76 protein-coding genes, 10 tRNA genes, 1 other RNA gene and 2 pseudogenes (1 of these 89 running past the window's edge) are annotated in these 83,910 nt (G+C 70.6%); 42 read left to right on the top strand and 47 right to left on the bottom strand.

The annotated features are described in order from the left end of the window. Both ACFY5B_RS03165 and ACFY5B_RS03160 read right to left on the bottom strand, forming a co-directional pair. Positions 1 to 627, bottom strand: a 627-nt coding sequence (locus tag ACFY5B_RS03165; protein ID WP_389963635.1) for an RsbRD N-terminal domain-containing protein, incomplete at its 3' end; no start/stop codon positions are given. A 145-nt stretch (positions 628 to 772) separates the two neighbouring features. Continuing rightward, entirely contained in the window at positions 773 to 1,945 is a 1,173-nt protein-coding gene (locus ACFY5B_RS03160; protein WP_389963632.1) for a PP2C family protein-serine/threonine phosphatase, read from the bottom strand. Positions 1,946 to 2,141: 196 nt separating this feature from the next. Here ACFY5B_RS03160 and ACFY5B_RS03155 point away from each other — a divergent pair, with 196 nt between their 5' ends. Both ACFY5B_RS03155 and ACFY5B_RS03150 read left to right on the top strand, forming a co-directional pair. Further along, on the top strand, positions 2,142 to 2,636 hold the full coding sequence (locus ACFY5B_RS03155; protein WP_389963629.1) for a MarR family transcriptional regulator: 495 nt from the start codon (positions 2,142 to 2,144) through the stop codon (positions 2,634 to 2,636). Between the two features lie 328 nt (positions 2,637 to 2,964). Next, positions 2,965 to 3,825 (top strand): RNA polymerase sigma factor SigF, encoded by an 861-nt coding sequence (locus ACFY5B_RS03150; RefSeq protein WP_389963626.1) that lies wholly within the window; start codon positions 2,965 to 2,967, stop codon positions 3,823 to 3,825. Positions 3,826 to 3,885: 60 nt separating this feature from the next. Here the strand turns inward: ACFY5B_RS03150 and ACFY5B_RS03145 are convergent. The 4 genes from ACFY5B_RS03145 to ACFY5B_RS03130 all read right to left on the bottom strand — a co-directional run bounded on the left by ACFY5B_RS03145 (position 3,886) and on the right by ACFY5B_RS03130 (position 7,692). Further along, positions 3,886 to 3,958: transfer RNA gene (locus ACFY5B_RS03145), tRNA-Lys, on the bottom strand. A 237-nt stretch (positions 3,959 to 4,195) separates the two neighbouring features. After that, complete coding sequence (locus tag ACFY5B_RS03140) at positions 4,196 to 6,343, bottom strand: DEAD/DEAH box helicase (protein WP_389963623.1); 2,148 nt, start codon at positions 6,341 to 6,343, stop codon at positions 4,196 to 4,198. Positions 6,344 to 6,720: 377 nt separating this feature from the next. After that, positions 6,721 to 7,254, bottom strand: coding sequence for a hypothetical protein (locus ACFY5B_RS03135; RefSeq protein WP_389963620.1), 534 nt, complete (start codon positions 7,252 to 7,254; stop codon positions 6,721 to 6,723). 87 nt (positions 7,255 to 7,341) lie between these two features. Beyond that, entirely contained in the window at positions 7,342 to 7,692 is a 351-nt protein-coding gene (locus tag ACFY5B_RS03130; protein WP_031137833.1) for a metallopeptidase family protein, read from the bottom strand. A gap of 83 nt (positions 7,693 to 7,775) precedes the next feature. Here ACFY5B_RS03130 and ACFY5B_RS03125 point away from each other — a divergent pair, with 83 nt between their 5' ends. The 4 genes from ACFY5B_RS03125 (at position 7,776) to ACFY5B_RS03110 (ending at position 9,711) form a co-directional block, all read left to right on the top strand. Beyond that, on the top strand, positions 7,776 to 9,350 hold the full coding sequence (locus ACFY5B_RS03125) for a metallophosphoesterase (RefSeq protein ID WP_389963617.1): 1,575 nt from the start codon (positions 7,776 to 7,778) through the stop codon (positions 9,348 to 9,350). A gap of 80 nt (positions 9,351 to 9,430) precedes the next feature. Further along, positions 9,431 to 9,503 (top strand) — tRNA-Glu (locus tag ACFY5B_RS03120). Positions 9,504 to 9,538: 35 nt separating this feature from the next. Continuing rightward, positions 9,539 to 9,613 (top strand) — tRNA-Asp (locus ACFY5B_RS03115). 24 nt (positions 9,614 to 9,637) lie between these two features. After that, positions 9,638 to 9,711: transfer RNA gene (locus tag ACFY5B_RS03110), tRNA-Phe, on the top strand. A 151-nt stretch (positions 9,712 to 9,862) separates the two neighbouring features. Here the strand turns inward: ACFY5B_RS03110 and ACFY5B_RS03105 are convergent. Beyond that, positions 9,863 to 11,035, bottom strand: a complete 1,173-nt coding sequence (locus ACFY5B_RS03105) for an RNA-guided endonuclease InsQ/TnpB family protein (RefSeq protein WP_389963614.1) — start codon at positions 11,033 to 11,035, stop codon at positions 9,863 to 9,865. 170 nt (positions 11,036 to 11,205) lie between these two features. On the opposite strand from ACFY5B_RS03105, the gene hrpA reads away from it, so the two are divergent. The 3 genes from hrpA to ACFY5B_RS03090 all read left to right on the top strand — a co-directional run bounded on the left by hrpA (position 11,206) and on the right by ACFY5B_RS03090 (position 15,799). Then, complete coding sequence (gene hrpA, locus ACFY5B_RS03100; protein ID WP_389963611.1) at positions 11,206 to 15,150, top strand: ATP-dependent RNA helicase HrpA; 3,945 nt, start codon at positions 11,206 to 11,208, stop codon at positions 15,148 to 15,150. A gap of 94 nt (positions 15,151 to 15,244) precedes the next feature. Then, positions 15,245 to 15,319 (top strand) — tRNA-Asp (locus ACFY5B_RS03095). Between the two features lie 288 nt (positions 15,320 to 15,607). Further along, positions 15,608 to 15,799: a DUF6274 family protein gene (locus ACFY5B_RS03090; RefSeq protein WP_389963608.1), complete on the top strand. Its 192-nt coding sequence runs from the start codon at positions 15,608 to 15,610 to the stop codon at positions 15,797 to 15,799. Between the two features lie 462 nt (positions 15,800 to 16,261). Here the strand turns inward: ACFY5B_RS03090 and bldC are convergent, their stop codons facing one another. Together bldC and ACFY5B_RS03080 are read right to left on the bottom strand one after the other, a co-directional pair. Next, the gene (gene bldC, locus ACFY5B_RS03085; RefSeq protein ID WP_003949541.1) at positions 16,262 to 16,468 is read right to left on the bottom strand and encodes a developmental transcriptional regulator BldC; all 207 of its coding nucleotides are present in this window, start codon (positions 16,466 to 16,468) and stop codon (positions 16,262 to 16,264) included. A gap of 599 nt (positions 16,469 to 17,067) precedes the next feature. Continuing rightward, entirely contained in the window at positions 17,068 to 17,913 is an 846-nt protein-coding gene (locus ACFY5B_RS03080; RefSeq protein WP_389963605.1) for a hypothetical protein, read from the bottom strand. Between the two features lie 222 nt (positions 17,914 to 18,135). On the opposite strand from ACFY5B_RS03080, the gene ACFY5B_RS03075 reads away from it, so the two are divergent. After that, positions 18,136 to 19,242 carry a Leu/Phe/Val dehydrogenase gene (locus ACFY5B_RS03075; RefSeq protein WP_389963602.1) on the top strand — a complete coding sequence of 369 codons (1,107 nt, stop codon included), beginning with the start codon at positions 18,136 to 18,138 and terminating at the stop codon, positions 19,240 to 19,242. Positions 19,243 to 19,561: 319 nt separating this feature from the next. Beyond that, on the top strand, positions 19,562 to 19,813 hold the full coding sequence (locus ACFY5B_RS03070; protein ID WP_189590364.1) for a DUF3073 domain-containing protein: 252 nt from the start codon (positions 19,562 to 19,564) through the stop codon (positions 19,811 to 19,813). Between the two features lie 83 nt (positions 19,814 to 19,896). Here the strand turns inward: ACFY5B_RS03070 and purM are convergent, their stop codons facing one another. The 8 genes from purM to purS all read right to left on the bottom strand — a co-directional run bounded on the left by purM (position 19,897) and on the right by purS (position 28,175). Continuing rightward, the gene (gene purM / locus ACFY5B_RS03065) at positions 19,897 to 20,964 is read right to left on the bottom strand and encodes a phosphoribosylformylglycinamidine cyclo-ligase (RefSeq protein WP_389963599.1); all 1,068 of its coding nucleotides are present in this window, start codon (positions 20,962 to 20,964) and stop codon (positions 19,897 to 19,899) included. A gap of 59 nt (positions 20,965 to 21,023) precedes the next feature. Then, positions 21,024 to 22,553 (bottom strand): amidophosphoribosyltransferase, encoded by a 1,530-nt coding sequence (gene purF, locus ACFY5B_RS03060; RefSeq protein ID WP_344460281.1) that lies wholly within the window; start codon positions 22,551 to 22,553, stop codon positions 21,024 to 21,026. A 63-nt stretch (positions 22,554 to 22,616) separates the two neighbouring features. Continuing rightward, positions 22,617 to 23,390: an META domain-containing protein gene (locus tag ACFY5B_RS03055; RefSeq protein WP_389963596.1), complete on the bottom strand. Its 774-nt coding sequence runs from the start codon at positions 23,388 to 23,390 to the stop codon at positions 22,617 to 22,619. A gap of 37 nt (positions 23,391 to 23,427) precedes the next feature. Then, positions 23,428 to 24,225: a sterol carrier family protein gene (locus ACFY5B_RS03050; RefSeq protein ID WP_389963593.1), complete on the bottom strand. Its 798-nt coding sequence runs from the start codon at positions 24,223 to 24,225 to the stop codon at positions 23,428 to 23,430. Positions 24,226 to 24,366: 141 nt separating this feature from the next. After that, the gene (locus ACFY5B_RS03045; RefSeq protein WP_389963590.1) at positions 24,367 to 24,867 is read right to left on the bottom strand and encodes an ArsR/SmtB family transcription factor; all 501 of its coding nucleotides are present in this window, start codon (positions 24,865 to 24,867) and stop codon (positions 24,367 to 24,369) included. 112 nt (positions 24,868 to 24,979) lie between these two features. Next, positions 24,980 to 27,238 carry a phosphoribosylformylglycinamidine synthase subunit PurL gene (gene purL / locus ACFY5B_RS03040; RefSeq protein ID WP_389963587.1) on the bottom strand — a complete coding sequence of 753 codons (2,259 nt, stop codon included), beginning with the start codon at positions 27,236 to 27,238 and terminating at the stop codon, positions 24,980 to 24,982. Then, positions 27,235 to 27,915: a phosphoribosylformylglycinamidine synthase subunit PurQ gene (gene purQ / locus ACFY5B_RS03035; protein ID WP_389963585.1), complete on the bottom strand. Its 681-nt coding sequence runs from the start codon at positions 27,913 to 27,915 to the stop codon at positions 27,235 to 27,237. Before purQ ends, purL begins: the two co-directional genes overlap by 4 nt. Then, a complete protein-coding gene (purS, locus tag ACFY5B_RS03030) occupies positions 27,912 to 28,175 on the bottom strand; it encodes a phosphoribosylformylglycinamidine synthase subunit PurS (protein WP_359633082.1) in 264 nt (87 codons plus the stop codon). The genes purQ and purS overlap by 4 nt, the downstream gene beginning before the upstream one ends. A gap of 267 nt (positions 28,176 to 28,442) precedes the next feature. On the opposite strand from purS, the gene ACFY5B_RS03025 reads away from it, so the two are divergent. The 8 genes from ACFY5B_RS03025 to ACFY5B_RS02990 all read left to right on the top strand — a co-directional run bounded on the left by ACFY5B_RS03025 (position 28,443) and on the right by ACFY5B_RS02990 (position 33,051). Further along, entirely contained in the window at positions 28,443 to 28,760 is a 318-nt protein-coding gene (locus ACFY5B_RS03025; RefSeq protein ID WP_344460887.1) for an Lsr2 family protein, read from the top strand. Between the two features lie 134 nt (positions 28,761 to 28,894). Beyond that, a tRNA-Gly gene (locus ACFY5B_RS03020) sits at positions 28,895 to 28,966 on the top strand. An 81-nt stretch (positions 28,967 to 29,047) separates the two neighbouring features. Continuing rightward, positions 29,048 to 29,120 (top strand) — tRNA-Gly (locus tag ACFY5B_RS03015). Positions 29,121 to 29,258: 138 nt separating this feature from the next. Then, a complete protein-coding gene (locus ACFY5B_RS03010; RefSeq protein ID WP_389963582.1) occupies positions 29,259 to 30,230 on the top strand; it encodes an ABC transporter ATP-binding protein in 972 nt (323 codons plus the stop codon). Beyond that, positions 30,227 to 31,030, top strand: coding sequence for an ABC transporter permease (locus ACFY5B_RS03005; protein WP_389963579.1), 804 nt, complete (start codon positions 30,227 to 30,229; stop codon positions 31,028 to 31,030). Before ACFY5B_RS03010 ends, ACFY5B_RS03005 begins: the two co-directional genes overlap by 4 nt. Positions 31,031 to 31,052: 22 nt before the next feature. Then, positions 31,053 to 32,336, top strand: a complete 1,284-nt coding sequence (locus ACFY5B_RS03000) for a sensor histidine kinase (protein ID WP_389963576.1) — start codon at positions 31,053 to 31,055, stop codon at positions 32,334 to 32,336. Next, complete coding sequence (locus ACFY5B_RS02995; RefSeq protein WP_389963573.1) at positions 32,333 to 32,953, top strand: response regulator; 621 nt, start codon at positions 32,333 to 32,335, stop codon at positions 32,951 to 32,953. Before ACFY5B_RS03000 ends, ACFY5B_RS02995 begins: the two co-directional genes overlap by 4 nt. 22 nt (positions 32,954 to 32,975) lie before the next feature. Further along, positions 32,976 to 33,051: transfer RNA gene (locus ACFY5B_RS02990), tRNA-Gly, on the top strand. Positions 33,052 to 33,101: 50 nt separating this feature from the next. Here the strand turns inward: ACFY5B_RS02990 and ACFY5B_RS02985 are convergent. The 6 genes from ACFY5B_RS02985 to ffs form a co-directional block, all read right to left on the bottom strand. Beyond that, entirely contained in the window at positions 33,102 to 34,001 is a 900-nt protein-coding gene (locus tag ACFY5B_RS02985) for a phosphoribosylaminoimidazolesuccinocarboxamide synthase (RefSeq protein ID WP_389963570.1), read from the bottom strand. 69 nt (positions 34,002 to 34,070) lie between these two features. Next, positions 34,071 to 35,546, bottom strand: a complete 1,476-nt coding sequence (locus ACFY5B_RS02980; RefSeq protein ID WP_389963567.1) for a N,N-dimethylformamidase beta subunit family domain-containing protein — start codon at positions 35,544 to 35,546, stop codon at positions 34,071 to 34,073. A gap of 323 nt (positions 35,547 to 35,869) precedes the next feature. After that, complete coding sequence (locus ACFY5B_RS02975; protein WP_389963706.1) at positions 35,870 to 37,849, bottom strand: hypothetical protein; 1,980 nt, start codon at positions 37,847 to 37,849, stop codon at positions 35,870 to 35,872. A gap of 397 nt (positions 37,850 to 38,246) precedes the next feature. Then, positions 38,247 to 39,497, bottom strand: coding sequence for a phosphoribosylamine--glycine ligase (gene purD, locus ACFY5B_RS02970; protein ID WP_389963564.1), 1,251 nt, complete (start codon positions 39,495 to 39,497; stop codon positions 38,247 to 38,249). Positions 39,498 to 39,888: 391 nt separating this feature from the next. After that, the gene (locus ACFY5B_RS02965; protein WP_389963561.1) at positions 39,889 to 42,486 is read right to left on the bottom strand and encodes a DNA polymerase III subunit gamma and tau; all 2,598 of its coding nucleotides are present in this window, start codon (positions 42,484 to 42,486) and stop codon (positions 39,889 to 39,891) included. A 127-nt stretch (positions 42,487 to 42,613) separates the two neighbouring features. Continuing rightward, an RNA gene (gene ffs / locus ACFY5B_RS02960) (signal recognition particle sRNA small type) lies at positions 42,614 to 42,710 on the bottom strand. A gap of 72 nt (positions 42,711 to 42,782) precedes the next feature. Here ffs and ACFY5B_RS02955 point away from each other — a divergent pair. Continuing rightward, positions 42,783 to 42,870, top strand: a tRNA-Ser gene (locus ACFY5B_RS02955). Positions 42,871 to 42,949: 79 nt separating this feature from the next. On the opposite strand, the pseudogene ACFY5B_RS02950 reads toward ACFY5B_RS02955, so the two are convergent. From ACFY5B_RS02950 to ACFY5B_RS02930, 5 genes and pseudogenes are all read right to left on the bottom strand, one after another. Beyond that, a pseudogene (locus tag ACFY5B_RS02950) lies at positions 42,950 to 44,186 on the bottom strand (tyrosine-type recombinase/integrase). A 10-nt stretch (positions 44,187 to 44,196) separates the two neighbouring features. After that, positions 44,197 to 44,430 carry an excisionase family DNA-binding protein gene (locus tag ACFY5B_RS02945; RefSeq protein ID WP_051185657.1) on the bottom strand — a complete coding sequence of 78 codons (234 nt, stop codon included), beginning with the start codon at positions 44,428 to 44,430 and terminating at the stop codon, positions 44,197 to 44,199. Then, positions 44,423 to 45,713: pseudogene (locus tag ACFY5B_RS02940) on the bottom strand (replication initiator). Before ACFY5B_RS02940 ends, ACFY5B_RS02945 begins: the two are co-directional and overlap by 8 nt. A gap of 222 nt (positions 45,714 to 45,935) precedes the next feature. Further along, positions 45,936 to 47,111: an acyltransferase family protein gene (locus ACFY5B_RS02935; protein ID WP_389963558.1), complete on the bottom strand. Its 1,176-nt coding sequence runs from the start codon at positions 47,109 to 47,111 to the stop codon at positions 45,936 to 45,938. A gap of 422 nt (positions 47,112 to 47,533) precedes the next feature. Beyond that, entirely contained in the window at positions 47,534 to 48,040 is a 507-nt protein-coding gene (locus tag ACFY5B_RS02930) for an RICIN domain-containing protein (protein ID WP_389963555.1), read from the bottom strand. A gap of 1,776 nt (positions 48,041 to 49,816) precedes the next feature. On the opposite strand from ACFY5B_RS02930, the gene ACFY5B_RS02925 reads away from it, so the two are divergent. Next, a complete protein-coding gene (locus tag ACFY5B_RS02925) occupies positions 49,817 to 50,338 on the top strand; it encodes a hypothetical protein (protein ID WP_389963552.1) in 522 nt (173 codons plus the stop codon). Positions 50,339 to 50,873: 535 nt separating this feature from the next. Here the strand turns inward: ACFY5B_RS02925 and ACFY5B_RS02920 are convergent. The 6 genes from ACFY5B_RS02920 to ACFY5B_RS02895 form a co-directional block, all read right to left on the bottom strand. Further along, a complete protein-coding gene (locus tag ACFY5B_RS02920; protein ID WP_389963549.1) occupies positions 50,874 to 51,518 on the bottom strand; it encodes a restriction endonuclease in 645 nt (214 codons plus the stop codon). A 239-nt stretch (positions 51,519 to 51,757) separates the two neighbouring features. Further along, positions 51,758 to 52,756, bottom strand: coding sequence for a type I glyceraldehyde-3-phosphate dehydrogenase (gene gap, locus ACFY5B_RS02915; RefSeq protein WP_389963546.1), 999 nt, complete (start codon positions 52,754 to 52,756; stop codon positions 51,758 to 51,760). A 134-nt stretch (positions 52,757 to 52,890) separates the two neighbouring features. Further along, complete coding sequence (locus tag ACFY5B_RS02910; protein WP_389963543.1) at positions 52,891 to 53,847, bottom strand: GlxA family transcriptional regulator; 957 nt, start codon at positions 53,845 to 53,847, stop codon at positions 52,891 to 52,893. A gap of 77 nt (positions 53,848 to 53,924) precedes the next feature. Next, positions 53,925 to 54,335 carry an amphi-Trp domain-containing protein gene (locus ACFY5B_RS02905; RefSeq protein WP_389963540.1) on the bottom strand — a complete coding sequence of 137 codons (411 nt, stop codon included), beginning with the start codon at positions 54,333 to 54,335 and terminating at the stop codon, positions 53,925 to 53,927. 67 nt (positions 54,336 to 54,402) lie between these two features. Further along, on the bottom strand, positions 54,403 to 54,627 hold the full coding sequence (locus ACFY5B_RS02900) for a hypothetical protein (RefSeq protein ID WP_389963537.1): 225 nt from the start codon (positions 54,625 to 54,627) through the stop codon (positions 54,403 to 54,405). A gap of 44 nt (positions 54,628 to 54,671) precedes the next feature. Further along, positions 54,672 to 54,905 (bottom strand): hypothetical protein, encoded by a 234-nt coding sequence (locus tag ACFY5B_RS02895; RefSeq protein WP_389963534.1) that lies wholly within the window; start codon positions 54,903 to 54,905, stop codon positions 54,672 to 54,674. Between the two features lie 123 nt (positions 54,906 to 55,028). Here ACFY5B_RS02895 and ACFY5B_RS02890 point away from each other — a divergent pair, with 123 nt between their 5' ends. Continuing rightward, positions 55,029 to 55,250, top strand: coding sequence for a hypothetical protein (locus ACFY5B_RS02890; protein WP_053670482.1), 222 nt, complete (start codon positions 55,029 to 55,031; stop codon positions 55,248 to 55,250). A 384-nt stretch (positions 55,251 to 55,634) separates the two neighbouring features. Here the strand turns inward: ACFY5B_RS02890 and ACFY5B_RS02885 are convergent, their stop codons facing one another. The 3 genes from ACFY5B_RS02885 to ACFY5B_RS02875 are packed head-to-tail and all read right to left on the bottom strand — an operon-like array spanning position 55,635 to position 59,081. Next, positions 55,635 to 56,120: an MSMEG_6728 family protein gene (locus ACFY5B_RS02885; protein ID WP_389963531.1), complete on the bottom strand. Its 486-nt coding sequence runs from the start codon at positions 56,118 to 56,120 to the stop codon at positions 55,635 to 55,637. Positions 56,121 to 56,137: 17 nt separating this feature from the next. Next, entirely contained in the window at positions 56,138 to 56,590 is a 453-nt protein-coding gene (locus ACFY5B_RS02880; protein ID WP_389963528.1) for a DUF4383 domain-containing protein, read from the bottom strand. Between the two features lie 13 nt (positions 56,591 to 56,603). Beyond that, entirely contained in the window at positions 56,604 to 59,081 is a 2,478-nt protein-coding gene (locus tag ACFY5B_RS02875) for a SpoIIE family protein phosphatase (protein ID WP_389963525.1), read from the bottom strand. A gap of 147 nt (positions 59,082 to 59,228) precedes the next feature. Between ACFY5B_RS02875 and ACFY5B_RS02870 the strand changes: the two genes are divergently transcribed. Next, the gene (locus ACFY5B_RS02870; RefSeq protein WP_389963522.1) at positions 59,229 to 60,179 is read left to right on the top strand and encodes a DUF72 domain-containing protein; all 951 of its coding nucleotides are present in this window, start codon (positions 59,229 to 59,231) and stop codon (positions 60,177 to 60,179) included. On the opposite strand, the gene ACFY5B_RS02865 is transcribed toward ACFY5B_RS02870, so the two are convergent. The 4 genes from ACFY5B_RS02865 to ACFY5B_RS02850 all read right to left on the bottom strand — a co-directional run bounded on the left by ACFY5B_RS02865 (position 60,176) and on the right by ACFY5B_RS02850 (position 65,557). Next, a complete protein-coding gene (locus tag ACFY5B_RS02865) occupies positions 60,176 to 62,047 on the bottom strand; it encodes a copper resistance protein CopC (protein WP_389963519.1) in 1,872 nt (623 codons plus the stop codon). The two genes, ACFY5B_RS02870 and ACFY5B_RS02865, sit on opposite strands and share 4 nt — an antisense overlap. Positions 62,048 to 62,230: 183 nt before the next feature. Beyond that, positions 62,231 to 62,710, bottom strand: a complete 480-nt coding sequence (locus ACFY5B_RS02860) for a cupin domain-containing protein (protein WP_389963516.1) — start codon at positions 62,708 to 62,710, stop codon at positions 62,231 to 62,233. Continuing rightward, positions 62,707 to 63,315: a GNAT family N-acetyltransferase gene (locus ACFY5B_RS02855; protein ID WP_389963513.1), complete on the bottom strand. Its 609-nt coding sequence runs from the start codon at positions 63,313 to 63,315 to the stop codon at positions 62,707 to 62,709. Before ACFY5B_RS02855 ends, ACFY5B_RS02860 begins: the two co-directional genes overlap by 4 nt. Before the next feature lie 139 nt (positions 63,316 to 63,454). Beyond that, positions 63,455 to 65,557 carry a penicillin acylase family protein gene (locus tag ACFY5B_RS02850; protein WP_389963510.1) on the bottom strand — a complete coding sequence of 701 codons (2,103 nt, stop codon included), beginning with the start codon at positions 65,555 to 65,557 and terminating at the stop codon, positions 63,455 to 63,457. An 80-nt stretch (positions 65,558 to 65,637) separates the two neighbouring features. Here ACFY5B_RS02850 and ACFY5B_RS02845 point away from each other — a divergent pair, with 80 nt between their 5' ends. The 4 genes from ACFY5B_RS02845 (at position 65,638) to ACFY5B_RS02830 (ending at position 67,807) form a co-directional block, all read left to right on the top strand. Continuing rightward, a complete protein-coding gene (locus ACFY5B_RS02845; protein ID WP_389963508.1) occupies positions 65,638 to 66,360 on the top strand; it encodes a siderophore-interacting protein in 723 nt (240 codons plus the stop codon). Positions 66,361 to 66,396: 36 nt separating this feature from the next. Next, positions 66,397 to 66,990, top strand: coding sequence for an HhH-GPD-type base excision DNA repair protein (locus ACFY5B_RS02840; RefSeq protein WP_389963505.1), 594 nt, complete (start codon positions 66,397 to 66,399; stop codon positions 66,988 to 66,990). Between the two features lie 261 nt (positions 66,991 to 67,251). After that, positions 67,252 to 67,590, top strand: coding sequence for a hypothetical protein (locus ACFY5B_RS02835; RefSeq protein WP_389963502.1), 339 nt, complete (start codon positions 67,252 to 67,254; stop codon positions 67,588 to 67,590). Between the two features lie 79 nt (positions 67,591 to 67,669). Further along, positions 67,670 to 67,807: a hypothetical protein gene (locus tag ACFY5B_RS02830; protein ID WP_389963499.1), complete on the top strand. Its 138-nt coding sequence runs from the start codon at positions 67,670 to 67,672 to the stop codon at positions 67,805 to 67,807. Positions 67,808 to 68,042: 235 nt separating this feature from the next. On the opposite strand, the gene ACFY5B_RS02825 is transcribed toward ACFY5B_RS02830, so the two are convergent. Continuing rightward, positions 68,043 to 69,632, bottom strand: coding sequence for a helicase HerA-like domain-containing protein (locus tag ACFY5B_RS02825; RefSeq protein WP_389963496.1), 1,590 nt, complete (start codon positions 69,630 to 69,632; stop codon positions 68,043 to 68,045). Positions 69,633 to 69,738: 106 nt separating this feature from the next. Here ACFY5B_RS02825 and ACFY5B_RS02820 point away from each other — a divergent pair, with 106 nt between their 5' ends. Both ACFY5B_RS02820 and ACFY5B_RS02815 read left to right on the top strand, forming a co-directional pair. Continuing rightward, positions 69,739 to 70,035: a type II toxin-antitoxin system VapB family antitoxin gene (locus ACFY5B_RS02820; RefSeq protein ID WP_003999914.1), complete on the top strand. Its 297-nt coding sequence runs from the start codon at positions 69,739 to 69,741 to the stop codon at positions 70,033 to 70,035. Between the two features lie 121 nt (positions 70,036 to 70,156). Further along, a complete protein-coding gene (locus ACFY5B_RS02815) occupies positions 70,157 to 70,774 on the top strand; it encodes a LytR C-terminal domain-containing protein (RefSeq protein WP_389963704.1) in 618 nt (205 codons plus the stop codon). 14 nt (positions 70,775 to 70,788) lie between these two features. Here ACFY5B_RS02815 and upp read toward each other — a convergent pair whose 3' ends face one another. Then, positions 70,789 to 71,424: a uracil phosphoribosyltransferase gene (gene upp / locus ACFY5B_RS02810; RefSeq protein ID WP_104778992.1), complete on the bottom strand. Its 636-nt coding sequence runs from the start codon at positions 71,422 to 71,424 to the stop codon at positions 70,789 to 70,791. A 171-nt stretch (positions 71,425 to 71,595) separates the two neighbouring features. Here upp and ACFY5B_RS02805 point away from each other — a divergent pair, with 171 nt between their 5' ends. The 4 genes from ACFY5B_RS02805 (at position 71,596) to ACFY5B_RS02790 (ending at position 73,224) form a co-directional block, all read left to right on the top strand. Beyond that, positions 71,596 to 71,790, top strand: a complete 195-nt coding sequence (locus tag ACFY5B_RS02805; protein WP_389963493.1) for a hypothetical protein — start codon at positions 71,596 to 71,598, stop codon at positions 71,788 to 71,790. Between the two features lie 276 nt (positions 71,791 to 72,066). Next, positions 72,067 to 72,606 carry a hypothetical protein gene (locus ACFY5B_RS02800; RefSeq protein WP_389963492.1) on the top strand — a complete coding sequence of 180 codons (540 nt, stop codon included), beginning with the start codon at positions 72,067 to 72,069 and terminating at the stop codon, positions 72,604 to 72,606. Between the two features lie 56 nt (positions 72,607 to 72,662). After that, positions 72,663 to 73,094 (top strand): tRNA adenosine(34) deaminase TadA, encoded by a 432-nt coding sequence (gene tadA, locus ACFY5B_RS02795; RefSeq protein WP_389963489.1) that lies wholly within the window; start codon positions 72,663 to 72,665, stop codon positions 73,092 to 73,094. A 45-nt stretch (positions 73,095 to 73,139) separates the two neighbouring features. Further along, positions 73,140 to 73,224: transfer RNA gene (locus tag ACFY5B_RS02790), tRNA-Ser, on the top strand. Positions 73,225 to 73,282: 58 nt separating this feature from the next. On the opposite strand, the gene ACFY5B_RS02785 is transcribed toward ACFY5B_RS02790, so the two are convergent. Further along, a complete protein-coding gene (locus ACFY5B_RS02785; RefSeq protein ID WP_389963486.1) occupies positions 73,283 to 74,008 on the bottom strand; it encodes a hypothetical protein in 726 nt (241 codons plus the stop codon). Between the two features lie 240 nt (positions 74,009 to 74,248). Here ACFY5B_RS02785 and ACFY5B_RS02780 point away from each other — a divergent pair, with 240 nt between their 5' ends. The 4 genes from ACFY5B_RS02780 (at position 74,249) to ACFY5B_RS02765 (ending at position 77,025) form a co-directional block, all read left to right on the top strand. After that, complete coding sequence (locus ACFY5B_RS02780) at positions 74,249 to 74,425, top strand: hypothetical protein (protein ID WP_389963483.1); 177 nt, start codon at positions 74,249 to 74,251, stop codon at positions 74,423 to 74,425. Further along, positions 74,425 to 74,718, top strand: coding sequence for a Dabb family protein (locus ACFY5B_RS02775; protein WP_389963480.1), 294 nt, complete (start codon positions 74,425 to 74,427; stop codon positions 74,716 to 74,718). The genes ACFY5B_RS02780 and ACFY5B_RS02775 overlap by 1 nt, the downstream gene beginning before the upstream one ends. A gap of 200 nt (positions 74,719 to 74,918) precedes the next feature. Continuing rightward, positions 74,919 to 75,854 (top strand): RNA polymerase sigma factor SigF, encoded by a 936-nt coding sequence (locus ACFY5B_RS02770; RefSeq protein ID WP_389963477.1) that lies wholly within the window; start codon positions 74,919 to 74,921, stop codon positions 75,852 to 75,854. A gap of 268 nt (positions 75,855 to 76,122) precedes the next feature. Further along, positions 76,123 to 77,025, top strand: a complete 903-nt coding sequence (locus tag ACFY5B_RS02765) for an RNA polymerase sigma factor SigF (RefSeq protein WP_389963474.1) — start codon at positions 76,123 to 76,125, stop codon at positions 77,023 to 77,025. Between the two features lie 154 nt (positions 77,026 to 77,179). Here ACFY5B_RS02765 and ACFY5B_RS02760 read toward each other — a convergent pair whose 3' ends face one another. Next, complete coding sequence (locus ACFY5B_RS02760; protein WP_062927793.1) at positions 77,180 to 77,377, bottom strand: hypothetical protein; 198 nt, start codon at positions 77,375 to 77,377, stop codon at positions 77,180 to 77,182. Between the two features lie 215 nt (positions 77,378 to 77,592). Between ACFY5B_RS02760 and ACFY5B_RS02755 the strand changes: the two genes are divergently transcribed. The 3 genes from ACFY5B_RS02755 (at position 77,593) to ACFY5B_RS02745 (ending at position 81,555) form a co-directional block, all read left to right on the top strand. Beyond that, complete coding sequence (locus ACFY5B_RS02755; RefSeq protein ID WP_104779001.1) at positions 77,593 to 78,081, top strand: MarR family winged helix-turn-helix transcriptional regulator; 489 nt, start codon at positions 77,593 to 77,595, stop codon at positions 78,079 to 78,081. Positions 78,082 to 78,094: 13 nt separating this feature from the next. Further along, entirely contained in the window at positions 78,095 to 80,644 is a 2,550-nt protein-coding gene (locus ACFY5B_RS02750) for an MFS transporter (RefSeq protein WP_389963469.1), read from the top strand. Between the two features lie 89 nt (positions 80,645 to 80,733). Further along, positions 80,734 to 81,555 carry a YceI family protein gene (locus tag ACFY5B_RS02745; protein WP_389963466.1) on the top strand — a complete coding sequence of 274 codons (822 nt, stop codon included), beginning with the start codon at positions 80,734 to 80,736 and terminating at the stop codon, positions 81,553 to 81,555. Here the strand turns inward: ACFY5B_RS02745 and ACFY5B_RS02740 are convergent. Together ACFY5B_RS02740 and ACFY5B_RS02735 are read right to left on the bottom strand one after the other, a co-directional pair. After that, positions 81,538 to 82,245 (bottom strand): GAF and ANTAR domain-containing protein, encoded by a 708-nt coding sequence (locus ACFY5B_RS02740; protein WP_389963463.1) that lies wholly within the window; start codon positions 82,243 to 82,245, stop codon positions 81,538 to 81,540. The genes ACFY5B_RS02745 and ACFY5B_RS02740 overlap by 18 nt on opposite strands. 57 nt (positions 82,246 to 82,302) lie before the next feature. Continuing rightward, complete coding sequence (locus ACFY5B_RS02735) at positions 82,303 to 83,022, bottom strand: GAF and ANTAR domain-containing protein (protein WP_389963460.1); 720 nt, start codon at positions 83,020 to 83,022, stop codon at positions 82,303 to 82,305. 273 nt (positions 83,023 to 83,295) lie between these two features. Between ACFY5B_RS02735 and ACFY5B_RS02730 the strand changes: the two genes are divergently transcribed. Further along, a complete protein-coding gene (locus tag ACFY5B_RS02730) occupies positions 83,296 to 83,589 on the top strand; it encodes an STAS domain-containing protein (RefSeq protein ID WP_389963701.1) in 294 nt (97 codons plus the stop codon). Positions 83,590 to 83,599: 10 nt separating this feature from the next. Beyond that, positions 83,600 to 83,910: the 5' portion of a PPOX class F420-dependent oxidoreductase gene (locus ACFY5B_RS02725; RefSeq protein ID WP_389963457.1), read on the top strand. It continues 160 nt past the right edge of the window; only the first 311 of its 471 coding nucleotides appear in the window; its start codon is at positions 83,600 to 83,602; its stop codon lies off the right edge, out of view.

Genomic DNA, 83,910 nt, shown 5'->3' with positions numbered 1-83,910 from the left:
GGCGCGCTCGGCCACGATCGCGTCCAGCAGGCTCTCCATGACCACCTGGCTGCGCGCGCTGTCGAGTGTGCCGATCAGCGGAACGGCGACCGTGCTCTCCCACAGCTTGATCACCGGGGTGGCCACCTCGTGCAGCTGCTCGCGCTGCCGGGCGATCAGCTCCTCGCCCGCACTGACCGTCGTCTCCATCACGACCAGGCGCAGCGTGCCCATGAGCACCGTCAGCCCCACCACGGCCTCCTGGGCCTCGGGTGCGTACGGCTCCGGGAACTCGGCGCGCAGCAGCTCGGTCACCGGCTCGCGCAGCGCGGCGACCTCGTCGGCGACCCCGTCCGGGTCGATGCCCGTCCGGGCGCGGGAGGCGGCCATCCGCCCCAACTGGTCGCGCACGGAAGCGAAGCCGGACGCGCGGATGTCGTCCAGCCGCCCGGACGCCGCCACGGCCGCCAGCGCCGCGGCCACGGCCCGGCCCGCCTCCACCGCCTCGTCCCGGGACACGGTGAAGACCGTGCGGAACAGCGCGGCGTCCGCCCACCGTTGGGCGATCTGCTCCCGGCGCCGTTCCAGGAAGGCGCTCACCTGGTACGCGGCCGGCTCCTGCTCCGCGTTCTCTTCCGACACCGACACTTGTATCGCTCCCTTGCACGGACCGGGCCGAAGTCGCGCGACGGCGCCTCAGCCATTACTTGCCGTATGACAAACATTAGTGCCGACGTGCGGCACCACCAAACAATTGCCCACTGTCGCCCCCGACCTGCGCTTGCCCCGCCGCTTACCGCCCACGCCAGTCCAGACACACCACGAGGGCGTCGTCGTCCGGGGTCGACGCGCCGCGGTGGCCCGTCAGTTCGCGCAGGATGGCCCGGGGCACCTCGGCGGCCGGCAGCAGCCGGGTGGCCTGGATCGCCCGGGCCAGGGCGGCGTCCCCGTAGGTCTCGCCGCCCGGGGAGGCGACGTCGTAGACCCCGTCACTGAGGAAGACCAGCCGGTCGCCCGGCTCCACCCGGAACTCCTGGATCACGTAGTCGGTCTCCTCGAACATGCCGAGCGGCAGCTGGGCGTCGAAGGGCACCCGCTCCACCCCGCCCCGGCGCAGTCGCAGCATCTGCGGCGACCCGGCGTCCACCGCCCGGACCCGGCCGGTGGCCAGGTCGAAGTCCAGCATCAGCACCGACAGGTAGCAGCGGCCCCGGTAGTGCGCGTACACCGCCTGGTCGGCCAGGGCCGCCTGGTCGTCGATGGACAGCCCGGCCCGGCGCGCGTTGCGCAGGGCGTTGATCGCCAGGTTCGTCAGCAGCGAGGCCTCTATGCCCTCGCCCATGCCGTTGGTGACGTAGAGACTGAGCCGGTCGGCGGAGGCGGACCAGTCGAAGTTGTCGCCGAAGATCGCGTACGCCGGCTCCAGCTGGGCGCCCAGCTCGTACTCGGGGCGTGCGCAGGAGCGGCCCGGCAGCAGCTGCCACTGCATCTCGGCGGCCAGCGTGAGCCGGTCCCGGCGGCGCGCCTGGAGATACAGGTCGGTGTCCCGCTCGGCCACGACGACCTCGTGCCCGAGCACTTGGGCGATCTCGGCCAGCTCGCCCAGGCAGCCCTCGGCGTGCCCCGCGTCCGGCAGGGTCACGGTCAGCACCCCGAGGCGGTCGCCGCGCACGGTGACCGGCAGATGCGCCCGGACGAGGTCGCCCGCAAGGGTCTCCACGTACGGCTCCTGCGCACCGAACGCCCGGCCCGCGGGGCTGTTGTGCACGGACACCGGCTGGAGGGTGTGCGGCAGCACGGACACGGGCTGAAGCACCGTCAGTCCGTAGTCGGCCAGGAAAAGCTCGACGGAGTCCGCCGCGTACTGATCGGTCAGTACACGACGGACCGCGTCCAGCAGTTGATGGGGCGCCGCCGTGCGCAGGGCGCGCTCGGCGGCGACGAATCTGCTCGTGATCGTGTTCACGGGGGTTTGTTCACCCTCCTCGGTAGGACGCCGACGCGTCCTCGGAAAAATCGGTCCTTGTCCACGGGCCGGGGATGCGGGTCCCGGGCGGTTCAGCTCACGCCTGATGCCGCGACGGGCACCGGTCGTCCCGTGGGGCCGAAGCCGTCTGCCGCGGCACTAGTACGCTGGCGGCCATCCCGGTGCCTGCGAGAGTGTGACTGTGACTTCCCTCCGACCCCGCCCTGAGCCGACAGAGGTCGCCCGTGTGACCTCCACGGCCGCGGAGTTGCTGGAGGTCCTGTGGGGCCGGGCCTCGACCGCGCCGGCCTCCGCGTCCCAGCTGCGGGTGCTGCTCATGCTCGAACACCACGAGGGCATCAACCTGCGCACGCTCGCCGACTCCCTCGCCTCCACACCGCCCTCGACCAGCCGGCTGTGCGACCGGCTGCAGGCGGCCGGGTTCGTCGAACGCGAGGTGAGTCCGGCCGACCGGCGCGAGGTCCGCCTGCACCTCAGCGGCCGGGGCCGCGCCTTCCTGGCCGACCTGCGCATGCGGCGGGAGGAGGCGCTGCGCGCGGTGCTCGACCAGATGCCCGCGGCGAAGCGGGTCGCACTGCTGCAGGGGCTGGAGGCGTTCTGCGACGCGGCCGCGGCCCAGATACACGACGACTCCGAAGACTCCCGCTCGTCCGGCACCCGGACTGCCTGATTGCGCCGTCGCACGGAGTCGTCCCTTCCGGTCTCTTCCCCGCGCACGTTCGACATGCCTAGGCTGTTGCTCTCCACCTATAGTTGTCAAACGGCAACTGTCCGCTCTGCGAGCCCTTCGGTCTTCTCTCGCGCACCCCACCGCCCACCCTCCCTGCCCGTACCGTCGCAGCACAGGTCCGGGTACCCCGCCACCGCCTCGACCTGCGCCGACTGTGGTCAACGTCTCGCCGGGGCATATGCGGGGCATGACCGAGGCGAGGGCGGGTAGCGGCGCTGGAGGTGGCCTGTCGGGGGATCGGAGCGGGCCGGACTGACAGGGAGGGCCCGTGACGGCGACCATGCGCATCGGCACGACGACGGATTGCGCCACCTACACCGGTGAGGAGCTGCCGCAGATCGCCGAGCCCCAGAAGCTCGCCCCGCAGGACGCGCGCGGGCTGACCGGACAGTTCCTGGCACGGCTCGCCGTGCTCGAGGAGGGCACGCCCGAGTACCAGTACGCCCGCAACACGCTCATTGAGATGAACATGTCGCTGGTGCGCTTCGCCGCCCGCCGGTTCCGCACCAGCGGCCAGTCGATGGAAGACGTCGTCCAGGTCGGCGTCATCGGGCTGATCAAGGCCATCGACCGGTTCGAGGTCTCCCGCGAGGTGCAGTTCACCAGCTTCGCGGTGCCGTACATCATCGGCGAGATCAAGCGCTTCTTCCGTGACACGTCCTGGGCCGTCCATGTGCCGCGCCGCCTGCAGGAGGCCCGTACCGAACTCGCCAAGGCCACCGAGGAACTGGCCTCCCGCCTCGGCCGCGCCCCGAAGGTGGCCGAACTGGCCGCCCTGATGAACCTGTCGGAGGAGGAGGTCGTCGAGGCCCAGATCGCGGCCAACGGCTACCTGTCCTCCTCCCTCGACGCGACGGTCACCGGCGACCCGGACGAGAGCGAGACGACACTGTCGGAGTTCATCGGCGAGGAGGACCCGGCCCTCGAACTCGTCGAAAACTTCCACGCCCTGGCCCCCCTGGTCGCCGAACTCGACGAACGCCAGCGCCTCATCCTCCACCTGCGCTTCGTGGAGGAGCTGACCCAGGCGGAGATCGGCGCCCGGCTCGGCATCTCGCAGATGCACGTCTCCCGGCTGATCTCCCGCACGGTGGCACGGCTGCGGTCGGGAATGCTGACCACCGGCTGACCCAGCCCCCGCAACGACAAGAGCCCCGGTCCGGAGACGATCCGAACCGGGGCTTCCTTGTAGGCCCTGTGGGACTCGAACCCACAACCAATGGATTAAAAGTCCACTGCTCTGCCAATTGAGCTAAGGGCCCAGGCGATGTTGCCCCCACGAGCATAGCCGGACGACGCCGAGTCTCCGATCGGGTATCCCGGTCCCGGCCGCGACAACGTCACGAACAAGGCCGATGAGGGCCGCGGAACGACCGGTTCGGGCGTGTCCGCACGGCCTCCGAAGAGCCCCCACCCGGACGACGAAGCGCCGTGGCCCGCCCGTCGGGACGGAGCCACGGCGCTCCTCATGCGCTGATGTCAGCCGCTATGCGCCGATGTCAGCCGTTGCGCTTCCAGCGCGGCTTGTCCTCGCGGCGCTGGAACGAGCCACCACCGCGGTGGTCGTCACGACGGCCGTACGGGCGGTCGTGGCCGGGACGGTCGTGCCCGCCGGAGCGGAAACCCGGGCGGTCGTCACGGCGGTCCCGGTTGAACGGACGGTCGCTGCCCCGGTGCCCACCGCGCTCGTCACGGCGGAAGCCGCCACGGTCACGGTCACGGTCGAAGGAACGGCCACCACGGTCGTCACGACGCTCGAACGAACGGCCACCACGGTCACCACCGCGCTCGCCACGGTCGTCCCGGCGGAAACCACCGCGCTCGCCACGGTCACCACGGTCGGCACGGTCGTCACGACGGAAACCACCGCGGTCACGGTCACGGTCGAAGGAACGGCCACCACGGTCGTCACGACGCTCGAACGAACGACCACCACGGTCGCGGTCACGGTCGCGGTTGAACCCACCACGGTCGTCACGACGCTCGAAGGAGCGGCCACCACGGTCGTCACGACGCTCGAACGAACGGCCACCACGGTCACCACCGCGCTCACCACGGTCGTCCCGGCGGAAACCACCGCGATCGTCACGCCGCTCCCGGCGCTCGTACGGAGCGGAGGACTCGGGGCGCTCCTCACGACCATGGGACTCGGGGCGCTCCTCACGCTCCACGTCCTTCGCGGTCGGCTGCTCGGGCACCGACACCTCCACGGCGGCCGCCACGACCTCGCCGGCCTCCCCGGCCACCACGGCCGCGGGCTCCTCGCCCCGCTCACGCGCGACCCGCGCCAGCAGCCGGTCGGACTCCTCGCGCAGCTCGTTCGCACGCCGCTGCGCCCGCTCCAGCTCCTTGGTGAGCTGGGCGACCTCACGCTCGGCCTGCTGCGCCGCGTTGCCCACGGACTCGGCCTGCACCTCGGTCATCGACCGGGCGCCGGTGATCTCGGCGACCTCCGGGTCGAAGGCGCCGGCGCCCTGGATGATGTGACGCGAGGCGTCGACGCCCGCGTCCTCCATCAGCCGGAAGATCTGACGCCGCTGGTGCGGCAGCGACAGGGACACGACCGTGCCGGAGCGGCCCGCGCGAGCGGTACGGCCGGAGCGGTGCAGATAGTCCTTGTGGTCTCCCGCCGGGTCCACGTTCAGCACCAGGTCGATACCGTCGACGTGGATACCGCGCGCGGCGACGTCGGTCGCGACGAGCGCGTTGACGTAACCCTTCTTGAAGTCCTCCAGCACACGGGTGCGCGCGCCCTGCGTCATACCGCCGTGCAGCGCGTCGGCCTTCACACCGGCGTCGCACAGCTGCTCGGCGATACGGTCGGCGCCCAGCTGGGTGCGGACGAAGATGATCGTGCGGCCCTTACGGGAGGCGATCGCGGCGGTGACCGGCGCCTTGTCCTTGGGCTTCACGATCAGGATGTGGTGCGACATGGTCGTGACGTTGCCCTGGGCGCTGTCGACCTCGTGCGTGACCGGGTTGCTCAGGTAACGCTTGACCAGAGTGGAGATCTCGTTCTCCATCGTGGCCGAGAACAGCATGCGCTGGCCGCCGGCCGGGACCTGGTCGAGCAGCTCGGTGACCTCGGGCAGGAAGCCCAGGTCGGACATCTGGTCGGCCTCGTCGAGGACGGCGACCTCGACGTTCTCCAGGGAGCAGGCGCCACGGTTGATGATGTCGCGCAGTCGGCCCGGGGTGGCGACGAGGACGTCGACGCCGCGCTCCAGGGCGTAGATCTGGTTGCCCATCGACGTACCGCCGCAGACGACCTTCATCTTCAGGCCGACGACGTCGCCGTAGGGCTGGAGGGCGTCCGCGACCTGCATCGCGAGCTCACGGGTCGGGGTGAGGATGACCGCGCGCGGCTTGTGCTTCTCGGTGCGGCCGCCGGCGAGACGCGCCAGGGTCGGCAGACCGAACGACAGGGTCTTGCCGGAGCCGGTGCGGCCACGGCCGAGGATGTCCTTGCCGGCCAGGGCGTCCGGAATGGTCGCGGCCTGGATCGGGAAGGGGGTGGTCACGCCGTTCTGCGCGAGCTTGCGCACAACGCCTTCGGGGAGACCGAGGTCCGCGAAGGTGACCTCGGGGGCGTCCTCGGCTGCCTCGTTCTCGGGCACGACGACGTGATCAGTACTGGCGATGGACATGCGAATGCGAAACCTTCCGGAGTCTCAGTCGGCACGCGCCCGTCAACTCCGTGATTCGCGAATCGCAATACGACCGCCTCAATGCGGTCCACCACGGCAAGGGAGAGTACGCGCCACACGGCGCGCTCTGCAGTGGCGCCGGGCAAGATGGGATCAAACGATCTGCCACCATACGCACTCCGGGCCCCACAAGGCAAACCGGACTGTGCAGGAGACAGCGGACCACTGCCCGACGGCCGGACAGCATCCACTGCTCTCCAACCACCCCCCAGCCGTGATTGTTCCCGCCCCGGACGGAAAACTTCCCGCCCCACCCACGCATCCCGCCCCACCCACGCATCCAGCGCCACCAGGGCATCCCCGCGCATCCCCGCCCCCTACGCGGGCGACCCCGCCTCCGGCGCCGGCTCCCGCTGCTCGAGCTGCGGCCCCGGCGGCTCGTGCGCCGACGACGACGGCTCCGGCGTCGGCTCGGGAGACGTCGTCGGCTCCTGCGGCGTCGGCGTGGGCTCCGGCTCGACGGTCCGGGTGGGCGTCGGCGGCGCCGGCGGCTTCGGCGTCGGCCGGGCCGGCTTCCCCGGCTTGTCACCCCCCGGCCCGGGCGGACTCACCTCAGCACTCGGCGACACCTCGGGCGCGGCCGACTTCCCCGCCCCGCCGCCCTTGCCCTTCTTGTCCTTCCCGCCCTTGCCACGCCCCCGCTCACCGTCGGCCCCGACCGCGCCCGAACCGGCGCCACCACCCGACACCGCCGAACCGCCCTCAGGCGCCTCACCACCCCGCTGCCCGGCGGAGTGCGACGGCTTGACGCTCCCGCCCGCGTCGTCGTCACCGACACTCATGCAGCCGGCGGCAGCGGCAACCGCCACGGCCGTGACGGCCAGTCGGACGGGTACGTACAAGGGGCGCACAGGGCCACCTCCGGAACGGGTGATGGAGTCAACACCTCCAACTCCCGCCGCCCACAAGAGGACACGCGCCCCGTATTCACAACCCGGTCAGCCGTACCCCAGGGCGTGAAGACGCTCGTCGTCGATGCCGAAGTGGTGCGCGATCTCGTGCACCACGGTGATCTCCGTCTCCGCGACGACGTCCTCCCGCGACTCACACATCCGCAGCGTCGGATTCCGGTACACCGTGATCCGGTCCGGCAGCACACCGGCGTACCACTCACCCCGGTCGGTCAGCGGAGTCCCCTCGTACAGCCCGAGCAACTCGGGATCGTCCGCCGGCGGCTCGTCCTCGACGAACACCGCGACGTTGTCCATCAGTCGCGTCAACTCCGGCGGGATCCGGTCGAGCGCCTCGGCGACCAGCTCCTCGAACTCCTCGCGCGTCATCTCCAGCACAGGCCCATTGTCAGCCACGACCCCGCCGTACGAGAGCCTCCCGGCGCCGCATATCCGGCCGCGGACTTGGGCATACGGGATCAATGGCCCGCGTCCCCGCCGCAGTCCTGAGTGTCCTGAACCCCTTCCGCAAGGCCCCGCACGCCCTCACCCGCCGCTACCGCTCCCGCCAGACACCCGCCACGATCGAACTCGTGACGCAGCCCCACCCGTGGACCCGCGCGGTGGGACTCGTGGCCGTCGTGCTGCTCGGCGCCTGGCTGGGCCTGCTGGTCGTGGGCAACGTCCGGGTTCCGGTCGGCCCCATGGACACCACCATGACACTGCGCCCGTCCTTCACCGGCGGCACCAGGATCAACATCTCGCCCCTCGGCGCCCTCCAACTGGACAGCCACATCGCCCCCGTCCGCCTGGACGTGAACGTCGACCAGCTCGACCCCGACCGCTCCCAAGCCCTCGTCGACCACCCCGAACGCCTCTCAGGCCTCCAGGACGAAGTCACCGCGGACGTCGGCCGCGGCACCCTCGACCTGGCCCTGCGCTCCGGCGTCGCCGTCGTCGCCGGAGCCACCACCCTCGGCCTCGCCGTCTACCGCCGGCCCCGCCGCGCCCTCGCCGCCGGCGGCCTCGCCCTCACCCTTCTCGCCGCCTCGGGCGGCACGGCCTACGCCACCTGGCGCCCCGACTCCGTACTGGAACCCAAGTTCTCCGGCCTGCTCACCTCGGCCCCCTCCCTGGTCGGCAACGCGCGCAGCATCGTCACGGAATTCGACGTCTACCAGAAGGAATTGGCCCGCCTCGTCACCAACGTGACCAAGCTCTACGACGCCACCTCGACGCTGCCGGCCTACGCGCCCGACCCCTCCACGATCCGGGTCCTGCACGTCTCCGACATCCACCTCAACCCGGCGAGCTGGAAGATCATCGCCTCGCTCGTGGAGCAGTACAAGGTCGACGTGATCGTCGACTCCGGCGACACGATGGACCACGGCACCGCCGCCGAGAACGGCTTCCTGGACCCCATCGAAGATCTCGGAGCCCCCTACGTCTGGGTCCGCGGCAACCACGACTCGATGATCACCCAGCGATACATGCAGGACCTGAAGAACGTCCACGTCCTGGACAACGGCAAGGCACAGACGATCAAGGGTCTGCGCTTCGCCGGCATCGGTGACCCACAGTTCACCCCCGACCGCTCGCGGCAGACCGGCGCCCGGCAGTCCCAGGAACTGGCCGGTGCCCGCCTCGCCACCGCCCTCCGCGATCAGAGCACCGCCGGCACGCCGGTGGACGTCGCCATCGCCCACGAACCCTCCGCCGCCCGTGAGGTCGACGGCGAGGTCCCCCTGGCCCTGGCGGGCCACCTGCACCACGACGAGATGGAGATGCTGCCCTACGGCACCCGGCTGCGCATCGAGGGCTCCACGGGCGGCAGCGGGCTGCGCGCCATCGAAGGCAAGCACCCCGACCCCATCGAGGCGTCGATCCTGTACTTCGACCGGGACACCCGCCATCTCCAGGCCTGGGACGAGATCGAACTGGGCGGCCTCGGCCTCACGACGGCGGAGGTCAGCCGCCACCTCCCGGAGGAGAACCAGCCCGGCGCGACCCCCTCCCCCGGCACCCCCTCGGGGGCCGCCCCGTCGGCCTCGCCCTAAACCGTTTTGGCGATAGCTCCCGCCATCCCATATGCTTCTCACGTCCCCGACGCGCTGAGAAGCGCGCAGGCGGGCCGATAGCCCTCATCGTCTAGCGGCCTAGGACGCCGCCCTTTCAAGGCGGTAGCACGGGTTCGAATCCCGTTGGGGGCACGCACCACCCTGTGCGACACTGTCGTACAAAGCTTGGTCCTGTGGAGCAGTTTGGAGTGCTCGCCACCCTGTCAAGGTGGAGGCCGCGGGTTCAAATCCCGTCAGGACCGCTGAGGTTTCACGTGAAACCTCGTGGCTGGGTAGCTCAGTTGGTACGAGCGATCGCCTGAAAAGCGATAGGTCGCCGGTTCGACCCCGGCCCCAGCCACAGCTAAGGCCCCGATCTTCGGATCGGGGCCTTGTTGTATGCCTTGTGTTAGCGATCCCGCAGTACGAGCGTCCGCGTCCGCTACCGAAGAAGTACCCCGGCTCGCAGCTCGCCCCGCCGATGGCTTCGGCGGAAGCGGCGCATCCAGCCCCTACGCGATCAGCGTGAGGGCAGGGACCTGTGACTCGGCCCCGCAGACCCAGGTCCACCAGCCTCGACCGGCGATGGCATGGGACGCATTCAGGTCCGCGTGCTCAACGAAGCCGCAGTTCCTGCATGAGAACACGGCCTGTGTCGGCCGGTTCCTCTTGTCGATGTGATGGCAGCGGGAGCACTCCTGGCTGGTGTAGGCCGGATGGACGTGTACCACCGGCACTCCGGCCCGGCGCGCTTTGTATGCGATGAAGGCGCCGAGCTGGGCGAAGGCCCAGGAGTGGATCGTGACGCGTTGGGGCTTCTTCAGCCGTGCCCGTTCGCGGATGCCGCCCAGGTCTTCCAGGGCGATGCCGCGACCGGTGCGTTGGGCCTCCGTCACGATGTGTTTGCTGATCTTGTGATTGATGTCGCGGGTGCGCCGGGCTTCTCTTCCGGCGCGGCGTTTGGCTCGCCGTTTGGCGGAGCGGGTCTGTTTTCTTGCGAGGTTGTCTCGGTTGCGGCGGTCGTTCTGTCTGCTGCGGTTGAGGCGTCGGCCGCTGTGCCGGTGGCCGGTCGAGGTGGTGGCGATGTTGGTGATGCCGAGGTCGACGCCGATGAACCCCCGGGGGTCCGGGGTGGTGGGGCTTTCCGGGATGTCGACCGTGGCCAGGAGGTACCAGTGTCCGTTGTGGCTGGTCAGGTCGGATTCGCCTTGTCGGTGGCGGGCGAGGAGAAGGAGTTGTGTTTCCTCTCCGGTGAAGGCGAGGCGCTTCACGCGTCCTGCCACGGTCCAGATGGAGACGGTTCGTTGTTCCATCTGCCAGGACAGCATGCGGTCGTCGTAGGGCTGGGCGCCTTGGGGTCGGAAGGCGATGGGTTTTTCGGTGGCTCTGCGGAGGCGTCGGGATCCGGGTTTGCCGAGGTTTCCGGCTTTGAGGTTGCCGGCGAGGGCGGTGTAGGCGTCGTTGGTCTTCTTGATGACGTGCTGGGCGGCCTGGGCACCGAGGGACCAGCGGGTTTTGAGCTCGGTGTAGGTCAGGGCGCGTAGTTCGCGGTTGCGTTTGATTCCGGTGGTGAAGGCGGTGTGGGAGACGTGGTTGGCTGCCGCGTTGCAGGCGTGGAGGGTTGCCTGTAGTGCCGACGCCTGTTGGGGGGTCGGGAGTAGTTTGACGCGGATGACCAGCTTCACGTCCTGGAATCTAGGGTGGGGTCGGGGTTGCGGTCAGGTGATCGATCTCCGGCCACTCGATCGAATGACTGCCCGGTCATTCGATCGAAGATCGTCTGCGTGGGCTGGTCGTCGGGCTGGTCGAAATCCGTTCGCCTCTGTTTTGCAGGGGATGAGATCCTGGATCCCGTATGTCTACGCACCCTGCCCCCGCCCTCGGCGCCCTCGCCCCCCGCCTGACCGAGCTGTCCCTGCGCGATGCGCACCGGCTCGGGCGCAGGCTCGAAGGTGCGCGCAAGATCCGTAAGCCGGAGGCGCGGGCCGCTGTGCTCGCCGAGATCGAGGCGGAGGTCGACAGGGCCGAGGAGCGGATGGCCGGCCGGCGTGCCCTTGTGCCCGAGGTCACGTACCCCGAGCAGTTGCCGGTCAGCCAGAAGAAGGACGCGATCGCCGAGGCGATTCGCGATCACCAAGTGGTGATCGTCGCCGGTGAGACCGGTTCCGGAAAGACGACGCAGATCCCCAAGATCTGTCTCGAGCTGGGGCGCGGTGTGCGGGGCATGATCGGGCACACGCAGCCGCGCAGGATCGCGGCCCGGACGGTCGCCGAGCGTGTCGCGGAGGAGCTGGACACTCCGCTCGGCCAAGCGGTGGGCTGGAAGGTGCGTTTCACCGACCAGGTCGATCCGGACGCCACCTTCGTCAAGCTGATGACGGACGGCATCCTGCTGGCCGAGATCCAGACCGACCGTGAGCTGCGTGCCTACGACACGATCATCATCGACGAGGCGCACGAGCGGTCCCTCAACATCGATTTCCTGCTGGGCTACCTCGCCCAGCTGCTGCCGAAGCGCCCTGATCTCAAGGTCGTGATCACCTCGGCCACGATCGACCCCGAGCGCTTCTCGCGGCATTTCGGTGATGCCCCGATCATCGAGGTCAGCGGCCGTACGTACCCGGTGGAGGTCCGTTACCGGCCGTTGCTGGAGGAGGACGGCGACGACGCCGACCGCGATCAGATCACCGCGATCACCGATGCCGTGGAGGAGCTCCAGAAGGAGGGGAAGGGCGACATCCTCGTCTTCCTCTCCGGTGAGCGGGAGATCCGGGACACGGCCGACGCCCTCACCAAGAAGAACTACCGGTTCACGGAGATTCTGCCGCTCTACGCCCGGCTCTCCCATGCGGAGCAGCACCGCGTCTTCCAGCAGCACACCGGCCGCAGGATCGTTCTGGCCACGAATGTGGCCGAGACCTCGCTGACCGTCCCGGGCATCAAGTACGTGATCGACCCCGGTTTCGCGCGGATCTCGCGTTACAGCCATCGCACCAAGGTCCAGCGGCTGCCCATCGAGCCGGTCTCGCAGGCGAGTGCCAACCAGCGCAAGGGCCGCTGTGGGCGTACGTCCGACGGCATCTGCATCCGGCTGTACAGCGAGGACGATTTCAACGCCCGGCCGGAGTTCACGGACGCGGAGATCCTCCGGACGAACCTCGCCTCCGTCATCCTGCAGATGACCGCGGCCGGCCTCGGTGACATCGAGAAGTTCCCCTTCATCGACCCGCCGGACCACCGCAACATCCGCGACGGTGTCCAGTTGCTCCAGGAACTGAACGCCCTGGACCCGGTGCAGAAGGACCCGCGCAAGCGGCTCACGGACACCGGCCGCAAGCTGGCGCAGCTGCCCGTCGACCCGCGGTTGGCCCGGATGGTCCTGGAGGCGGACAGGAACGGCTGTGTGCGCGAGGTCATGGTGATAGCCGCCGCGCTGTCCATCCAGGACCCGCGTGAGCGCCCCGCCGACAAGCAGGCGCAGGCCGATCAGCAGCACGCCCGCTTCAAGGACGAGACCAGCGACTTCCTGGCCTACCTCAATCTGTGGCGTTATCTCCGTGAGCAGCAGAAGGAGCGCGGGTCGTCCTCCTTCCGCCGGATGTGCAAGCAGGAGTACCTCAACTTCCTTCGCATTCGTGAATGGCAGGACATCTACACGCAGTTGCGCACGGTGGCGAAGCAGATGGGCATCCATCTCAACGAGGACGACGCCCCGGCCGACCGCGTCCATCTCTCCCTGCTGGCCGGTCTTCTGTCGCACATCGGCATGAAGGACGTGAAGGACGGGGCGAAGAACGAGTACCTGGGCGCCCGGAACGCCAAGTTCGCGGTTTTCCCCGGATCGGCCCTGTTCAAGAAGCCCCCGCGTTTCGTGATGTCCGCCGAGCTCGTCGAGACGTCCCGCCTGTGGGCCCGCGTCAACGCGAAGATCGAGCCCGAGTGGGTCGAGCCCCTCGCCGCGCACCTCGTCAAGCGCACCTACAGCGAGCCGCATTGGGAGAAGGACCAGGCCGCGGTGATGGCGTACGAGAAGGTCACGCTGTACGGCGTGCCGATCGTGGCGCAGCGGAAGGTCAACTACGGGCGGATCGACCCGGAGGTCAGCCGTGAGCTGTTCATCCGGAACGCACTGGTGGAGGGGGACTGGCGCACGCACCACAAGTTCTTCTCGGACAACCGCCGGCTCCTGACGGAGGTCGAGGAGCTGGAGCACCGGGCCCGGCGCCGGGACATCCTGGTCGACGACGAGACCCTGTTCGACTTCTACGACCAGCGGATTCCCGAACACGTCGTCTCCGGTGCCCACTTCGACTCGTGGTGGAAGCGCAAGCGGCACGAGCAGCCCGATTTCCTCGATTTCGAGCGCGAGATGCTCATCAACGAGAAGGCGGGCGAGGTCACCAAGGCCGACTACCCCGACTCGTGGCGCCAGGGTGATCTGAAGTTCCGGGTGACGTACCAGTTCGAGCCGGGCGCGGACGCCGACGGCGTGACCGTCCACATCCCGCTGCAGGTCCTCAACCAGGTCACGGACGAGGGCTTCGACTGGCAGATCCCGGGGCTGCGCGAGGAGCTGGTGACGGAGCTGATCCGGTCCCTGCCCAAGCCGATCCGGCGGAACTACGTCCCCGCGCCGAACTTCGCGAAGGCGTTCCTGGACCGGGCCGTGCCCCTCCAGGAGCCCCTCGCCACGACCATGGCCCGTGAGTTGCGGCTCATGGTGGGCGTGCCCTTCGAGGCGGACGACTTCGATCTGTCGAAGGTCCCCGACCATCTGAAGGTGACGTTCCGGATCGTCGACGAGCGGCGTCGCAAGCTGGCCGAGGACAAGGACCTGGAGGCGCTGAAGCTCAAGCTGCGCCCGAAGGCCCGCAAGGCGCTCTCCCAGGCGGCCGCGGCGACCGCGGAACGCTCCGGCGGTGAGTCTCTGGAACGTTCGGGCCTGACGGACTGGACGATCGGCACCCTCACCCGGGTCTTCGAGACGCGTCGGGCCGGTCAGCCGGTGAAGGCGTATCCGGCGCTGGTCGACGACGGTGACACGGTCTCCGTGCGCCTCTTCGACACGGAGGCGGAGCAGGCGCAGGCGATGTGGAAGGGCACGCGCCGGCTGATCCTGCGCAACATCCCGGTGAACCCCGCGAAATTCACGAGCGACCGCCTGACGAACGCCCAGAAGCTGGCTCTGTCGGCGAATCCGCACGGCTCGATCCAGGGTCTGTTCGACGACTGCGCGATGGCCGCCGCGGACAAGCTGATCGGGGACTTCGGCGGGCCGGCGTGGGACGAGGAGTCGTACCGGAAGCTGTACGAGAAGGTGCGTGCCGAGATCGTCGACACGACCGTCCGTACGGTGGACCAGGTACAGCAGGTCCTGGCGGCCTGGCAGGCCTGTGAGCGGCGCCTGAAGGCCGTACGCAGCCCGGCGCTGCTGGCGAACCTCCAGGACGTACGGGGGCAGCTGGACGCCCTTGTGAGGCCGGGCTTCGTGACGGAGGCGGGGCTGCGGCGCATGCCGGACCTGATGCGCTATCTGGTGGCGGCCGACCGGCGTCTGCAGCAGATGCCGACGAACGTCCAGCGGGACACCACGCGGATGCAGAAGGTCCACGAGATGCGGGACGAGTACGCCTGGCTGCTGGAGCAGTTGCCGCAGGGCCGGCCGGTCCCGTCGTCGGTTCTGGACATCCGCTGGATGATCGAGGAGCTCCGGGTCAGCTATTTCGCCCACGCGCTGGGCACGGCGTACCCCGTCTCCGACAAGCGGATCGTGAAGGCGATCGACGCGGCGGTGCCGTGACGGGACCGGCACGCAGGGTGAGTTCGACCCCGGGGCTCACCCTCCTGTACAGTCTCTTCTCGCAGCGCAACGCACGAATGGCGCCGCGAAACCTGGTCCTGTGGAGCAGTTTGGAGTGCTCGCCACCCTGTCAAGGTGGAGGCCGCGGGTTCAAATCCCGTCAGGACCGCAGTGAGAGAGCCGGATCTTCGGATCCGGCTCTTTTCGTTGCGCCGGGCCTTCGGGACGCCTGAGCCCTCGCATCGCGCCCAGACCTTCGAGCCGCGTGAGCCCCGCGTTGCGCCCAGGCCTTCCGGCCGGCCCCGCATGACGCCCGCGCCTTCGAGAACCGGCCTCTCTCGTGTGCCCTGACCTCCGTGGAGGCTCCCGGGGCCCCGCACGCCGTCTTGACGCCCCCTCATTCCCTCGGTACCCCAGAACCAGGGCCGTTCCCCGTACGGCCTCCTGGAGGTGGCGTATGGCGGCAGCGGCCAGGCACGAGACGCGGGCACTGCTCCGCGCGCACCTGTCGGCCGCGTCGTCGTACCGGCACCTCACACGGCACTGCCCGATCTGCCACCGGCTGCTGCGGCTGGCGATGGAGTCCGCGCCGCGTACCGCTCGGACCGCGGCCCCGGCCCGGGAGGACGAGAGCCCGGCGCCGGCGTGACCCACGAGCGGTCCCAACACCCGTACGCACGCGGGCTGCTGGAGAGGGAGGCTCCTCTACCGCACCCGAGGCGGAGCTAACAAGCCGCTTGGTATGTGACGGGTGTCACCGCATGAGTTTTGGAAAGTGGGTTACTTACACCCCGCCTACAAAGGGTCAATTTAATATGTGCAATTGCACCCTGCCCGGGGTGCCACGCACAGGGGATCCGACACCCCTCCCCAGGCTCCTACAAGGCCGCTCACAGCCGGATCGGCAGAACCGTCGTGGGCGCACAAAAAAGATCGCGCTGGACCCGGCGGAGTCCAGCGCGATCGACGACGCACCCTGTTGCATGCCTGAGAAGCTCTGACTGGCGTGGGCGTGGGGCCTGTTGGGGCAGGACCCGCGTCGCTTGGAGCAGCGGTTCCGGGCGCCGCGACCAGTGGGGGACCAGCCGGTTTTGCCCGGTTATTCAGTTGTTCAGGCCTCGCTGCGCTGCTGCGGGATACCCGCGAGCAGAGCGCGGACCTCGGCCTCGCGGTAGCGCCGATGCCCGCCGAGCGTGCGGATCGACGTGAGCTTGCCGGCCTTCGCCCACCGCGTGACCGTCTTCGGGTCCACACGGAACATGGTGGCGACCTCAGCCGGGGTCAGCAGCGGCTCGGCATCAGGGGTGCGAGCGGTCATGAGCGGCCTCCTCGGGAGAACCGAACCTTCTCGGTTCTTTCCTCTAAATTCTGCACCTTGACCCGCGTTGCCCGAAATGGCGGACGCGAGTCGAGTCGGTTATAGGACGAACGGCTTGTCCTCGGCACTACAACTACACCATCTGTCCAGCCGCGTCGGCCAAACCGATGGAATTGCCCCTCCAGGTGTTCATCAGCGACGGAAGCCGATGGACCATGCCATAGCGGACAGTCACACCGCTGTGACGATCAGTCACAGGGTGATCAGGAAGTCACCAGACCCCCCAAAGCGTGCAATGCTGAGATTCCGCCCATAGTGCAGCACCATGGGACGGAAGGAGCCCTCCCCGGACTCCTTGTCCTATTTTGGCATGAGGAGGGGCAAGGGACGCAAGAGCCTCGTACGTGTAGTCCGTCACGCTTGGCCTACTTGAGAGGTCTGCCCGGATCGGGTCCTACGTCCCTTGTTGACGAAGCCTCAGGAGACGCACGGCCCGCTTCAGGAACTCGGTGCGAGGACGAAACCCCAAATCGGGCGGTTCGTCAAACGTCAGTTCGTGACCGAATGCGAGCGGTGTGTACGGACATCAAGGTCAGGGGTCAGTTGGCCGACCGCAGATCCCGCACCGAGCGCCAGCGCTCCACGAGCCGGGCGTACGCCTTCCCCGCGGTCTCCCCGTCGCCCCTGCGCAGGGCGGCGATGCCCTCGGCCACGTCCGCGGCCGAATGATCGTCTTCCAGCGTCCCCGCCGGCAGCGCGTGCACCAGGCCGCCGTAGTCCAGCTCCACGAGGGAGCGCGGGTGGAACTCCTCGAGCCAGCGCCCGACGTCCATCAGGCCGTCGATCAGCGGCCCCTCGTCCATGGCCTCCTTCAGGGCGCGCAGGCCCCGGGCCACACGCCGGCGGGCCTGGACCATGGGGGTGCGGTAGCGCAGCACCGGCGGGCCGCCGGCCGAGGCGCCGCTGTCGTACTCGCGCTCCTCGTCGGAGACCAGGACGAACCAGTTGATCGGCACCTGCCAGGTGGCCGTACGGATCCACGGCCGCGCGTCCGGGTTGATCGCCAGCCAGCGCTCGTAGTCCTGGGAGGCCTGGCGTCGCAGGACGGGCGGCAGGACCGCGTCCATCACCGGCGGGGGCAGCTCCTCGCTGAGCTCGTCCAGGGCCAGCCAGCCGCGCAGCCGGGTGCGCCAGGGGCAGACGCAGACGACGCCGTCGACCTCCAGCACGAAGGCGTCCTCGCTCTCGTGCACCGGCACCGGGACCGGTGGGACGGGCGCCAAGTCGGCCAGGGCACGGCGGAGTTCGTCCTGGTACGTGGGACGGTCGGGACGGCGGGCGTAGCGGGCCCACTGGCTGCGCTCCGGCTCGGGGAAGGCGGCCAGCGGTTCGTACACGCGCAGGTAGGTCGCGTAGGGGACGATCACCGAGGTCACCTTGGGCACGCCTGCTCCCTCCCCCGCGCACCGCCGCGAAAACCTGCGGAACCCGCTCACGATCGCGCGGGAAATCTATGCAAATCGTCGCACGGGTGTACTCCGGTCGGAGGTCTTCCTGTGCACTGTGCGGTCGGCGGGCCCGCCAGGCTCTAATCTCATGCTCAACAGTCCCCGCCACCCGCACGAGGGCTGGTCTCCACCCGCCGCACCTACTCAGGAGTCACCACAGTGACCGACGTAACCGGCGCACCTGCTGATGTACTGCACACCCTGTTCCACTCGGACCAGGGCGGACATGAGCAAGTCGTGCTCTGCCAGGACCGCGCGAGCGGCCTCAAGGCCGTCATCGCCCTCCACTCCACCGCCCTGGGCCCCGCGCTCGGCGGTACGCGCTTCTACCCGTACGCGAACGAGGCCGAGGCCGTCGCCGACGCGCTGAACCTCGCCCGCGGGATGTCGTACAAGAACGCCATGGCCGGACTCGACCACGGCGGCGGCAAGGCCGTGATCATCGGCGACCCGGAGAAGATCAAGAGCGAGGAGCTGCTCCTCGCCTACGGCCGGTTCGTGGCCTCGCTCGGCGGCCGGTACGTCACCGCCTGCGACGTCGGCACGTACGTCGCCGACATGGACGTCGTGGCCCGCGAGTGCCGCTGGACGACCGGCCGCTCCCCCGAGAACGGCGGCGCCGGGGACTCCTCCGTCCTCACCGCCTACGGCGTCTACCAGGGCATGCGCGCCTCCGCTCAGCACCTGTGGGGCGACCCCTCGCTGCGCGCGAAGCGGGTCGGCATCGCCGGTGTCGGCAAGGTCGGCCACCACCTGGTGGAGCACCTGCGGGCGGAGGGCGCCGAGGTCGTCATCACGGACGTGCGCGAGGACGCCGTGGGCCGGATCCTCGCCGCGCACCCGACGGGCGTCACGGCCGTCGCCGACACGGCGACCCTGATCCGCGCCGAGGGCCTGGACATCTACGCCCCCTGCGCGCTCGGCGGTGCCCTGAACGACGACACCGTGCCGGCGCTGACCGCCAAGGTGGTCTGCGGCGCCGCCAACAACCAGCTCGCCCATCCGGGCGTGGAGAAGGACCTCGCCGACCGCGGGATCCTCTACGCGCCGGACTACGTGGTGAACGCCGGCGGTGTCATCCAGGTCGCCGACGAGCTGCACGGCTTCGACTTCGAGCGGTGCAAGGCGAAGGCGTCGAAGATCTTCGACACCACGCTGGCCATATTCGCACGTGCGAAGGATGACGGCATTCCGCCGGCTGCGGCGGCCGACCGGATCGCCGAGCAGCGGATGCACGACGCGGCCCTGGCCCGCCGGGCGCGCTGACCCCGGGGTGACGCGGGACCGATCCGCGGATTCTCGTACGTTTGGCCGGTACCCGTCGGTGGGCAGTTAGAGAGAACTCTCACTTCTACCGGCGGGTCGACCGCCGATAAGTGGTTAAAATCGCGGTTGACCAGCGAGGACGGGGCGCCTCGAAGGTTCTGGGCGCGGGCACGTCATGCGGGCGACGTACCGTATGGGCGCGGGCTCAGGTACCGTGGAAGCCCTACGGACCGGTCTCTCCGCGGAGAGTCCGTGCCGGACCATGAACGCGTGTCAAGACTCTGGGGCCGTCGAGCCCCGTCGTTGAGGGGGTCGAGCCATGGGGCGCGGCCGGGCCAAGGCCAAGCAGACGAAGGTCGCCCGCCAGCTGAAGTACAACAGCGGTGGGACTGACCTCTCACGCCTGGCCGAGGAGCTGGGTGCATCGCCTTCGAATCCGCAGCCGCCTAACGGCGCGCCGCCGATCGAAGACGATGATCAGGACGACGACCTGTACGCACGGTACGCCGACCTCTACGAGGACGACGACGACGAGGACGACCAGTCCTCGCAGCATCGTCGCGGCGCTTGACCCTGCACTAGAGCACTAACCCGGTCGGTGATTCCGGTCACCGACCGGGTCTTGTGCTGCCTGCAGGGCCATGCCCCCGTGTCTCAGTTCGCGTAGTCACCGATCAGGGCGGCGCCAGTGGGGTGCTCGCCCCGGTCAGTGATCTCTCCGGCCACCCAGGCGTCCACGCCGCGGTCGGCGAGGGTCGCCAGGGCCACGTCCACGGACTCCTGCGGCACGATCGCGATCATGCCGACGCCCATGTTCAGGGTCTTCTCGAGCTCCAGGCGCTCGACGCTGCCCGTGCGGCCGACGAGGTCGAAGATCGGGGCCGGGGTCCAGGTGGAGCGGTCCACGATGGCGTGCAGCTCGTCGGGGATGACCCGGGCGAGGTTGGCCGCGAGCCCGCCGCCGGTGATGTGGCTGAAAGCGTGCACCTCGGTGGTGCGCATCAGGGCCAGGCAGTCCAGCGAGTAGATCTTGGTGGGCTCCAGCAGCTCCTCGCCGAGGGTGCGGCCGAGCTCCTCGATGTGCGCGTCCAGCGCCAGGCCCGCCTGGTTCAGCAGGACGTGGCGGACGAGGGAGTACCCGTTCGAGTGAAGACCGGAGGACGCCATGGCGATCACCGCGTCACCGGTCCGGATGCGATCGGCGCCGAGCAGCCGGTCGGCCTCCACGACGCCCGTACCGGCACCGGCGACGTCGAAGTCGTCCTCGCCCAGCAGGCCCGGGTGCTCGGCCGTCTCGCCGCCGACCAGGGCGCATCCGGCCAGTACACAGCCCTCGGCGATGCCCTTGACGATGGCGGCGACCCGCTCGGGGTGGACCTTGCCGACGCAGATGTAGTCGGTCATGAACAGCGGCTCGGCGCCGCAGACCACGATGTCGTCCATGACCATGGCGACCAGGTCGTGGCCGATGCTGTCGTAGACGCCCAGCTGCCGGGCGATGTCGACCTTGGTGCCGACGCCGTCCGTGGCGGAGGCGAGCAGCGGCCGCTCGTACTTCTTCAGGGCGGAGGCGTCGAAGAGGCCGGCGAAGCCGCCGAGGCCCCCGAGGACCTCGGGGCGCTGGGCCTTCTTCACCCACTCCTTCATCAGTTCGACGGCGCGGTCGCCGGCTTCGATGTCGACGCCCGCGGCTGCGTAGCTGGCACCAGTTGTGTCAGGCATGACGATGAGAACCTTCGTGTTGTACGGCAGGCGTTTTGAAACGGCACAGCACGGGCCGTCTACGGGCGGCGGATCGCGTCGGCGGCGGCCGTGGCGGCCGGGCCGGCGGCCAGCTCCGTCTCCAGCAGCTGCTTGCCGAGCAGCTCGGGGTCCGGCAGCTCCATCGGGTACTCGCCGTCGAAGCAGGCGCGGCACAGGTTCGGCTTGGCGATGGTGGTCGCCTCGATCATGCCGTCGATGGAGATGTAGGCCAGGGAGTCGGCGCCCAGGGAGGTGCCGATCTCGTCGATCGTCATGCCGTTGGCGATGAGCTCGGCGCGGGTGGCGAAGTCGATGCCGAAGAAGCAGGGCCACTTCACCGGCGGCGAGGAGATCCGGATGTGGACCTCGGCGGCGCCCGCCTCGCGGAGCATGCGGACCAGGGCGCGCTGGGTGTTGCCGCGCACGATCGAGTCGTCGACGACGACCAGGCGCTTGCCCTTGATGACTTCCTTCAGCGGGTTCAGCTTCAGGCGGATGCCCAGCTGGCGGATGGTCTGCGAGGGCTGGATGAACGTCCGGCCGACGTAGGCGTTCTTGACGAGGCCGGCGCCGAAGGGGATGCCGGAGGCTTCCGCGTAGCCGATCGCCGCGGGCGTGCCGGACTCCGGCGTCGCTATCACCAGGTCGGCCTCGACCGGGGCCTCCTTCGCCAGCTTGCGGCCCATCTCCACACGGGAGAGGTACACGTTCCGGCCGGCGATGTCGGTGTCGGGGCGGGCCAGGTACACGTACTCGAAGACGCAGCCCTTGGGCTTCGCGTCCGCGAATCGGGAGGTGCGCAGGCCGTTCTCGTCGATGGCGACGAACTCGCCCGGCTCGATCTCGCGGACGTAGCTGGCGCCGCAGATGTCGAGGGCGGCGGACTCGGAGGCGACGACCCAGCCGCGCTCCAGCCGGCCGAGGACCAGCGGGCGGATGCCCTGCGGGTCACGGGCCGCGTACAGGGTGTGCTCGTCCATGAAGACGAGCGAGAACGCGCCCCTGACCTTCGGGAGGACCGTGTGAGCGGCCTCCTCGATGGTCAGCGGCTTGCCGTCCTCGTCGACCTGGGCCGCGAGGAGCGCGGTGAGCAGGTCGGTGTCGTTGGTCGCCGCGACGCGCGGGGTGCGTCCGCCTTCCTGCTTGGGCAGGTCGGCGACCATCTCGGCGAGCTGGGCGGTGTTGACGAGATTGCCGTTGTGGCCGAGCGCGATGGATCCGTGTCCGGTCGCGCGGAAGGTCGGCTGGGCGTTCTCCCAGACGGAGGCACCGGTGGTCGAGTAGCGGGCGTGTCCGACCGCGATGTGACCCTGGAGCGAACCGAGGGAGGTCTCGTCGAAGACCTGGGAAACCAGGCCCATGTCCTTGAAGACGAGGATCTGTGAGCCGTTGCTGACCGCGATTCCCGCGGATTCCTGGCCTCGATGCTGGAGGGCGTAGAGCCCGAAGTACGTGAGCTTGGCGACCTCTTCGCCCGGAGCCCAGACACCGAAGACGCCACAAGCGTCCTGGGGGCCCTTCTCGCCGGGGAGCAGGTCGTGGTTGAGTCGTCCGTCACCACGTGGCACGCCACCGAGTGTAGGCGAGGTCGACCACTGGTCCGAATTGGGGATACCGGACTTTCCGGTGGATCACCGCTCGGCGACCGCTCGCACACTCGTACCGTTCTCGCTGGTCAGCGTAAGGGTTTGGTGATCGACTCCGTACTTCAGCGTTCCGTCGAAAAGACGCAGCAGCTTCTTCTCGGCGTCCATGAGTGAGTCTTCGCACATCATTCGGGTCGTGGCGGGAGGGCCGAGGGTGATATGGCCGTCGCGGACCGTGGCCTTGGCGTTCACCTTGTTGCAGCCGAGCCTGCCGGAGACGGTGCCCTTCTTCTCGTCGAAGGTGAGGTGGGCCCGGCCGTCGGCGCTCGGGGTCGTGACGGTCCACTTGGTGCCGGCCAGCGGGGCGTCCTTCGCCTTGGTCAGGCGGACGGTGTCGCCCTGGCCGGTGGTGAGGGTGAGACGGTCGTCGTCCGTCTTCGCCGTCAGTTCCTGGTCCGAGAAGGCCTTCGCGAGGGTCGTCTCGAACGCGACGGGCGTGCCCTCGCAGGCCATCTCGGTGGCCCGGGTCTTGCCGAGCCGGACGCGGTCGCCGTCGACGGTGGCCTCGGCGCTGAAGTTGTTGCAGCCGAGGCTGCCCTCGGCCCGGCCCTTGTCGATGGTCACGTGGGCGCCGGCCGGGGCCTTCTGCGTCCTGCCGTCCGCGGTGACGCTGTCCACGTTCCACCGCACACCGGTGATCGGCTTGTCGGCACCGACCGAGCCGCTGCCGCTGCCCGCCTTCTCGCCGCCACAGGCCGCCAGGAGCGGGACGAGCATGGCGGCGGCCGTCAGAGTCATGCGCTGCTTCTGCCTGTCCATGCCACTTCGACGGGGGACCCGGGGGGATCGGTTCCCCTTAGGCCATCAGTGGCAGGTACGGGGACAGGTCCGCGCGTTCCCCGCCGGCACTGACCCGTGCGTCGTGGAGCGCCTGCTCCCAGGTAAGCCGCCCGGTCGCGAGCCGGATCCAGGTCAGCGGGTCGGTCTCGACGACGTTGGGCGGGGTGCCCCGGGTGTGCCGGGGTCCCTCCACGCACTGCACCACCGCGTACGGCGGGACCCGCACCTCCGTCGAGCCGCCGGGCGCCTTCGAAGCGAGCGCGTCGGCGAGCAGCCGGGTGCAGGCCGCCAGGGCCTGCCGGTCGTAGGGGATGTCCAGGCCGGGGACGGCGGCGTTGAGGTCGTCGGTGTGGACGACGAGCTCGACGGTGCGGGTGACGAGGTAGTCGGCGAGGGGCAGGGCGCCGGTGCGGGTGGGGAGCAGGCGGGTGCCGGGGGCGTCGGCCAGGGCCCTGGCGAGGCGCTCCGCGGTGCTCGCGTAGAGGGCGTCCAGTTCGGGGCTGGCATCGGCGAGCCGCCGGGTGTCGTCGGCGATGCCGGGGGCGCGGGCGGCGGTGGCGAAGGGCCAGTCGAGCAGGGCCAGGTCCGCCTTCGCCGGTTCCTCGCGGTCGAGGTTGCGGCTGACGGTCTCCACGGCCATGGTCACGTGCGCGGCAAGCTCCCGCACCGTCCAGTCCCCGAGCCGGGTGGGCAGGCCCAGTTGCTCGGGGGTGAGCCCCAGGACGGCCTGCCGCACGTTCCCGAACTGGGCGAGCACTGCTGCGCGGATCTTGACGGGGTCGTAGCTGCGGGTGCGCTTCTTGGCCGGGGGCATGGGGGTCAGCCTAAGCGCGGGCTGTGACAGTGGAGGGTGCCTCGAAGGTCCTGCGCAGGCCAGGGCCGCCGGCGGGAAGTTCCAGGGGCAGCCGGCCAGTCCGAGGAGAGGTCGGCCGCCCCCGGGCCGCAGAAGAGTTCGCTACGGGCGGGTCGTCGCCAGGGCCACCAGGAGCGGTACGACCCGCCCCGGGGGCACCTCGTGGTGCCCCCGGCCGGGCGTGTGCAGCCAGCCCGCGGCGGTGAGCTGGCGCAGGTGGTGGTAGATCTGGCCGGTCGTGCCGACCTCGTCCAGCTCGGCGAGCTCGGTGGCGGTGCGCCGGCCGCCGAGGATCTCGCGGAGCAGGCGGATCCGGACCGGGTGGCCGAGCGCCGCGAACGACTCGGCGGCCGTCGTCCAGTCGCCCTCCAGCAGGTCCTCGGTGAGGGCGGTCATCTGCCAGGAGTACTCCTCGCCCGTGGGCAGGCCGACGGAGCCGGTGTAGAGGACACCGCCGTCGGCCGCTCCCGCCTCGGACAGTTGCTCCCTCAGCCCGTTCAGAGCCCAGAAGTCGCCCTCGTCGATGCGGGGGCCGGTGGGCCGGGCGCCTTCCAGGGCCGCCAGACGGCTCTCAAGGTCTGTGACACGTCGTTCCAGGTCCATTCTTCGATTTTACGGAACTACGTAATTACGTGCAAGAGTCGGGCGCGCGCATCCGTCCGGGCACAGCGAAGCCCCCACCCGGCGGACCGGGCGGGGGCTTCGGAGCGGTTGACTACTTCAGCAGCGCCGGGATCGTGCCCTCGTGCGTCTCGCGCAGCTCGGCCAGAGTGAGCGCGAACTCGCCCTGGACGTCCACGGTGTCGCCGTCGACGACACCGATGCGGGTGACCGGCAGGCCCCGCGCACCGCACATGTCGTTGAAGCGGACCTCCTCCGAGCGCGGTACGGCCACGAGCGCGCGGCCCGCCGACTCGGAGAAGAGGAAGGTGAAGGCGTCCAGACCGTCCGGGACGATCAGGCGGGCACCCTTGCCGCCCAGCAGTGCCGACTCGACGACCGCCTGGATCAGACCACCGTCGGACAGGTCGTGCGCGGAGTCGATCATGCCGTCGCGGGAGGCGGAGATCAGGATCTCCGCCAGCAGCCGCTCGCGCTCCAGGTCGACCTTGGGCGGCAGCCCACCGAGGTGGTCGTGCACGACCTGCGACCAGGCCGAGCCACCGAACTCCTCACGCGTGTCGCCGAGGAGGTAGAGCAGCTGGCCCTCCTCCTGGAAGGCGACGGGCGTGCGACGGGCCACGTCGTCGATGACGCCGAGGACCGCGACCACCGGGGTCGGGTGGATGGCCGCCTCGCCCGTCTGGTTGTAGAGGGAGACGTTGCCGCCGGTCACCGGGGTGCCGAGCTGCCGGCAGGCGTCCGCCAGACCGCGCACGGCCTCCGCGAACTGCCACATCACCGCCGGGTCCTCGGGCGAGCCGAAGTTCAGGCAGTCGGAGACGGCGAGCGGCTTGGCGCCGGTGGTGGCGACGTTGCGGTACGCCTCCGCCAGGGCCAGCTGGGCACCGTGGTACGGGTCGAGCTTGGCGTACCGTCCGTTGCCGTCCGTGGCGATGGCCACGCCGAGGCCGGTCTCCTCGTCGATCCGGATCATGCCGGAGTCCTCGGGCTGGGCGAGGACGGTGTTGCCCTGCACGAAGTGGTCGTACTGGCTGGTGATCCAGGACTTGGAGGCCTGGTTCGGGGAGCCGACCAGCTTCAGGACCTGGTCCTTCAGCTCCTCGGAGGTCTCCGGCCGGGGCAGCTTGTTCGCGTCGTCCGCCTGGAGCTCGTCCTGCCAGGAGGGGCGGGCGTAGGGGCGCTCGTAGACCGGGCCCTCGTGCGCGACCGTGCGCGGGTCGACGTCGACGATCTTGCCGCCGTGCCAGTAGATCTCCAGGCGGTCGCCGTCGGTCACCTCTCCGATGACGGTGGCGATGACGTCCCACTTCTCGCAGATCTCCAGGAAGCGGTCGACCTTCTCCGGCTCGACGACCGCGCACATGCGTTCCTGCGACTCGCTCATGAGGATCTCCTCGGGCGAGAGCGTGGAGTCGCGCAGCGGGACGTCGTCCAGGGTGACGCGCATACCGCCGGAGCCGTTCGAGGCCAGCTCGCTCGTCGCGCAGGACAGGCCCGCCGCGCCGAGGTCCTGGATGCCGACGACCAGCTTCTCGGCGAACGCCTCCAGGGTGCACTCGATGAGGAGCTTCTCCTGGAAGGGGTCGCCGACCTGGACGGCCGGGCGCTTGCTCGGCTTGGCGTCGTCGAAGGTCTCCGAGGCGAGGATCGACGCGCCGCCGATGCCGTCGCCGCCGGTCCGGGCCCCGTACAGGATGACCTTGTTGCCCGCGCCGGACGCCTTGGCGAGGTGGATGTCCTCGTGCCGCATGACGCCGATGGCACCGGCGTTGACCAGCGGGTTGCCCTGGTAACAGGCGTCGAAGACGACCTCGCCGCCGATGTTGGGAAGGCCCAGGCAGTTGCCGTAGCCGCCGATGCCCGCGACGACGCCCGGCAGGACGCGCTTGGTGTCGGGGTGGTCGGCCGCGCCGAAGCGCAGCGGGTCGACGACCGCGACCGGGCGGGCACCCATCGCGATGATGTCGCGCACGATGCCGCCGACGCCGGTGGCCGCGCCCTGATAGGGCTCGACGTACGACGGGTGGTTGTGCGACTCGACCTTGAAGGTGACCGCGTAGCCCTGTCCGACGTCGACGACACCGGCGTTCTCGCCGATGCCGACGAGCATCGCGTCGGACTCGGGGGCCTTCTCGCCGAACTGGCGCAGGTGCACCTTGCTGCTCTTGTACGAGCAGTGCTCGGACCACATCACCGAGTACATGGCCAGCTCCGCGCCGGTGGGGCGGCGGCCGAGGATCTCGACGACCCTCTCGTACTCGTCCTTCTTCAGGCCCAGCTCGGCCCAGGGCAGCTCGACGTCGGGGGTCGCGGCCGCGTGCTCGACCGTGTCCAGAGGCGTCCGGCTCATGCGTTGACCAGCTTCTTGAGGATCGAGGTGAAGAACGGGAGGCCGTCGGTGCGGCCGGTGCCGATCAGCGGCTCGACGGCGTGCTCGGGGTGCGGCATGAGGCCGACCACGTTTCCGGCCTCGTTGCTGACGCCGGCGATGTCCCGCTGCGAGCCGTTGGGGTTGAAGTCCAGGTAGCGGAAGGCGACGCGGCCCTCGGCCTCCAGCTTGTCGAGCGTGTACGCGTCGGCGACGTACTGCCCGTCGTTGTTCTTCAGCGGGATGTGGATCTCCTGGCCGGCCGAGTAGTCGGTGGTCCAGGCGGTCTCGGCGTTCTCCACCCGCAGCTTCTGGTCGCGGCAGATGAAGTGCAGGTGGTCGTTGCGCAGCATCGTGCCCGGCAGCAGGTGGGCCTCGGTGAGGATCTGGAAGCCGTTGCAGATGCCGAGCACCGGCAGCCCGGCCTTCGCCTGCTCCAGCAGGGGCTCCATCACCGGCGAGAAGCGGGCGATGGCCCCGGCGCGCAGATAGTCGCCGTAGGAGAAACCACCGCACAGCACCACGGCGTCGACCTGCTTGAGGTCCTTGTCCTTGTGCCAGAGGGCGACCGGCTCGGCACCGGCGACGCGGATCGCGCGCTGGGTGTCACGGTCGTCCAGGCTGCCGGGGAAAGTGACGACGCCAATACGAGCGGTCACTTCACGGCCTCCGCGACTTCCTCGACCCGGATCGTGAAGTCCTCGATCACGGTGTTCGCGAGGAAGGACTCCGCAAGATCATGAATGCGGGCGAGGGCGGCCTCGTCGACCGGCCCGTCAACTTCCAGTTCGAAACGCTTTCCCTGGCGGACGTCCGAGATCCCCTCGAAACCCAGCCGCGGCAGTGCGCGCTGCACCGCCTGGCCCTGGGGGTCGAGGATCTCCGGCTTGAGCATGACGTCGACTACGACGCGTGCCACTGGCACTCCCGGTGTGTGGTGCTGAGCAGGTTCCTTCAGACTACCCGCACAAAATTTCTACGCGCGTTGACTTGTAGGAAACTACGTGACCGTCATCACGATCCGGCATCGGCGGACCCACACGCGAAGTTTTCGGGAAAGATTCCGGATCGACACCCGAAACCTATTGCCTTCGGACACGCGGAGAGATTTAGTCGGGCTTCACAATGTATTGCAAGGCACGATACAAATAAATTGGCATAGTGCCGCATGAAGGGACCGATATTCGTGGCGCAGAAGGTCGTGGTCACTCTCTCTGACGACATCGACGGCTCGGAAGCGGCGGAAACGATCGCCTTCGGACTGGACGGCAAGTCGTACGAGATCGACCTGAGCGAAGGCAACGCCGGAGAACTGCGGAAGGCGCTCGCGCCCTACGTCGAGGCCGGCCGCAAGCGGTCCCGCTCCGGCAAGGCGTACCGGCAGACGGAGGTCGCCCCCGACCCGTCGGCCGTGCGCGCCTGGGCGCAGGCCAACAAGATGGACGTCCCCGCGCGCGGGCGCATCCCCAAGAAGGTCTACGAGGCGTTCACCGCCGCGCAGTGACCGTCCGTCGAGCCCGGACCGATGCCCGGTCACCCGCCCCTCGCGGCAGCCGACTTGCGCAGCACCCCTGCTGATCAGCTAGAGTCTGGAGCACGCCGAGGGGCAAGGCCGAAAGGCCCAGCTCACGGAGATATGCGGGTGTAGTTCAGTAGTAGAACATCCCCCTTCCAGGGGGAAGGCGCAGTGTGCGATTCCTGTCACCCGCTCTGCATCGCCGTACCGGCCACGGTTGTGGATCAGGTAGGCTGGTGCCCGCACCGATCAGTGCAAGCTGGTCGGGAGCAAATGCGGACGTAGCTCAGTTGGTAGAGCGCAACCTTGCCAAGGTTGAGGTCGCGAGTTCGAGCCTCGTCGTCCGCTCGGAAATGAAGGCCCCGGTCCATCAGGACCGGGGCCTTCATCGTGTTCCGCCCGCACCCTCCGGCTTCTGACATTTGTCATGCCGAGTGATGACAGCGCGCACTGCTTCCGGGCTCGCACGGCCGGGACGCTTGAATCATGGAAACCAACGGACACGAGCACGTGATCGAGGTCACTGACCTGCGACGTGTGTACGGGGGCGGGTTCGAGGCGGTACGCGGAATCAGCTTTTCCGTCCGACGCGGCGAGATCTTCGCGCTGCTCGGCACCAACGGCGCGGGCAAGACGTCGACCGTCGAACTGCTGGAGGGACTCGCGCGGCCGGCCGGCGGGCGGGTGCGGGTCCTCGGGCACGACCCGTACACCGACCGGGCCGCCGTACGGCCCCGCACCGGCGTGATGCTGCAGGAAGGCGGCTTCCCCTCCGAGCTCACCGTCGCGGAGACCGCCCGCATGTGGGCGGGATGCGTGAGCGGCGCACGGCCGCCGGCGGAGGTACTGGCGCTGGTCGGCCTGGAGTCCAGGACCGGCACCCGGGTCAAGCAGCTGTCCGGCGGACAGCGGCGCCGCCTCGACCTGGCGCTCGCCCTGCTCGGCGATCCCGAGGTGCTCTTCCTCGACGAGCCCTCCACCGGGCTGGACGCCGAAGGCCGCCGCGCCACCTGGGAGTTGGTGAGCGCGCTGCGCGACGGCGGGACGACGGTGCTGCTGACCACGCACTACCTGGAGGAGGCCGAGAACCTCGCCGACCGGCTCGCGATCATGCACGAGGGCCGTATCGCCACCACCGGCACCCCGGCCGAGGTGACCGCCGCCGAGCCGTCGCGGATCTCCTTCGAGCTGCCCGACGGCTACTACGTCGGCGACCTGCCGCCGCTCGGCGAACTCGGCGTGACCGAGCACGAGACCGACGGCCGGACCGTCCGGCTCCGCACCCGTGAACTGCAGCGCACGGCCACCGCACTGCTGGTGTGGGCCGAGCGGGCCCAGGTCGGGCTGCACCGCCTGGACGTGCGCTCGGCCTCCCTGGAGGAGGCGTTCCTCCACATCGCCGAGAACGTCTCCGCCGAGCGGGCCACGGACACCACGACAAGGGAGTACGCGGCATGAGCGCCACGCACACGACACCCCGCCCGGCGATGGCGGCGACGACCCCGCTGAGCCGGATGACGGCGCTCGCCCGCGCCGAACTGACCCTGCTCGGGCGGACCCGGGGCGCGCTCGTCGCCGCGCTGCTCGTGCCGCTGGTGATGCCGGTCAGCGTGCGGTCGGCGGCGGAGGAGATGGACCTCGCCGGGGCGGGGCTGAGCACCGGCACGCTGGTGCTGCCCCCCGCGGTCGGCTTCTCCCTGCTGTTCGCCGTCTACTCGGTGCTCGTCGGCGTGTTCGTCGTCCGGCGTGAGGAGCTCGTGCTCAAGCGGCTGCGCACCGGCGAGCTGCGGGACGCCGAGATCCTGGCCGGCTCCTCACTGCCGGCGGTCCTCACCGGGCTCGTGCAGTGCCTGCTGCTGACGGCGGCCTGCGTCGCCCTGCTGGACCTGTCCGCGCCGTCGGCGCCCCATCTGGCCGTGCTGGGTCTGCTGTTGGGGTTCTTGATGTGCGCGGCCCTCGCCGCTGCCACCGCGAGTTTCACCCGGACCGGCGAGAGCGCGCAGGCCACACCCATGCCGCTGCTGCTGGTCTCGATGATCGGCTCCGGGATGTTCTGGCCGCTGGAGCTGATGCCGGACCGGGTGGCCTCCGTCTGCGAGCTGCTGCCGCTGACGCCCGTCGTCACGCTGGTGCGCGGCGGCTGGACCGGCGACCTCTCCGCGTACGAGGCACTGGGCGCCCTCGCGACCGCCGTGGCCTGGATCCTCATCGGGGTGTTTGCTGTACGGCGGTGGTTCCGCTGGGAACCGCGGCGCTGACCGAGGGGGGAGTGACGGGCCGATGCGCATGCCGGGCAGGTGGTGGCGGCACAAGAGCACGCCGGAGAAGGTCGAGACGTACACCCGGTGGTCGTTCCACTTCTTCGCGGTGATGGAGTTCTTCTCCGTCGGGCTCACGTCCGTCGCCCCGCTCGGAGCGCGGCTCGGCGGTGCCGCCATGCTGGTGGTGGCCGTGCACGCCGCCCTCTGCTTCGTGACCGTGTCCCGGGCGATCGACTGGACGCGCGGCCGCAGGCCCCAGCCCATCGGACTGATGTGGACTCTGGGCACCGCCACCGCCGTGATCGCCGCCGTCGCGCTCGGCCTCGCCGAGCGCGGACCCGACCGCGAGGACGTCGCCACCGCCGCCAGTGGCGTCTTCGGAGTGATCCTGATCTTCGGTCCCGGCATCATCGCGCTCGGCGTCCGCGACCGGCGGCGCGCGTTCGGCCTCTCGGGAGGCTTCGCGGCAGGCACCTGGGTCGTGGCGTTCGCGGTCGGCGCCTCCGCTCTCACGGCGCTCTTCACGGCACTGATCGTGCTGGTCGGCGGCACCTTCATCGCCTTCACGGCCGTCTTCTCGGTGTGGCTGCTGAACGCCGTCTACGAGCTCGACGAGGCCCGCGAGACCCGGACCCGGCTCGCCGTCGCCGAGGAACGGCTGAGGTTCGGGCGAGATCTGCACGACGTCATGGGGCGCAATCTCGCCGTGATCGCCCTCAAGAGCGAACTGGCCGTGCAGCTCGCCCAGCGGGGACGGCCCGAGGCCGTGCCGCAGATGGTCGAGGTGCAGCGGCTCGCGCAGGAGTCGCAGCGGGAGGTGCGGGAGGTCGTGCGCGGCTACCGGGAGGCCGACCTCGGCTCGGAACTCGTCGGTGCGCAAGGAGTGCTGGCGGCTGCCGGCATCGACTGCACGGTCGGCGGGGTGCCGGCGGCCGGCCTGCCGCCCGCGGTGCAGTCCGCCCTGGGGTGGGTGGTCCGGGAGGCCGCGACCAACGTCCTGCGGCACGGGGACGCGCAACGGTGTGAGGTACGACTACGGGTACTGGAGGGGCGGGTGGTGTTGTCCGTGGAGAACGACGGGGTGAGCGAAGCGGGGGCGGAGCCCGGGTCCGGACCGTCCGGCTCGGGGCTCGCCGGGCTGCGGGAGCGGCTGGCGGAGATCGGCGGGACCCTGGAGGCCGGGCCCGTGGGCCGAGGGATGTTCCGGCTGACGGCAGAGGTTCCGCTGCCGTCGCCGTCCACCGCTTCCGGCGCCGCCCCGGCCGTCGCCGCGGCCCGTTCCATGAGCGAGGTCACGCCATGACAGCCGTGAAGCCCGTCCGGCTGCTGCTCGCCGACGACGAGCACCTCATCAGGGGGGCGCTCGCCGCGCTGCTGTCCCTGGAGGACGACCTCGTCGTCGTCGCCGAGGCGGCCACCGGGCCCGAGGCGATGGCGATGGCCCGGGCGCACCAGCCCGATGTCGCCGTGCTGGATCTCCAGATGCCCGGGGCCGACGGTGTGAAGGTCGCCACATCCCTGCGGTCCGAACTGCCCGGCTGCAAGGTGCTCATCGTCACCAGCCACGGGCGGCCCGGGCATCTGAAGCGGGCGCTGCAGGCCGGTGTGCGCGGGTTCGTGCCCAAGACCGTGAGCGCGCAGCGGCTCGCGGAGCTCATCCGGACCGTGCACGCCGGGAACCGTTACGTCGACCCGGAGTTGGCCGCCGACGCGATCGCCGCCGGGGACTCGCCGCTGACCGCGCGGGAGGCGGAGGTCCTGGAGCTCGCCGCCGACGGGGCGCCCGTCGCGGAGATCGCGGAGCGGGCCGCGCTGTCGCAGGGCACCGTGCGGAACTATCTGTCGTCGGCCGCCTCGAAGCTCGGGGCGGAGAACCGGCATGCGGCGGTACGGCTCGCACGGGAGCGAGGTTGGGTATAGTGGTTCCCGCGCCACGGCGCATGCGAACGTAGCTCAGTTGGTAGAGCGCAACCTTGCCAAGGTTGAGGTCGCGAGTTCGAACCTCGTCGTTCGCTCCATCGAGAAGCCCCCCGGTTCCGGCCGGGGGGCTTCTTCGTGCGCTACTTCCTCACGCCCAGCTCGTGCCGGTCAGGCGCTCGTACGCCTCCACGTACTTGGCGCGGGTGGCGTCGACGACCTGCTGGGGCAGGGCCGGCGGCGGCTGCTCGCTCTTGCGGTCCCAGCCGGACTCCGGCGAGGTCAGCCAGTCACGGACGAACTGCTTGTCGTACGACGGCTGCGCGCGGCCCGGCTGCCACTGGTCGGCCGGCCAGAAGCGGGAGGAGTCCGCGGTGAGGACCTCGTCCGCGAGGACCAGGTCGTCGCCGTCGAAGCCGAACTCGAACTTGGTGTCCGCCAGGATGATGCCCCGCTCACGGGCGATGTCCCGGCCCCGCGAGTAGACCGCGAGGGTCGCCTGGCGCAGCCGGGCCGCGGTGTCCGCGCCGACCTGGCGGGCGACCTCCTCGTAGGAGACGTTCTCGTCGTGCTCGCCGACGGCGGCCTTCGTGGCCGGGGTGAAGATCGGGGCGGGCAGTTCACTGCCGTCGGTCAGGCCCTCCGGCAGGGCGAGGCCGCAGACCGTGCGGGTCTCGTTGTACTCGGCGAGGCCCGAGCCGGTGAGGTAGCCGCGGGCCACGCACTCCACGGGGACCATCCGCAGCGACTTGCAGATCAGCGTGCGGCCCGCCCAGTCGGCGGGGGCGCCGTCGGGCAGTTCCGTGCTCAGCACGTGGTTCGGGATCAGGTCGGAGAGCCGGTCGAACCACCACAGGGACAGCTGCGTGAGGACCCGGCCCTTGTCGGGGATCTCGGTCGGCAGCACCCAGTCGTAGGCGGACATGCGGTCGCTGGCGACCATCACGAGGTCGCCCGCCTCGTTGCGGTACAGCTCGCGCACCTTGCCGGTGTGCAGATGTACCAGGCCCGGAACCTGGATCGGCTCGGGCTTTTCGACGAATCCGGACACGGTTCCTCCCCGTGGTTCTGTCCAAGTGGCTCGATTCTCCCGTATCCGAGCTTGATCACGGACAGTGGGTCAGTCGCGTTTGCAGATGCGGTCCAGGAGATTGGCGGTGGCCCGCTGAATGCGTGTGTCGACGTGGCCGGGTCGGTCCAGGGCCGGGGACCAGGCGAACGTTCCTGCTGCGAAGACCCAGGCACCGGAGGGAGCGCGGTACAGGGAGGTCTCCTGGTGGCGCGCGGTGCCTTCCTTGTCGGTGTACGGGGAGTGGGCGAGCAGCGTGCGCTCCTCGTGCTCGGGCAGCGGGGTGCGCGGGAAGTAGCGGTCGGCCTCGCCGGCCACCAGGTTCTCGATCTCGTCGCCCTCGTGAGCCCCGGTCGCCTCCCACAGCCAGTGCCCGGCGTTGCGCACGATCAGCGGGTGCGGCTCGGGGACGGGCCCGGCGTACTGGATGCCCATGAGCTGCTGTTCCGCCCGGTCGATCTCCCGCCACAGCACCGGCTTGCCCGGGCCCCGGCGCTTGCGGCAGGTCAGCAGCCGGTCGGGCACGCCGGACGGGGAGGGGCCGAGCTCCACCTGCCAGTACATGGAGTTGGCGGAGAGGAAGACCAGCGAGGTGCCGGCGTCGCGGGCGAGCTCCACGGTGGAGCGCATGGCGACCGACCAGTACTCGTCGTGACCCGGGAAGACCAGACCGCGGTAGCGGGTGGGGTCGACGCGGCCCGCGTGCAGGTCGCTCGCGTCGGCGTAGGCGACGTCGTAACCGTAGCGCTCGGCCCAGCGGATGAAGTCGTAGGCGTGGCCGACGTGCAGCGGGAGGCCCGCGCCCGCGTACGGGCGGTCGAAGGAGACCGTCGTGGCGGCCTCGGACTCGCCGAGCAGCCGGCCCTTCTCGTCCCAGGCGTGGTAGAGGCTGGCGCCCGTGCGCCCGTCCTCCGGATAGAGGTTGTACGCCTGCCAGGTCACGTCGGGCAGCACGAGCAGCAGATCGCCGGGCTGGTCGTGGCGGACGGTGAAGGGAACGTGGGAGCGGTAGCCGTCGGCGGTGGTGAGGACGGCGACGTACGCGCCGATGTTCCAGTACGACGGGACCTGCAGCCGCCAGGACAGCCACCAGTGGTGGCAGGAGACCGTACGGTCCGCGGTGAGCGGCGCGGGCTGGACGATGCCGGACAGACGCGGGCTGGTGGTGATCTTCGCGGCGCCGTCACCGCCGTAGTGGCCGATGCGGTAGATGTCGACGGCGAACTGCTGCGGCGGGTCGACGGTGATGTGGAAGTCGATGGCTTCGCCGGGCGCCACCGCGCCGGTGGAGGTGAAGCCCTTGATCTGACGGTTGACGTCGTCGGCCGCGCGGGGGCCGCCCGAGCGGCTGCCCTTCTTCGACGGGTGGGGGGCGTCCTGGTCCATGTACCAGGGGACGACCTGGCCCGAGTCGTCGAAGTACGTCACGTTGCCGCGCAGCCACGGGACGGGGCCCTGCCCGAAGGGATCCGTCACGGCATGCGCCAGCGCTCCCGACTCCCAGCGGCGGATCTGCTCCGAACCCATGATCGCTTCCCCTCCCCTTGCCCCCGTGGTGATGCGTGCCGGTGTGCTGCGTGCCCGTTGTTGCGTGTGCCGGTGTGATGCGAGCCGGTGTGGCGTGTGCCGGTGTGATGCGAGGCGGTGTCGCCTGTGCCGGTGCGGTGTTCTGTGGTGTGGGCGGTGTTCTGTGGTGCCTGCGGTGCGTGCGACGCCTTCGCGCTTATGTGTTTGTCGTATGTCGCAAGCTCTTGCCATACACGCGAACGGTCCAAGCACATCACATAAAGCGCGCACTTCGTCACTGTTCGTTTCGAATTGGCCAGAACCGGAAGAAGGTGCTCCGGTGGTCAGCCGAGGCGGACCGGCTTCTCCGGGCGTATGCCGAGCTGGGAGAGCCAGACCCGCAGTGGGGTGGCGTCGCCGTCCTCGATGAGAGTGAGGACCTTGGGCGCCAGATCGGCCGTGCGCTCGCCGTCGACGAGGAGGGTCGGGCCGTCCAGCCAGTCCAGGCCCGGGGTCGCGCCGGCGGTGTCCATCGCGGCGCAGCAGACCATGGCGGTGAGGTGGTCCGCGAGCAGCTCTCGGGCGGTGCGCGGGGGCTGGAGGGGGAAGAGGGGGAGGGTCCGGTCGTCCCACAGGGCGGCGAGGTCGGTGGTGGGGGACGGCGGGGCGGGCGTCGTCGCCGGAGAGGGAGCGGCTTCTTCCCTGGCAAGTTCGGCACTGAGCCGGGCGGCGAGGGTGGCGCTGGGGGCCGTCGTACCGGAGAGGTCCTCGTCGTCGAGGGGGTCCGGTGGGGCGGTCGTGCCGGGGGTGGTGTGCGGGGTGGTGCCCGGGGTGGTGTGCGAGGTGGTGCTCGTGGTGCCTCCGGTGCCGGGCTGGGGTGTGCCGGGGGCTTCGGGCGGTGCGGTGTCCGGTCTGGAACCCGTCGGGTGTGCCGCGAGGTCCCCCGTCGAGTCCGCGATCGGGTCCGCGATCGAGTCCGCGATCGGGTCCGCGATCGGGTCCGCCGCGGGGCGGCCGGCTCCGGCGGTTTCGGTCGTCCCCGCAGGGCCCGTCTCCGTGAGGTGGTCGAGGACGCGGGACAGGGTCGGGGCGTCGGTGGCGGAGGCCTCGGTGCCGGTGGCGGGGCGGACGCCCATGGCGTCCAGGACGCGGTGGAGCCGGGCCGCGTCGAGACGCCACTTGCGGTCCACGACCTCGTCCGGATACTCGCTCCAGTCCACCGGCGACCAGTCGGGGCCGGGCCCTGCGGGGCCGCCGTGGAAGAGGCGGGCGGCGAGGAGGGAGGCGGCTTCGTCGACCGTGCCCGGCTCCTCCAGCAGATCGCAGGCCGGCCGCTCACCCAGCCGGGACGCGAAGCCCTCGGCCAGGCGGTCGCGCCGGGACAGCTCCGTGAGCGCCGCGACCACACCGGCGTCCAGCCGGGACGGCCAGCGGCCCATCCGCCAGGCGGGCAGGGCGACCCGGGTCAGCAGCCGGTCCCATCCCGCGTAGGCCAGGCCCACCTGCTCCTGGGCGACGATCCGCAGCCCGTAGTCCACAGCCTGTGCACGCTCCGCGGCCGCGGCCGCCACGCCCCGCTCCATCTCGGCGGCATGGATCCGGCAGCTGCGCAGCAGAAGCCGGGCGACCCGGCCGACCCCGGCGAGCACCGCCCGCGACAGCGGGTCGCGGCGGGGCGCCGACGCCACGGCCACCGCGGCGTCCAGGCCCCGGACGAAGCGCCGGGCGGCGGCTATGTCCGGGTGGGCCGAGGGGCCCGTACCGGCGATGACGGGGGCGAGGACCGCGCGCAGCTCGCCGACCCGCATCCACCACAGGAACGGGGAGCCGATGACGAGGACCGGCGCGACGGGTTGGCGGCGCTGCGCCTGCTTCCCCGCCCCCGCTATGTCCTGGTGCTCCTCGACCGGCGGCGGGGCGTGGGACGGGTGGGTGCGGTCCTCCAGCCAGCTGTCGCAGTCCGGCGTGAGCGCTATCGCGGAGGGCGCGGGGACGTCGAGGCGGTCGGCGAGGTCGCGCACCATCCGGTACAGGTCGGGGGCCGCGTCCTCGGTGACCGGGACGGTCGGGCTGATGGCGGGCCGGGCCCGGGCGACGACCAGGGCGATCCCGGCCGCGGCGAGCAGCACGAGGGCCGCGACCGGTGTCAGCACCGCCCGGGCCATGTCCCAGACGGGGCCCTCCAGGCGGTCACCGGCTGCGCCCGCGAGCAGGATCACGGCGACGGCGGCCGGCAGCAGGGCGACGGCCAGGGCACGACTGCGGATGCGCAGCACGGCCAGTGCGCGTGCTCGCGCGACCTGCGCGCCTGCTTCCACACCCATTCCGGTCACGACCGACCTCACCCCCTCCCCGTTGACCCGATGCTTGCCTTGCTCACTCCCCCACTGTGGCACCCGCCACTGACACCGCAATGCCGGTGGGCCAAGTGCCGGAACGCTTGCGCCGCACCCTAGTTGGGGCTCCGCCCCCCGTCAGCCGGATGCGGCATCGGTCACTCGATGGAATGGCTTTGGGGAGAGGTGGATGACGGACAGCGAGCATCAGGCCCCCGTCTCCCGCACAGTTCAGGCCACCGCTTCCCCACATGTCCGGCCCCTGCCTCCCCCCATACGTCAGGCCACTGCCTCCGTCATACAGCAGGCCCCGGATCCTGAGACGGATCCGGGGCCTGTGGGGTTCATCGGCGGCGGTGGTTCGCCTGCCGGGCGCGGGGGCCGGTTACGCGCCTGCCGCCTTCGCGGCGATGTCGGTGCGGTGCTGGGAGCCGTCGAGGCGGATGCGGCCGACGGCCGTGTAGGCACGGTCGCGGGCCTCGGCGAGATCCTTGCCGGTGGCCGTCACGGACAGGACGCGGCCGCCCGCGCTGACGACGGCGTCGCCCTCCTGCCTGGTGCCGGCGTGCAGCACGTACGCGTGCGGGGCGTCCTGGGCGGCGACCTCGTCCAGACCGGTGATCGGGTCGCCGGTGCGCGGCGTGCCGGGGTAGTTGTGCGAGGCGACGACCACGGTCACGGCCGCGTCGTCGCTCCAGCGCAGCGGCTCCAGGTGGGCCAGGTTGCCGGTGGCGGCCGCCATCAGCAGACCGGCCAGCGGGGTCTTCAGCCGGGCCAGGACGACCTGGGTCTCGGGGTCGCCGAACCGGGCGTTGAACTCGATCACGCGGACACCCCGGGAGGTGATCGCGAGACCGGCGTAGAGCAGGCCGGAGAACGGCGTGCCGCGCCGCTGCATCTCGTCCACGGTCGGCTGCAGCACGGTCTGCAGCACCTCGTCGACCAGCTTCGGGTCGGCCCACGGCAGCGGGGAGTACGCGCCCATGCCGCCGGTGTTGGGGCCTTCGTCGCCGTCCAGGGCGCGCTTGAAGTCCTGGGCGGGCTGGAGCGGTACGACCGTCTCGCCGTCGGTGACGGCGAACAGGGAGACCTCGGGGCCGTCGAGGTACTCCTCGATGACCACGCGCTCGCAGGCCGCCGCGTGGGCCCGGGCCGCTTCGAGGTCGTCGGTGACGACGACACCCTTGCCGGCGGCGAGCCCGTCGTCCTTGACGACGTAGGGGGGCCCGAAAGCGTCGAGGGCCGTGTCGGCCTCTTCCGGTGTGGTGCAGACGTACGACCGGGCCGTGGGCACCTCGGCCGCCGCCATGACGTCCTTCGCGAAGGCCTTGGAGCCCTCCAGCTGCGCGGCCCGGCCGGACGGGCCGAAGACGGGGATGCCCGCCTCGCGCACGGCGTCGGCGACACCGGCGACCAGCGGGGCCTCCGGGCCGACGACCACCAGCTCCGCGCCGAGGCGCGTGGCCAGCGCGGTGACGGCGGCGCCGTCCAGGGCGTCGACCTGGTGCAGCTCGGCGACCTCGGCGATGCCGGCGTTGCCGGGGGCGCAGTGCAGCGCGGTGACGTCGGGGTCGTGGGACAGGGAGTGGCACAGGGCGTGTTCGCGGGCGCCGCTGCCGATGACGAGGACCTTCACGGGGGTCAGCCTAACGGGAGGCGCCGGGTTCCCTTTGTGCGGGCCGCCGATACGAGGGGGGATCTTGAGCTGGAGGTTCCTCCAAGGCAGGCGCTCGGCCGCCGAGGCGGGAGACTCCGCGTGCGGGACGGGCTGTTCGGTCGTGACCCCGGGCTATGCGCTCGTGGACCTGGAGTTGTTTGTTCGGGCCGGGCCGGGCCGTTCGGTCGTGGACCCTGGGCTATGCGTTCGTGGACCTGGAGTTGTTTGTTCGTGCCGGGCCGGGCCGTTCGGTCGTGGACCCTGGGCCATGCGTTCTTGGACCCCGGGCCATGCGTTCGTGAACCCGGAGTTGTTCCTTCGTGCCGGGCCGTTCGGTCGTGCGCCCGGGCTGTTCGTCCTGAGCTCCGGGCTATTCGTTCGTGAACTCCTCGACGACCGTCGCCCCCAGCTCCCGGACGATCAGCTCCTGGCCGGAGAGGGCCGACTCGTCGAGGTCTGGGTCGTCGTCCTCGGGGATGTCCTCCTCGACGGAGACGTGACGCGGCTGCGGGGCGGACGGCTGGGGGACGGAGGCGGTCGGCGCGGAGGCCGGGGTGGAGGTCGCGGCGGGAGTGGGACCGCTCGGCTGCTGGGCGGGAGCGGCCGAGGGAGCCGACGGGGACGGGGCGGAGCGCTGGGCCGTGGCCGTACCGCCGCCCGCGTTGTATCCGCCGGAGTTGTATCCGCCGCCGGAGGTCTGTCCACCACCGGCGGAATGGTGGCTGCCGGTGGTGGGGCCGCCGGAGGCGTTGTAGCCGCCACCGCCGCCGAACCCGGAGGGGCCGCCCGGCGCCGGCGGTGCCGAGCCGCCCGACGGGTCGACGATCGCCTCGATCTTCCACTGGACGTTGAACTGCTCGCCCAGCGCCTGCCGCAGCACGTCCTCGCTGCCGCTGCTGAGGAAGTTGTCCCGCGCGCCCGCGTTGACGAAGCCGAGCTGCAGGGTCGTGCCGTCGAAGCCTGCCACCTGGGCGTTCTGGCTGAGCAGGATCCAGGTGAAGCGCCGGCGGTTCTTGACCGCCTCCAGGATGTTCGGCCAGAGCATGCGGGGGTCGAGACCGCCGCCGCCCGTGGGAGCGGAACCGGAGACGGGGGCGGGGCCCGGGGTCGTCGGGGCGGGAGCCGAGGGCTGGGCCGCCGGTGGGCTGCTGGGCGCGGGGGCGCTCGTCCGCGGGGTGTTCGCCGGGGTGTTCGCCGGTGGGGTGTTCGAGGCGGGGGGGCCCGAGGCTGCCGTGGGCCAGCCGCCGGGGCGACGGCCGCCGCTTCCGGCGGAGGCGGCGGTGGGCCACGCGCCCGGGGCGGACTGGGCCGGTGCCGGCTGGGCGGATCCTGCGGGAGCGGAGGCGGCCGGGGCTTCGGCGGGGGTTCGGGCGGTGTCCGGTCCGTCGGGGGCGGAGGGCTCGCCCTGGGTGCTGGGAGCGGGAGCATGAGCCGGGGGTGTGCCCGGTGCCGACGGCGGCGTCCCCTGGCTCGCTGCCGCAGGGCCGTAGCCGGCCGCAGGGGCGGAGCCCGCCACCGGGGCGGAGCCGACCACCGGGGCGGAGCCGGTCGCGGCCGCCGTTTGGCCGCCTCCACCGGCAGCACCCCCGCCGCCGTTGCCCGGTGCTCCGGACGCACGGACCGCCGCACGGGCCGCGGCCGCGCCACCGCCCGGTGGCACCGGAGCGCCACCACCCATCTGGGCCGGAGCGGTGCCTCCCTGCGCCGGAGCGCCGCCCGCCTGAACCGCGGCGGCCGCCGCTGCCCCGTGGCCCTCCGGCCCGGGTGCGTATCCCATGGCGGGCACGCCGGCGGGACCGGCGGAGTAGTTCACACCGCGCTCGATCCGGTCGAGGCGGGCCATGACGGAGCGCTCGTCTCCGTAGGCGGCGGGGAGCAGGACTCGGGCGCAGATCAGTTCGAGCTGGAGGCGGGGCGAGTTGGCGCCGCGCATCTCGGTCAGGCCCTCGTTGACGAGGTCGGCCGCACGGCTCAGCTCGGCGGGGCCGAAGGTGCCGGCCTGGGCCTGCATGCGCTCGATCACATCGGCGGGGGCGTCGATGAGCCCCTTCTCCGCCGCGTCCGGGACGGCGGCGAGGATCACCAGGTCGCGCAGCCGCTCCAGGAGATCGGCGACGAAGCGGCGGGGGTCGTTCCCGCCCTCGATCACGTGGTCGACGACCTCGAAGGCCGCGGCTCCGTCTCCGGTGGCGAACGCCTCGACGACGGAGTCGAGGAGGGAGCCGTCGGTGTAGCCGAGCAGGGAGGTGGCCATGGCGTAGGTCACACCGTCCGCCGCGGCACCCGCGAGGAGCTGGTCCATGACGGACATGGAGTCACGTACGGACCCGCCGCCCGCCCGCACGACGAGCGGCAGCACCCCGTCCTCGACGGGGATGGTCTCCTTCTGGCAGACCTGGCCGAGGTACTCCCGCAGGGTGCCCGGGGGGACCAGCCGGAAGGGGTAGTGGTGGGTCCGGGAGCGGATCGTCCCGATGACCTTCTCGGGCTCGGTGGTCGCGAAGATGAACTTGAGATGCTCCGGCGGCTCCTCGACGACCTTGAGCAGCGCGTTGAAGCCGGCCGACGTGACCATGTGGGCCTCGTCGATGATGTAGATCTTGTACCGGCTGCGGGCCGGGCCGAAAAAGGCCTTCTCGCGCAGGTCACGGGCGTCGTCCACGCCACCGTGGGAAGCGGCGTCGATCTCGATGACGTCGATGGAACCGGGGCCGTTGCGGGCGAGGTCCTGACAGGACTGGCACTCACCGCACGGCGTGGGCGTGGGCCCCTCCTCGCAGTTCAGGCACCGGGCCAGGATCCGCGCGCTGGTCGTCTTGCCACAGCCGCGCGGCCCGCTGAACAGGTACGCGTGGTTGACCCGGTTGTTCCGCAGCGCCTGCTGCAGCGGGTCGGTGACATGCTCCTGCCCGATGACCTCGGCGAAGGTCTCGGGGCGGTAGCGGCGGTACAGAGCGAGAGACGACACGCATACGAGGTTATAGGCGCCCAGTGACATCGGGCCCGGCTCGGGCCCGGCGGGGAGATCCAGCCGGGAAGGTCCGGTCCGGGAGGTCCAGCCGGGGGAGACCCGTCGGGGAGGTTCCGTCCGGGAACGCAGACGCCCCCCACGCACCCGCCAGAGCCAACCTACCCTTGCTGCCTTCCGGCCCTGGGGGAGTTCAGTCAGATAGCGCCGCGTGAGGGGCTGCGCCAAGGTTACCTGATGTCGGGGGCGGGGAACGAGTTCGCGAGCACTCCTCTCGGTCATGTAATGTTCCCAGCGGAGGATTCGCCTAGAGGCCTAGGGCGCACGCTTGGAAAGCGTGTTGGGGGCAACCCCTCACGAGTTCGAATCTCGTATCCTCCGCCAGTGCCTCACCGGGCACGATGTCGAAGGGCCCCACCGTTCGCGGTGGGGCCCTTCGACGTTGTCCGTCTCAGTTTCCGTCTCAGTCGGTTTCCGGGAGCTCCCACAGCGCGTCGCCGACTTGCTGCGCGACCTTGCGGAGCATGGTCCCCGTCACATGCATGTAGCGGGCGCGCATCCGGGCCGCTCCCCCAGGCTCCCAACCCATGATCGAGCGATCACGACGTCCGGGACGCCGAGGATCAGCAAGACGGTAGCTGCGGTGTGGCGAGCGTCATGGAGACGGCCGTCCCGTACGCCTGCCGCCCTCAGGAGCCGCTTCCAGATGTGGAAGTCGGTGTTGGGGCTCAGCGGCCCGCCGGTCGGCGAGGCGAACACGTAGCCCTTGCCCTCCCAGTCGGCGCCGGCCACGACCCGCTCCCGCTCCTGAACTTCTTGGTGCTGCCGCAAGATCTTGATCAGCGAGTCGGGCAGGCCGATGGTGCGCCGTCCGGCGCGGGACTTGGTGGACTTGTGCTCGCGGCGGGTCTGCTGCTTCTGAGGGCAGTAGCCAGCCTTCCGACCGCAGGGATCGTCCCCACAGCCGTGGGCATACTTCGGGCGTAGACGGTTCTTGCGGATGCGGACGTATCCCGCGTCCAGGTCGGGTCTTCCCAGTGGAGCCCGAGCGCGTCTCCTTGCCGGAGGCCGAGCGCCAAGGCGACGACCCAACGCGCGCTGTTGCGGAGTTTGGCGGCCTCCACCCGGACGCTCCGAACCTCTTCAATCGTGAACGGCTCGATGTCCTCTTCTTCGAGTCTCGGGGCCTTGGCGATCTCAGCGGCATTGGTGGCGACATGCCCACGTCTTTTGGCCTCACCGAGGGCGACCCGGATCGTCCGGTGAGCGTGGTGAGCGGTGCCGGCGGAACTCCCGGCTTCCTGCATCCGCTGGTAGAAGCGCTCCAGATGTTCCGGCTCCAGGCGGTCGAGCTTGTGGGCGCCGAGGCCGGGGACCAGGTGCACGCGCACGTCAACCTCGTAGCCGTCGTACGTGTTCTCGGAGACGTACAGCTTGGCGATGTTCTCGACCCAGAGCTCAAGCCAGGCCTGGACCGTCCAGCTCTGCCCCGGCTTCCTGAGCTTTTTCTCGTCCCGCGCCCGCTCCATCTCGCGGACTGCCTTGGTCACGGCGGCCTTGGTCTTGCGCTCGATGTGACGACGGTCCGGTTTGCCGTCATCGCGGAGGCCGACCGTCACTCGTCCGTGCCATTTCCCGTCCTTGCCGAAGTAGATCGACGAGGCGCCGTTGGGCTGTCGTGTGCGCTTCTTCTCTGCCATGGCTGCCCCCTCAGGCCGCTTCGGCGGGTCGGTGGCGCAGCTTGGCCACGTAGGCGGGTACGGCGTCGGCAGGGATCCGGCGAAGCCGCCCGACCGTCACCGACTCGATCTCTCCGGCCAGCACGAGGCGGAAGCACGTCGTACGGCCGATACGGAGCCGCCGGGCCGCCTCCTCAACGGTCAGGAGGACCAAGGCAGGGTCGTGGGAACCCAGCTCAGCGGCGGTGACCTGAGCCTCAGGCATGGGTCGGTTCTCCTTCCGTTCCGGGAGCGGGGGCGATGGTTTCGGCGAGCCAGGTTTCGGCGTCGGTGAGGCCGGTTCCGGCGTAAACCCAGTGGGCGAGGACGAGGGTCGTGTTCGGTGCTTCCGAAATTTCGGAGGTGGTTGCTTGAGCGCGGCGCCATTCGGCGCGGGCGTCTCGGAGGGCGCCGAGGGTGGTGAGTAGCGGCGGGACTGGTGGAGAAGTGGCCGCGGAAGCCGAGCATGTGGGCCCAGGCGCGCAGGCGGAGGTGTTCGAGGTCCTTGCGGGAGCCGAGGAGCCAGGCGGTGCGGATCAGGCGGCGGGCATGGTCGCTGATGTCGAACTGGGCGAGCTCGGCGGCGAACTTGAGGGGCCGGTCGAGAGCTCCTGTCGCGGTCTCGGCGCCCTTCGTGGCGTACTTGGCGATGTAGGCGGCGACGGCCCGTTCGGTGAGCTCCTGGCCGTCGTTGAAGTCGGCCGAGCGGATGGTGCGGACGTCGAGTTGGCGGCCGAAGGTGAAGGTGTGGGCGCGGCCGTCGATGGTTGGGCCGTCGACGCGGACCTTGGTCGTGGCGCTGCGAATGGCGTCAGTGAGCAGCTCGGCGGTCGCCCAGGTCGGGGGCAGGGTGTCGCCGCCGCTGGGACCGTCGATGCGGATGACCGCGTGGAAGTGGACGGCTCCGCGCTTCTGGTACTCGGCGACCTTGGCGAAGGACACGCGGGCGTGCTCGCGGAACCTGCGCTGGGACAGGCCCGCGCGCTTGGCGACCTCCCGGCGCAGGTAAGTGGAGAAGCGCCGCCAGAGCGGCCCGGCATGGGCGTTCCAGAGGACAGCGGCTTCGTAGTCGTACGTGTCCGGGTCGAGCGGGGAGCCGAGTACGTCGTCGTCCTGGTCGTGGTGGGTACCGCAGCGGCAAGGGCGCCCGCTGGAGGGGCGGTTGTGAACCGGGCCGAAGCTCGGCGCGGTGAAGGTGGCGAACACGCGCGGATGGGTGGCGACGTGCTCCGGGATGCCCCTGCCGCCGCGCAGGCCGGAGGTGATCAGGTGGAAGGTGTCTCGGCGGTAGACCTCGGCGCAGGCCGTGCAGCGGGTCGTACGGCGGTTGTTGCAGCGGACGAGGAGCTGGCCGGCCGGGAGGGACGAGGAGTCGAGGTGCTGGAGGACGCGGCCGATCTCTCCGGTCCGCGTGTCGACGTCGTACTCGGTGCGATGGCCGTCGAGGCGGATCGGGTGGGTGCAGCGTCCAGGTCGTTCGTACGGTGGCGCGCTCCACCTGGACGCCAGGAACCACGCCCGCTCCACGGAGTGTGGGTCGACGGCAGACGGGATGGGAGCTGGGGAAAGGTGGACATTGAGGGTTCCGACTCGCTTTCCGGGGGGCGTCGTCCGAGCCCTGAAGTTGGCCGCCTTTGGCCAACATAAGCCGCCGTCACAATGCCCCGGCCCTTCGCCCCAGGCATTGTGACTTGTTACAGCAGAATGCGGCATGCCGCAGAACAACGCTCGTCACGGCGGACTCATACGGCGTGCAAGCTTCCGGCCCCATCGCTGGCTGGGCGCTTCGATGTAACGGTAAGTCAGTATGCACAGCGGCAACAGCACAACGTAGAATGTCACTTCGAGCACAAGATTATCCTGCGGCCACCGACCGACTGTGCCATCGCTCACCGCCAGCAGCACTGGATGCACGAGGTAGACCGAGTAACTGATCGTTCCCAGTCCCACCAGCCAGCCTGGTAGCTGTCGACGACGCAACGCCAGTCCGACCCCGAAGGTAAGCATGGCAAGCAGGAACGCAACGATCCAGCCTCGCCGTGTGAAATTGTTTCCGTCGCCGTGCCAGTATGCGCTCGCCACGGCGCAGGCCACTACCACGATGGCTGTGCAGGCTGCGTACCGCCAGGTGCTCTGACCATGCTCGGCCCGGTAAACGGCGGTGCCGAGGAACATCACGGCGAGGATAACCATGCCCTCCCATATAGGGACCGTACCGTTGAGAGGGACCAAGACGAGCGCCACCACCCCACCCAATAGGCCTCCGAACACGCGGAGCACAGGTGCCGTGGCGCTCGCGCAGCAGATGCTGACCACCATGGCGATCGAGGCGAGTGCGATGAGCGGGCCGGTGCCGATCACGCCCGAGAGGGCGGATTCCGGCAACGAAACCCCCACTGTCACGCTCACAGCGGCGAGCATCGCCAAAGTCGCGGCAACCGCCGCCGACCGTTTGTGCAGGCGGACCGTGAAAAGAGCGACGACCAGTAAATAGAAGGCCATCTCATACGAAAGCGTCCACAGGACGAGAAGAAGATTAGGCGTCCCCAACAGCTCCTGGAGCAGGGTGACATGGGCGACGGCGACCGTAGCAACACTCTGCCCATCGAAGTCGCGAATGTGTGCAAACCCCAGCAGGCCAGCGGCAAGGACCGCGGTTACGACAGCCGTCCACAGCGGGTAGATGCGAAGCACCCGTCCAATCCAGAACGTCCGGATGCAGCCCCGACGTTCCAATGACGCGGGGATGATGTAGCCGCTCACGAGAAAGAACACCATGATGCCGTACCGGCTGGTGTTGAACTCCGGCATGAGCTCCTTCCGGAACTCCGCCAGGAACGAGTACGACGAGTGGTCAAAAACCACGACGAGTGCCGCGAGACCACGCAACGCGTCCAGCCAGCCCATCCGTAACGGACCGACTGGCACCGCAGATGACTTTGTTGGCGCCGAGGGTAGCCGCTCAAGCGGCCGAGGGACGGAAAGTGGGGGCTCCATACCCATTCTCACGTGCCCTTCGTCGTCGGTGTTCAACTGCACACCAACCATGGGTTGGCAGGTCTCGGATAGCAGCAGTCGCACTGGTGAGGCCGCCCCTGAGCGGCGCACTCCTAGTGCGACGCGGGGGATTATACGTACGACTATTCTGCTAGTACTGACCTGCCGTGGCATCGCGTGCGGAAGATCCGCCCGGAGCGCAGTGCGTCCCAGACGGACAGGGTCCGGGACGCACTGACAGCAGATGTGACGGGAACTGCCCAGCTTGGCGAGAGAAACCGGAACGCAGGCGACGTGCGCGCAGGCCGGAATCTTCCATGACCGCTCAGTGATTACACGGACACAGTGGTCCACTTCTGGTTGGCCGACCCGTCGCAGGGGAACTGGGCAGCCTGAGCGCCATTAGCCTCACTTGCGCCTGAAATTCCCAGGCACAGGCCACTCTTGCGGTTCTTCAATGAAAACCAATCCCCGTACCAGATCTTCGTCCAGTCCTGGTTCGCGTCACTGGATGGATTCGCCGTAATAGCCGCCGCGCCGGACGAGGTGCTAGCACCGTCGATACCGAGATTCTTCTTCGACTCCCAGTTCTCCCAGCCATAGAGGGTGCCACCTGTATTCAGGATGGTTTCCCAAAACTGCAGGAAATTGTCGTTCTTGGACTGCTGGACAACTCTGGCGCCGTTGGCAGAACTCACGGCCTGCAGGTACTTTCCAGAATTGTAGTTCTTGAGCCGAACAGTGGCGCCGGCCGCGGCGCTGGGCGCCTTCGGGTCGCTCTGCGGCGAAGCCTGAGCGACCGCTGGGCTGGCTACCGCGAGCAGCGCTCCGGCCAGCACGGCTGCGACGGTATTCCTACTACGGGTTGCGCGCATGAAATGAACTCCAGTTCTGCGTTTCACGTGCTACGAAGTGAGTGCTCAGCGGACCGTCGAAGGGCGCTCGAAAAAGCGCCGATCTGACGATCGCATGCCCGTCATGTCGGATTTAACGAGAATCCGTACCTGATCCCTTATGTAGCGCGATTGGTCGCGAGACGCCCAGCACCATCAGTGCCCCGCCGAAACCGCCGCGACGGCATCTCTCATACCCACCATGCGTACGCTAAGTTTCCTCACCTTTGATGATCTTGATGTTGCCCGGAGTACTCAAGCACGACCACCACAAACTTCGCTACGCGTTCGAACAAGTTGGCTGAAAGCGTTTACTCGATAGTGGGTTCGGCATGCACGTCGTGTACTAGGAATCATCACTGCCCGCTTCTCAGCCTTTGACCTGCCGTCGTGCTCTGCTCGCGGGCAGCGGGGGCGGTACGTCGGCTGGCTGACGGTGACCCCTCGCCGCCGAACGCAACGCCCCGGATCTCCCAAGCCACGCTGGGCCTTGAGGATGCGCCTCACAGCCCCGATCGCCCAGCCCCCCCCAGGGCGTGTCGTCAGGTTCTCGACGATGCGTGCGTGGGTCAGTCGTTAGCCACTGCCAATCTGGAACCGAGGCGCCACGGATAGTTCGCGCCAGCGGGTTCGACTCATAGGGCTGTAGCGCAACGGGTATGACCGCCAGCGACCGATCCACATAGAGCTACGTGGTCAGAAGGTTGCTGACATCCAGGGCTGACATCGACGCCGCCGGACGGGGCACACACCAGCGACTCCGTCCGGCCGTCGCACCAGTCGGCGGCAGTAGCCGAGCAGGCACGGATCGAACTCCTAAAGCGGGTGTCGCAGGTTCGAATCCTGCCGGAAGCACAGACAGAAGGGCCAGCTCAGGGCTGGTTCTTCAGAGTTTGAGCGGTCGTGCCACACGTGTGTGAGTAGAGTCCACACGGAGTCCACATCCCCTAGGCGCCCCCCTAGGCTAGGCCGCGCGTCGATCCGGCGCCGAGTAGAGGGGTCATCAGAACATGCTCGGACGACCAGGAGATGAGACCACCGCCGGGTGGTTGCTGACCTGTAATCCGAAGACTTTCCACCTCGAGGCGTTCCGCCGCTCCGGACGCGAGTTGGACTCGTGGCGGGTATCGCAGCTGTGGGGCGAACTGGCAGCCAACGATCCGTTCGTACTCTGGCTCTCCGGGCCGCGCGGCGGGGTGGTGGCCCGCGGCAGTCTCACCGGCCCGGCCACTGGGAAGGAAACCCGGACCCCGCGTTCTGGGCCAAGCCGCCCGCGCCCGCCTACTTCGTCCCACTGACCGTCGAACGCTGGCTGCCCACTCCCATTCCGGCCCGCGCCGTACGGACGGATCCGACGTTCGCCACCGCGACCATCGTCACCGTGCCCGGTGGACGCAACCCGCACCGGCTGTCCGCTACGCAGTGGGACCGGCTCGCGAACATGATCAACGCCATCGGCCGACACGGCCAACCGGGGCGCCAGCGTCAGCAGAGGCCGACGAGAATCACCAGATAGATCCTGGGACCGTGCCAGAACGAGCGGGGAACCACGGGGAATGACGGGGATCAGGCCGCCAGCGGGTCAGGCCCCACAGCCCCTCCACCACAGGTCAACAGGGTCACCCCCGCCGAAGTGCCCAAGCTTCCCAAGCTGAAATCATCTGCGCTAGGGACCGCTTCCCTTCTTCACAGCGCGCAACAACGTGTGCTCAATACAGTCGTATGGACTGGACTGCACCTCTGAGTGCCATAGCCGGCGCACTCGCTGGCATCGTCGCGACGTTCGTTGTGGACCGAGACCGCTGGAAGCGTGCCCAACGAGCAGACGCGCGGACCGTTCTGCGCGAAGCCTTCGTGACCTACCTCTCTCACCTGGCCCGCGCAACAGAGAGCATGCGCTTCGCCTCAGAAGCTGCCTACGAAACACCTGAAGATCGCAGGCGCGCAGTCCGTGCCGCCTTCTCAGAGTCCGGTCTGTTCGAGCAACGGTTCAGCCTGACGATGCTTGCCCCGCCTCGCGTGGTCGAGCTGGGCGTCGAAGCGTTCCGCACCGTCCGAAGTCTGCGCGATCTACTCGCGGACGGCGCGCACGTCACACATGGCACCTTCCAGACTGCACAGCACACCTACTACAAGGCCGTTCAGGCCACCGCCTCCGCCATGCGCCAAGAACTCGGCATCCCAGAATTGCCTTTCGATCCTTTGGCGCCCAGCCACGACACCCGCACTCAGCGGCACCCCTGAGCACCACTCCAGGGCGTGCCCCTGTGGGAGGAACCCGGCCTTCGGGGCAGCTCAGCGCGGCCGGGCCCCCGTCTCAGTTTCCGTCTCATTCAGCCCCGTTCACGGCCGTTCAGGCGAGACCAGGACCCGGGTACGGCTCGGAAGCAGATCGCCGATGAACGCAGGTGAACAGCCCTGTACATGGCCCGACACGACACCAACACAGTTGGAAAGCGTGTTGGGGGCAACCCCTCACGAGTTCGAATCTCGTATCCTCCGCCAGTGCCTCACCGGGCACGATGTCGAAGGGCCCCACCGTTCGCGGTGGGGCCCTTCGACGTTGTCCGGCTCGGTTTGCGTCTCAGTTGGCCTTGGCGGCTCGGGAGCGCCAGAACTCAGTGACGTCGACCAGCCGGTGGCCGTCGAGGCACCGCCCTCCGAAGACACCGCCGACCTCGCCGCGGCGGTGGACGAGGCGTGGACAGGCTGAACGACCGGCTCCGCCCACCTCTCCGGCCGCTGAACGGCGGCACGAGGGCCCGACACGCGGGACCGATCACCTGCCGTACGCCTGCTTCCAGCGCGCTCTGTGGCGGGAGTCACCCTGACCCCGGCCGTTCACCTCGGTCAGGGACAGCAGGGAGGCCCCGTTGTTCCACAGGCCGAGGTGATCTCGGTGGACGGCGAGAATGCCGTGCTGCAGGGCGAACCTCTCGCTGGGGCGGCTGAAGCGCGTGGTCGTGACGAACACGGCCAGGTCGGCCCCGAAGTGCACCTTCGCGCCCAGCAGATCGCGTAGTTCGCGGCTCGCGATCGTGCTGGTCGGCGTATAGCGCTTGCACTGGATGACCACGCTCCGGCCGTCCGGGAGGCGGCCCACGACATCGGCGCCGTTGTCGTTGGCTCCGCCCACCCGTCGGACCTCTGTGCAACCGTCCCGCCGGCACAGGGCTGCGACCAGTTCCTCGAATGCGGTACCGGTCATCACGTCCACCTCGGCCAGAGTCCGGTGCCCCGCCTTCACCGCCTCTTCCTGCCGCCAGAGACGGTCCCGGCCCCGCACGAGCCGGTCCGTGCGCCACAGCCACCAGCACGCCGCACCGACGCCGAACGCGACCAGCGCGCCGGTGACGTACGGCCACACCGTCGACCAGAACAGCACCAGCGGGATCAGCGGCAGACCAGCGCCTGCCGCCGCCACCTTCAGCCGCGCCGCCCGCCTCCTGCGGGCAGCCGCACCACGTCCACGTCCACGCCCGCCCCCATGCCCACGTCCAGCCACGTTCGACGCCCCTCCCCCCGCACGTTCGTGTACGGCAGTCTGCGCACCGCGAGGCGGCGTCAGTAGGGCGCGAGTCGGCCATGGCCGGATCGGACTCAAGGCGGGGGCGGAGGGCCGGGCTGGGCCGGGGCGGGGCGCCCTCGCTCCCGGCAGCTGCCTCAGTTGCCCGCGAGGAGTTCCAGCGTGTCGATCACTCGGTTCGAGAAGCCCCACTCGTTGTCGTACCAGGCGACCACCTTGACGTGGCGGCCGTCGACGCGGGTGAGAGCCGAGTCGAAGATCGACGAGGCCGGGTTTCCGGTGATGTCGGACGACACGAGCGGGTCTTCCGAGTACTCGAGGACGCCGGCGAGCGGGCCCTCCGCCGCGGTGCGGTACGCCGCCAGCACGTCCTCGCGCGTCACGTCGCGGGCGACGGTCGTGTTGAGCTCGACGATCGAACCCACCGGGACCGGCACGCGGATCGAGTCGCCCGACAGCTTGCCGTCGAGGTTCGGCAGCACCAGGCCGATCGCCTTGGCCGCGCCGGTCGTGGTCGGCACGATGTTGACGCCGGCGGCGCGGGCGCGGCGGGCATCGCGGTGCGGGCCGTCCTGCAGGTTCTGCTCCTGCGTGTAGGCGTGCACCGTCGTCATGAAGCCGTGCTCGATGCCCGCGAGGTCGTCGAGCACCTTGGCCAGCGGGGCGAGCGCGTTGGTCGTGCAGGAGGCGTTCGAGACGATCGTGTGCACGGCCGGGTCGTACGCGTCGGTGTTGACCCCGAACGCGAGGGTGACGTCGGCGCCGTCCGACGGCGCGCTGACGAGTACCTTCCTCGCGCCGGCGTCGAGGTGGGCGCGGGCGGCCTTGGCCGAGGTGAAGCGGCCGGTGGCCTCCAGGACGAGGTCGACGCCGAGTTCGGCCCACGGCAGCTGCGCGGGATCGCGCTCGGCCGTCACCCTGATCCGGCGGCCGTCGACGACGAGGGCGTCCCCGTCGACGGTCACCGGGCGACCGAGCCGGCCGGCCGTCGAGTCGTAGGCGAGCAGCCGGGCGAGGGTGGCGGGCTCCGTGAGGTCGTTGACGGCGACGACGTCGAGGTCGCTGTCGCGTTCGAGCAGGGCGCGCAGCACATTGCGTCCGATGCGGCCGAATCCGTTGATCGCGATGCGCGTCATGAGTGGTGTGTCCCTTCGATCTCTCCGGTTCGCCACCAGCGTCGCGTCCGGCGTCCGGGCGTGACAGCGGCGGGATCGCCAGGGTTCAAAAGGATCGCGCCAGCAGGCGCCCACCCGTGCCGCGCGACTCGGGGCTACTCGCCGCGGGCGAAGGTCTGCCGGTACTCGCTCGGTGTGGTGCCGAGGATGCGCTGGAAGTGCAGCCGAAGATTCGCGCCGGTGCCCAGACCGACGTCGGCGGCGATCTGCTCGACGCTGCGTTCCGACCGCTCCAGCAGCTCACGGGCCACGTCGATGCGGGCGCGCATGACCCACTGCATCGGCGTGTACCCCGTGTCCTCGACGAAGCGCCGCGACAACGTACGCGCCGAGACCCCCGCGTGCCGCGCGAGCCCTTCGAGGGTGAGGGGCTCGCCGAGCCGGTGCAGCGCCCACTCGCGGGTGGCGGCGAACCGCTCACCGAGCGGCTCGGGCACGCTGCGCGGCACGTACTGCGCTTGGCCGCCGCTGCGATAGGGGGCGGCGACCAGGCGCCGGGCCGCGTGGTTCGAGGCGGCGACTCCGAGGTCGCCGCGCAGGATGTGCAGGCACAGGTCGATGCCCGAGGCGGCGCCCGCCGACGTCAGCACGCTGCCCTCGTCGACGAACAGGACGTTCTCGTCGACCCGGACGAGCGGATGCTTCGCCGCGAGCGCCCGGGCGTAGTGCCAGTGCGTCGTGGCGCGTCTGCCGTCGAGCAGGCCCGTCGCGGCGAGTGCGAAGGCGCCCGTGGAGATGGCGGCGAGCCGCGTGCCCCGGGCGTGGGCCGCGATCAGCGCGTCGACGACGGACCGCGGCGGGTCGTCGCGGTCCGGGAACCGGTAGCCGGGGATGAAGACGATGTCGGCCCAGGCGAGCGCGTCCAGGCCGTGGGCGACGTAGTACGACAGGCCGTCGCCACCGGTCACCAGGCCGGGCGCCGACCCGCACACCCGCACCTCGTACGGCATGCTCGCGCGGGTCGTGAACACCTGCGCGGGGATGCCGACGTCGAGCGGCTTCGCACCGGGGAGCACGAGGACGGCGACGCGGTGCAGGCGGGAGGACGGCACCGGGACAGGGTACGAGGAGGCGCCGGGGTCCGAGCCGGCTACCGAGTCCCTGGCCGGCTACCGCCGCTGCGCTCCGCTCAGGCGGATTTCGCGGCGGACCGCTTCGTGCTCCTGGTCTTGCCGGTGCCCGTGCCGCTTCGACCTGCGCCGCTCCGGCCCGTGCCCGCGGCGACCGTCTTCCGCTTGGGCTTCTCCGCGGGTGCGTCGGTACGTGATGCCTCCGTGCGCGACGCGTCCGTGCCTGAGCGCGTCGACCGCGCAGGTGCCGTCGCCCACTTCAGCTCTATCTCCAGCTCGACCTCCCCGTCACCGATCTCCACCTCCATCTCGCTGTCGAGGTCGTCGGGGATCCGCAGGCCCAGCGTGCCGGGGCCGAGTTCCAGCTCGGCGTCCCCGCCCTCCCGCAGTGCGTCCGCGAGTGCCGTGAGCTGATCGGCGGCCTCCTGGCGTGACAGGGAGCGCTTCTGCTCGAACTTGAGGTCCTTCATGGGGCCCTCCGATAAGGCAGAAAAAGAGTGGATACGGCCATCTTCGCGTGTCGCGTGGGCTCGCGCGTCAGCCACCCGTCTCCGGGCCCCAGTGGTCGGGCCCCACCCCGCGCCAGTCGATCCACGGCACCTCCGCCACGTCCGCCGGGTCGATCTCCAGGCCTGCGCGGCGGAGGAACTCCGCGACATCGGTCACGTTGTGGGCGAGGCCGAGGATCTCGCCGTCCACGCGCACACGGCGGCCACCCGAGGGCGACGGCGGGTGCACGATCACGCGAATCGGTCCGGACATGCCTTCAGGATCATCCGGGACGTACGGTCCCGCAGGCCGGCGCGTCACCGGGGGAGCCGCTCACGCACGTCCCCCGCCGTCCTGCCCAGCTCCCGCAGCTCCCACCACGCCGCCGGGCTCGGCCGTCGCCGCTGCCAGAAGGGGTGGAAGTACACCTGTACCGACAGCCGGTACAGGCGCCGGCGCAGCTCGGTGCGGCCGGGCCGATCGGCGAGCTGCCGGTAGGTGGCACTCCACTCCCGTTGCGCCCGGACGACGTCGTCGGGAAACGTTCGCATGGCCGAATTCAAGCATGTGTTCGATTTTTTAGGCCAGTGAAGCGTCTCGCTCACATCTCGGTTCGGGCACCGGACATGGACAGCAGCAGCGCGAGCGGCACGACTGGGCGCATACTGAGGCCAATGACAAAGCCTGCTGCTCCCAAGCGTCATTTGCCTACCAGCCCCTTCAAGGCTCCGGTCGCCCCCGCTCCCAAGCACTTCGCCGTGGGTGACCAGGTCACGCACGACATGTACGGGCTCGGCCGGGTCATCGGCATCGAGGACGGGATCGCCGCGCTCGTGGACTTCGGTTCGGCGCACATGCGGATCCCGAGCCCGTACGCCAAGATGACCAAGCTGTAGGACCTCCGTGCCCGGTCGGGGCACGCCTGGCCCTGCCCTGGGCCAGTAACCGAAAAGAGACCTCTCATCGAACCGACTTCGCTGTTCTCCGCCGTGGAAGGGCAACCCAGCCGTTCCGGCGCGGCGTCGCCACCCCCGGCGACCAACCCCTTCCAGGCCCCGGACTTCGGGGAGGACGAGACCTTCCCGCTCGAGGAAGTGCCGGAGTACCCCGCCGCGACGGGGCGTCCGGCGCGCCGCAGGGCGGCTTAGTACCGGCCTGGTACCCCGTCCGCCCTGGTACCCCGTCCGCCCTGATACCCCGTCCGCCCTGGTACCCCGTCCGGCTGGCACCACCCCGCCCGGCGTGCCACCACCGCGCCCGGCCTGGCACCACCGCGGCCATCAGTCCCGCAGTGCCCGCTCGCCCGCGCGGTCCGACGTCGGCCAGACGTACGGCAGGTCGTCGGGGACACCCGGGAAGAGGGCCGTGTAGGTCGTGGGGTCCTTGCGGACCAGGGCCGAGCGGTGGCTCTCGTGGAAGGGGTCGTCGCCGAGCCAGGGCGGGAGTTCGCCCTCGGCGGCCAGTTGGTGCTGGTCGCGGATCGGGGCGTGCGGCCGGGTCGCCGCCAGGTCGGCCACGAGCGTCGCCGCGCAGGTGTCCTGGTGACCCTGCTCGCGCCAGACGCGGCAGACCTCCAGGCCGTAGCGCACCAGCGCCTCCTCGTAGCCCAGCCACATCTTCACGGCCGGATGGCGGCGCCACCCGTAGCCGGGGACGACCAGGCCGCGCAGGACCTGCAGCGCCTCGACCCGCTGCTTGCCGAGGCGGCGGCGGTCCAGGGCCAGGGCCGTGGCGCGGAAATCGGGGTAGGGCAGGAAGGTCTGCATGACGTCCTCGGCGATCCTTACCGTGCGTCGGTGCGCGTGCCGCGCCTGCCGAGGGCCAGGGCCAGGCCGATCATCGCGATGCCCAGGACGAAGTGGAGCCAGTCGTCCGCGGAGTTCAGCGGCACGAAGTTGGCGTCGCTGTCATGGCCGACGGACAGGCCGTACACCCACAGCACCAGGTAGACGGCACCGCCCACCAGCAGGTACGAGTACGCCCCGGCGGCCGTCCCGGCGAGCATCAGTCCGGCGAGACCGTAGGCCAGGTGCACGAGGTTGTGCAGGATCGAGACCTGGAACAGGCCGAACAGTTCGGCGCCCGACTCGTGGGAGGCGAACTCCAGCGAGCCGTAGTCGGTGGTGATCCCCGGGATGAAGCCCAGCACGCCGACCACGAGGAAGACGAGGCCGAGCAGCTGGGCTGCCTGCTGGACAGGGGCGCGGGCGGCCCGGTGGGACGCGGGTGGGGTCATGGCCGGTGGCTCCTCACGCGGGGGTCAGGGTCTGTTCCGCCCAGATGGTCTTGCCCGTGGCGCTCTGGCGGGTGCCCCAGCGCTCGGTCAGCTGGGCGACGAGCAGCAGGCCGCGGCCGCCCTCGTCATAGGTGCGGGCGCGCCGCAGGTGGGGCGCGGTGTTGCCGCCGTCGGAGACCTCGCAGATCAGGGTCGTGTCGTGGATCAGGCGCAGCTGGACCGGTGGCTCGGCGTGCCGGATGGCGTTGGTGACGAGTTCGCTGACGACCAGCTCGGTGACGAACACGGCGTCGGACAGCCCCCACCGTTCCATCTGCGCCACCACGTCCTTACGGGTCTGCGCGACCGCGGACGGTTCGGACGGCACCGCCCAGGTGGCGACCTGCCCCGCGTCGAGCGCCCGGGTCCGGGCGATGAGCAGGGCCACGTCGTCGGCCGGTCGCGGCGGCAGCAGGTCGGCGAGGACCGTGTCGCAGAGGGCGTCCAGCGAGGCGGCAGGCCGGCCCAGAACCTCCCGCAGCCGGCCGACGCCGGTGTCGAGGTCGCGGTCGGGGGTCTCGACGAGGCCGTTGGTGTAGAGCGCGAGCAGGCTGCCCTCGGGGACGACGACCTCGATGGACTCGTACGGCAGGCCGCCCAGGCCGAGCGGGGGCGCGGTCGGGAGCCCGACGAGTTCGACGGTGCCCTCGGGGCTCACCACGGCGGGCTGGGGATGCCCGGCCCCGGCGAAGCAGCAGTGCCGGGTCACGGGGTCGTAGACCGCGTACAGGCAGGTGGCCCCCAGGTCCCCGGCGGTCCGGGCCGAGTCCGTCGCGCGCCCCTCGGCGTCGCTCTCCTCCTCCGTGTTCAGCTTGGCGACCAGGTCGTCGAGGTGGGTCAGCAGCTCGTCGCAGGGCAGGTCGATGTCGGCCAGCGTGCGGACCGCCGTACGCAGCCGCCCCATGGTCGCCGACGCGACCAGCCCGTGGCCGACCACGTCTCCGACGACCAGCGCTACCCGCGCCCCCGAGAGCGGGATGACGTCGAACCAGTCCCCGCCGACACCGGCGTGCCCGCCCGCCGGGAGGTAGCGGGAGGCGACCTCGACGGCGGCCTGCCGGGGCAGCCGCCGTGGCAGCAGGCTGCGCTGGAGCGTGACGGCCGTGGCCCGCTCGCGGGTGTAGCGGCGGGCGTTGTCGATGCTGACCGCGGCCCGGGCCACCAGTTCCCCGGCCAGGACCAGGTCGTCGTGCCGGAAGGGTTCCTGGTTGCGGTGCCGGACGAAGAAGGCGACACCCAGGGTGGTGCCCCGGGCGGCCAGTGGCACGGTCATCACGGAGTGGATGCCGAACGCGCGGACCCGGGCCGCGCGTGCCGGGTCGCGGGCGAGCCAGGCGGTGAACGCCGGGTCGGTCGTCTCGTGCAGGGCGGGCCGTCCGGTGCGCAGGCTCTCGAAGGGCATCGAGCCCGCCGGGTAGGCGTCCACGGTGCCGGCCGGCACGACCGACTCCGGGGCGCCCGGCGTCACCGACCGCAGGGCGGCCCGGCGCAGCAGCAGCGGCCCGTCCGCCGGAACGGCCCGCACGGGCGGCTCGGACACGTCGTCCAGCGCGGCCAGCAGATCGACGCTGACGAAGTCGGCCAGGGCCGGGACGGTCACGTCCGCCAGCTCCTGGGCCGTGCGCGTCACGTCGAGCGTGCTGCCGATGCGGCGGCCGGCCTCGGCGATCAGCTGGAGGCGCTTGCGGGCCCAGAACTGCTCCGTCATGTCGTGCGCCGACAGGCAGACGCCCCGAATGGTGCCCTCGTGGTCGCGCAGCGCGGACAGGAAGACCGACCAGGCGTGCTCATGGCCTTCGCCGGGGGCGCGCAGATAGTTCTCCTCATACGCCGGCTCGCCGGTCCGCAGCACCCGGGCCATGTCGTGTTCCGCCCGCCGGCCGGCGTCGCCGTCGGAGATCTCGGACACGCGCAGGCCCCGCATCTCCTCCTCGGTGAGCGCGGTGGCGCGTTCCATGTCGGCGTTGGCCCGGCGCAGCCGCAGCCGGGTGTCGTAGATCGCCAGGGCGCAGCACGGGGACTGGGCGAAGCTCCAGGTCACCAGGGACTCGTCGAGGCCGGCCGGTGACTGGCCGGTCAGGGCGGAGACGACGAGCCAGGCGGGACCGTCGGCGCCGGGCGGCCTGTGGTGGGCGAGGATCCTGACCGTCAGCTTCCGGCCGTCGCGGTGCCGGAGCGCGACGTCGCCGTTCCAGCGGGGCAGCCCGGTGAGCGTGGGCAGGCCACCCCGGACCGGGATGGGTTCGGCCAGCAGATCCGCGGCACGGCGGCCGGTCACCTGCCCGGCCGAGTAGCCGAGGAGCCGCTCGGCGCCCGCGTTCCAGCCGGTCACGATGCCGTGCTCGTCGAGGGTGACACGGGCCGTGAGGGAGGCGCCGACGAGGGCATCGAGGGCTTCCGGTTCCGCTCCGTACGACCGGGTGGCCCGGTCGGCGGTGACGGGCTGTTCCATGATCGGTCATCTCACTCTCGGGGGAATCAGCCGTAACCCCGCATATGCACAGATATCACCTGCTTACCCCGATAGCGACGGGTCTCAACGCGCTGCCCCGCCGAGAAGCCGGGCCTGCCGCCGCCCGGCCCGGGTAACCGCTCCCCCATGGGTCAGATCCGCGTGGGCACGTGTTCCTGGACCGACCGGGCGCTGGTCGGCAGCGGCTGGTATCCCCCGGGGCGGCGGGACGCCGAGGGCCGGTTACGGCACTATGCCGAGCGGTTTCCGGTCGTCGAGGTCGACGCCTCGTACTACGCGCTGCCCGGCGAGCGGAACAGCCGGTTGTGGGCCGAGCGGACACCGGACGGTTTCGTCTTCGACGTGAAGGCGTTCTCGCTGCTCACCGGGCATCCGACCCGCCAGGCGGTGATGCCCGAGGGGTTGCCCGCCGAGCACCGGGACCCGGCGGTGCTCGACGCGGTGTGGGCCCGCTTCGCGGCCGGGATCGAGCCGCTGCGGGAGGCCGGACGGCTCGGGAGCGTGCTGTTCCAGTTCCCGCCCTGGTTCCGGCCCGGGCAGCGGGCGGAGGCGTTCCTGCGGGACTGCGCGAAGCGGACGGCGGACTGGCCCGTCGCCGTCGAGTTCCGGCATCCCTCCTGGTGGGAACCGGAACAGGCCGAGGCGACGGCCGCGTTGCTCGCCGGGCACGGCATGGCCGCGGTCGCCGTCGACATGACGCAGACGCTCGCGTCCTCCGTGCCGCCCGTCACTCCCGTGACCTCGCGCGGGCTCTCCGTCGTCCGCTTCCACGGCCGCAGCACCGCCTGGGGGACCGGCAGCAAGGAAGACCGGTTCCGCTACGCGTACGACGAGGACGAACTCGCCGAGTGGCTGCCCCGCGTGCGCCGGCTGGCCGAGCGGACCGAGCAGGTCCACGTCCTGTTCAACAACTGCTGCGGCGACGCCGCCGTCCGCGACGCCGAGACCATGACACGGCTCCTCGACCGGGACGGCCCGGCGGTGCGGCGTCCAGTGCCGCGGCAGGCGACGTTGCCCCGTGAGGGTGCGGACACCGCCTGGGGCGCGATTGCCCGTGAAGGCGCGGACACGGCCTAGTTGGCGATCCGCACTTGACGCTCGACCGACACCTGGTCGACGTCCGACACCCGCACGGTCGTCTTCATCGTCCAGTTCCCGGCAAGCGGCAGGTTGACGGAGTTGGTGCTCCAGTAGCCGCCCCGGTCGGCGAGTTCGGCGTCGATGGGGCCGACCTTGCGGGAGGGCAGGGTGAAGGTGATACGGACCTCGGGGACGACGACCAGGCCCTTGTCGGCGCCGGCGACCACGGCCTGGATGCCGTTCTCGCCGACGCGGGCGGGGTCCAGGGTGACCTGCACCGTGCCGCGTCCGCTCACGGATTCCGTGCCCGTGTCGTAGGGCACCGTGATCAGGGTGGTGGGCGGCAGCGCGCCCGCCGGGGCCTGCCGGGCCGCCTCGGCCTGGGCACGGGCCGGAAGGGTGCCCGTGAGCACGGTCGTGATCATCAACACCACCGCGGCGACCGCGACTTCCACGAGGACGGAGCGGCGCAGGCGGCGCCGGATGTCGGGGTCGGCCCCGGAGGCGCAAGGCTCCTCCGCCGCCTTGTCCGGCGTCTCGGGTGCCTCGGGGCCGTCGTGTTCCGCCGGTGCCCCGACCGGCTGCGGGACCCGCTCCTTGACCGCGGCCGCCCGGGTGACGGTCGCCGCGGCCGCCCGGGTGACGGTCGCCGCGGCCGCCCGGGTGACGGTCGCCGGGGCCGCGATCCGCGCCGTCCAGCGCCGTGAGTACCGGGCCACCAGCAACAGCACGGCCACCCCCGCCAGTTTGGCGAGCAGCAGACGGCCGTACGACGTGCCGGTCAGCGCGGAGAGGGAGCCGAGGCCACGCCAGGACTGGTAGACGCCCGTGACGGCCAGGACGGTCACCGAGGCGAAGGCGATCCGCGAGAAGCGGGGTACGACCTCCGCCATGTCGTTCACCGCCGCGTCGTCCACCGCTGCGTCGCCGGACGCGCGGCGCAGGGTCAGCAGCAGCGCCACGAGGCCGCCGAGCCAGACGCCGGTCGCCAGCAGGTGCAGCACGGACGACGTCATCGCCACCGGCACCTGGATCCCGGCGGAGGCGTGCTCGGCCGCCGCCCAGGTCAGGGCCAGGGCGGCGGCCAGGACCGTGCCGATCGCCGGCGCGACGGGCCGCTGCTTCGGGTCACGGCGCCTGGACAGCCACAGCAGGAAGACCGCGGTCAGCACGAGCAGGACCAGCCGGGCGACCAGGGCCAGGCCCGGACGGCCGGTCAGGGTGCGGCCGAGGGCGGAGGCGTCGAAGGCGGTGGCCGGGCCGGTGCCCGCCTCGTAGGGGGCGCGCAGCAGGAGCAGGACGAGCGTCGAGCCCAGCAGCGTCCACCAGGCCGCCACCAGCGGCCGGCGCAGGGCGGAGGTGTCCGCCGGCCGGCAGAGCAGGGCGAACGCCGCCAGGCCGACGAGCAGCGCGGCCGCGAGGTAGGCGAGGTAGCGGGCGGCGTCGTTGAGGCCGCCGGTGAGCGGGTCCTCGGTCGAGCCCGTGTCGATCTGGACCGTCGTCGCCGAACGCTTCCCCACGGAGAAGGAGAAGGCGCCGGAGACGGGGTGGCTGTCGGCGGAGACGACTCGCCAGGCCACCGTGTACGTGCCCTGGGCGAGCTTGCCGGGCAGGCCGACCCGGGCCGTGTCGGAGCGGCCGTCGGCGTGCGTGGCCTCGCCGGTGTGGACCCGGCGCTGGTCGGGGCCGAAGACCCGGAAGGAGTCGTCGAGCAGGCCCACGGACTCGGTGAAGGTCAGGGTGACGTGACGGGGTGCCTGCTTGACGAGGGATCCGTCGTCGGGGTCGGTGCCGCGGAGGGCGGCGTGGGCGGAGGCGGGGGCTGCTCCGGCGAGGAGCAGTACCAGCACGGTGCCGAGCAGCACCAGGGCTTGGAATCGCCGGGGATGTCCGGCATTGCGATCCTCGTTCCGCCGTTGGTCCACGTGGGTCTCCGGGGTCGGGCTGTACGGCTACGAGTGGAGTACGGACGGGATCGGTGTAGTGCTCACCGGCTCGGGAGACGTGTAGTGCTCACCGGCTCGGGAGACGTGTAGTGCTCACCGGGCTCAGGAGACGGGCCCGGACAGTCCCGCGATCTCGCCGGCCACCGCCGGATAGCGGGCCGTCAGCTCCGTGGCGTCCCCGTGCTCGTAGCCGTCGAACGTGAAGCCGGGCGCCATCGTGCAGCCGAACAGGGTCCACTGCCCGTCCCCGCGCACCCTCCCGCCCATCCACGTGCCCGCCGGGACCGTGAACTGGACGTGCTGGCCGTGCAGGACGTCCGGCCCCAGCACCACCGTCCTCGTGGTGCCGTCCGGGGCGAGCAGCAGGAGCTCCAGGGGATCGCCCCGGTAGAAGTGCCAGATCTCGTCCGTCGGCAGGCGGTGGAGGGCGGAGCAGTCGTCCGCCGTCAGCAGGGCGACGATCGCCGTGCCCTCCGGCCTGCCGTCGGGTCGTTCGGGGCCGGCCCAGGTCTGGCGGAAGAGACCGCCCTCGCGCGGGATCGGCTCCAGGCCGTAATGGGCGATGAGGTCCTCGGGGGTCACCCGGGGAACAGTATCCCCCGGTCGAGGAAGGCGAGCTGGGCCTTCTTCTCCGGCAGGTACACGTCCGGGAGGTCGATCTCCGGCAGAACCACCACCGGGCCGGGGGTGAAGCCGAGTGAGAGGAAACGGGCGATCGCCTTCTCGTTGCGCACGTCCGGGTCGACCACGATCCGCCGGCGGTCCAGGCCGGGCAGGACGTATGCCGCGATGGCGGCCACCAGCCGGGCGGTCCAGCCGCGTTGTCCGCCGCCCGAACCCGCGGGGGCGAGAAGCAGGTGGACGCCGATGTCGCCGGGGCGGACGTCGTAGCACTCGCTCACGCGGTCGGCCTCCGGCTCGTAGGTCTGGAGGAGGGCTACCGGCTCGCCGTCCCGGACGACGAGGTGGGCGTGGTGGGTGTCGAGCGTCGCCATGTGGGCGTAGACGTCCGCGACCTGTTGTGCGGTCAGTTCGGTCATGCCCCAGAAGGCGGCCCGGTCCTCGCTGACCCAGCGGTGGATCAGGGCGGCGTCGGCCCCGGGGTCCAGCGGCAGGACGCGGACGGTGCCGAAGCCGTCGGTCACCTGCTCGTGGACGGAGATGCGGGAGGCGTACGGGTCAGACATGGATTTCCTGCTCGTGGACGGCGGTGCGGGAGGCGTACGGGTCAGACATGGATTTCCTGCTCGTGGACGGCGGTGCGGGAGGCGTACGGGTCAGACATGGGTTTCCCGCTCGTGGAGGGCGGTGCGGGAGGCGTACGGGTCAGACATCGGTTTCCTTCTCCAGCCGGGTCCAGTCGGTGACGACCGGGACGAGGTCTCCCGCGAGCCACAGGGGGAGCTGGTCGCGGTGGTGGGGCGAGCCGGGGACGCCGGAGGCGCCGAGCGGGACCACCCAGCGGCTGTCCTCGCGCCGGGCCAGGTCCCAGACGTAGCGGGCGGCCGGGCCCCGGGCGGCCCGGTCGGTGAGGCCCGGCACGCCCGAGGTGCACAGCACGCAGTCGTGGTCGCCGGACAGCCCCGGTTCGTCGTACGGCCGCTCCGGCTCCAGGGCCCGCCAGGGGGCGAGGCGGTGGGTGTCGCCCCAGACCCCGGCCGGTGGGCGCAGCGCCACCTCCTCGATCGCCGCGCGGACGGCCGCCGGACGGTCGATTCCGTACAGTTCCCCGGCCCGCAGCAGGTGTTCGAGGGCGAAGCCGACCCGGGGGACGAGGGCGAGCCAGGGCTGGAACACCTCCGGGTATGCCGGTGGCGTGGTGAGCCCCGCGAACGCAGGGTGCGCCGCGAGCCTCCGTACGACCGCTCCGCGCACGGCCGCGTAGAGCGCCGCGTCGGCACTGCCCGCGTCCATGCGGCGGTCCCAGCCGAGGAGTCGGTCCCGGAGGGCGGCGGCCTCGGGGGTGAGGGCGTCGAGGGCGGCGAGGTGGTCCAGGAGGGGGGACGCGGAGGCCAGGTGGGTGTCGGTGTGGAGGGCGGGCATGTCGGCGGCGGACCAGTGCTCCTTGCCCGCGAGCAGCGCGGTGATGCGGTCGGCGCGGTGCGGCGGGGCGAACTCGACACCGAGGGGTTCGGCCGGGCCGCGCTGGTTGGCCATGACGGCGACACCGTCGGTGAGCCCGGCGCGCGGTGGCAGGTGCCAGCCCTGCCATTCGTGGCCGGGCTCCCAGGCGGGCACGATGCGCAGGGAGTCGACCCCGGCGCGTACCGGCACCCGCCCGGCCACGCGGTGCAGGACACCGCCCTCGGTGTCGGCGGCCTGGACGACGTTGACCGGCTCGGCCCAGCGGTCGAAGGCCCGGTCCACATCGGCGACCCGGCGGGAGCGCAGCAGCGGCAGCAGGGCACTGAAGCCGAGGTCGCCGGTGACGCGGGGCGGGTAGCGCAGGCTGATCGCCACGGGCACGCCGGAAGGACCGGCGTGTGCCGGGTCCGGCGGATCACCGTCGATCCCCTCGGGACCGCCGATGATCACCGGGCCCCGGTCGGTCTCGATCACCTCGACCTCGACCGGCTCGGCGCCCGCCACCTCGACCGTCTCGGTGTGCCGGGCCGCCCGCCGCCAGACCCCGTCCGGGCCCAGGGCCTCCATCCCGGCGCCGGTGCGCCGCAGCCGTTCCCGGTAGAGGTCCTGGTAGTCGGCCATGGCGTTGGTGATGGCCCAGGCGACCGTGCCGGTGTGTGCGAAGTGGGCGATGCCGGGGACACCGGGGACGGCCAGTCCCACGACGTCGAACTCCGGGCAGGACAGGTGGATCTGCTGGTAGACGCCCGGGTCCTCGATCCAGCGGTGGGGGTCGCCGGCGATGAGGGCCTGCCCGGTGACCGTCCGCTCGCCGCCGACCAGCCAGCCGTTGCTGCCGGAGGTGCCGGGGCCGTCGGTGGCGAAGAGGCCGATGGCGTCCGCGCCCAGGTGGGCGGCGACCTGCTCGCGCCAGAGCTTGGCCGGGAACCCGGCGAAGAGGATGTGGATCGCGAGCCAGACACCGAGGGGGGTCCAGGGCTCCCAGCGGCCGGGGGTGAGACCGGTGCGGGCGAACTCGGGGGCGGTGGCGTCGGCCAGCCCCTCGTTGACCCCGTCGACGTACGCCCGCACCCACCGCGCCGTCCCGGGGTCCCGTCTCTCCAGGTCCGCGAAGCAGCGTCTCGCGGTGTCGTCGAGTCGGGCCCGTCTCGCGAACCGGTCCCAGGCGAGGGCGTCCTCGCCGAGGAAGGACGCCGAGGTGCCCTGCGCCCGGTGGCGGTCGGTCTCCAGCTGCCAGGCCCGGTCGCGGGCGGTGACGAGGCCCTGCGCCCGGGCGAGTTCGGCCGCGCTGTCCGCGCGCAGGTGCGGAATGCCCCAGGCGTCACGGTAGATCGCGATGGCCACGCTGTACCCCCACTTCCCTTTAGGTTAGCCTTGCCTAAGTCAAGCTGTGGCCGGAATCGTACGCGAGGGGCTGAAACGCGATGGGGCAGGGGCGGGGTTGGGAGGGCGCGGTCCTCAAACTGCTGCGCGCGAAGGACTTCGAGTTCACGGTGACGGACGTCGAGGACGTCACCCCGGACTACCGGCGGCTGCGCTTCACCGACGGCGGTCTGCTGGCCGCGACCGGAGTGCACCCCACCATGTGGGTACGGCTGTGGTTCGACAACGCGGGCAGGCCGCACCAGCGGGCCTACACCCTGGTCGACCCCGATGCCGAGGCGGGCACCTTCGGCCTGGAGTTCGCCCTGCACGAGGGCTGCGCCAGCGACTGGGCCAGGGCGGCGAAGCCGGGGGACACGATCGAGGCGACCGTCCAGGGCACCGGCTTCGAGCACCCCGACCCCGCTCCCTCCCACGTCTTCGCCGTCGGCGACCCGGCCTCGCTGCCGGCCATCAACTCCCTCCTGGACGCCCTGGGCTCCGCACCGGCCACCGTCTGGTTCGAGGGCGGCGACGAGGACCTGCCGTTCCGCACCGACCCGGACCTGCACGAACTCCGGAAGGTGCCCCGCCGGGACTCCGGCGCCCACCTGGTCGACCGGGTGAAGTCGGACCTGCCCGGCCTGCTGCGGGACACGGCCGACCCCTATGTGTGGATCGCCTGCGACACGGCGACCACCCGGGCGCTGGCGGCGTACGTCCGCAAGGAACTGGGGCTGCCCAAGCAGCGGGTGCACGCGCTGGGCTACTGGCGGGCGACCTGAGCAGCGGGCGGGCCCGCCCCGGGGGATGATCGGGGCATGGACGTCACTCTTCACCTCGCCCAGGATCCCGAGGCCGACGCGCTGCTCGGCCGCAGTCCGCTCGCCGCGCTGGTCGGCATGCTGCTGGACCAGCAGGTCCCCATGGAGTGGGCGTTCAAGGGCCCGGCGACGATCGCCCGGCGGCTCGGCACGGACGACCTGGACGCGCACGAGATCGCCGCGCACGAGCCGGAGGCCTTCGCCGCGCTGCTCTCCGAGAAGCCGGCGGTGCACCGCTACCCGGGCTCCATGGCCAAGCGGATCCAGCAGCTGTGCCAGTACCTCGTCGAGCACTACGACGGTGACGCCGAGGCCGTCTGGAAGGACGTCGGCACCGGCAAGGAACTGCTGAAGCGCCTCGCCGAGCTGCCCGGCTTCGGCAAGCAGAAGGCCCAGATCTTCCTCGCCCTGCTGGGCAAGCAGCTCGGAGTGCGTCCCACGGGCTGGCGCGAGGCGGCGGGCTCCTACGGCGAGCCGGACTCGTTCCGCTCGGTCGCCGACATCACGGGTCCCGAGTCGCTGGTCAAGGTACGGGCGCACAAGCAGGAGATGAAGGCAGCGGCGAAGGCGGCGAAGGCCTCCGACAAGTAGGCCCCCGGCCCGGCAGACCCGGGCCGGGGGGCTACTTCCCGGCCCACCCCCCGCGCGCGGCCAGGCTGGGGCACGTCAGCCGCCTGGTCCGTTCCGGGTGGCATCCGCTTTCGGCCCGGTCGCAGCATGGACCATGACCGAGCCACCGAGCGGCTCCCCCGCCTGGGCCGAGCGAGCGGATGTCGCGCCCGCCTGGGCCGAGCGAGCGGATGTCGCGGCAGGCGGGATGAACGGCGTGGCCGCCGCGGGGAATGACCTCCCGTGACCCCCGCACCGCAGCCGGTCCCCCGCGGCCCGCGCCGGCACGCCTGGCCGCGGGTGCTCGTCCTGCTGCTCGCCCTCCTCGTACCGGGCGCCCACGCCGAGGCCCACTCGGGATGGACGGCCCCCGTCTCCGGGGAGAACACCACCGTCGAGTGCGACCTCCTCGACACAGCCCTGCGCCCACCGGCCCGGGGCGTCCGCCGCGTCGCAGCCCCACCGTCCCCGGCCCCGCTCCCGGGCCCCGGGCCCGCCGGCGCCACGCAGCGGTCCCTGCCCGTACCGCCGAGCCCACCGCACGATCCTCGCCCCCTGCGTTCCGAGGTCCTGCGCTGCTGACAGGACCGGCCACGCCCGGCCCGGCCGTCCGTCCGGCACGGAACCAGCAAGCACGACGAGGAACGACGAGGAACCAGCCATGCTCCAAGACCCGTACGCGGTCCTGCGCGCCCTGCTGCGCGCGGAGGCCGCCCGCAGCACCCCCAAGCCCCACTCCCAGCCGGACACGCGGAAGCCGCCGCAGCCCCCGAAGGGGAGAAGAGAAGACCGCGGCTGACCCACCGCGCGGCGGAGGCGGACCCACGCCTCCGCCGTCCTGAAGGACTCCGTCGGGCCAACGCCCCCGCCACCCCGAAAGACTCCATCGGGCCAACGCCCCCGCCACCCCGAAAGACTCCATCGGGCCAACGCCCCCGCCACCCCGAAAGACTCCATCGGGCCAACGCCCCCGCCACCGCCGCTGAAAGACTCCATCGCCCGACGCCCCCGCCACCCCGAAAGAATCCGTCGGCCTAACGCCTCCGCCGTCCCGGACGCCGGGCCGTGCCGAACAGCGACCTCGTGATCTCCCGCCCGATCTGCGCCCCGACCGACCGGGCCAGGGACTTGAACACCCCGCTTCCGGCCACCTGCTCCACGGCGGACGGCCGTTCCTCCCGCCGGGAAGCCACATCCCGCATCTCGTCGGGCCCCTTCGCGCCCCTGCCGCGCTCCAGTCGCTCGTACGCCGACTCCCGGTCCACGGCCCGCGCGTACCGCTCGTACAGCGCGGACCCGCCCACGGCCCGCTCCAGGGCCTCCTGCCCGAGCGGCCCCATCAGCGACTCGGGTGCCCGCAGCCGGGTCGCGGCGACCGGGGTCGGGGCGCCCTTCTCGCTCAGCACCGTCACGACCGCCTCCCCCGTCCCCAGATTCGTCAGCACCTCTTCGAGGTCGTAGGGCGACTTGGGGAAGGTCCTCACCGTGGCGCTCAGGGCCTTCTGGTCGTCGGGGGTGAAAGCCCGCAGCGCGTGCTGGACACGGTTGCCCAGCTGGGCCAGGACCTCGGACGGTACGTCCTTCGGGGACTGCGTCACGAAGAAGACCCCGACCCCTTTCGAGCGAATCAGGCGCACGGTCTGTGTGATCGACTCCAGGAACGCCTCGGAGGCGTCGTCGAAGAGCAGGTGCGCCTCGTCGAGGAAGAACACCAGCCGCGGCTTGTCGACGTCGCCGAGCTCGGGCAGATCGTGGAAGAGATCGGCGAGCAGCCACATCAGGAACGTCGAGAACAGCTGAGGCCGGTCCTGTACGGCGCTGAGCTCCAGGACCGAGACGACACCGCGTCCGTCCTCACCCGTACGCAGCAACTCGGCCGTGTCGAACTCCGGCTCCCCGAAGAAGCCGGACGCGCCCTGCGCCTCGAAGGCGGTGAGGGACCGCAGGATCACCCCGGCCGTGGCCGCCGACAGACCGCCGATCGTCTTCAGCTCCGGCCGGCCCTCGTCCGAGGTCAGGAAGGTGACGACAGCCCGGAGGTCCTTCAGGTCGATCAGTTCCAGGCCCTTGCTGTCGGCGTAGTGGAAGATCAGCGCGAGCGACTGCTCCTGGGTCCGGTTCAGCCGCAGCACCCTGGACAGCAGCACCGGGCCGAACCCGGTGACCGTGGCCCGGACGGGGATGCCGCGCCCGATGCCGCCGAGGGCGAAGTACTCGGCCGGGAACCCGGTCGCCGCCCAGCGCTGGTGGACGTCCGCGGCCCGGCCCTCGACCCGGGCGTCCGGGCGGCCCGGCGCGGCGATCCCGGAGAGGTCGCCCTTGATGTCGGCGAGGAACACCGGCACGCCCTGGGCGGACAGCTGCTCGGCGATCAGCTGGAGCGTCTTGGTCTTGCCGGTGCCGGTGGCGCCCGCGACCAGCCCGTGGCGGTTGAGCATCGCCAGCGGCACCCGGATCTGCGCGTCCGGGAGGCACTGCCCGTCCCACAGCAGGGCGCCCAGATGCAGGGCCGGGCCGGAGAAGGCGTAGCCGGAGGCGATCCGCAGGGCGTCCTGGGGGAGGGCGGCGGCGCGCTCGGACACTTCCGGAGCGGGCGCCGACGGCATGGTCTCGCGATCCGGCATATTCACGCACCTGTTCCGGGTTCGTACCGCCTTGTATTGATTTTTTCAGCGTCGCACTCGCTCGCCATGGCTGCGCCCGGAAGGTCTTGACCGGTAGGCTTTCCGTGTGATCTTCAAGCGCATCGGAAACGGCCGGCCGTACCCCGACCACGGCCGGGAAAGCACCCGGCAGTGGGCGGACGTCGCGCCGCGCCCGGTCCGCCTCGATCAGCTCGTGACGACCAAGGGTCAGCTCGATCTGGAAACACTGCTCGCCGAGGACTCCACGTTCTACGGCGACCTCTTCGCGCACGTCGTGAAGTGGCAGGGCGACCTGTACCTGGAGGACGGACTGCACCGTGCGGTGCGGGCGGCACTCCAGCAGCGTCAGGTGCTGCACGCGCGCGTGCTCGAGCTCGACTGATCCCCGGCGGTCGCGGGTTGGCCCTTTCGGGTTCCGCTGGGCGACGTCGAATGATCATCTAGTAGGCATCGTCGCCCGGGCGCACTACGCTGCGCTCATGAGCATGCTGACTCCCCCCGGCATGGGCGGCAAGTACCGCATCACGGGCAACAAGTACCCCAAGATGCGCCGGCCCCGGCGGCGCGGCAGGCTCGTCGTCCTGACCGTCGCGTCCGTCGTCGTCCTCGGTGTGGGCGGGTGGGGCACGCTGCAGCTCATCGACGTCTTCACCGGCGGCGGCAGAGAGGCTTCGGCAGCCGGCGACGGGACCGACTGCGGCATCAAGACCAAGGCGAGTCCCTCGCCCAGCGTCAAGCCCCTGCCCGAGCCCCGCACGATCACCGTCAACGTGCTCAACGCCACCACCCGCGGCGGCCTGGCGAAGAAGACCGCCGACGAGCTCAAGAAGCGCGGCTTCAAGATCGGCGACGTGGGCAACGCGACCAAGCAGTACGACAAGAAGGTCAAGGGCACCGGCCTGCTGCTCGGCCCAGCCGCCGCGCTCGACACCACGCTGCCCGTGCTCGGCACCCAGCTCCCGGGCGCCGAACGGCGTACCGAGGCGGCCCGCAAGGGCGCCGCCGTCGACCTCGTCATCGGGGACGGCTTCAAGGAGCTGGCGAAAAAGCCGGACGCCGACCGGGCGCTGACCAAGCTGGCCACGCCCGAGCCGGCGCCCACGACGAAGAAGGGGTGCTGAGAGGCCCGTCCGGCCTACTCGGCCGCCCCGTACATCCGGTCCCCCGCGTCTCCGAGGCCCGGCACGATGTAGCCGTGCTCGTTCAGCCGCTCGTCGACCGAAGCTGTCACGACCGTCACCGGCGTGCCCGCCAGCTCGCGCTCCATGATCTCGACGCCCTCCGGCGCGGCCAGCAGCACCACGGCGGTCACGTCGTCCGCGCCACGCCGGATCAGCTCGCGGATCGCCGCGACCAGCGTGCCGCCGGTGGCGAGCATCGGGTCGAGCACGTAGACCTGACGTCCCGACAGGTCCTCCGGCATCCGCGTCGCGTACGTGGAGGCCTCCAGCGTCTCCTCGTTGCGGATCATCCCGAGGAAGCCCACCTCGGCGGTCGGCAGCAGCCGGACCATGCCGTCCAGCATGCCGAGCCCGGCCCGCAGGATCGGCACCACCAGCGGGCGCGGATGCGACAGCTTGACGCCCGTGGTCCGCGCGACCGGCGTCTGGATGTCGACCTGTTCGGTGCGCACGTCACGCGTGGCCTCGTAGGCGAGCAGGGTGACCAGCTCGTCGGCGAGACGGCGGAAGGTCGCTGAGTCGGTGCGCTGGTCGCGCAGCGTGGTGAGCTTGTGGGCGACCAGCGGGTGGTCGACGACGTGGAGACGCATGTCCACAACATTAGCCGGGCGGGGTGCCCCGGACCGCACGGCAAGCCCGCCGTCCGGCCGTCACCCGATCACCGGCGTCAAACCGCCCGTCCGGGGGAAAGCGGAAAGGACGGACTAGGGGTGGTGAACCTGATGCCGGACCGGAAATTCCGAGACGATACGTTGCCGCGCATGTGGCCGGGGACGGGCCCGACGCCCGACCGGACGGACGGGGCCGACGAGTCCGACGCCGAGCGGCGCCGGCGTCGTGCCCGGTTCCTGCGCGATCTGGCCGAGGCCCGGGCGCTGCGCGACCGCGTCCAGCCGCGCCGCGCCAAGACGGCCCGGCTGCGGCACGCCATGCGCATGCGCACCTTCCGCTGGTAGGAAACGGGTGAGGAAACCCCCGGCAAAGATCACGAACCGCGCGGAGATTGTCGCGGGTGACCGTGCGTGGAGCGGGGCAAAGCCGCGTACGATCCGCAGGTGGCGGCAACGGGCGTGCGAGCAGAACTGCCGGACACAGGGAGCCGAAGACGTCCCCTGAACGCCTTGTTTCTGCCACGATTCCGAGTGGGTGGGGCTCGGACGAGCACTCCCCGCCCGTAACCTCCGCCGGGGGGACCCCCAACCGGCACGCCTAAGACCAGTGGGAGAGTCACGGTGTACTTCGCCGCACTGCTCGCGCGCACCGAAGACGGGTGGGAAGCGAGCGACACAGAGCTCGACGATGTGGAAACCCTGTCGGATCTCGCCGACCTGGCCCGTGAAGCCTCCCCCGACGAGGACACGGTGCTCGTGCTCATCGAGCAGGAGGACGCCTGGTTCGGCGTCGTCCGCGTGGACGGCGAGGAAGACCCGCGGATCTACGTCTCGGACGCCGCCGCCGCTGCCCGCAGCAGCTACGGCGAGATCCTGCTCACCGACGAGCTGCTCGGTCGGGATCCTGACGACGGGGACGTCCTCGACGCCCTCGATCTCGACGGCACCGAGGACGGTGAATCCGACGAGGACGACGACGATGCGGCGGAGAGCCCCGGGACCGCCGGGGCCGCCGACGTGCCGCACGGCCCGGTCGGCGACGCCCTGATCCTGGACGACCTCGGTGTGAGCGAGAAGGAACTGCGCCTGATGTCGACGGACGCCGTCACCGAGATCGCCGAGTCCCTGGGCGCCTCCGAAACCCTGGAGACCGTCCGCTGACCGGTCGTGGCAGCGCGGGAGTCCCGGATCCGGTCCGGGACCCCTGGCGGCCCGCGATGCGACGCGCCCTGGACGAGGCCGCCGAGGCCGTCCGGGGCGGGGACGTCCCCGTCGGCGCCGTCGTCCTGGCCCCGGACGGCACGACCGTGCTCGCGGCCGGGCACAACGAACGCGAGGCCGGCGGCGACCCCACGGCCCACGCGGAGCTCCTCGCCCTGCGGCGGGCCGCGGCCGCCCTCGGCGCGTGGCGGCTCGCCGGCTGCACCCTCGTGGTCACGCTGGAGCCCTGCACGATGTGCGCGGGCGCGATCCAGCAGTCCCGCGTCGACCGGCTCGTCTACGGCGCCCGCGACGAGAAGGCCGGCGCGGCCGGCTCCGTCTGGGACGTCGTCCGGGACCGGCGGCTCAACCACCGGCCCGAGGTGATCGAGGGCGTGCTCGCCGAGGAGTGCGCCGGGCTGCTCACGGAGTTCTTCCGCGGTCGCTGAATACCGATTTCAAAGCACGCGGCTCCTTGCTGTAAGGTCTCCCTCGGTAGCGTGTCCGAGCGGCCGAAGGAGCTCGCCTCGAAAGCGAGTGTGGCGCAAGTCACCGAGGGTTCAAATCCCTCCGCTACCGCTTGTGGACGAAGGGTCCGGCTCATCGAGCCGGACCCTTCGCTCGTCTCCGTCTCTTCTCAACTCCCGGTCTGTTGGGCGAACTGCTGCCACGCAACGATCTTGGGCTTGGACATGTAGCCGTTGATGTCCTCCACCGAGAGGACCAGCGCAAACGGCTTGGCCGTGTCGAATCGCCGGCCGAGTCTCCTGGCCGAGTCAGGAGAGAAGACGGCAGGGGCGGCCAAGGTGGCCAGGTAGCCGCAGCCCGCCATCATGATCAACCTGCTGCGGGGCTCGAAGGGGTTCCAAGCAAAGATCACCAGCGCGTGATCCTGCTCGACTTCGACGTCGGCGCCCCTCAGCTCGCCGAACGACGCGCCGGTTTCCCGGGTGACAATGCGATAGCGGTCACCGACGATCTGGAACTCGTACGGCACGTCCAACCTGCTCACGTACGTCTTCCACACCTCGTTCATCGCGGGTCCACCGATGACGACCACGTTGTCCTCTGCGTGTCCGGCCATGCTGAAGGCGGACGATCTCACGGTGCCGATCGAATGGATCTTGAGCTCACGGGCGAGACTGAGGCGGACGTTCATCGCTGCCAAGGCGTCCGCCTCCCAGAGCATCCGCCTCTCACGCGCACTGCCGACGACAGCGGTCACGGGAGTTTGCCGGTCGATCCGCCACAGGCGGGCCACCGGACGGCTGTCGCGGTAATACGTGAGGAGATTGCGGGCCAGCCAGCCGATCAGGAAGGCCACGAACGACGCGGCCAGATTGATGGCAAGATCAAGTGACACAGCTCGCTCTCCCCCGCTTCAGCCGTCGAACACCGAGCCGACAGCGCCCCGGCTCAGTGCGTGCCCGCAAGCATGACCGCCGAGCGGTGGCCTGAGAAGACCGCGACGGGGCGAGCAGCGAAGCGCCGACGCAACCTGCGCCGGCTCGCCGTGATCGTCGTGCGATCAGGCTCTTCGTGTGTTCGGACCTTCGTGCGATCATGTGCGCTGCATGGGACACCAGTGACATGGGAGGCCGCGATGGCGGTGAACGCGAAGAAGATCGCCGTCTACGTCGTCGTGGTCTTCGTGATGTACGTGATCGTCACGGACCCCAAGAAGGCCGCCGACTACGTCCAGATAGGGTTCCAGGGCATATCGGACGCCGCCGGGGCTCTCGGCGATTTCGCTACGTGGGTCGCGAACGGAGCAAAGTGATGATCCGCCACCTGGTGCTCTTCAAGCTCAACGAGGGCGTCGAGCGCGACGACCCCCGGGTCGTGAAGGGCGTCGAGGCCTTCCGCGCGCTCGGCGACAAGATCCCGGAGCTCCGTTTCTGGGAGCTCGGCTGGAACGTCAGCGACCGTCCCATCGCGTACGACTTCGCCATCAACTCCGCCTGCGACGACGCGGACGCCCTGCGGCGGTACGTGGAGCACCCGGAGCACCAGGCCGGGGTCGCGCTGTGGCGGGAGTTCGCCACGTGGGTGATCGCGGACTACGAGTTCTGAGACCGGCTCCGGGACCGGCCGCTTCCGCCCCCTGTCGTTTCGACAGGGGGCTTTTCCGTTGCGTGAGGATTCGTCTGGCTTTCATCCCTCAACACGTAGTTATGGGGTGCTTGCACACAGAGTGCATGTCTTGTGATGCTATGACCGCTTTTGATGGAAGAGTTGACGGATGAGTTGCCGATGACGAGGTGGAGTTGACCGTGCTGGCCAGTACCGCACCTCAGGCACCGTCCCCTCAAGCGTCACCCTCGTCCCCTCAGGCACCGCCCTCGCCCCCTCAGGCACCCTCGCCCCCTCAAGCCGCGACCCCTCAAGCCGCGGCCCCTCAGGCGGCATCGCCGGAAGGCACTCCGGCCGCGCCCCAGCGGAGCAGCCGCGGTGCCGATACCCGGGCCCTCACCCAGGTCCTCTTCGCGCAGCTCAAGGAGCTCCAGCCGGGCACGCCGGAGCACGACCGCGTGCGCGGGGCGCTCATCGAGGCCAACCTCCCGCTCGTGCGCTATGCGGCCGCCCGGTTCCGCTCCCGCAACGAGCCGATGGAGGACGTCGTCCAGGTCGGCACGATCGGGCTCATCAACGCCATCGACCGCTTCGACCCGGACCGGGGCGTGCAGTTCCCGACGTTCGCGATGCCGACCGTCGTCGGCGAGATCAAGCGGTACTTCCGCGACAACGTCCGCACCGTCCACGTGCCGCGCCGGCTGCACGAGCTGTGGGTGCAGGTCAACAGCGCGACGGAGGACCTGACGACCTCCTTCGGACGCACCCCGACGACCGCGGAGATCGCCGAGCGGCTGCGCATCACCGAGGACGAGGTGCTGTCCTGCATCGAGGCCGGGCGGTCGTACCACGCGACCTCCCTGGAGGCCGCGCAGGAGGGCGACGGGATGCCGGGACTGCTGGACCGGCTCGGCTACGAGGATCCCGCGCTGGACGGCGTGGAGCACCGGGACCTCGTCCGGCACCTGCTCGTCCAGCTGCCCGAGCGGGAGCAGCGGATCCTGCTGCTGCGGTACTACAGCAATCTCACGCAGTCCCAGATCTCCGCGGAGCTCGGCGTCTCGCAGATGCACGTGTCGCGGCTACTCGCGCGTAGCTTCCAGAGGTTGCGGTCTGCGAACCGGATCGACGCGTAACCGCAAACGCGAGCGAGAGGTCACCGCGGGGAGGGAATCGCTCATCAGGGCGGTTGCCGACAGTTGAAAGCCGAAAAGCCGTCAGACCCCTTGTTTGCAGGGCGTATTCGCGTCTCAGATGTCGACATGTCACTACAGCGTGTTGCCGACATGTGACATTCTGCGGGAAGCGCGTTTGCCGGAGCTCCGGCTCCGGTATTCAGGTGAAGGCTGCGTTCCTCAGACGGGAGCGTCCGCCGCGACCGTCCCGCGACCCAAAGGGGGTGGCATGTCCGCAGAACAGGGCAGCTCGAAGGTGCTCACGCTCGCGGAGAGCGAGTCAGCTCCCCATGCTCTCGACTCACTCGGCTCCATCGATGAGGCTCCGGCCCTCGTGGCCGAGCCCGTCCCGGTCCTTCCGACCGCGGGCCCCATCGACACCCGCACCCTGTCCCGCTCCCTGTTCCTGCGGCTGGCCGCGCTCGACGAGGACAGCCCCGAGCGTGCGTACGTCCGCGACACGCTCATCGAGCTCAACCTCCCGCTCGTGCGGTACGCCGCCGCGCGGTTCCGCTCCCGGAACGAGCCGATGGAGGACATCGTCCAGGTCGGCACGATCGGGCTGATCAAGGCGATCGACCGGTTCGACTGCGAACGGGGCGTGGAGTTCCCGACGTTCGCGATGCCGACGGTGGTCGGGGAGATCAAGCGGTTCTTCCGGGACACCTCGTGGTCGGTGCGGGTGCCGCGCAGACTGCAGGAGCTGCGGCTCGCTCTGACCAAGGCCAGTGACGAGCTCTCGCAGAAGCTGGACCGTTCGCCGACGGTCACCGAACTCGCCTCCGTGCTGGGCGTGTCCGAGGAGGACGTCGTCGACGGGCTGGCGGTGGGGAACGCGTACACCGCGTCCTCGCTGGACTCGCCGGCGCCGGAGGACGACGGCGGCGAGGGGTCGCTGGCGGACCGGCTGGGGTACGAGGACACCGCGCTGGAGGGTGTGGAGTACCGGGAGTCCCTGAAGCCGCTGCTGGCGAAGCTGCCGCCCCGTGAGCGGCGGATCATCATGCTGCGGTTCTTCGCGAACATGACGCAGTCGCAGATCGGTGAGGAGGTCGGCATCTCGCAGATGCACGTCTCCCGGCTGCTGACCCGGACGCTGGCGCAGCTCCGGGAAGGCCTGATCTCGGACTGAGCATGTCCTCACGGACTCTGGCGGAGGCTGGGCGCGGTCGTTGGGGCCGCGCCTTGTGCCTGTGCCGCTTCGGTGGGGTGCTCGTGCTCCGCGTGCCGCCGCATGCGTGCCGCTGGGGACGGCAGCACCGGTACTGAGTGGTCCTGCTTGCGTGTTACGCCAGCGCCAGCCAAGCCACCGCCGCGATGACCGCCACGGCGACCACGACGCCGAGGATGAGGCCGATGCGCGGGCCGCTGCTGGAGGGTGCCGCCGCCTGACGGCCCTGCGGGGCCTCGTCGACGAACGCGCGGAACATCTGGGTGCTGCCGGCGGGGTCGTGATTGCCCTGCGGGGCCTGGTTGTTAGCCATGGCCCGAGACCCTAGCGAAAACGGCGGGGCTCCCCAAGTGGGGGTTCGGGTTCCGTTTGGGGTCGAGTGACCCCTACCGCCGGGCTCGCCACCAGCACGTTTACTCCCGCAATACTTGCCTTTGCCAAGTTTTTGTACCGCACCACCCTCTTTTATTTGCCTGCAGCAACCAACAGCTCCTATGGTTGCCCTAAGCAACGAAAGCGGGAGGTGTCATGGCCGAAAAGGCGCAGTACGAAGAGCTGGTCCGCCAGTTCAGCGCCTTCGGCGCCGTGAAGCGGGAGCTCGGACGGATCATGCCCGCCGAGTGCCCCGGCGGGTCGGCGGCCGTGCTGACCCTGCTGGGCCGTCACGGCGACATGCGCATGAGCAAGCTCGCCGAGCTGCTCGCGGTGGACATGTCGGTCACCAGCCGCCACGTCGCACACGTCGTGGCCCGGGGCTGGATCGAGCGCTCCCCCGACCCGGCGGACAAACGCTCACGCATCCTGCGCCTCACACCCGCGGGCCACACACAGCTCGACGAGCTGTCGCGGCGGACCACGGAGGTCCTCGCCGAGCGCCTGAGCGACTGGACCGACGAAGAGGTCGGCCAGCTCACGGACCTCATGGCGCGGCTGAGGGAGAGCTTCGACTGCCGTCCCGGGACCCGGGCCGCACCGCCCGCTTTCGACCAGACCACCCGTACACCCGCAAGCACGTAAGAAAAGGAAGCCCATGGCAACGACCACACCAGCCGGTGTGCGGGCTCATGCCAAGCACGGGGGAGGCTCCCACGGCCCCTCCGGCGACGGCGCTCCCATGACGCACCGGCAGATCATGGAGGCCCTCACCGGCCTTCTGCTCGGCATGTTCGTCGCGATCCTGTCGTCGACGATCGTCTCCAACGCCCTGCCCCGCATCATCGGCGACCTCGGTGGCGGCCAGAGCGCCTACACCTGGGTCGTGACCGCGTCCCTGCTGACGATGACGGCCTCCACCCCGCTGTGGGGCAAGCTCGCCGACCTGTTCTCCAAGAAGCTGCTGATCCAGCTCGCGCTGGTCGTCTTCGTCCTGGGTTCGGCGGCGGCCGGCATGTCCCAGAACCCGGGCATGCTCATCGCCTTCCGCGCGGTCCAGGGCATCGGCATGGGCGGTCTGTCCGCGCTGGCCCAGATCATCATGGCGGCGATGATCTCGCCGCGTGAGCGCGGGCGTTACAACGGCTACCTCGGCGCCACCTTCGCCACCGCCATGGTCGGCGGTCCGCTGGTCGGCGGTGTCATCACCGACACCGACTGGCTCGGCTGGCGCTGGTGCTTCTACGTCGGCGTGCCCTTCGCGGTGATCGCCCTGATCGTGCTGCAGAAGACCCTGCACCTGCCCGTCGTGAAGCGGAAGGTCAAGGTCGACTGGGCCGGCGCCTTCTTCATCACCGCGGCCGTCTGCCTGCTACTGGTCTGGGTGACGTTCGCCGGTGACAAGTACGACTGGCTCTCCTGGCAGACGTACGCGATGGTCGGTGGCTCCGTGGTGCTGCTGGCGCTGTTCGTCCTCGTCGAGGCGAAGGCCAGCGAGCCGATCATCCCGCTGCGGCTGTTCCGCAACCGCACCATCACGCTGGCCTCCATCGCGTCCCTGTTCGTCGGCGTCGCGATGTTCTCCGGCACCGTCTTCTTCAGCCAGTACTTCCAGTTGGCGCGGGACAAGTCGCCGACGATGTCCGGCGTGATGACGATCCCGATGATCGCGGGTCTCTTCGTCTCCTCCACCGTCTCCGGGCAGATCATCACCCGGAGCGGCCGCTGGAAGGGATGGCTGCTGGCCGGCGGTGTGCTGGTGACAGCCGGCCTCGGTCTGCTGGGCACGATCCGCTACGACACCGAGTACTGGCACATAGCGATCTTCATGGCGCTGATGGGTCTCGGCATCGGCATGATGATGCAGAACCTGGTGCTTTGCACGCAGAACCAGGTGGAGCCGGGCGACCTGGGCGCCGCCAGCTCCACGGTGACCTTCTTCCGGTCCCTGGGCGGTGCCGTCGGCGTCTCGGCGCTGGGCGCGGTCCTGGGCAACAAGATCACCGACTACGTCAAGGACGGCCTCGCCGACCTCGGCGCGAAGGGCGCGGCCCTCGGTCACGCCGGCACCGGCGGTGGCGGCATCCCCGACCTCGACGCGATGCCCGCCCCGATCCGCACCGTCGTGGAGAGCGCCTACGGCCACGGTGTCGCGGACGTCTTCCTCTACTCGGCACCGATGGCGCTGCTCGCTCTGCTGGTGTCGCTGTTCATCAAGGAGGTCCCGTTGAAGACGAAGGGCGGACTGGCGCAGGCCGCCGAGCCCGAGACGCCTGCCGTGGCCCCCGCCGAAGCGGTCGCCGTCGAGGCTCCCGCCGCGGAGAAGGCCGCGCCGAGCTGGGCCGTGGCCGACACCGGGGCCACCGACGGCACCGGGCCCGAGGGCACCCAGCGGCTCGCCGCCGTCGCCACCGCGGAGCGTCCGGAGGAGACCTCCGGTGGTGCCCCCGGCGTCCCCGTCCGCGGGTTCGTCCGCGGGAACGAGTCCGCGCCCGTGCCGCAGGCCGCCGTCACGCTGATCTCGCTGGGCGGGCGTCAGCTGGGCCGGTCCGTGGCGCAGGCCGACGGCTCGTACGCCGTGGACGCCCCGGGCGCCGGCTCGTACGTCCTGATCGCCTCCGCCGACGGCTTCCAGCCGCAGGCCTCCACGGTCGTGGTGAACGGCGAGCCGGTCGCCTACGACATCCTGCTCAGCGGCACCAGCGGGCTGACCGGCCTGGTGCGGGCCGCCGAGGGCGGGCAGCCGGTCAAGGACGCCATGGTCATCGTCACGGATGTGCGCGGCGACCTGCTGGCCAACGGGACCACGGGTGAGCAGGGCGAGTTCTCCTTCGCCGAGCTGGTGCCGGGGGCGGTGACCGTCGCGGTGAACGCCGCCGGGTACCGGCCGCGCGCCCTGCCCGTCGAGGTGGGCGGCACCGGGGTCACCCGGGTCGAGATCGACCTGGACTCGGGCGCCCGCGTCCAGGGTGTCGTCAGCGCCCCGCACGGGCCGCTGGCCGACGCCCGGGTGACGCTGGTCGACCAGGCGGGCAACGTCGTCGGCTCGGCCACGACCGGGACGGACGGGGCGTACGCCTTCACCGACCTGGACGGCGGCGAGTACACGGTCATCGCCACGGGCTACCCGCCGGTGGCCACCGCCCTGACGGTCACGGGCGCCGGCACCGACGCCCACGACATCGAACTCGCCCACCCCGGCGAGTAGCAACGACCCCGGCCCGTGGCAGGTGGGCGCGCTCTGAGCGGAGGTGCGCCCCCTGTCGCGGGCCGGTTTCTTTCTGAGGAGCAGTTGAGATGGGACTGACCGCGAGGATCCGTACCCGCGATGGATGGGCCGTGTCGCACGCGGTCGTCACGGTGGCGGACATGACCGGCGCGCAGGTGCTGCGGGCCGAGGCCGACGCGGAGGGCGCCGTGCGGGACGCGACGCCGATGGAGCCGGGGGCGTACACCGTCATCGTCACGGCGGTGGGCTACGCGCCCGCGGCCTCCAGCGTGATCGTCACGGCGAGCGGGCGGGCCGAGGTCGGCACCGTGACACTGGCCCGGCAGGGCGGCACCGAGCTGCCGCCGCCCGGGCCGTGGACCGTCGACCCGGTGCACTCCAGCGTGGCCGCCGTGGCCCAGCATCTGGGCATCTCCAGCGTCCACGGCCGGTTCACGGAGTTCTCCGGCGCGATCGAGATCGCCCCGGACGACGTCACCAAGTCGCGGGTGGAGGCGGTGATCCGGGCCGCGTCGATCGACACCGGCAACGGCATGCGCGACGGGCACCTGAAGTCGCCGGACTTCCTGGACGTCGAGCGGTTCCCGGAGATCACCTTCCGGTCGACGGGGCTGACGGCGGCCGGGTCCGACCGGTGGACCGTCCACGGCGAGCTGGGCATGCACGGGGTCGTACGGCCCGTGGACCTGGATCTGGCCTACCTCGGCACGGGTCCGGACCCGTGGGGCGGTACCCGGGCGGCGTTCCGCGCGACGACCGAACTGCACCGTGAGGACTTCGCCATGAACTACAACCAGGTCCTGCAGGCCGGCATCGCCGCCATCGGCACGACGCTGAAGGTGGAGCTGGACATCCAGGCCGTGCAGGGCGAGTCACTTCCGGCGGCGTGAGTCCGGGGCGGACACCCGCGCCACCAACTGGCCGCACAGATCACGGAGTTTGACGTTCCGGTCCTGCGAGGCCCGGCGCAGCCGCTCCAGCGCGCTCCGCGCGTCGACGCGCTCCCGGGCCATCAGGATGCCGATCGCCTGGTCGATGACGCTGCGGGAGAGCAGCGCGGTGCGCACGTCGGCCGCCGACTGGTGGCGGCGCTCGATGCGCAGCGCCATGTCGATCGCGTCCCCGGCCCGGGCCGCGAAGGCACGGGCCGCGTCCCGGCCCGGGGCCAGCGCCCCGGCCCGCGCGCCGTAGAAGTTGAGCGCGGCGCCCTTGTCGCTCTCGCTCTCCACGACGACGGGCACCGCCAGCACACAGCGGACGCCCACGGACAGCGCGTACTCCCGGTACGCCGGCCAGCGGGACTCCTCGGCGAGATCCGGGGCGTACTGCTCCTCGCCGGTCCCGGCCGCGTCGACGCAGGGCCCCGAGCCGTTCTCGTACTGGCGCAGGTCCAGGCCGCTGGGCATGCCGTCACTGCCGGCCAGGGTGAGCAGCCGGCCGGCGCGGCGCACGGTGATGCTGCAGGCGTCGGCGCCGGGCACGTCCCGCACCGCGCGGTCGGTCACATCGCGCAGCAGGGTGTCGAGACCGCTGCTGCGCACCATCGCCTGGTCCAGCGTGTCGGACGTCTCGGAACTCATGGCCGTACGGGTATCCCGTCATCCCGCGAACACGCCCCTGACGTAATCCACGTCACGTCAGGGGGAGTTGCCGCCCACGATCCGGCGGGCGAGGTCACGCAGTTTCACGTTCTCCCGCTGGGAGGCCCGCACCAGGCTCTCGAAGGCCGCGGCCGCGTCGATGCCCTGGCGCTCCATGAGGATGCCGGTGGCCTGGCCGATCAGGTCCCTGGTGTGCATGGCCTCGGTGAGCTGCTCACGCACGGTCGCGGAGTCCAGGGCGATGCTGACGTGCGCGCTGAACAACCGGCCGACGCGCGTGGCCTCCTCGTCGAAGGCGCCCGGTTTGCTCGCGTAGGCCGTGAGCACGGTCAGCCGGCGGCGGTCGGCGCGCAGTCGCAACGACAGCGCCGAGCGCAGCCCCAGCGCCGCCAGCACGTCCCAGCCGTCGTCGGCCTCGCTGTCCGTTATCCGCGCGACCGGGTTGTTCCACAACTGGTCCCACAGCCCGTGCTGTTCACGACCGGTGTGCCGGGCCTCGGCGGAGCGCACGACCTCGTCGGTCCAGGCCAGCGTGCGCAGCTTGTTGTTGCGCTCGATGACGGAGATGCCGGCGTGCTCGGCCCCCGGCATGAGATGCACGGCCAGCCGGACGGCCGTGCGCAGTGTGCTGTGGGGCGTGAGGGTCTCGTGCAGTTGCTGAGAAGCCACCGTGAGAGCCTCGGCCAACTCGACGCCAGCCGGAAAACGGGGCAAATCAGGAAACTCGGACGCAGCCACCACGAACCTCTTCGGCATGCACGGCCATGGCCGTGCGCAGGAGAGCTCCGCAGCACATTCCCGACTGCGAGCACAGGACGGACAGCACTCTAACTGCTCGGTTGCCTCCGGGTGACGCCCGGCCGACGGTGCCGCGGACGGCTTCCACCGCCCGCCCGCCGCATGATGGAATGGTCTTCGGGTCAGGAAGCGGCCTTACCGGAATCCGGACGAACGTCTGCCAGGTGAGCCGTGACCCTCTTCACGAATCCCACAGAACCGCGCGACCTCCCCGGCCGCGTCCACCTCACCATGCCCGCCGAGATCGACTTCTGTAACGCGGCGGAGCTGCTGCCGCTCGTCCTGTCCGCCGCCCGGGCCCGCGGCGACCGGCTCGAAGTCCTCGTCCTGGACCTGACCACGACCTCCTTCATGGACTCCCAGGGCATCCGCCTCATCAACGACGTACGGCAGCGGCTGCGCCCCGGGGCCACGGTGCGTCTGGTGGCCCGGCCCGAGGGGATCACGAGCCGGGTCCTGGAGCTGACCGGGATGCGGCGGGACGTGCCCGTGTACGACAACCTCGCCGAGGCCCTGGCGTCGTAGGCTGCCGCACATGGCACCGAACATCGCGACGAACACCCGCGTGTCCCTGGACGAGTTGCTCGACTTCGTGCGCCCCCGGCACCACGCGATCCTGCTGACCCGGCGGGCCGACGGCAGCCCTCAGGGCTCCCCCCTGACCTGCGGTGTCGACGACTCCGGCCGGATCGTGGTCTCCACCTACCCGGAGCGCGCCAAGACCCGCAACGCCAAGCGGGACCCCCGCGTGAGCCTGCTCGTGCTCAGCGACGACTGGAACGGCCCCTGGGTCCAGATCGACGGCACGGCCGAGGTCGTCGACTCCCCCGAATCCGTCGAACCGCT

The organism is Streptomyces sp. NPDC013187 (genome assembly GCF_042899705.1).
Classification (GTDB): domain Bacteria; phylum Actinomycetota; class Actinomycetes; order Streptomycetales; family Streptomycetaceae; genus Streptomyces; species Streptomyces hawaiiensis_A.
This window is presented reverse-complemented; position numbering and strand designations above follow the sequence as displayed.

What these genes read in the sequence shown, in the direction of transcription:
- upp (WP_104778992.1), bottom strand. Translation starts at nt 71,424, where the DNA reads ATGCGTCTCCACGTCGTCGACCACCCGCTGGTCGCCCACAAGCTCACC.
- ACFY5B_RS02830 (WP_389963499.1), top strand. Translation starts at nt 67,670, where the DNA reads ATGCTCCAAGACCCGTACGCGGTCCTGCGCGCCCTGCTGCGCGCGGAG.
- ACFY5B_RS03070 (WP_189590364.1), top strand. Translation starts at nt 19,562, where the DNA reads ATGGGGCGCGGCCGGGCCAAGGCCAAGCAGACGAAGGTCGCCCGCCAG.
- ACFY5B_RS02740 (WP_389963463.1), bottom strand. Translation starts at nt 82,245, where the DNA reads ATGAGTTCCGAGACGTCCGACACGCTGGACCAGGCGATGGTGCGCAGC.
- ACFY5B_RS02780 (WP_389963483.1), top strand. Translation starts at nt 74,249, where the DNA reads ATGGCGGTGAACGCGAAGAAGATCGCCGTCTACGTCGTCGTGGTCTTC.
- ACFY5B_RS03010 (WP_389963582.1), top strand. Translation starts at nt 29,259, where the DNA reads ATGGAAACCAACGGACACGAGCACGTGATCGAGGTCACTGACCTGCGA.
- ACFY5B_RS02880 (WP_389963528.1), bottom strand. Translation starts at nt 56,590, where the DNA reads ATGACCCCACCCGCGTCCCACCGGGCCGCCCGCGCCCCTGTCCAGCAG.
- ACFY5B_RS02885 (WP_389963531.1), bottom strand. Translation starts at nt 56,120, where the DNA reads ATGCAGACCTTCCTGCCCTACCCCGATTTCCGCGCCACGGCCCTGGCC.
- ACFY5B_RS02735 (WP_389963460.1), bottom strand. Translation starts at nt 83,022, where the DNA reads ATGCCGAAGAGGTTCGTGGTGGCTGCGTCCGAGTTTCCTGATTTGCCC.
- ACFY5B_RS02890 (WP_053670482.1), top strand. Translation starts at nt 55,029, where the DNA reads ATGACAAAGCCTGCTGCTCCCAAGCGTCATTTGCCTACCAGCCCCTTC.
- gap (WP_389963546.1), bottom strand. Translation starts at nt 52,756, where the DNA reads ATGACGCGCATCGCGATCAACGGATTCGGCCGCATCGGACGCAATGTG.
- ACFY5B_RS03055 (WP_389963596.1), bottom strand. Translation starts at nt 23,390, where the DNA reads ATGGACAGGCAGAAGCAGCGCATGACTCTGACGGCCGCCGCCATGCTC.
- ACFY5B_RS02755 (WP_104779001.1), top strand. Translation starts at nt 77,593, where the DNA reads ATGGCCGAAAAGGCGCAGTACGAAGAGCTGGTCCGCCAGTTCAGCGCC.
- ACFY5B_RS02905 (WP_389963540.1), bottom strand. Translation starts at nt 54,335, where the DNA reads ATGAAGGACCTCAAGTTCGAGCAGAAGCGCTCCCTGTCACGCCAGGAG.
- ACFY5B_RS02730 (WP_389963701.1), top strand. Translation starts at nt 83,296, where the DNA reads ATGCCCGCCGAGATCGACTTCTGTAACGCGGCGGAGCTGCTGCCGCTC.
- tadA (WP_389963489.1), top strand. Translation starts at nt 72,663, where the DNA reads ATGCGACGCGCCCTGGACGAGGCCGCCGAGGCCGTCCGGGGCGGGGAC.
- ACFY5B_RS02775 (WP_389963480.1), top strand. Translation starts at nt 74,425, where the DNA reads ATGATCCGCCACCTGGTGCTCTTCAAGCTCAACGAGGGCGTCGAGCGC.
- ACFY5B_RS02840 (WP_389963505.1), top strand. Translation starts at nt 66,397, where the DNA reads ATGGACGTCACTCTTCACCTCGCCCAGGATCCCGAGGCCGACGCGCTG.
- ACFY5B_RS02825 (WP_389963496.1), bottom strand. Translation starts at nt 69,632, where the DNA reads ATGCCGGATCGCGAGACCATGCCGTCGGCGCCCGCTCCGGAAGTGTCC.
- ACFY5B_RS02760 (WP_062927793.1), bottom strand. Translation starts at nt 77,377, where the DNA reads ATGGCTAACAACCAGGCCCCGCAGGGCAATCACGACCCCGCCGGCAGC.
- ACFY5B_RS02750 (WP_389963469.1), top strand. Translation starts at nt 78,095, where the DNA reads ATGGCAACGACCACACCAGCCGGTGTGCGGGCTCATGCCAAGCACGGG.
- ACFY5B_RS02870 (WP_389963522.1), top strand. Translation starts at nt 59,229, where the DNA reads ATGGGTCAGATCCGCGTGGGCACGTGTTCCTGGACCGACCGGGCGCTG.
- hrpA (WP_389963611.1), top strand. Translation starts at nt 11,206, where the DNA reads ATGTCTACGCACCCTGCCCCCGCCCTCGGCGCCCTCGCCCCCCGCCTG.
- bldC (WP_003949541.1), bottom strand. Translation starts at nt 16,468, where the DNA reads ATGACCGCTCGCACCCCTGATGCCGAGCCGCTGCTGACCCCGGCTGAG.
- ACFY5B_RS02765 (WP_389963474.1), top strand. Translation starts at nt 76,123, where the DNA reads ATGTCCGCAGAACAGGGCAGCTCGAAGGTGCTCACGCTCGCGGAGAGC.
- ACFY5B_RS03050 (WP_389963593.1), bottom strand. Translation starts at nt 24,225, where the DNA reads ATGCCCCCGGCCAAGAAGCGCACCCGCAGCTACGACCCCGTCAAGATC.
- ACFY5B_RS02855 (WP_389963513.1), bottom strand. Translation starts at nt 63,315, where the DNA reads ATGTCTGACCCGTACGCCTCCCGCATCTCCGTCCACGAGCAGGTGACC.
- ACFY5B_RS02935 (WP_389963558.1), bottom strand. Translation starts at nt 47,111, where the DNA reads ATGGGCTGGCTGGACGCGTTGCGTGGTCTCGCGGCACTCGTCGTGGTT.
- ACFY5B_RS02875 (WP_389963525.1), bottom strand. Translation starts at nt 59,081, where the DNA reads ATGGAACAGCCCGTCACCGCCGACCGGGCCACCCGGTCGTACGGAGCG.
- ACFY5B_RS02805 (WP_389963493.1), top strand. Translation starts at nt 71,596, where the DNA reads ATGTGGCCGGGGACGGGCCCGACGCCCGACCGGACGGACGGGGCCGAC.
- ACFY5B_RS03090 (WP_389963608.1), top strand. Translation starts at nt 15,608, where the DNA reads ATGGCGGCAGCGGCCAGGCACGAGACGCGGGCACTGCTCCGCGCGCAC.
- ACFY5B_RS02925 (WP_389963552.1), top strand. Translation starts at nt 49,817, where the DNA reads ATGGACTGGACTGCACCTCTGAGTGCCATAGCCGGCGCACTCGCTGGC.
- ACFY5B_RS02980 (WP_389963567.1), bottom strand. Translation starts at nt 35,546, where the DNA reads ATGGGTTCGGAGCAGATCCGCCGCTGGGAGTCGGGAGCGCTGGCGCAT.
- ACFY5B_RS02900 (WP_389963537.1), bottom strand. Translation starts at nt 54,627, where the DNA reads ATGTCCGGACCGATTCGCGTGATCGTGCACCCGCCGTCGCCCTCGGGT.
- ACFY5B_RS03000 (WP_389963576.1), top strand. Translation starts at nt 31,053, where the DNA reads ATGCGCATGCCGGGCAGGTGGTGGCGGCACAAGAGCACGCCGGAGAAG.
- ACFY5B_RS03140 (WP_389963623.1), bottom strand. Translation starts at nt 6,343, where the DNA reads ATGTCCATCGCCAGTACTGATCACGTCGTCGTGCCCGAGAACGAGGCA.
- ACFY5B_RS02815 (WP_389963704.1), top strand. Translation starts at nt 70,157, where the DNA reads ATGGGCGGCAAGTACCGCATCACGGGCAACAAGTACCCCAAGATGCGC.
- purM (WP_389963599.1), bottom strand. Translation starts at nt 20,964, where the DNA reads ATGCCTGACACAACTGGTGCCAGCTACGCAGCCGCGGGCGTCGACATC.
- ACFY5B_RS03045 (WP_389963590.1), bottom strand. Translation starts at nt 24,867, where the DNA reads ATGGACCTGGAACGACGTGTCACAGACCTTGAGAGCCGTCTGGCGGCC.
- ACFY5B_RS03005 (WP_389963579.1), top strand. Translation starts at nt 30,227, where the DNA reads ATGAGCGCCACGCACACGACACCCCGCCCGGCGATGGCGGCGACGACC.
- ACFY5B_RS02845 (WP_389963508.1), top strand. Translation starts at nt 65,638, where the DNA reads ATGGGGCAGGGGCGGGGTTGGGAGGGCGCGGTCCTCAAACTGCTGCGC.
- ACFY5B_RS02745 (WP_389963466.1), top strand. Translation starts at nt 80,734, where the DNA reads ATGGGACTGACCGCGAGGATCCGTACCCGCGATGGATGGGCCGTGTCG.
- ACFY5B_RS02945 (WP_051185657.1), bottom strand. Translation starts at nt 44,430, where the DNA reads ATGCCTGAGGCTCAGGTCACCGCCGCTGAGCTGGGTTCCCACGACCCT.
- purL (WP_389963587.1), bottom strand. Translation starts at nt 27,238, where the DNA reads ATGAGCCGGACGCCTCTGGACACGGTCGAGCACGCGGCCGCGACCCCC.
- ACFY5B_RS03125 (WP_389963617.1), top strand. Translation starts at nt 7,776, where the DNA reads ATGGCCCGCGTCCCCGCCGCAGTCCTGAGTGTCCTGAACCCCTTCCGC.
- ACFY5B_RS02975 (WP_389963706.1), bottom strand. Translation starts at nt 37,849, where the DNA reads ATGGGTGTGGAAGCAGGCGCGCAGGTCGCGCGAGCACGCGCACTGGCC.
- ACFY5B_RS02995 (WP_389963573.1), top strand. Translation starts at nt 32,333, where the DNA reads ATGACAGCCGTGAAGCCCGTCCGGCTGCTGCTCGCCGACGACGAGCAC.
- ACFY5B_RS02895 (WP_389963534.1), bottom strand. Translation starts at nt 54,905, where the DNA reads ATGCGAACGTTTCCCGACGACGTCGTCCGGGCGCAACGGGAGTGGAGT.